The organism is Kocuria sp. 2SI (assembly GCF_005502825.1).
GTDB lineage: Bacteria > Actinomycetota > Actinomycetes > Actinomycetales > Micrococcaceae > Kocuria > Kocuria palustris.
The window spans coordinates 1-115,343 of record NZ_SCNB01000009.1 but is presented as its reverse complement, the minus strand read 5'-3'; the positions used below and the strand labels follow the sequence as shown (position 1 = coordinate 115,343).

Genomic DNA, 115,343 nt, shown 5'->3' with positions numbered 1-115,343 from the left:
GTTCAACATGTACCAGTCGCTGCACACCACGGTGCTGGGACCGAACGGGCGCCCGGTCGAGATCCAGATCCGCACCCACGACATGCACCAGCGCGCCGAGTACGGCGTGGCCGCGCACTGGAAGTACAAGGCCTCCGGCGCCGCCGACGGCCCCGCGGCCAAGGCGGATGCCGATGACATCGGCTGGCTGAAGTCCCTGGTGTCCTGGCAGGACGAGACGCGGGACTCGACCGAGTTCCTGGACTCGCTGCGCTACCAGATCGACACCAAGGAGGTCTTCGTCTTCACGCCCAAGGGCGATGTCATGGCGCTGCCCGTGGGCTCCACCCCGGTGGACTTCGCCTACGCCGTGCACACGGAGGTCGGCGACAAGACCATCGGCGCGCGGGTCAACGGAAAGCTCGTGGCCCTGTCCTCCGAGCTGCAGCACGGCGACTGGGTCGAGGTGCTGACTTCCAAGTCGGAGGCGGCCGGGCCGTCGCAGGACTGGCTGAAGTTCGTCTCCTCGCCGCGGGCCCGGTCCAAGATCAAGCAGTGGTTCTCCAAGGAGCGCCGCGAGGAGGCCATCGAACGCGGCCAGGAGTCGCTGACCCGTGCGCTGCGCAAGCACCACCTGCCGCTGCAGCGCACGGTCACGCAGGAGGCTCTGGTCTCAGCGGCGCACACGCTGAACAAGTCGGACATCGCCGAGCTCTACGAGGCCATCGGCACCGACTCGGTCACGGCGCGGCAGGTCGTGGACCTGCTGGTGGAATCGGCCGGCGGCGAGGAGGGCTCGGCCGAGGAGATCGACGACACCTCCACGCCCATCCAGCCGGTGCGCTCCCGCGTGGTCGACTCCGGCGTGGCCGTGGACGGCGCCAGCGACGTCTACGTGAAGCTCGCCCGCTGCTGCACGCCGGTGCCCCCGGACGAGATCGTCGGCTTCGTGACCCGCGGGCAGGGCATCTCGGTGCACCGGGCCGACTGCTCGAACATCGCCGCGCAGAAGGAGCCAGAGCGCCTGGTCAAGGTCCACTGGGCCCCCACCCAGGCCTCGGTGTTTCTGGTCGAGATCCAGGTCGAGGCGCTGGACCGCAACTCGCTGCTCTCCGATGTCACCCGGGTGCTCTCGGAGAACCACGTCAACATCCTCTCGGCCAACGTCTCCACCTCCACGCAGCGCGTGGCGATCTCCCGCTTCGCCTTCGAGATGGGCGATGCCCGCTACCTCAATCACGTGCTGAACCAGGTCCGCCGGATCGACGGCGTCTACGACGTCTATCGCACCTCCGGCCAGCGCAGGCTCTCCACCGCGGAGGCCTGAGCACTGAGCCGCAGCTGTCGCAGCTCGTGCCTGAGGGGTCTGTGCCGCGCATCTGCTGTCCCTCGGCAGCTCAGCGCGGCACGACCAGTCCGAGCCTCCGGCAGGCACTGCGCAGCGTGACCATTCCCCTGCGTCGATCCGGAAGCCGGGACCGCTGCCGCAGCAGGTCCGTGACCGCCTGCGGCTCCACACCCAGATGCGGGGCCTCCAGGAGCTGCTCCAGGGCGGGCACGGCAGTCGGGTCCTCCCAGCAGGCCAGATCCGCTGCGGTGCGCAGCGGCGTGGTGACCTGCAGACCGTGCAGCCGATCCACGTCCTGCGGCTCGTGGACCAGCTGTCGGACCTCCCAAGCGAGACCCTCCAGCTGAGGATCGACCGGACGGGTGGTCGTGCGCCGCTGGCGATGGACCATCAGGTGCAGACGCTGCGGAGCCGGGCAGCAGGACAGGAACCAGGCGGCGGTCGTGCGGTGAAGCACCGCGTGCTCCAGCACTGCCTCCGGCACGACGGCACGGATCGCCCGGGCACGGTCGGCACGGGTCACCGGAAGCAGACGCGGGCTGCAGATCCCGCCCAGCAGCGGGACCGCCAGGTCGTCACGCTGCAGGGCCGAGCGCTCCAGAGCGGAGAGCTCTGCCCAGCGCGGTGCCTCATCGTCGGGGAGGGACAGAATGCCGCCGGCCGGTCCTGCGGCCGCCGGCGGCAGCGCGATCGCAGCGTGGGCGTACCGCGGGTCGAGCAGAGGATGCGTCATGCCGGACAGTCCACACCGGATCGCGGCCCACCGAGCGGATGCTCCTCCGCCTGTGGATGGCTTCAGGGCAGAAGCGGGCGCGTTCGACGGCAGAGCCTTCCGAACATGCCGATGGCCCTGATCCTGGGACGGATCGGGGCCATCGGGCGGGGCGCCTCAGCCGGCGCGGCAGTGGCGGTCAGCTCACAGCGAGGCGGCGGAGCGGCGGATCATCTCGAGCATCGACTGCGCGCTCTCGATCTCCTTGTCCAGCTTCTTGGCCTTGGCGGTGTCGCCGGCGGACTCGGCGGCCTCCTTCTTGGCCTGCAGATCCGCCAGCTTCTCCTCCGCCTGAGCGGTCATGGCGTTGGAGCGGACCTCGGTCTGCGAAGCGGCCTTGATGCGACCGCCGGAGTCGGCCTCGCGGACGGCGTCCTCGACTTCGCCGAGCTCGTTCTCGATGCGCTTGAAGTCGCCGCGAGGGACCTTGCCGATCTCCTCCCAGCGGGCCTGGATGGACGACAGCTTCTTCTTGGCGGCCTTGGCGTCCGTGACCGGAAGCAGCTCGCGGGCCTCCTTGACGAGGGCCTCCTTCAGCTCGAGGTTGGCCGCGAACTCGCGGTCCACGGCCTTGTCGGCCTCCTTGCGGGCGTTGAAGAACACGTCCTGGGCTGCGCGGAAGCGGGCCCACAGGGCGTCGTCGTCCTTGCGCCCAGCGCGCGGGGCGGCCTTCCAGCGGTCCATCAGATCGCGATACTTGCCGGAGGTGGGGCCCCAGTCGGTCGAGGACTGCAGGGCCTCGGCCTCGGCGATCAGCTTCTGCTTGGTCTTCTTGGCCTCGGCGTTGCGCTCGTCGAGCTTGGAGAAGAACGCGCGACGGTGGCGGTCGAACGTGGTGCGAGCGCCGCGGAAGCGCTTCCACAGGGACTCCTCGTCCTTGCGGGAGAGGCGGTTGCCCGACTTCTGATGGGCCTGCCATGCGTCGAAGAGCTCGTTCATGCGAGCGGTGGACTGCTTCCACTGCGTCTTCTCGGGCTCCTGCGCGGAGATCTGCTCGGCCTCCGCCACGATGGCCTCGCGGTGGGCCAGGTTCTCGGCGCGGGCGGCATCGGCGGCCTTGCGGTGCTCGGCCTCCAGCTCCTTGATGCGCGGGCGCAGCACCTCCAGGCGGGCCTCCAGGGCGCGGACGTCGCCGACGAGCTTGCGCTCGCCCAGCTGGGACTTCACGCGATCCAGGCTGCGGGTCAGGTCCCCGGCGGGAGCGCCGGCGGCCACGCGCTGCTCGAGCAGCTCGACCTGGGTGCGCGCCTCCAGGAACTTCTTGGCGAAGTACGCCAGCGCCTCGTCCTTCGGCACGTCCGGGACCTGTCCGGCCAGGACCTTCTCGCCGTCGATCAGCAGGTGCACGCTGCCGTCGTCGTCGACCTCGGCGAAGGCGCGGGCCTCCTCGAGCTGCTCGGGGGTCACGTCCGCGGACGGCGCGGGCGTGGACGGGGCCGGTGCGCTCGAGGGCGCGGGGGCCTGCGCGGCGGAAGCGGGCGTGGGCGCAGCAGGCGACGGGGCCGACGGGCGCGCGGCGGCCTCCTGGGCGGCGGCCTGCTCGGGGGCCTTCTCCGCCTCGGTGGGCTGCGGCTCGGCGGGGGCTGCGGTCTCCTCGGCCGGGGACTCGGCCTCGGCGGCAGGGACGGTGGAGGCCGACGGCTCGCCGTCCTCGGCGGCACCGCCCTCCTCGATCACGGCCCGGTCCGCGGCTTCCTTCTCCTCGGCGGCGGTGGCTTCCTCGACGGCGACGGCATCGGCGATCTCGCCGGCCACGTCCTCGCCGTCGGCCTGGGCCTGGGCCATACGGGTCTGCTCCTCCTCGGCCAGCTCAGCCTCCGTGGTCTCGCCCGCAGGCGATTCCGCCTGGGCGGCGTCGGCATCAGCCGCGGCCTCGGCCGCAGCGGAGTCGGGATCGGCGGCCGCTTCGGTCGCCGGGAGGAAGTTGTCGTCGGATTCGAGACGCTCAGTCACCGCTGGAACTCTTTCGCTCGTGCCGACCCGCGATCCCGGGACTCGACCCGGGGGCGCTCGGCAGCCTGTCATGGCCCGGCGCTGGCTGCGCGCGGACGCTGTACGCGGCCCATCGTAGCCAGACGGGACGACGGCCCCCAGGAATCGGTGCTCCTCTGCCCCGGCATCCCATGGCGCCTAAGATGGTTCGGACGGTCCCGTACTGTGTGCCCACCCCCTTCAGCATCCTCAGGAGACGACGCCCCATGGCCAGCAAGACCTCCCTCTCCGGCTTCCCCGAGTGGCTCCCGCAGGAGCGGCTCGTGGAGCTGCACGTGCTCGACACGCTGCGGGAGACCTTCGAGCTGCACGGCTTCTCCTCGATCGAGACCCGCGCCGTGGAGACCGTGGATCAGCTGCTGCGCAAGGGCGAGATCGACAAGGAGGTCTACGGCGTCTCCCGTCTGCAGGAGGACGAGGACGGCGGTCCCAAGGAGGGCCAGCTGGCGCTGCACTTCGACCTCACCGTGCCGTTCGCCCGCTACGTCGTGGACAGCGCCGGGCACCTGAACTTCCCGTTCCGCCGCTACCAGATCCAGAAGGTCTGGCGCGGCGAGCGCCCTCAGGAGGGCCGCGCCCGCGAGTTCACGCAGGCGGACATCGACGTCGTCGGCGACGGCGCACTGCCGTTCCGCTACGACGTCGAGATGGCCCTGGTGATCATCGACGCCCTGTCCAAGCTGCCCATCCCGGAGTTCGTGCTGCGGGTCAACAACCGCAAGCTCGCCGAGGGCTTCTACCGCGGCATCGGGCTGTCGGATGCCCCCGCCGTTCTGCGCGAGCTCGACAAGCTCGAGAAGATCGGCGCCCAGGCCGTGGCGGCGAACCTCATCGAGAACGTGGGCGCCACGCAGGATCAGGCAGACGCCGCGCTGAAGCTGGCGAGCATCCGCACCGAGGACGCCTCCTTCGTGGAGCAGGTCCGCGCCCTCGGCGTCCAGGACGAGCTGCTCGACGAGGGCCTGGCCGAGCTCGAGGAGGTCGTCGCCGAGGCCGTGCGCCGCGCTCCCGGCAAGCTCGTGGCTGACCTGTCGATCGCCCGCGGCCTGGACTACTACACCGGCACCGTCTACGAGACCGTGCTGGTCGGCCACGAGAAGCTCGGCTCGGTGTGCTCCGGCGGTCGCTACGAGTCGCTGGCCTCCTCCGGCAAGCGCACCTTCCCGGGCGTGGGGCTCTCGGTGGGTGTGACCCGCCTGGTCTCGCGCATCCTCTCGCAGGGCCTGGCCGAGGCCTCGCGCTCGGTGCCCACCGCCGTGCTGATCTCCCTGGTGGACGAGGACTCCTGGTCCGAGGCCCAGGACGTCGCCCAGCAGCTGCGCGCCCGCGGCATCTCCTGCGAGGTCTCGGCCTCGGCCGCCAAGTTCGGCAAGCAGATCCGCCACGCGGATCGCCGCGGCATCCCGTTCGTCTGGTTCTCGACCCGCGACGAGTCCGGCGCGGTGACCCACGAGGTCAAGGACATCCGCTCCGGCGAGCAGGTTCCGGCCGATCCGGCCTCGTGGATGCCCCCGACTGAGGACCTGCGCCCGTCGGTCGGCGCGCCGGTCAGCTCCGGCGACTGAGCACGAGGGCCCGCCCGGCGAAGCCCACGGCGAAGATCGCGAGCATCACCACCACGGACTGCCACGGAAGCGAGAAGGCCAGCAGAAGACAGCCGATCAGGCCCACGATGTTCAGGCCCCTGGGCGCCCAGCGCGGGCGCTCGTGCAGGGTCAGCGCCGAGAGGTTGGCCAGCGCGTAGTAGACGAGCACGCCGAAGGACGAGAAGCCGATCACGGTGTGCAGGTCGGTGAGGACGATCAGCGCGATCACGACCACGGCGGTGGTCAGCTCCGAGGCCCACGGCACCTGCCGTCCCGAGATGCGGGACAGGTACCCCGGCAGGTCGCGCTCTCGCGCCATCGCCAGGGTCGTGCGCGAGATCCCGGCGACCAGGGCCAGCAGGGCGCCCAGCGCCCCGGCCGCCGCCGCGACCGTCACCGCCGCGGACAGGGCCGTCGCCGCGCCGTCGCCGAGTCCCAGCCGGACGGAGATCTCCTGGGAGGCCGAGAGGAACGGTGCCGACGACGCCGCCAGCCCTCCTGCCCCCAGCAGCCCGAGCAGCAGGACAGCGAGCACCAGGTAGACCACGAGCACGAAGGCCAGCGCCCCCAGGATCGCCCGCGGGATGGTGCGCTGCGGGTCCCGGACCTCCTCGCCCATGGTGGCCACACGGGCGTAGCCGGCGAAGGCGAAGAACAGCAGACCCGCAGCGGGCAGCACGCCCAGGGCACCGCCCCCGCCTTCCTGCACCGAAGGACCCGCGCCGAACATCGTGCTCGCGCTCAGGGCGGCTGCGGCCAGACCCGCCACGACGGCCAGGATCAGCAGGACCACGGAGACCAGGATCCGCGTGAGCCCGGCGGTGCGGGTGATCCCGCCCAGATTGACACCGGTCAGCACCACGATCGCGGCCACCGCCAGGGCTCGGGCTGCGGCATCGGCGTCGTCGATCCCGAGCAGAGAGGCGGCGTAGAGGCCGAAAGCCATCGACATGCCGGCGGCCGAGGCGGTCTTGCCGGTCACGAAGCCCCAACCGGCGGTGAAGCCCGCCCACTGCCCCAGCTGGCGGTTCGCGTAGACGTAGGTGCCCCCGGAGCTCGGGTGGACCATGGCCAGCTGAGCCGTGGAGGTCGCATTGCACCAGGCCACGACGGCCGCCAGCAGCAGCGCGACCGGCAGCAGCGAGCCTGCGTGCGCGGCGGCCGGGGCGAAGGCCACGAAGACGCCCGCGCCGACCATCGATCCCACGCCGATGACGGCGGCGTCGGAGGTGCCCAGCCTGCGGGCGAGCTCGTCCGGATCGTGTGCGGGGGAGGCGGCGGGAGGCTGGGCAGGCGAGGCGTTCACGGATCTCCTGGGCGGCGCGGCGGTGGGGCCGGGTCCGTGGGGCGAGCGTCATCCCCGGCTTGTAGACTCGACGGCGGCGACGCTACAGATCCCCGGTGAACCCGCCATGAACGGGCCCGGGGCCGGCTGTCGCCCTCGGACACCGCAGAGGCCGTCGGCGCATCCCGTCGGAGAGGCCCCACGACGACCACGACCAGAAGGAAGTCCCACGTGCTGCGCACTCATCGACTCGGCGAGCTGAACGCCGAGCTCATCGGAGAGACCGTCACCCTGACCGGCTGGGTGGACCGTCGTCGCGACCACGGCGGCGTCGCCTTCCTGGATCTGCGCGACGCCTCCGGCGTGGCCCAGGTGGTCGTGCGCGATGAGAAGGACTTCCACCCGCTGCGCAACGAGTTCGTGCTGCAGATCCAGGGCACCGTCGAGCGCCGCCCGGAGGGCAACGAGAACCCGAACCTGCCCTCGGGCGAGATCGAGGTCATCGCCGAGACCGTCACCGTGCTCAACACCGCGGCCCCGCTGCCGTTCCAGATCGACGAGCACGTGGAGGTCGGCGAGGAGGCTCGCCTCAAGTACCGCTACCTGGACCTGCGCCGCCCGGAGCCGGCCCGCATCATGCGGCTGCGCTCGGAGGCCTCGCGCGTGGTGCGCGAGCTGCTGCACCAGCAGGACTACCTGGAGGTCGAGACGCCCACGCTGACCCGCTCCACCCCGGAGGGCGCCCGCGACTTCCTGGTGCCGGCGCGCCTGGCCCCGGGCTCCTGGTACGCCTTGCCGCAGTCGCCGCAGCTGTTCAAGCAGCTGCTGCAGGTCGGCGGTCTCGAGCGCTACTTCCAGATCGCGCGCTGCTATCGCGACGAGGACTTCCGCGCCGACCGCCAGCCCGAGTTCACGCAGCTGGACATCGAGGCCTCGTTCGTCGAGCAGGACGACGTGATCGAGCTCGGCGAGGCCATCGTCAAGGCGCTCTGGTCGTTGATCGACGTGGAGGTCCCCACCCCCATTCGCCGCATGACCTACGCCGAGGCCATGGAGAAGTACGGCTCGGACAAGCCCGATCTGCGCTTCGGCCTGGAGCTCACCGAGCTGACCGAGTACTTCAAGGACACCCCGTTCCGCGTGTTCCAGGCCCCGTACGTGGGTGCCGTGGTCATGCCCGGCGGCGCCTCCCAGCCCCGGCGCACGCTGGATGCCTGGCAGGAGTGGGCCAAGCAGCGCGGTGCCAAGGGACTGGCCTACATCCTGTACAAGGAGGATGGCGAGTTCTCGGGTCCGGTGGCCAAGAACATCACCGACGAGGAGAAGGCCGGCCTGGCCCAGGCCACCGGCGCGCAGCCCGGCGACTGCATCTTCTTCGCCGCGGGAGAGGCCAAGCCCTCTCGCGCCCTGCTGGGTGCTGCGCGCGTAGAGATCGGGCACCGCACCGGGCTGATCGACCCGAACGACTGGGCCTTCCTGTGGGTCGTCGATGCCCCCATGTTCGAGCCGGCCTCCGACGCCGTGGCCTCCGGCGACGTCGCCGTGGGCTCCGGAGCGTGGACCGCCGTGCACCACGCGTTCACCTCCCCGCGCCCGGAGTACCTGGACACGTTCGACGAGAACCCCGGCGAGGCCCTGGCCTACGCCTACGACATCGTGCTCAACGGCACCGAGCTCGGCGGCGGCTCGATCCGCATCCACCAGCGCGACGTCCAGGACCGGGTCTTCCGCGTCATGGGGCTGTCCGAGGAGGAGGCCCAGGAGAAGTTCGGCTTCCTGCTGGACGCCTTCTCCTTCGGCGCGCCCCCTCACGGCGGCATCGCCCTGGGCTGGGACCGCGTGATCGCCCTGCTGGCAGGAGCGGACTCCATCCGCGAGGTCATCGCCTTCCCCAAGACCGGCAACGGCTACGACCCGCTGACGGCCGCGCCCGCGCCCATCACCGCGCAGCAGCGCAAGGAGGCGGGCGTGGACGCCAAGCCCGAGCCGCAGGCGAAGAAGGCGGCCGCTGCGGAGGACGTCCGCGAGGATCAGGGCGAGCAGCCCTCGGCGCCGACCGAGGGCTGAGCGGGTCCGCCCGCCGCGCCAGGACCACCACGACAGGAGCCGAGCATGGCCCAGCAGGACATCATCCTGATCCACGGCACGTGGGGCAGCGGCGAAGGCTGGGGCCCGTTCGCCGATGAGCTGCGCGGGCTCGGGCTGCGCGTGCACACGCCCACGCTGCGCCATCACGGCACGCCGCAGACCCACGACGTGTGGGATCTGGCGCAGAAGGTGCGGGCGCTGAGCCTCACCGACTACGTCGATGACCTGCAGCGCGAGGTCGAGCAGATGGAGACCGCCCCGATCATCCTGGGCCACTCGCTCGGCGGGCTGCTCGCTCAGCTGCTGGCTGCCCGGGTGCCGAACGCCGGCGTCGTGCTGCTGTCCCCGGCGCCCAGCCGGGGCATGTTCGCGCTCTACCCGTCGATGCTGCGGCTGTGGGGGCCCCATGCGTTCACCTGGCTGCTCAGCCGACCCATGTGGCCGGTGTCGCTGGAGACCTTCGACAGGCGGATCGCCAACGTCCATGACCGTCAGGACAACGCGCAGCGTCATCGCGCGCATTGCGCAGAGTCGGGACGGGCCTACCGGGAGATGAGCCTGTGGTTCCTCGATCGGGCGCGCGCCTCGGCAGTGGATCCGGCGGATATCCAGAGCCCGGTGCTGGTGGTGGGCGGCACGGAGGACCGCTGCGTGGCCCCGGGCATCGCCAAGGCGACCGCGCGCCGGCTGGGCGACGGCGCGCAGCTTCGCATGATGCGCGGTGCCGATCACGAGATGGCCTCCGGCGAGCACATGCCCGAGACCGTCCGCCTGATCGAGCAGTGGGCCCGGGAGCACCGCCTGGTGCCCAGCAGCTGAGATCGCGGGCGGTCGCAGGATCGTGATGGACTGGGCGTCATGCGAGTCATCCTGCAGCGAGCGCGCGGCGCCTCCGTCACGATTGCCGGTTCCGACGGCCCCCGGACGGTCGGGTCCTTCGTCGGCCCCGGCCTGGTGGCCCTCGTGGGCGTGACCCACGGCGACGATGCCGAGACGGCCGCCGCCCTGGCCGAGAAGACGGCCGGTCTGCGGATCATGTCCGATCACGAGCGCAGCGAGATCTCCTGCACGGATCTGGGCGCTCCGGTGCTGGTGGTCAGCCAGTTCACCCTCTACGGCGACGTCCGCAAGGGTCGGCGTCCGTCGTGGTCCCAGGCGGCCCCGGGCGAGGCCTCGGAGCCGATCGTCGAGGCGTACGCGCAGAGGCTGCGCGAGCTCGGGCTCGAGGTCCCCACCGGCGAGTTCGGGGCGGACATGCAGGTCAGCCTGGTCAATGACGGCCCCGTGACCCTGATCCTGGACTCAGAGCAGCTCGGCCGGCCGCGGCGCGGCTGAGGGGTCTTCCTGCGGTCCCCGTCGGCCGTGATCGCGCTGCGAGCCCATGGGCGCGATGGGCCGTCGCGCCTGCGGTGTCGGAGGCCGTCCCTAGCCTGAGAGGGTGACGAGCCAGACAGACACCTCGCTGTTCGATCTCGAGCCGGAGCCGGACCCCGATCCGGACCCGGAGTCCGTCGCCGCGCCTTCGCAGAGCCGCGGGGCCGCCCGCTCGGGAGCAGGAGGGCGCCGCTCGCCGTCTCCACTGGCGGTGCGCATGCGCCCGCGCACCCTGGACGAGGTCGTGGGCCAGAAGCACCTGCTGCGCCCCGGCTCGCCGCTGCGCGTGCTGGCCGGCGAGGACACCGGCCCGGCCGGACCCAGCTCGATCATGCTGTGGGGACCGCCCGGCACCGGCAAGACCACGATCGCCCACGTCATCGCTCGCGGTCCGCACCGCAAGTTCGTGGAGCTGTCGGCCATCACCGCCGGCGTGAAGGACGTCCGCCGGGTCATGGACCAGGCGCTCAAGGACCGGGACCTGCACGGGCGCACCACCGTCCTGTTCCTGGACGAGATCCACCGCTTCACCAAGGCCCAGCAGGACGCCCTGCTGCCCGGCGTCGAGCGCGGATGGGTCGTGCTCGTGGCAGCGACCACCGAGAACCCGTCCTTCTCGGTGATCTCCCCGCTGCTGTCCCGGTCGCTGCTGCTGACCCTGCAGCCGCTGGAGAGGCAGGACATCGGGGAGCTGATCGACCGGGCGGTCGACGATCCGCGCGGTCTCGACGGCGCGGTCACCCTGCAGCCGCGGGCGCGCGAGCACCTGCTCGAGCTGTGCGGAGGGGACGCACGCAAGGCCCTGACGGGGCTGGAGGCGGCTGCGGCCGTCGCGCTGTCCGGGGCTGCCGCACGGGACGCCGATCCGCCCGCCGCAGCCGAGGACGACGGCGAGCCGGCGACGGAGGGGGCCGATCCGGAGACGCCCGGGGCCAGTGGAGTCCCGGAGGTGACCGTCGAGCACACCACGGAGGCCATGGACCGGGCAGCGCTGCGCTACGACCGCGACGGCGATCAGCACTACGACGTCATCTCGGCCTTCATCAAGTCGATCCGCGGCTCGGACGTCGATGCCTCGCTGCACTACCTGGCCCGGATGATCGAGGCCGGGGAGGACCCCCGGTTCATCGCCCGGCGGCTGATCATCTCCGCCTCGGAGGACATCGGCACCGCAGATCCCACCGCCCTGCAGACGGCGGTGGCCGTGGCCCAGGCCGTGCAGCTGATCGGCATGCCGGAGGGGCGGATCCCGCTGGCGCAGGCCACGGTCCTGCTGGCCACCGCCCCCAAGTCGAACGCCTCCTACCTGGCGATCGACCAGGCCATCGCCGATGTCCGCGCGGGCAAGGCCGGTCCCGTGCCCACGCACCTGCGCGATGCCCACTATCCGGGCGCGCAGTCGCTGGGCCACGGACGCGGCTATCAGTACGCCCACGATGCCCCCAACGCCGTGGCTGCTCAGCAGTACCCGCCGGATGAGCTGGTGGGCCGGGACTACTACCTGCCCACCGCCTACGGCCATGACCGAGACCTGCAGCAGCGCACGCGCAAGCTGCGCGGCATCATCCGCGACGGCCCCTGACCGGCGTTGCGCACCACGTGATCCCCAATTATGACTATCGTCACATGGGACGCCGGGTATCGGGCATCGAGCTCGCGCGGACCGCGTGACGGGAGGAGAGGAAGACCCCATGGCGAACAGCACCTTCACCACCGACCGATCTGCGCTGAACCCCGACTCCCGCGCTCGCGCCCTGGAGCAGATGGAGAACGGCCCCGAGCTCGACATCCTCGTGGTCGGCGGCGGGGTCACCGGCGCCGGCATCGCCCTGGATGCGGCCACCCGCGGCCTGCGGGTGGGGATCGTCGAGGCCCAGGACTGGGCCGGGGCCACATCGCGCTGGTCCTCCAAGCTGGTGCACGGCGGCCTGCGCTACCTGCAGCAGCTCGACGTCAAGCTCGTCGCGGAGGCGCTGGGGGAGCGCGAGCGGCTGCTGTACACGCTGGCCCCCCACCTGGTGGAGCCCGTCCCGTTCCTCTACCCCCTGCACCGCGGCTGGGAGCGCCCGTACGTGGGCACGGGCATCGGCCTGTACGACACCCTCGCGCATCTGAACTCCAAGGTGACCTCGCTGCCCAAGCGCGAGCACCTGAGCACTGAGGAGGTGCTCGAGCAGTTCCCCGACTTCCGCGAGGACGCCTCCGTCGGGGCCTTCAAGTACTGGGACGCCAAGGTCGACGACGCCCGGCTGGTGCTCACCCTCATCCGCACGGCCGCCGCCAACGGGGCCCTGGCGGCCAACCGCGCAGAGGTCATCGACCTGCTGCGCGAGGACGACGAGTTCCAGGACGGGCAGAACGTCGTGGGCGCGCTGGTGCGGGACAAGGAGACCGGCCGCGAGTTCCCGGTGCGCGCCTCGACCGTCATCTCCGCCACCGGTGTGTGGACGGAGAGCCTGCAGGAGCTCAGCGGAGCGGATGCGGGACTGAAGGTGCTGGCCTCCAAGGGCATCCACATCGTGGTGCCGCGCGAGCGGATCCGCGGCGACGTCGGGCTGATCCTGCAGACGGAGAAGTCCGTGCTGTTCGTGATCCCGTGGGCGCATCACTGGATCATCGGCACCACGGACACCCCCTACGAGCAGTCCCTGGACACCCCCGCGGCCACCGGGGCGGACATCGACTACGTGATCGAGCACGCGAACCAGGTGCTTGCGGATCCGCTGACCCGCGACGACGTCATCGGCGTCTACGCCGGCCTGCGCCCGCTGCTGCAGCCGGTGACCCGCGACGGCCAGGAGACCGCCTCCACCAAGGTCTCGCGCGAGCACACGGTGATGGAGCCGGTGCCGGGGCTCGTGAGCATCGCCGGCGGCAAGCTGACCACCTACCGCATCATGGCCCAGGACGCGGTGGACCTGGCCCTGGGCGAGGAGGAGGCGCAGAAGCGCCCCTCGATCACGGACCGCACGCTGCTCCACGGCGCCGACGGCGTCTTCGGGCTGCGCGCGCGGATCCCGCTGCTGCTCGAGGAGCTGCGCGCCGGCTCCCAGGACCCGGAGATCTGGACCGAGCAGCGCCTGAACGACCTGATCGCCCGGTACGGCTCGGACCTGCATGCCGTGCTGGCGCTGATCCAGGAGGACCCGTCCCTGGAGCGGCCTCTGGAGGGCGCACCGGTCCACCTGCGCGCCGAGATCGTCCACGCCTGCCGGGCCGAGGGCGCACTGCACCTCGAGGACCTTCTGGACACGCGCACCCGCCTCACCTATTCCGCACCCCATCACGGCGATGCCGCCGTCGATGAGATCGCGGATCTGGCCGCGGCCGAGCTCGGCTGGGACGGCCAGCGCCGCGATCGGGAGGTCGAGGCCTACCGCTCCCGCAGCGCCGCCGAGGACGCCGCGGCACGGACCGAGGACGACCCGGCGGCCGAGCACGCTCGCGAGTCCGCCGAACCGGTCGTGGAGGGGCTGCGCGTGCGCACCGTCCACGGCGACGACCAGCACGGGGCGCGCGACCGCGACGCCGACACGATCGGAGACTGATCCATGATGGGCATCCACGGGCAGGCACTGCTGCCGCAGGCGCAGGAGGCGGCCGAGATCGGCCTCAGCCAGGTCTTCTTCTCGGAGATAGTCGGCACAGCGGTGCTGATCATCCTGGGCGGAGGCGTGGTGGCCAACGTCCTGCTGCCCCGGACCAAGGGCCACGACGGCGGCTGGCTCCTGATCAGCTTCGGCTGGGGGCTGGGCGTCTTCGCCGGCGTCTACCTGGCCTGGGCCTCGGGGGCGCACCTGAACCCCGCCATGACCATGGGGCTGCTCGTCTCCGGAGCCGAGGAGTACGCCCCCGGCGTGGCCGTCAGCGCGGCCTCCACGGCGGTCTACTTCGTGTCCACGATCCTGGGCGCGTTCCTGGGAGCGGTCTTCGTCTGGCTGGCCTACAAGAAGCACTACGACGCAGCCGATGACCCCGGCGCCATCCTCGGCACGTTCTCCACCGGCCCGGAGATCCGCTCCGCCCCGTGGAACGTGATCACCGAGGTCATCGCCACCTTCGTCCTGGTGGCCGTGATCCTCGTCTTCGGCGAGACCCCCTCCGAGCTCGGCCCGCTGGCCGTGGCCATGCTCGTGGTCGGCATCGGCGCGAGCATCGGCGGGCCCACCGGCTACGCCATCAACCCCGCCCGCGATCTCGGTCCGCGCATCGCCCATGCCGTGCTGCCCATCCCGGGCAAGGGCGGCTCCGACTGGTCCTACGCCTGGGTCCCGATCGCCGGGCCCCTGATCGGCGCCGTCCTGGCCGGGCTGCTCGTGCGCGCCATGGTCTGACCCCTCCGCCCCCGGGGCCCATGCCCCGTCCCGACCCATCCGCAGGCCATCGAACACGGCCCACCCCACCAGCGGTCCCCGAGGGGATCCGAGCCCAGGAGACGACGATGTCCCAGAGCAGCAAGAAGGCAGAAGCCGAGACCAAGGACGAGCGCAGGCGCAGCAGCGGCTCGGCCAAGAAGGCGGGCAAGGGCACCAGCCCCAAGCCGAAGAGGGCGGCAACGTCGGCCTCCGCGAAGTCCTCGGCGAACGGGTCTTCCGGCAAGGGGCTGGATCCGGAGAAGACCCACGTCATCTCGATCGACCAGGGCACCACGAGCACCCGGGCGGTCGTCTACGACCAGAAGGGCCGGGCCGTCTCCTCGGCCCAGCTGGAGCACAAACAGATCTTCCCGCGCGCCGGGTGGGTCGAGCACGATGCCAAGGAGATCTGGCGCAACGTCCGCAAGGTCGTCGGCGATGCCCTGGCCGATGCCGATATCTCCTCCGACCAGATCGCAGGTGTGGGCATCACCAACCAGCGCGAGACCACGGTGGTGTGGGAGAAGGAGACCGGCAAGCCGATCCACAACGCGATCGTCTGGCAGGACACCCGCACGCAGAAGGCCGTGGACGAGCTGGCCGACAAGCACGGCGAGGAGCTGTTCCGGGAGCGCACCGGCCTGCCCCTGGCCAGCTACTTCGCCGGGCCCAAGATGGCCTGGATCCTCGATGAGGTGAAGGGCGCCCGCAAGCGCGCCGAGAAGGGCGAGCTGCTCGCGGGCACGATCGACTCGTGGCTCGTGTGGAACATGACCGGCGGCAAGCCGGATTCGGTGCACATCACCGATGTCACGAACGCCTCGCGCACGCTGCTGATGAACATCGACACCCTCGACTGGAACGAGGACCTCTGCAAGAAGGTCGGCGTGCCGGTGAAGATGCTCCCGGAGATCCGCTCCTCGCTCGAGGTCTACGGCGAGGTCCGTCGCCGGGGCCTGCTGCACGGCGTGCCGATCGCGGGCATCCTGGGGGATCAGCAGGCGGCCACGTTCGGGCAGGCCGTGTTCGAGCCCGGGATGATCAAGAACACCTACGGCACGGGCAACTTCGTGCTCATGAACACCGGCACGGAGCTCACGCGCTCGGACAACGGGCTGATCACCACGGTGGCCTACCAGATGGAGGACCAGAAGCCCGTCTACGCCCTCGAGGGCTCGATCGCGGTGACCGGCTCGCTCGTGCAGTGGCTGCGCGACAACCTGGGCCTGATCTCCTCGGCCTCCGAGACCGAGACGCTGGCCGCCGACGTCGAGGACAACGGCGGGGCGTACATCGTGCCGGCGTTCTCGGGCCTGTTCGCCCCGCATTGGCGCCCGGACGCCCGCGGCGTGATCGTGGGCCTGACCCGCTACGTGGACAAGCGCCACATCGCCCGGGCCGCTCTGGAGGCGGCGGCCTTCCAGTCGCGCGACGTGGTGCTCACCATGGACACCGACGCCGACGCTGCGCTGAAGGAGATCCGCGTGGACGGCGGCATGAGCGCCAACGACCTGCTGATGCAGTTCCAGGCCGACCTGCTGAACACCACGGTGATCCGGCCCAAGAACATCGAGACCACCGCGCTGGGCGCTGCCTACGCGGCCGGCATCACCGTCGGGTTCTGGGACGGCATCGACGACGTCGCCGCCGCCTGGGAGGAGGACAAGCGCTGGGAGCCCACCATGGAGAAGAAGGAGCGCGAGCGCCTGGCCCGCAACTGGGACAAGGCCGTGGAGCGCACCCTGGGCTGGATGGACGACGACGTCCTGTGATCTCCAGCTCCTCCTGACCTGCCGGCTCGGGCGTCCCCGTTCGGGGGCGCCCGAGCTGGTAGGCTGACACGTCGGCCGGCAAGGCCCTGCCTCGCGCACCTCGGACGTGTCCCAACCGCACGGACCCGGGAGCTCGAGCAGGTGACCTGCAGCGTGAGGGGATTGCGGCTGATCCCCAGCTCTCCGCACGGAAAGATGCCGTGACGGAGGCCGTGCCGAACAGAATGCACTGCGGACCGCAGCACTGCTGTGCCGGATCCGCAGCGCCCGCATGAAAGGGGACCATCGTGTCCAACAACGCCAATCGCGCGCGCCGCCAGGTGCGCAAGTCGCGTGCCCTCGGCATCGCGCTGACGCCGAAGGCCGAGAAGTACTTCGAGCGCCGTCCGTACGGTCCGGGCGAGCACGGCCGTGCCCGTCGCAAGCAGGACTCGGACTACAAGGTCCGCCTGCTCGAGAAGCAGCGTCTGCGCGCGCAGTACAACATCCGCGAGAAGCAGATGCACCGCGCCTACGTCGAGGCCAAGCGCCGCGAGGGCCGTACGGGTACGAACCTGCTGACCCTGCTCGAGTCCCGTCTCGATGCCCTGGTCCTGCGTGCCGGCTTCGCCCGCACCATGGCCCAGGCCCGTCAGCTCGTCGTGCACCGCCACATCATGGTCGACGGCCAGCGAGTCGATCGCCCGTCGTTCATGGTCAAGCCCGGCCAGATGATCCACGTGCACTCGCGCTCGGAGAAGATGGCTCCGTTCCAGGTCGCCGCCACAGGCGCGCACCAGGATGTCCTCCCGGACACCCCGGCCTACCTGGACGTCGCGATCGACAAGCTGCAGGCGACCTTCACCCGCCTGCCGGAGCGCTCGGAGATCCCCGTGACCTGCGAAGAGCAGCTCGTGGTCGAGTACTACGCCCGCATGGCCTGATCCAGGCCTGCACCCGGTCGGCTGCTCTTGCGGCCGTCCGGTCGGCGGAAGGGCCCGCACCCTCCTCGGACGGTGCGGGCCCTTCGTCATGTCTGGTCCCGGTGAGCCGCGCAGCGGCTCACCGGGACGGAGGCGATCTTCAGTGCTTGTGCGGCGTGCGGCTCACGGCGCTGGCGGCATTGACGATCCCGGAGCCGTAGAACCCGTTGAACTCCGCGGTGCCCTCGCACGGCGCCGTGTAGGAGGCATCGCGCCCGGGATAGGAGACCACCGGGGCGTCACAGGCCTTCTCGTGGGCGGAGAGCTCGAGCAGCTTCTCGGTGCGGTGCGGCTGCAGCTTCACCCCGCCGAGCTGGCGATCGGGCTGGCCCTGGGAGCCGATGATCAGCGCGGCGACTCCGGTGGCGTGCGGGGCGGCCATGGAGGTGCCCTGCATGTGCTCGTAGTAGGCGCACTGTCCGGCGGCGTCGCACTCGCTGACGATGAACGGGTCCGTGGACTCGCCCTTCTCATCCAGCACGCCCATCTCCCGGACCACGACGGCCGGGACGGCCGCCAGGATCATGTTTCCGGGCTGGCGCCCGCGCGGGGTGCCGTCGTAGTCGCGGAAGTACCCGCCCGGGGCGGCGACCGTGGTCTGCTCGGTGCCGTAGTTGGAGTAGTCCGCCTTGATCCCCGACGGCCCCACGGCGGAGACGCTCAGCACGCCGTCGCCCTCGGTCGGGATGTCCAGGCAGGAGTTGTCGATCGTGCGCTCACGGGCCTGGCCCTCGGGGAAGTTTGGACTCGAGTCGTCCACCTGCGGGTTGCCCAGGTCCATGTGGGAGTTGCCCATGGCGGCGATCAGCGTCACCCCGTGGGTCTTCGCGTAGCGCAGCGCCCGGTTGGTGGCCTCGATCGTGAGCTGCTGCTGCGCCTGCTCCTCCGGGCTGTCGGCCGGGTTGGCCGTGCAGTTGAAGGCCCAGGGATCGATGTAGTAGCTCATGTTGACCACGTCCACGCCCGCGGTGGGGGCATAGGTCAGGGCCTCGAGCGTCGGCTCCAGGAAGAAGTAGCCGCTGTCCTGGCCCACGCGCAGGTTCACGATCTCTGCGCCCGGGGCCACGCCCTCGATGCCCAGCCCGTTGATGGGGGAGGCGATCGTGGAGGCCACGTGGGTGCCGTGACCGCCCTCGTCCACGGTGCTGCCGTCCTCGCAGGAGCCGTCGGGATCCTCGGCGCAGGCGCCGTCGATCTCCGGGATGTCGGTGGTGAAGTTGCGGGAGAGGCCCGTGTTGAGGTTGGGGGCGATGTCCGGGTGCGTGCCGTCCACTCCGGTGTCCATGACGCCGACCCGCACGCCCTCGCCGGTCTGGGTGCGGTGGGCCTGGTCGGCATCGATCATGTCGAGGTTCCACTGCCGGCTGCGCAGGGGGTCATCGGCGGTGGTCGTGGGCTCGGGGCGCTTCTTCGCCTGTCCCGGCGGCACCCGTCGGTTCTTGGGGTCGGCCTTCACCGCCGGGCGGTCGGCACGGGCGCGCTCGACCTCGTCCGTGTCCTTGCGCCGGTGCTGCGCCTGGGCATCCGGGGTGTAGCCGATGACGTGATCGTCCATGGTGCCGGCGATGGCGGCGGAGGATTCCAGGCGCTCGTCCAGATCTGAGGGGCCGTTGACGGTGAACAGGCCGATCGCGTCATTGCGCTCGGCGACCTCGCCGCCGGCCGCTTCGATCGCTGCGACGGCCTGAGCGGCGCTGACGCCCTCTGCGGCGAGCACGAGCTGGCGCTGCTCGCCCGTCTCGGCGGCGGGTGCGGCGTAGGCGGGCAGCAGCCCCCCGGAGGACGTCAGTGCCATGGCCGAGGTGGCGATGAGTGCCGCGACGGCGCGGGAGCGACAGCGGCTGCGGACGGGCGTCGGCGTCTGGGCGCCGCCGCGCGGCGCGCGGGAGGGTGTGGTGCGGTGCATGGATCCCCCTTGATCCGAGAGCTGAACACCGGTTCTCCGGTGTGGTGCAGCTCACAGTACACACTTGTATGCGCTGGTCGCGGAGGGGGCGGCGCGTCATCGGACGGAAGGGTGCTGGGTCGCGTCTTCAGCGGACGCCACGAAGTCCTCATCACAGCTGGCCGCGACGATCGTGACCTTTTGGTTACAGTTGGACCCGCACTGCACGCCCTGCCGCCGACTTCCGGCCGTCGTCGGGACGTGCGGCCCAGGGCAGGTTCTCCCGATCTCTGCCGTCGCCGAGCAAGGAGCACTCCAATCACATGACCGGAGGAGACATCGCCGGGCTCATCGCCGCCGGCGTGTTCGCAGTGCTCGTCGCTCTGCTGGCGGTCCCGATCGTCAAGCTGGGCCGCGTCTTCGATGAGCTGCGGATCCTGATCCGCGACCTCAACGACGAGACCGAGCCGCTGCTCGAGGAGGTCACGCGCACGGTCGCCACGACCAACTCGCAGCTCGAGAAGGTCGATGTCATCACCGACAGCGTCTCGGACGCCTCGGCGAGCATGTCGGCCATGACCTCCCTGGTGGCCTCGACCGTGGGCCAGCCCATCATCAAGACGGCCGCGTTCTCCTCCGGCGTGCGCCGGGCCTTCAGCGGCGATGCCGTGCGGGCCCGTCGTGAGGAGCGCCGCAGGGCCCGCGAGGCCGAGCATGCCGCCCGCCCGGGTGCCGCCGAGGATCTGGATCGCACCGAGACGGCACCGACCGATCACGCCGGCTCCTTCCCGCGCGATGAGCAGTCCGTGCCGGGACGCACGGCCCCCGCTCATGGGATGCCCGTGAGCGAGCAGGGCGGCGCTTGGTGGGAGGGCACGGAGTGGGATACGGATTCGCCCTCCGACAGCCCCGAGACGGGCGCCTCATCCGCGCAGCGGCCCCAGGGTGAGAGCATGTCCGGGGAGTCCGTCGAGCGCAGCTCAGCACGGCGCGATCCCGACCAGGCCGACCAGCCCGAGCGCCGAGACGCGGAAGGACCCCACGCATGAGCGCATTGACCAGGCTCGCCGTTCTGGCGGCCGGCGCCGCCGTGGGCGCAGGCGCCGGTCGGGCCGTCGGCAGCGACCGCGGTCGTCAGGCGCTCGCCCAGGCTGTCGAGCGCGGGCGCGGCGCCGTCGAGCCGGCGGATCAGGGCCTCGAGGTGCCCGTGCGGGAGAACCGGCTGGGCACACGCGTGCTGCGCGTAGTCCAGGACATCCGCGCGGGCATGGACCAGGCCGAGACCGAGCTGCGGGATCAGCTCGGCGGCTCCGGTGCAGGAAGCCGCAGCGAGGCTGCGGCGGAGCGGCTGAGCGGGCGCGCTGCAGCTGAGCTCCAGCCCGGGCCCCGGGCAGACGAGCAGACGATCATCGAGCACGACGACCACGCGACTGTCGAGAGCTCCCGCGGCGGGTCCTGACCCGCGACGCACGGATCGGCTCCTGCCGATTCCCCCACAGACCGACACGATTCCAGAGGACCAAGAGGACAACATGCTGACCCACGAGATCACCGAGCGCTGGCTGAGCTTCTTCGAGGAGAAGGGACACACGGTCGTGCCGTCGGCGTCCCTGGTCTCGACCGCGCCCGGTTCGATGTTCACCATCGCGGGCATGGTCCCCTTCATCCCGTACTTCCTGGGCCAGGAGCAGGCGCCGTACGACCGCGCGACCTCCGTCCAGAAGTGCATCCGCACGCTCGACATCGACGAGGTGGGCAAGACCGCCCGCCACGGCACGTTCTTCCAGATGGCGGGCAACTTCTCCTTCGGCGACTACTTCAAGGAGAAGGCCATCCCGTTCGCCTGGGAGCTGCTGACCAGCTCCGTGGAGAACGGCGGCTTCGGGCTGGATCCCGAGCGGCTGTGGATCACGATCTACGAGCACGACGAGGAGTCCTACGCGCTGTGGAGCGAGACCGTGGGCGTGCCGGATGAGCGCATCCAGCGCATGCCCAAGGAGGAGAACTTCTGGGACACCGGCCAGCCGGGCCCGGCCGGTCCCGACTCCGAGATCTTCTACGACCGCGGCCCCCGCTACGGCAAGGAGGGCGGCCCCGCCGCGGATGACGACCGCTACATCGAGATCTGGAACCTCGTGTTCATGCAGTACCAGCGCGGCGAGGGCAGCGGCAAGGACTACGAGATCCTGGGGGAACTGCCCAAGAAGAACATCGACACCGGCATGGGCGTCGAGCGCATGGCCATGCTGCTGCAGGGCGTGGAGAACTTCTACGAGACCGACCAGGTCCGTCCCGTCCTGGACGCCGCCGAGAAGCTCTCCGGCCGCAAGTACCGCGGCTCCGAGAACCCCGGGGACGAGGGCTACGAGGACGACGTCCGCATGCGCGTGGTCGCCGATCACGTGCGCTCCTCGCTGATGCTCATCGGCGACGGCGTGGTGCCCGGCAACGAGGGCCGCGGCTACATCCTGCGCCGCCTGCTGCGCCGCGCGATCCGCGCCATGCGCCTGCTGGGCGTGACCGAGCCGTGCCTGCCGACTCTGCTGCCGGCCTCCTCCGAGGTCATGGGCAAGGTCTACTCGGTGGTCAAGGACGACTTCGAGCGCATCTCCCGGATCGCCTACGCCGAGGAGAAGGCGTTCCTGAAGACGATCGAGTCCGGCACGGCTCGCCTGGACCAGGCAGTCTCCGCGGCCAAGGCCCAGGGCGAGTCGGTCGGCGGTGCCGATGCCTTCGCCCTGCACGACACCTACGGCTTCCCGATCGACCTGACCCTCGAGATGGCCGCTGAGGCCGGTGTCGCGGTCGACGAGACGGCCTTCCGCTCCCTGATGGAGGAGCAGCGCCAGCGCGCCCGCGCGGATGCCAAGGCCAAGAAGGGCGGCTTCGAGGACCTCTCGGTGCTGCGCGCCCTGCAGGAGCAGCGCGGCTCGATCTTCACCGGCTACGACGAGTTCTCCACCGCGACCACGATCCGCGCCCTGCTCGTGGACGGGCAGACGGCTCCGGCCGCCTCCGAGGGCCAGGAGGTCGAGGTCGTGCTCGAGACGACCCCGTTCTACGCCGAGTCCGGCGGCCAGGCCGCAGATACGGGCACGATCTCCGGCGACGGCTTCGTGATCCGGGTCGCGGACGTCCAGCAGCCCGTCAAGGGCCTGTCAGTCCACCGCGGCAAGGTCGTCTCCGGCGAGGTCGCCGTGGGCGCCGAGGTCACGGCCGCGATCGACGTCCGCCGCCGCCGCGACGGCGAGATGGCGCACTCGGCCACGCACATCGTCCACGCGGCGCTGCACGAGGTGCTCAGCCCCGAGGCTGTCCAGCGCGGCTCCTTCAACAAGGAGGGCTACCTGCGCTTCGACTTCAGCTGGGGCGAGGGCCTGACCACGGCGCAGAAGCAGGAGGTCGAGGGCCTGGCCAACGCCGTGATCCACGACGACCACGAGGTCTTCACCCGTGAGATGCCGCTCGATGAGGCCCGCGCCCTGGGCGCCATGAGCCTGTTCGGCGAGAAGTACGGCGACGTCGTGCGCGTGGTCGAGATGAACGGCGAGTGGTCGCGCGAGCTGTGCGGCGGCACGCACGTCGATGACACCGCGCAGATCGGCTCGCTGTCGCTGATCTCGGAGGGCTCCGTGGGCTCGGGCAACCGGCGCGTGGAGGCCCTGGTGGGCCTGGACTCGTTCAACCACCTGGCCGCCGAGCGCACGCTCGTCAGCCAGCTGACCGACATGCTCAAGGTGCAGTCCTCGCAGGAGCTGCCCGAGCGCCTCCAGTCGACCCTGGACAAGCTCAAGGAGACGGAGCGCCAGCTCGGCGAGCTGCGCCGCGAGAAGCTGCAGGCCCAGGCGGGCTCGCTGCTGGATCAGGCACAGCAGATCGGCTCGCTGACGGTGCTGGCCCACGACATGGGCGAGGTCTCCGGAGCGGACGACCTGCGTGCACTGGCCCTGGACCTGCGCGGGCGCCTGAATGATCGTGCCGCCGTCGTGGCCGTGACCGGTGCCTCCAACGGGCGTCCGCTCGTGCTCGTGGCCACCACCGAGGCCGCCCGCGCGGCCGGAGCCAAGGCCGGGGCGCTCGTGCGCACCGCCGCAGGCGTGCTCGGCGGCGGCGGAGGCGGCAAGGACGACCTCGCCCAGGGCGGCGGCCAGGACCCCGCCCGCACCGGGGCTGCGCTCGAGGCCATCCAGGCCGAGCTGCGCACCGGAGCAGGGGCCTGAGGCCTTGGCCGTGTCCTCCGAACAGCTCAGCGCGCAGGCGCCGACGGCCATCCGGCCGGGTCGGCGCCTGGGCGTCGACGTCGGCACCGTGCGCGTGGGCGTGGCCCTGTCCGACCCCGAGAGCATCCTGGCCACCCCGTTGACCACGCTCGAGCGGGACCGCCGCAAGGGCTTCGACATCAAGCTCGCGGCCAACCTGGTCCACGAGCACGAGGTCGTCGAGGTCGTCGTCGGGCTGCCGCTGGCCATGTCCGGCGGGCACACCGACTCCACGCGCGCGGCGATCGCCTGGGCCCAGGGGCTGCAGCGGCGCCTGGCGGCCAAGGGCTGGTCGGTGCCCGTGCGCATGCTCGACGAGCGCTGGAGCTCCGCCGAATCCCATCGCGCCCTGCTCCAAGCGGGCGTGTCCCGACGCGAGCATCGGGACAAGGTGGACCGCCAGGCGGCGGTCACCATCCTCGAGGCCGCACTGTCCATGATCCATCGTTCCGGCGGGCCGGCCGGAGTGGAGGTTCCCCCCGCTGACGGAGCCGACGCCGGCTCCGGAGCACACCAGACCACGGTCGCCTCCGCGGAGACGACCGCCCATCCGGAGGGAGACCTGTCGTGAGCGACCAGGACCCGCGCACTGACGCGCACACCGAGGACTCGGCCGGCACCAGCGGGGGGCCGCGGCGCGAATCGCGCGAGATCGCGGGGGCCTTCGAGGCCGAGAACCGATCGCCGGAAGAGCTGCGTCGGCTGACCCAGAAGCACAACATGTCGCTGCTGGGGGCCATCGCGCTGTTCACCGTGGCCGTGGTGCTCACCGTGACCGTGCTGGGCTCCACCTTCGGGTGGTTCGAGCGCCACGACTACCGCGGCGAGGGCCAGGACCCTGTGACCTTCACCGTCCAGGAGGGCGCGACCGTCGAACAGATCGCGGTCACTCTGGAGGAGGAGGACATCGTCGCCGACGGCGAGCGCTTCATGGAGGTCTTCAACGAGGGCCATGCGGGCGACTTCGTGCAGCCGGGGGAGTACGAGCTCAATCGTCAGATGAGCTCGGAGGCCGCCGTCTCGAGGCTGATGCAGGAGGAGGAGGCGACCGACTACGCCGCCGTCCCGCGCACGGTCCGCATGGACGAGACGTTCCAGATCCTCTCCGAGTCCACCGGGCACTCGGTGCAGGACTTCGAGGACGCTGCCGAGGATCCCACGCAGTACGGCATCTCGGACGAGTTCCCCACGATCGAGGGCTACCTGCACCCGGGCGAGTACCGCTTCCCGCTGGATGCTACCCCGGAGGAGATCCTCCAGGAGATGGTCGACTCCACGAACAGCGCGCTCGAGGACGCAGGCGTGACCGAGGAGGACGAGTTCGAGATCCTCACCGTGGCCTCGATCGTCGAGTTCGAGGGCGTGCCGGACATCTACGACGACGTCGCGGGAGCGATCTACAACCGCCTGGACAACCCGGACGCCGGAACCGGCGGGCTCATCCAGTCGGACGCCTCGGTGGCCTACGGCCTGGGCGAGACGACCGTCCACATCTCCGAGGAGGAGAAGGAGGACAAGTCGAACGAGTACAACACGTACGCCAACCCGGGCCTGCCCGTGGGCCCGATCGGCTCGCCGAGCACCGAGGCCATCGACGCGGCGGCCAACCCGGCGGAGAACGACTACTACTACTGGGTCACGGTCAACCTCGACACCGGTGAGACGAAGTTCGCCTCCACGCTCGAGGAGCACGCGGAGAACGTCGACGAGTACCAGCAGTGGTGCTCCGAGAACGAGGACAAGTGTCAGTGAGCACTGCCCACGCGGGGGTGGCCGGCCATCCGATCGGCCACTCCCTGTCGCCTCGGCTGCACGAGGCCGCCTACCGGGTGCTGGGGGAGGCGATCGACTATCGGGCCTACGACCTCGAGGAGGGCGAGCTCACCGGGCAGATCGCGCTGCTGCGCCAGGATCCGGCCTGGCAGGGGATGTCGGTGACCATGCCCCTGAAGTCGGAGGCCGCCGAGCTGGCCGACGAGCTGAGCGATCAGGCGGCGGCCGTCGGCACGGTCAACACGCTGCGCCCGCGCTCCGACGGCTCCCTGCTGGGGCACAACTCGGACGTCGCCGGGATCGCTGCGTCGCTGCGGGCGGCCGGCGCGGTTCCGGAGGGTGCGCGGGCCTCGGTGCTCGGCGGCGGCGGGACGGCCACGGCGGCCCTGGCCGCCCTGCGGCAGCTGGGTGCCGAGGAGATCGAGCTGTGGGTCCGCTCGCCACAGCGCGCCGGGCGCGCGGTCGAGGCCGCTGAGCGCCTCGGGCTGCCGCTGCGGATCCGGGACTGGGACGCCGCGGCGGAGCATCTGGCCGGATCGGATCTGGTGGTCTCGACCCTGCCGCCGCACGGCGCCGATGACCTGGCCGCGCAGCTGGCCTCGGTGCCCGGGCGCAGCACCGGTGGAACCCTGCTGGATGCCGCCTACGACCCCTGGCCCTCGGCGCTGGCGCGGGCATGGCAGCGGGCAGGGGGCACGGTGGTCCCCGGGCTGGATATGCTCGTGCTGCAGGCACTGGATCAGATCCGGCTGTTCACCGGTCGCTCGATCGACCAGACCCTGCCCCAGGAGCACGCGGTGATCCGCGCCCTGTGCACCGCCGCCGGGCGGCCCGAGCTGGCCGAGGCGGTCCTGCGCAGCTCCTGAGCCCCTTCGGGGCACGAGCTGCGCTCGGCACGAACGCCGAGGAATCACCCACATGCTCCCGCGACCGCGCGAGGAGCCCAGGACGAAGAGAGGCTGAACATGCTGCGCTGGCTGAGTGCTGGTGAGTCCCACGGAGAAGCCCTCGTGGGCATCATCGAGGGCGTTCCCGCCGGGGTCAGCCTGACCTCGGCCGACATCCAGGCCGCGCTGGCCCGACGCCGCCTCGGCTACGGCCGCGGCGCGCGCATGAAGTTCGAGCAGGACCGCGTGCGGCTGCTGGGCGGCGTGCGCCACGGCCTGACCCAGGGCGGTCCGGTGGCGATCGAGATCGCCAACACCGAGTGGCCCAAATGGGAGACGGTCATGTCCGCCGATCCTGTGGACCCTGCGCTGCTCGAGGGCCGCGCCCGCAATGCCGCGCTCACCCGCCCGCGTCCCGGTCACGCCGACTTCACCGGCATGCAGAAGTACGGCCACGACGAGGCCCGTCCGGTGCTCGAGCGCGCCTCTGCCCGGGAGACCGCCACGCGCGTGGCCCTGGGCGCCGTGGCCGCTGCGATCCTCGAGGCCCTGGGCGTCGGCCTGGTCTCGCACACGACCGCTGTGGGCGGCGTCGAATCCCCGATCGACGCGGCCCGCCCGGTGCCCGGCGACGTCGAGGCCCTGGACGCCGATCCGCTGCGCTGCCACGACGCCGAGACCTCGGCGAAGATGGTCGAGGCCGTCGACGCCGCGCACAAGGACGGCGAGACCCTCGGCGGCGTCGTCGAGGTCCTGGCCTACGGACTGGCTCCGGGCCTGGGCTCCTACGTGCACTGGGACCGCCGCCTGGACTCGCGCCTGGCCGGTGCGCTGATGGGCATCCAGGCGATCAAGGGCGTGGAGGTCGGCGACGGCTTCCTCACCGCCGCGCGTCCCGGCACGCAGGCCCACGACGAGATCATGATCGGCGATGACGGCCGCGTGCACCGCGTCTCCAACCGCGCGGGCGGCATCGAGGGCGGCATGTCCATCGGAGACGTCCTGCGCGTGCGGGCTGCCATGAAGCCCATCGCGACCGTCCCCAAGGCGCTGCGCACCGTGGACATCGCCACGCGCGATGCCTCCCGGGCCCACCACCAGCGCTCGGACGTCTGCGCCGTGCCGGCCGCCGGCGTGGTGGCCGAGGCCATGGTCGCGCTCGTGCTCGCGGAGGCCGCGCTCGAGAAGTTCGGCGGCGACTCGATCGCCGAGACCGTGCGCAACAAGGACGCCTACCTGGCCGCCATCCCGGAGGCGCTGCGCTCGAGCGGCGAGCTCGGCGCGTTCGAGGGCACGGAGGGGCCTGCGCCGGAGCGCAACGCGTGAGCCGACGTCGTCCTCCCGCGGCCCCGGATCCGCAGGCGGATCTGGGGCCCTCCCAGGGCCCGGTCGTGCTGATCGGGCCCATGGCCGCGGGCAAATCGCACCTGGCCAAGTACATGGCCCGGCGCTACGGCTACGGCTACGCCGACTCGGACTCGCTGATCGTGCAGCGCCACGGGCAGATACCGCAGCTGTTCGAGGCCCGGGGCGAGGACGAGTTCCGCAGGATCGAGGCGGAGACCATCGCCGAGCTGCTGGAGGACGAGTCGCTGGACGACTCGATCATCTCGCTGGGCGGCGGCGCTCCCATGACGGCCTCGGTCGAGGCCCTGCTGCAGCACCAGATGGTCGCCTACCTGGAGATCGACGAGCGCTCCGTGCGCCGCCGGCTGCGTCGGGCGGGCAACCGCCCCATGCTCAAGGGAGACCCCGTGCAGCGCTGGCGCGATCTGATGGCGCAGCGCCGGGACACCTACGAGGCCCTGGCGGACATCCGCTTGGACGCCAGCGGCAACCGCCCGATCTCCAGGATCGCCGAGGACCTGCACGAGGAGATCCAGGCCCTGCGCCGCCAGGCCGCCGGCTGAGTCCATCGAGACAGACCACCGCACGAACCGCTCGTGACGCGCCTCGTCGCGCGGAGCGCACAGCGAAGGAGAGCCATGACCACCACACGCATCCCCGTGACCGGCTCGCGCCCCGAGGACGAGTACGAGGTCCTCGTGGGCAGAGGCCTGATGGGCCACCTGGCCGAGATCCTGGGCAGCCGAGTCCAGAAGGTGCTCGTCATCCACCCGCAGGCCCTCGAGGCCAACGGCCAGGTGGTCGTCGAGCAGCTGCAGGGGGAGGGCTACCAGGCCTTCCAGGCCGTGATCCCGGATGCCGAGGAGGGCAAGCGCCTGGAGGTCGCGGGCTTCTGCTGGCAGGCTCTGGGCCAGGCCGACTTCACCCGCACCGACGCCATCGTCTCGGTCGGGGGCGGAGCGGTGAGCGATCTGGCCGGCTTCGTGGCCGCGACCTGGCTGCGCGGCATCCGCGTGGTGCACGTGCCCACGACCTTCCTGGGCATGGTCGATGCCGCGGTGGGCGGCAAGACCGGGATCAACACCTCCGAGGGCAAGAACCTCGTGGGCTCGTTCCATCCGCCGGCCGGCGTGCTGTGCGACCTCGACGTGCTGTCCACCCTGCCGCGCAACGAGCTGCTCACGGGCATGGCCGAGACGGTCAAGTGCGGGTTCATCGCCGATGAGCGGATCCTCGAGCTGATCGAGCAGCAGCTGGAGGAGGCCACCGACCCGGCCTCACCCGTGCTGCGCGAGCTCGTGGAGCGCACCATCCGGGTCAAGGCGGGCGTCGTCTCCGGGGACCTGCGGGAGGCGGGGGAGCGCGAGATGCTCAACTACGGCCACACCCTGGGGCATGCGATCGAGCAGAACGAGCGCTACCAGTGGCGCCACGGCGCCGCCGTCTCGGTCGGCATGATGTTCGCCGCCGAGCTGGGCCGCACCAACGGCACGCTCTCGGACGAGGTCGTGGAGCGCCACCGCAGCATCCTGGAGTCCCTGGGGCTGCCGGTCGCCTACCGCTTCGACCAGTGGCCCAAGCTGCTGGAGGTCATGAAGCGGGACAAGAAGACCCGCGGCGGCCTGCTGCGCTTCGTGGTGCTGGACGGCATCGCCCGTCCCCGCATCATGGAGGTTCCCGACCCGTCGATCCTCTACGCGGTGTACCAGGAGGTCGCGGTCTGAGGCCCCCGACAGGCGCCGCCCCCGGGATCGCGGCGGCGCCCGCCTTGCTAGAGTGTCCTGCGATCCGCACCCGTCCGCGCTTTTCGGACGCCCCGGCGACGAGAGAGAGAGCATGGCCACCTCGAACGACATCAAGAACGGCACCGTCCTGAAGATCGACGGCAATCTCTGGAGCGTCATCGAGTTCCAGCACGTCAAGCCGGGCAAGGGCGGCGCCTTCGTGCGCACCAAGATGCGCAACATCACCTCCGGCAAGGTCGTCGACAAGACCTTCAACGCCGGCGCCAAGGTCGAGACCGCCACGGTCGACCGCTCCGAGTACCAGTACCTGTACAAGGACGGCGAGGACTTCGTCTTCATGGACAACGACACCTTCGACCAGGTGACCATCCCGGCCGCCGTGGTGGGAGATGCCGAGAACTTCATGCTCGAGGCCTCCAACGCCACCATCGCGTTCAACGAGGGCACCCCCCTGTACATCGAGCTGCCCCCGTCGGTCGTGCTCGAGATCACCGAGTCGGCCCCGGGTCTGCAGGGCGACCGCTCGACCGGCGGCACCAAGCCCGCCACCGTCGAGACCGGCTACCAGATCCAGGTCCCGCTGTTCGTCGAGGAGGGCACGCGCGTCAAGGTCGACACCCGCACGGGCGACTACCTCGGCCGCGTCTCCGAATGAGCGCACGCGGAAGGGCCCGCACCAGGGCTGTCGAGGTCCTCTTCGAGGCCGAGCAGCGCGACGAGCCCGCGCTCGAGGTCATGAGCCGGCGCCGCGCCCACGACGACAAGCAGCTCGGCGCCTACACGGAGGAGATCATCCGCGGGGTGCTGCTGCGCCGCCAGGAGATCGACGAGGCCGTGCAGACCTGGTCTCGCGGCTGGACGCTGGAGCGGATGCCCGCCGTGGACCGCACGCTGCTGCGCGTGGGGGCCTGGGAGCTGCTCTACAACGACGACGTCCCGGACGCCGTCGCCGTGGCCGAGGCCGTGGGGCTGGCCCGCGAGCTGTCGACCGACGACTCCCCGAACTTCGTCAACGGCCTGCTCGGGCGCCTGCAGAAGATCAAGCCCACTCTGCTGGCCGCCCAGCAGGCGGATCCCGAGGCAGCGGACCAGCCCACGGTGGCGCAGGTCCTGGCCGAGTCCGCCGAGCAGGAGCAGGGTGTGGCCCTGCCCGATTTCGACGAGGCCGAGCTCGAGGGCGCGCAGGTCCTGGCGCCCGGCTCCGACGAGCAGGAGGAAGGCTCCGCAGGGCGCACCGACGCCTCCTGAGGCCGGCTCCAGGCCGACATGCACACGCGCACCGGTGCCCCGCACCGGTGCGCGCGCATGTCCGGGCCCCTGGCCGATGGCCGCACGAGCGGCAGAGCCCGTCCGGGGAACAGGGTCCCCGGTGCTAGGGTTGCCGTCGGCACAGCACCCTTGAAGTCCGTCCGGAGAGGCGGGGAAGGAGGCGCACCGTGGCAGAGGAGAACCTCCGCGAGACGGCGACGCACAGCTCGGGCCGCGAGCAGGACGGCGGCGCGTCGAGCGCACGGCGGATCCTGGCTCCGGCCGACATCGACAGGGCGCTGACGCGCATCGCCCACGAGATCCTGGAGTCCAACCGGGGCGCTGAGAGCCTCGTGCTCATGGGCATCCCGCGCCGCGGCTATCCGCTGGCGCAGCGACTGGCGGCCAAGCTCGCCCAGTTCGACGACTTCGATCCGCAGACCTCCCTCGGCCAGCTCGACGTCACCATGTACCGCGACGACCTGCGCACCTCCGGCTCGCGCGTCCCCTGGCCCACCCGCCTGCCCGAGGCCGGCATCGACGGCCGCACCGTGGTCCTGGTGGACGACGTCCTCTACTCCGGTCGCACCATCCGTGCGGCCCTGGACGCCCTCACGGAGCTGGGACGCCCGGAGATCGTGCGGCTGGCCGTGCTGGTCGACCGCGGTCACCGCCAGCTGCCGATCCGCGCCGACTTCGTCGGCAAGAACCTCCCCACCTCCTCCCAGGAGCGGGTCCGCGTGCGGCTGTCCGAGATCGACGGAAGCGCCGAGGCGAGCGCTCAGGAGACCGACCAGGTGGTGATCGAGGGATGAAGCACCTGCTGAGCACGCGGGAGATGACCCGCGCCGAGGCCCTGCAGATCCTCGACACCGCCGAGCGGATGGGGGAGCTGGGGCAGCAGTCCGTGCGCAAGCTGCCGGCGCTGCGCGGCCGCACCGTCGTGAACCTGTTCTTCGAGGACTCCACGCGCACCCGCATCTCCTTCGAGACCGCCGCCAAGCGCCTGTCGGCCGACGTCTTGAACTTCTCGCCCAAGGGCTCCTCGGTCTCCAAGGGCGAGTCCCTCAAGGACACCGCCCAGACCCTGATGGCCATGAACGCCGACGCCGTGGTGATCCGCCACGGCGCCTCGGGCGCCCCGCAGCAGCTGGCGACCTCCGGGTGGATCGACGCCGCCGTGCTCAACGCCGGAGACGGCAAGCACGAGCACCCCACCCAGGCGCTGCTCGATGCCATGACCCTGCGCCAGCACCGCGCCCGCCTGGCCGGGGTGGACCCCACGGGCACCGACCTTGCCGGCATGCACGTGGTGATCGTGGGCGATGTCCTGCACTCGCGCGTGGTCCGCTCCAACATGTGGCTGCTGTCCACGCTCGGCGCCCGGGTGACCCTGGTGGCCCCGCCCACGCTGGTGCCCGTGGGCGTGCAGCACTGGCCGGTTGAGGTGCGCTTCGACCTGGACGAGGCCCTGGCCGAGGGCCCGGATGCCGTGATGATGCTGCGCGTGCAGCGCGAGCGCATGCACGCGGCGTTCTTCCCGTCCGAGGCCGAGTACGCCCGGACCTGGGGCCTGACCCACGAGCGCCTGCAGCTGCTGGATGCCGCCGGGCTGGAGACGGCGATCATGCACCCCGGCCCTATGAACCGCGGCCTGGAGATCTCCTCCGAGGCCGCCGACTCGCCGCGCTCGACCGTGCTGCGCCAGGTCGCCAACGGCGTCTCCGTGCGCATGGCCTGCCTGTACCTGCTGCTGACCGGCGAGGACGAGACCGCCGGCGCCGATCCCTTCAGCACTGAGGAGACCCGATGAGCCCCGCCAACGAACCGTCCGCGACCGGCGCGCAGCGCTGGCTGATCCGCGGCGCGAGCCTGCTGGGCGAGCGCACGGCCGACCTGCTCGTGGCCGACGGCCGCATCGAGCGCATCGGCGAGGGTCTCGAGGACTCCGATGCCCGGGTGATCGAGGCCCAGGGCCTGATCGCGCTGCCCGGACTGGTCGACATCCACACCCACCTGCGCGAGCCCGGCCGCGAGGACGCCGAGACCGTGGAGACCGGCACGCGCGCAGCCGCCCGCGGCGGCTTCACCGCAGTCTTCGCCATGGCCAACTCCGACCCGGTGGCCGACACCGCCGGCGTGGTCGAGCAGGTCTGGGGCCTGGGCCGCGATGCCGGCTGGGCGCAGGTCCAGCCCATCGGCGCCGTGACCGTCGGACTGGCCGGCGAGCAGCTCTCCGAGATCGGGGCCATGGCCGAGTCGCGGGCCGCCGTGCGCGTCTTCTCGGATGACGGCAAGTGCGTCCACGACCCGCTGCTGATGCGCCGGGCTCTCGAGTACGTCAAGACCTTCGACGGCGTCGTCGCCCAGCACGCGCAGGACCCGCGCCTGACCGAGGGCGCCCAGATGAACGAGGGCTCCGTCTCGGCGGACCTCGGCCTGGGCGGCTGGCCGGCGGTCGCCGAGGAGGCGATCATCGCCCGTGACGTCCTGCTCGCGCAGCACGTGGGCTCGCGCCTGCACATCTGCCACCTCTCCACCAAGGGATCGGTCGAGCTCGTGCGCTGGGCCAAGGAGCGCGGGATCGACGTCACGGCCGAGGTCACCCCGCACCACCTGCTGCTCACCGACGAGCTCGTGCGCACCTTCGACCCCGTCTACAAGGTCAACCCGCCGCTGCGCACCGAGGAGGACGTCCAGGCCGTGCGCCAGGCGGTCGCCGACGGCACGATCGACGTCATCGGCACCGATCACGCACCGCACCCGCGCCAGGACAAGGAGTGCGAGTGGTCCGGTGCGGCCCACGGCATGACCGGGCTGGAGACCGCGCTGTCGATCGCTCAGCACACCCTCGTGGACACCGGCCTGCTCACCTGGGCGGACGTGGCCCGGGTGCTCTCCGAGACCCCGGCGCGCATCGGCGGACTGGGGGAGCAGGGCCGACCGCTGGCCGAGGGGGAGCCCGCCAACATCGTGCTCTTCGACCCGGCCGCCGAGACCGTCGTGGATCCCGAGGCCCACGCCAGCAAGGGGCGCAACAGCCCCTACCGCGGCCTGACCCTGCCCGGTTCGGTCCGCGCGACCCTGCTGCGCGGGCACCCCGTCGTGCTCGACGGCGAGCTCTCCAGCCCCCATCCCGACGCCGCCCGCAGCGTCGGCGGCCCGTACCAGGGGCGGTGAGCGGCATGGATGTCAGGCTGCAGACCGCCCTGTGGGGCATCGCCGTCGTGCTCGTGGTCCTGGTGCCGGCTGCGCTGGCCTGGCGCCGTCGCCGCAACCGCGACGAGTCCCGTGCGCCGCTGCCTGAGCTGCCCTCGGACATCGAGCAGCGCGACCCGCTCGGGCACGTGGACGGCATGTACGTGGCCACGACCCGCCACGGCAACACCATGGACCGCCTGGTCGGCCACGGCCTGGGCGTGCGCACCCGGGCCCGGGTCTTCCTCTACGAGGACGGCCTGCTCATCGACCGGACGGGCGCCGAGCCCGTGTGGATCGCCGCCGAGCGCGTCACCGACTACGGCACCGGCTCCGGCATGGTCGGCAAGTTCGTCGAGCCCGGCGGGCTCGTCATGGTGACCTGGGACTTCGCGGGCGAGCCGGTGGACACCGGCTTCCGGCCGCAGGGCTCCCAGGATCGCCCCCGGCTGCTCGAGGCGCTGGCCGCCTACGGCACCGCACAGACTTCCGAGACGCCCCACGAGGGCGCCGCTTCCGCATCGCAGAACCAGGAGACTGCTCCGTGACCGCACACCCCCTCACCCCTGCGATTCTCGTCCTGGAGGACGGGCGCACCTTCCGCGGCAGCGCCTGGGGCGCTGAAGGCCGCACCCTCGGCGAGGCTGTGTTCTCGACCGGGATGACCGGCTACCAGGAGACCCTGACCGACCCGTCGTACGCGGGCCAGATCGTGGTCATGACCGCTCCGCACGTGGGCAACACGGGCACGAACGCGCAGGACGACGAGTCCCGCCGCGTGTGGGTCGCCGGCTACGCCGCGCGCGACGCCGCCCGTGTGGCCTCGAACTGGCGCAATGAGAAGACCCTGGACGAGCTGCTGGCCGAGCAGGGCATCGTCAGCATCCGCGACATCGACACCCGCGCGGTGACCCGCCACCTGCGCAGCGCCGGGTCCATGCGCGCCGGGATCTTCTCGGGCGAGGCGCTGGGCTCGCGCACCGTCGACGAGCTGCTGGCGGAGGTCCGCGAGCAGCCCTCGATGGCCGGGCAGCGCCTGGCCGAGACCGTGACGACCGAGCAGGCCCACACGATCGAGCCGTCCGAGCACGGCTGGGACGGCGAGGTCATCGGCGATGTCGCCGCGATCGACCTCGGCATCAAGTCCATGACCCCGCGGCGCATGGCCGAGCGCGGGCTGCGCGTGCACGTGCTGCCGGCAGCCACCACTGTCGAGCAGATCCGCGAGCTGGGCGCTGACGGCGTGTTCATCTCCAACGGCCCCGGCGACCCGGAGACCGCCGAGGCCCAGATCGAGGTCCTGCGCGACGTCCTGCGCTCGGGCACCCCGTTCTTCGGGATCTGCTTCGGCAACCAGCTGCTGGGCCGGGCCCTGGGCTTCGGGACCTACAAGCTGCCCTTCGGCCACCGCGGCATCAACCAGCCCGTGCTGGACCGCCGCACAGGCAAGGTGGAGATCACCGCGCAGAACCACGGCTTCGCCGTCGACGCCCCGCTCGACGGGCCCGTCGAGGCCCCGGCTGGCGGCTTCGGGCGCGTGGAGGTCAGCCACATCGGGCTCAACGACCAGGTGGTCGAGGGCCTGAACTGCCTGGACATCCCCGCGTTCTCCGTCCAGTACCACCCCGAGGCGGCGGCCGGTCCGCACGACGCCGCCTACCTCTTCGACCGCTTCGTCGACATGCTGCGCACCCGCGAGCCCTTCACCGGCGGCGCGCAGGCTGAGGCCGTCGTCGCAGAGACCACCCAGAGCACCGCCAGCCAGGAGGCCAAGAACTGATGCCGCGCAGGAACGATCTCAACAGCGTCCTGGTCATCGGCTCCGGCCCGATCGTGATCGGTCAGGCAGCCGAGTTCGACTACTCGGGGACCCAGGCCCTGCGGGTTCTCAAGGAGGAGGGCCTGCGGGTCATCCTCGTGAACTCGAACCCGGCCACGATCATGACGGACCCGGAGTTCGCCGACGCCACCTACGTCGAGCCGATCACCCCCGAGGTGGTCGAGAAGATCATCGCCCAGGAGCGCCCCGACGCGATCCTGCCCACCCTCGGCGGGCAGACCGCGCTGAACACCGCGATCGCCCTGGACGCCAACGGCGTGCTCGAGAAGTACGACGTCGAGCTGATCGGCGCGAACATCGCGGCGATCAACCTGGGCGAGGACCGCGAGGCCTTCAAGGGCGTCGTGGAGCGCTGCGGCGCCGAGTCCGCCCGCTCGATCATCGTCCACTCGATGGATGAGGCCCTGGCCGCCGCCGAGGAGCTCGGCTATCCGATGGTCGTGCGCCCGTCGTTCACCATGGGCGGCCTGGGCTCGGGCCTGGCCTACGACGAGGCCGACCTGCGCCGCATCGCCGGCGCCGGCATCCAGTACAGCCCGACCTCCGAGGTCCTGCTCGAGGAGTCGATCCTGGGCTGGAAGGAGTACGAGCTCGAGATGATGCGCGACCGCAACGACAACGTCGTGGTGGTCTGCTCGATCGAGAACTTCGACCCCGTGGGCGTGCACACCGGCGACTCGATCACGGTGGCCCCGGCGCTGACGCTGACCGACCGGGAGTACCAGAACCTGCGCGACATCTCGATCGCCGTGATCCGCGAGGTCGGCGTGGACACCGGCGGCTGCAACATCCAGTTCGCGGTCGAGCCGGAGACCGGGCGCGTGGTCGTCATCGAGATGAACCCCCGCGTCTCGCGCTCCTCGGCCCTGGCCTCCAAGGCCACCGGCTTCCCGATCGCCAAGATCGCGACCAAGCTCTCGCTGGGCTACACCCTCGATGAGATCCCCAACGACATCACCAAGAAGACCCCGGCGTCGTTCGAGCCCACGCTCGACTACGTCGTGGTGAAGTGCCCGCGCTTCGCCTTCGAGAAGTTCCCGGCCGCCGATCCCACGCTGACGACCACCATGAAGTCGGTCGGCGAGGCCATGGCCATCGGGCGCAGCTTCACCGAGGCGCTGCAGAAGGCCATGCGCTCGCTCGAGCAGAAGGGCTCGAGCTTCGACTTCGCCCGCCCCGAGGTCGAGATGGGCCCGCACGGGATCCAGCGCCTGATCGACGCCACCCGCGCCTCGACCACCGAGCGCATCCACGCGGTGCAGCAGGCGCTGCTCAACGGCGCGAGCATCGACCAGGTCCACGAGGCCACCGGGATCGACCCCTGGTACCTGGACCAGATCAGCCTGCTCAACGAGGTCGCCGAGACGGTGCGCGCCGATCCGGACCTCAGCGAGGACACGCTGCGCCTGGCCAAGCGCCACGGCTTCTCCGACGAGCAGATCGGCCGGCTGGCCCTGGTCTCTGAGGACGTGGTGCGCGGGGTGCGCCACGCCCTGGGCGTGCGCCCGGTGTTCAAGACCGTGGACACCTGCGCGGCCGAGTTCGAGGCCTACACCCCGTACCACTACTCGTCCTACGACGAGGAGACGGAGGTCGGGGAGCACTCGGCGAACTCCGTGCTGATCCTGGGCTCCGGGCCCAACCGCATCGGGCAGGGCATCGAGTTCGACTACTCGTGCGTGCACGCCTCGATGGCCCTGGGCGCGGCCGGTTACGAGACCGTGATGCTCAACTGCAACCCGGAAACGGTCTCGACCGACTACGACATCTCCACGCGCCTGTACTTCGAGCCGCTGACCTTCGAGGACGTCATGGAGGTCATCGCCGCGGAGCGGGCCACCGGCGGGCTGCTGGGCGTGTTCGTGCAGCTGGGCGGTCAGACACCGCTGAAGCTGGCCGCGCAGCTCAAGGCCGCCGGGGTCCCGATCCTGGGCACCACGCCGGAGGCCATCGACCTGGCCGAGGACCGCGGCGCCTTCGCCCGCGTGCTCCACGAGGCCGGGCTGCTTCAGCCGCGCAACGGCACGGCCTCGACCTTCGAGGACGCCCGCACGATCGCGGCCGAGATCGGCTACCCGGTGCTCGTGCGCCCGTCGTACGTGCTGGGCGGGCGCGGCATGGAGATCGTCTACGGCGATGACCAGCTGCGCACCTACCTGGAGAACGCGACCGAGGTCTCGCCGCAGCGCCCGGCGCTGATCGACAAGTTCCTCGAGGACGCGATCGAGATCGACGTCGACGCCCTCTACGACGGACAGAGCCTGTACGTGGGCGGGATCATGGAGCACCTCGAGGAGGCCGGCATCCACTCCGGCGACTCGGCGTGCACCCTTCCGCCGGTCACCCTGGGCCCGGACGTGCTCGAGCGCGTGCGCCAGGCCACCGGGGCGATCGCCGCCGGTGTGGGGGTGCGCGGGCTGATCAACATCCAGTTCGCCCTGGCCGCGGACATCCTCTACGTCATCGAGGCCAACCCGCGCGCCTCGCGCACCGTGCCGTTCGTCTCCAAGGCCACCGGCGTGCAGCTGGCCAAGGCTGCGGCGCTGATCGGCACCGGAGTCTCCATCCGGCAGCTGCGCGCCGACGGGACGCTGCTGCCCGAGGGCGACGGCTCGCACCTGCCGGACGACGCCGCGGTGGCCGTGAAGGAGGCCGTGCTCCCGTTCGCCCGCTTCCGCACCGCCGAGGGCCGTGCCGTGGACTCGCTGCTGGGCCCCGAGATGCGCTCGACAGGCGAGGTCATGGGCATCGACGAGCACTACGACACCGCCTTCGCCAAGGCCCAGGCCGGCGCGGGGGTGGCGCTGCCCACGCAGGGCCGGGTCTTCGTCTCGGTCGCGAACAAGGACAAGCGCGCCGCGGTGGCCTATGTGCGCATGTTCCGCGATCTCGGCTTCGAGATCGTGACCACCGGCGGAACCGCCAAGGTGCTTCGCCGCAACGGGATCGACTCGACGGTGGTCGCCAAGATCTCCGATCGCGATTCGACGGAGCGCACCGTCGTGGACCTGATCGAGGCGGGCGAGATCGACCTGGTCTTCAACACGCCCTCCAGCGGCGGGGACTCCCGCGGCGACGGCTACGAGATCCGAGCCGCGGCTACTTCGGTCGGCATGCCGATCGTGACCACTGTGGCCCAGCTGGGTGCCGTGGTGCAGGCCGTGACGGCGCTGCGCGAGCACACCTGGGACGTCACGCCGCTGCAGGTCCACGAGCAGCGGCTGCGCGAGTCGGTGGCCGCCGCTCGCGAGTCGGCGGAGCCCGCCCGTGGCTGAGCCGGCGGCACCCAGCTTCGGCACCCGCGCGGCGGCGGCGATCGCCGAGCACGGTCCGCTGTGCGTCGGGATCGACGCCCATCCCTCGCTGCTGGAGGCCTGGGGGCTGCCCCAGACACCGGCGGGGCTGCTGCGCTTCTCCATCGGCGTCGTGGAGGCCCTCGAGGGCCGGGTGGCCGCGATCAAGCCGCAGGTGGCCTGGTACGAGGCCTACGGCTCCTCCGGGATGGGCGTCCTGGAGCAGACCCTGGAGGCCTGCCGTCAGGCCGGGATCCTCTCCATCGCCGACGCCAAGCGCGGGGACATCGGCTCCACCATGCAGGCCTATGCCCGCACCTGGCTGGCCGAGGAGTCCTCGCTTCGCGCCGATGCCGTGACGCTGAGCCCGTACCTGGGCGCCGGGGCCCTCGAGCCGGCCTTCGAGCTGGCCGAGGCCACGGGTCGCGGCACCTTCGTGCTGGCCCTGACCTCCAATCCCGAGGGCGCTTCGGTGCAGCACCGAGGGGCTCCGGAGTCAGTGGCAGCCGCCGTCGCGGAGGCCGTCTCCCAGCGCAATTCCGGGGCTCTCTCAGCGTCGGAGCAGGTCATGCCCGGTGAGGACTCGCATTATGACCGCTTCGTTACGGGGCCCCACGGACTCGTCGTCGGAGCGACCACCGGAGAGGCGATCGCGCAGGTCGGAGTGGACCTGGCCGGCCTCGACGGCCTGGTCCTGGCTCCGGGCTACGGCGCCCAGGGCGCGACCGCTCAGGATCTCGGTGCCATGTTCGCCCAGGTCAGAGGACGGGTGCTCGTGAACTCCTCGCGCGGTATTCTCGCTGTCGGACCCGAGCCCCAGGCCCTGCAGGGGGCCGTCAGCGCTGCTCAGGCCGAGCTGTCCCCGGAGCTCTCCGCCGCCTAGACCGCCCCGGCTGCCGGTCGCGGAACCCGATCCACCGGGGTATCGGCCCAGGTCCGATACCACCTCCGCTATGACCATTCCAACGAATGTGCATACAGTTGCGCGAGCGCGTCGACTTCGATCCTGGTCGGATCATGGGCGAACGGCGCGCGAGAACTGGTGTTCATAGGGAGGAACCGGTCATGGCATTGCGCCTGCTGACAGATGAGGAACGGGCTGCGGCCCGAGAAAAGGCGACCGCCGCTCGCGCGGTGCGCGCCGAGGTGAAGGCCAAGCTGAAGGATCGCTCCATCACGGTGGCGGAGATCCTTCAGCGCGCCGAGGAGGACGAGGCGCTGAGCCGCATGAAGGTCTCCGACCTGCTGGAGTCCGCCCCGGGCATCGGCAAGGTCCGCTCCGCGGCCATCATGGAGGAGATCGGCATCGCCAAGACCCGCCGAGTGCGGGGCCTGGGCGTGCACCAGCGCAAGGCGCTGATCGATCAGCTCGATCGCTGAGTCGGCTGCCGCCCGGTCCTGCGGCCGCTTCCTGACGAGGCGCCCCGCCTCCTTCCATCGATCCGCGGACGGAGGCGGGGCGCCTCCGCCATCGGCGGTATCCTGAGGCTCCCATCCGCAGGACGCAGACTGAACAGCAGCTGGAGGAGCATCCTTGCCGCAGGAGCACACCGGAGCGAGCATCGCCCCCGAGCACGTCACCGTGCTGGCCGGGCCCACGGCCGTCGGGAAGGGCACGGTCTCCACATACATCCGCGACCACTGCCCGGATGTCTGGCTCTCGGTCTCGGCCACCACCCGCGCTCCGCGCCCGGGCGAGCAGGAGGGCGTGCACTACTTCTTCGTCGACGACGACGAGTTCCAGCGCATGGTCGACGAGGGCCAGATGCTCGAGTGGGCAGTGGTGCACAACCGCAGCCGCTACGGCACGCCGAGGCAGAAGGTGCTCGACGCCGTCGCCGCCGGGCGCCGCGTCCTGCTGGAGATCGATCTGGCCGGGGCGCGCCAGGTCCGGCAGTCCATGCCGGAGGCGCAGCTGGTCTTCCTGGCCCCTCCCACCTGGGAGGAGCTGGTCGCCCGGCTGACCGGTCGAGGCACCGAGAGTCCCGAGGAACAGCGGGTCCGCCTCGAAACCGCTAAGATGGAGCTTGCTGCGGAGCCGGAGTTCGACCACACCGTCGTCAACGACCAGGTGGAGACCGCCGCGCAGAGGCTCGTCGAGCTCATGGGGCTCGACCCGCGCACCTGCGCCTGAGGCCGCGAACCCGTCGCCCCCGCGGCAGTGCAGACTTCGTGCGGCGCCCGCGCCCGCACCGCGAACATCACGGGAGCAGCCCCGCTGCTCCGCACCGAAAGAGCGTCAGGAGAGACTCCTTGTCCACTCAGCACCAGGGCATCACCGATCCGCCCGTCGACCGCCTGCTCACCAAGGCCGACTCCAAGTACGGACTCGTGATCTTCTCGGCACGTCGCGCCCGGCAGATCAACGCCTACTACTCGCAGCTGCACGAGGGCCTGTTCGAGTACGTCGGCCCGCTGGTGGAGGTCCAGCCGAACGAGAAGAGCCTCTCGATCGCCTTGCGCGAGATCGACGAGAACCTGATCGAGTCCACCGAGGTCTCGGACGTCGGGTTCTCCGAGAACGGCCAGGCCGTTCCCGAGCGCGAGCTCGGCGTCGACGACTTCTACGCGGACTACTTCGGCGAGCAGCAGGGCGGGGAGATCGACTCGTCCATGGTGTTCTCCGAGAACGCGGAGGACCAGGGCTCCGAGGAGGCCGCTCCGGAGGCCGAGGCCGCCGAGGAGCAGGCGGAGATCCCCTCGGACGAGCCCTCCGAGAACTGAGCCACCGGGGCGCCAGCCCCAGCGCAGTCTGCCTGCGCACAGCGACGGCCGGTCGGGACCAGCTCCCGACCGGCCGTCGCCTTACCCTCGCCGCGGTGCCCCGGCACTGCGGCCGCCACGCGAGCAACGGAAGGGGTCGGTCCATGCGCATCGTCCTGGGCATCGGCGGCGGGATCGCCGCGTATAAGTCAGCGGTGCTGCTGCGGCTGCTCACCGAGGCGGGACACCATGTGGTGCCCATGCCTACGCGCGCGGCCCTCGAGTTCGTGGGCGCGCCGACCTGGGAGGCGCTGTCCGGCGAGCCGGTGAGCACCGATGTCTTCGACCGGGTGGACGCCGTCAACCACGTCCGGCAGGGCCAGGCGGCGGACCTGGTGATCGTGGCGCCGGCGACCGCGGATCTGCTGGCGCGCGCCGCCCACGGGCTGGCCGACGACCTGCTCACCACCACGCTGCTGGCCACCGAGGCTCCCGTGCTGCTGGCCCCGGCCATGCACACCCAGATGTGGGAGAACCCCGCGGTGCGCGAGAACGTCGCCGCGCTGCGCCGCCAGGGCCGCCACGTGCTCGACCCGGCCTCCGGGCGCTTGACCGGACAGGACACCGGCCCCGGACGGCTCCCGGATCCGGAGGCGATCCGCGACGCCGCCCTGGCGCTCGTGGCCGAACCCGCGCGGACCCCGACCAGGTCGTCGCTGTCCGGGCTGCGGGCCGTCGTCTCCACGGGCGGCACGCAGGAGCCGCTGGACCCGGTGCGCTTCCTGGGCAACCGCTCCTCCGGCAAGCAGGGCCTGGCTGTGGCCCGCGCCCTGCAGGCCGCTGGTGCGCAGGTGGACCTCGTGGCCGGTCACACAGAGGTCGCCCTGCCCGAGGGCGACGAGGGACTGAGCATGCACCGCGTCGGCACCGCCCTCGAGCTGCAGGAGGCCATGCAGCGGCTGTCGCGGGAGGCGGACGTCGTGGTCATGACCGCGGCTGTGGCCGATTTCCGCCCGGCGGAGATCGCCGAGTCCAAGATCAAGAAGACCGACGACGACAACGACGCCCCCACGATCGTGCTGACCCGCAATCCCGACATCCTGCGCGGACTCGTCCAAGCGCGGGACGACTCCGGGCGGGAGCAGCTGATCGTGGGCTTCGCCGCGGAGACCGGCGATGCGCAGACGGATCCGCTCGAGTTCGGCCGGGCCAAGCTCATCCGCAAGGGCTGCGACCTGCTGTGCGTCAACCAGGTGGGCACCGATCTCGTCTTCGGCCAGGACACGACCCGCGTGACGATCCTGGAGGCTCCGGTGCAGGGCCGTGCGGCGCCGGACGAGACCGTCGACGGCACCAAGGCCGAGGTCGCAGCGGCACTGGCCCGGCGCATCGCGCAGCGAGTGGGCCGAGCCGACTGAGACGCGCCGTGTCCGGGGATGCTGCGGACGCGCTGGGACGTCGTGGGCTGGCGGTACCCTGGCAGGCGTGACTTCGACGCCTTCTGCCACCAGCAGCGCCCGCAGGGCCCAGACGCCAGGCCGCATGAGCCTGTTCACCTCGGAATCCGTGACCGAGGGCCACCCGGACAAGATCTGCGACCGCATCTCGGACTCGATCCTCGACGCCCTGATCACCGACGACCCGAACTCGTCGGTGGCTGTGGAGACCATGGCCACCACCGGGCTCGTCCACGTCGCAGGCGAGGTCAAGTCGGAGGCCTACGTCGACATCCCCTCGATCGTGCGCCGCTCCATCCTGGACATCGGCTACAACTCCTCGGTCCAGGGCTTCGACGGCAAGTACTGCGGCGTCTCCATCTCGGTAGGGGAGCAGTCCCCGGAGATCTACGACGGCGTCTTCCACTCCCTCGAGTCCCGCGAGGGCCTTGCCCGGGATCCGCGCGACGCCCAGGGCGCGGGCGATCAGGGAATCATGTTCGGCTACGCCTCCAATGAGACCGATGTCCTCATGCCGGCGCCGATCTACTATGCGCACCGCCTCTCCGAGCAGCTCACCCGCGTGCGCAAGTCTGCGGTGCTGCCCCACCTGCGCCCGGACGGCAAGACCCAGGTCACGCTGCGCTACGACGGCATCACCCCGGTGGCCGTGGAGACCGTCGTGGTCTCCGCCCAGCACGCCGAGGACTACGCCCTGGAGCAGCTGCGCCACGACATCCGCGCCTCGGTGATCGACCCCGTCCTGGAGGAGACCGGGCTGGATCTCTCGGAGCTGAAGGTCATCGTGAACCCGGCCGGGGACTTCATCACCGGAGGACCGGTCGGAGATGCCGGTCTGACGGGGCGCAAGATCATCGTGGACACCTACGGAGGAATGGCCCGCCACGGCGGCGGCGCCTTCTCGGGCAAGGATCCGTCCAAGGTGGACCGCTCGGCGGCCTACGCCATGCGGTGGGTCGCCAAGAACGTCGTGGCGGCGGGCCTGGCAGCGCGCGCCGAGGTCCAGGTGGCCTACGCGATCGGCAAGGCCCGCCCCGTGGGGGTCTACGTGGATACGTTCGGCACGGAGACCGTCGACCCGGCGCGCATCGAGTCCGCCGTGGAGGAGGTCTTCGACCTGCGACCGCTGGCGATCATCGAGGACCTGCAGCTGCAGCGGCCCATCTACGCCAAGACCTCGGCCGGCGGTCACTTCGGCCGCCAGGACCCCGACTTCACCTGGGAGAAGACCGACCGCGTGGACGCCCTGCGATCGGCGGTCGGAGCCTGATCCGTGCCGGCCGACCGCACGCCCGAGCGGGCATCCGACCAGGCGGCATCCTCGCCCGAGCAGGCACCAGATCGGGTTCCGCTCGCGACCGAGCGTGCACCCGAGGAGGTGCCGCCCACGCCCGGGCGTGCCCCCGAGCGGCCGGCCCCGGCGGGGGAGCAGGGGCCAGAGCAGCTGGCGCTGATGGCCGAGCCCGTCCGGAGCGCACGCGCCGGTGGGCGCGGTGCGTCCGGAGGCCGCGGCGCCCGGCACCGCTCGGGCCCGCTCGAGCCGGCGTACCTGGCCGAGACCGATCCGGTGGCCCGTGTGCGGCTCGAATCGCACCTGCCGCACCTGGACCGGCTGTTCGACTACGGCGTGCCCCAGGACCTCTCCGAGGGCGCCCAGGCGGGGACGCGCATCCGCGTGCGCTTCGGCGGGCAGCAGATGCGCGGCTGGATCATCGAGCGGAGCGCGTCATCGGAGGTCGCCTTCGACCGGTTGCAGCCCATTCTGTCGCTGCAGTCCGCCCTTCCGGTGCTCGTGCCGCAGGTGCTGGCCGTCGCCGAGCTCACGGCACAGCGCTGCGCCGGTACGGTCGCCGATGTCCTGCGCTGCGCGGTGCCCCCTCGCGTGGCCTCCGTCGAGAAGGCCGCTCTGGCCGCCCGCGATTCGACCGGGGCCTCAGCAGCAGTCGCCGCCGTGAATCCGGGTGCTGCGCAGCGAGCCGGTCATTCCGGTGCCGAAGAAGCCGCTGAGGCCCTCCCGGACGCGCAGGCCGAAGCTGCCCCGGAGACCGCGGCGCACAGGGCCCGACCCCTGATCGCAGCCGAGCCTGCGGCCCCGAGCGCCTGGTCGGAGTACGTGGGCGGCCGTGAGGCGATCGAGGCCCTGCGCGGCGGGCAGCGGGTGCGGGCCGTGGTGCAGGCCCTGCCGTCGCACCCCGAGCACGACCTCTACGACCTCATCGCCCAGGCGGTCGCCGCGGCGCTGGAGTCGGGGCGCGGAAGCGTCGTGGTGGTCCCGGATCACAAGACCCTCGAGCGCGCCCAGCGCGCTGTGGAGGCGGTCGTGGAGCCGCAGCTCGTGGCGAGGCTGCACAGCGAGGACAAGCCGACCCCGCGCTATCGGGCCTTCGTCCAGGCCTTGGAGGGCCACGCGCGGGTCGTGATCGGCACGCGCCCGGCGGTCTGGGCGCCGGTGGAGGACCTCGGCCTGATCGTGGTCGTCGACGACGGCGACCACAGCCTCGTGGAGCCCCGAGCGCCGTACCACCACGCGCGCGATGTGGCGCTGCTGCGCGCACAGCACGACGATCTCGGCCTGCTCGTCACGGGCCAGGCCGTGACTCCGGAGGCCGAGCGGCTCGTGGAGACCGGCTGGGCGAGCTCGATCGCCGCCCAGCGCCCGGTCCTGCGGGCGAACATGCCGCGGATCGAGTCGACCTCGGACTCCTGGCACGAGGCGCACGACCCCCTGGCAGGCCGTGCCCGGCTGCCGGAGACCGCGTTCCGCGTGGCGCGTCGCGCCCTGGCCGACGGTCCGGTCCTGGTCCAGGTGGCCAGGACGGGATATGCCCCGTCGCTGACCTGTCAGCGCTGCCGCAATGCCGCGCGCTGCACCGTCTGCGACGGACCCCTGTCGGTGCCGGCCCGCGGCAGGCTGCCGCAGTGCGGCTGGTGCGCCCGCCAGGCGGCGAACTGGTCCTGCGGCCACTGCGGGGCCACCCAGTGGCGCTTCTCCTCCGTGGGCTCGGAGCGCACCGCCGAGGAGCTGGGCAGGGCGTTCCCGCAGGTGCCGGTGATCTGGTCCTCGGGCGATCAGGTCCGCCGGGAGATCCCCGCGGCACCGGCGCTCGTGGTGGCCACACCGGGGGCTGAGCCGCAGGCGGAGGGCGGCTACGCAGCGGCGCTGCTGCTCGATGGCGATCGCATGCTCTCCCGGCCCGGGCTGCGGGTGGAGGAAGAGGTGCTGCGCAAGTGGGTGCACGCCGCCTCGCTCGTGCGCCGCGGCAGCGCCGGCGGAACCGTGGTCGTGACCTCGGAGCACGAGCGTGTTGTGGCCTCGCTCGTGCGCTGGGACGTGCGCGGCCATGCCGCCCGCGAGCTGGCCGAGCGCCGGACCCTGCAGCTGCCGCCGGCCGTGCGCTGCGCCGCCCTGACCGGACCGCTGCCGGCGCTCGAGGCCTTCCTGGAGCTGGTCGATCTGCCCGACGACGTCCGCACCGTGGGCCCTGCTCCCGTCCATCAGCGCTGGGACGAGGAGGCCGAGGACCCGCAGTCAGAGGCCGCCTCCGCAGACGTCCACGGCGGACTTCCCGACGACGACGAGGCCCACCGCCTCCTGCTGTTCTTCACGTACTCGCAGGCCGCCGAGGTCACTCGACGGCTGCGCGCAGCTCGTGCCGAGGCCTCCGCTCAGCGCAAGCACGCCCCGGTCAACGTCCGCTGCGACGTGGCCGACCTGCTCTGAGACGAGGCGACAGGGACGAGACCGGGACGGCGGCTGCGTCGGCTTCAGGAGCGCCGGCTGCGCTCGATCTCCCGGGCCAGCTCCACCAGGGACTCGGCCGAGTCCCGCCAGGTCCAGGACGCCGCCCGCTCGAGCCCCGCCAGCACGCGGGCCTGGGCCACCTGCGGGTCCTCGAGCTCGGTGACGGCGCGGGCGAAGGCAGCGTCGTCGCCGGCAGGGCAGTAGGCGGCGGCCCGGCCGCAGACCTCGTGGAAGATCGGGATGTCCGTGCACACCACGGGGGTGCCCGCGCAGAACGCCTCCATCAGGGGCAGGCCGTAGCCCTCGGCCCGCGAGGCGTGCAGGAGCACTCCCGCTCTTGCCAGCAGACGCGCGTGCTCCTGCTCGGAGACCCCGTTGTGGAAGACGAGCCGGGCCTCGGGTCCGGCGGCCTGCACCAGGCGCTCCTGCTGGGCGGGGGTGACCCGCGAGAGCAGGTGCAGCCGCCGGTGCGGAAGCCGTGCCGCCATGCGTGCCAGGGTCTCCACGTCCTTGTACGGCATAAAGGATCCGAGGTAGACCATCGAGTCGTCGCGCGCGTCCAGCCGCTGCAGCGCGGTCTGCTCGCTGACGATCGAGTCCTGAGCCGCGGCATTCGGGATCACGCGCACGGGCCGGTCGCTCAGGCGCCTGCCCTGGATCAGCCCCGCGGAGGTCTGGGAGACGGTGGCCACGGCGTCGGCGCGGTTCAGGGCCAGGCGCTGCGGCCATGAGGCACGGTGGAAGGCGCGCCAGCCCAGACGCACGGGCAGCGGCAGCTCCGGCGGGGGCGCGGGGTGGTCGTAGTAGATCAGGTCATGCAGCGTGAGGATCAGCCCGAAGCGCCGCCGCAGCGCCCCCATGGTCTGCATGGGGGAGAAGACCACATCCGGACCCCGGCGGTTGAGCAGCCGGCTCGTGAGCAGCTCCCCGGCCGAGACCGGATCCGGCCCCATGAACCACTCGAGGCGCGGGAGGTGCGGCAGCTGAGCCGGATCCGAGATCATCAGCTCGACCCGCAGCGAGGGATCCTGCGCGGCCAGCTGCGCCAGCCCGTGGGCCAGTCCTGCGCTGTAGCGCGAGATGCCGTCGTGCGGTCCCACCCGCACGTATCGGGCATCCAGCACCAGGTGCAGGGGGCCGGTCATCGCCGCCCCCTGCGCACGATCGGCAGCAGCTGCGTGAACTGCGAGGTGTTCGGCCGAGCCTGATCGATGGGCGGCAGCTCGTCGTGGACATCGATGGGCTCGGGATCCGGGCCCTGCACGAACTCGTGGATCAGCTCGGCGGTCTCGAGGGGCTTCTCGTAGTGGATGAGATGGCCGACGTCGTCGAGGATCACCAGGCGGCGCCGGCGGATCCAGGTGGCCATCCTCTCCTGCGCCTCGACGGAGCCCAGCGGATCCTGGGCGCCCACCACGAGCAGCACGGGCATGGACAGCAGCGGCGCGACCTCGGCGACGGTGCCGGAGATCGAGGCGCGGTAGGCCTCGGCCACCACGCGGCGATCGGCGAAGGAGCCGAAGTACGCGCGGTGCTGGTTCTCCACGTAGCTGCGCAGCTGCGGGTCCTGGGAGACCGTCATCTCCCGGCTCATGAGGTCGCTGACCGCGTGGCTGCGCAGGAGGCGCTCACCCATGGCCTTCGGCAGGCGCATGGCCAGGGTGTAGTAGGCGTCCGCGATCTTGGTGGCGGCTGCGTCCTGGGCGCTGAGCGCCGGCTCGCAGATGGGGTTCAGCAGCAGCAGCTGCTCGACCATGGCCGGGTGCTCGGCGGCCAGGTGCGAGGCGATCACCGAGCCGAAGGAGTGCCCGAGCAGCAGCACCCCTCGCTCGCCCTGCGGATGCACCGCGCCATCGGTGAGCTCGGTGATGAACCGGCGCAGGAAGCCGACGTAGTGGGGGATGTCGTGCGGGTCCTGGGGGAACGGCTCCGAGCGTCCGAAGCCCGGCAGATCCGGCACGACCACGTGGTAGCGATCGCGCAGGCGGTCGGCGATCAGCTGCAGGCCGTGGTGGTCGCCGCGGAAGCCGTGGACCATCACGAGCAGCGGCTTGCGCTGCGTGTCGATGTCGTAGAACCAGTAGCGGGTCTTGTACCCGTCGAATCTCATGCTGCGCTGCTCGGCCTGCGGATTCTGCTGCACGCGTTCCTCTCCGGGCGGATCTGTCCATGACTGCTCGGGCCCGAGTCTACGGAGGGCCTCGGACGCCGCGGGCCCCCGGCGCGGATAGGATGGCGGCGTCATCGCGTCATGGTCGCAGCCCCGTCGGGCTCCCGGCGCGGATGGCGCACGGCGGCCGGGCCCAGTGCCCCGGCAGGACCGCACAGCAGTCGGACGAGAGACAGCCGGGGCAGCCCCGGCGGATGAAGGCAGGCACGTGAGCACGCAGCAGGATGGCCAGGAAGAGACCGGGCAGGTCTGGGACGCCCACGAGCTCGAGGCACGCTGGCAGGGCTGGTGGGAGCGCAACGACGTCTTCCGTCCCCTCGACGACGGCTCCAAGCCGCGGCGCTACGTGCTGGACATGTTCCCGTACCCGTCGGGCGACCTGCACATGGGCCACGCCGAGGCGTTCGCCATGGGGGATGTGGTCGCCCGCTACTGGCGCCAGAAGGGCTTCGACGTCCTGCACCCCATCGGCTGGGACTCCTTCGGGCTGCCGGCGGAGAACGCGGCGATCAAGAACAACGCGCACCCGGCCGAGTGGACCTACCGCAACATCGAGACCCAGAAGGCCTCGTTCCAGCGCTACGCCATCGCTGTGGACTGGTCCCGGGAGCTGCACACCTCCGATCCCGAGTACTACCGCTGGACGCAGTGGCTGTTCCTGCAGTTCTGGCAGCGCGGGCTGGCCTATCGCAAGAACTCCCCGGTGAACTGGTGCCCCAAGGACCAGACGGTGCTGGCCAACGAGCAGGTCGTCGACGGCGCCTGCGAGCGCTGCCACACGCCCGTGACCAAGAAGCCGCTGAACCAGTGGTACTTCAAGATCACCGACTACGCCGATCGGCTGCTCGATGACATGGACCAGCTCGAGGGCGCCTGGCCCGAGCGCGTGCTGTCCATGCAGCGCAACTGGATCGGACGCTCGCAGGGCGCCCACGTCTCCTTCGGGATCGTGGACCGGGACGCCGACGACGCGGCGGCCGAGCGAGAGCTGACCGTGTTCTCCACGCGTCCGGACACGATCTTCGGCGCCACGTTCTTCGTGGTGGCAGCCGATTCGCAGCTGGCGCAGGATCTCGTGGCGCAGGAGCACGCCCAGGAGCTCGACGAGTACCGCGAGTCCCTCAAGGCCGTCTCGGACATCGAGCGCCAGGCCACGGACCGCACCAAGACCGGCGTGTTCCTGGGCCGCTGGGCCGTGAACCCGCTCAACGGCGAGCGCCTGCCCGTCTACGCCACGGACTACGTCCTGGCCGACTACGGCACCGGAGCGGTCATGGGCGTGCCCGCCCACGATCAGCGCGACCTCGACTTCGCCCGCGCCTTCGGCCTGCCCGTGCGCGCGGTGGTGGACACCGGGGCGGAGGACCCCGCCGAGACCGGTGCGGCCACCGGCGGCGACGGCGTCCTGATGAACTCGGGAGAGCTCGACGGGCTGAGCAAGGACGCCGCGATCGACAAGGCCATCGAGCTGCTCGAGGCCGCGGATGCCGGTGCTCGGCACATCAACTACCGCCTGCGCGACTGGCTGCTGTCCCGCCAGCGCTTCTGGGGCGCCCCCATCCCGATCATCCACTGCCCGCAGTGCGGCGAGGTCCCGGTGCCCGAGGACCAGCTGCCCGTGCGGCTTCCGGAGGATCTCAAGGGCGAGCAGCTGGCGCCCAAGGGCCAGTCGCCGCTGGCCTCGGTCGAGGACTGGGTGAACGTGGCCTGCCCGTCGTGCGGCGGGCCCGCCCTGCGCGACACCGACACCATGGACACCTTCGTGGACTCGTCCTGGTACTACTACCGCTATGTGTCCCCGCAGGACGAGACGGCCCCGTTCGATCCGGAGCCCGTGCGCCGCTGGGGCCAGGTGGATCAGTACGTGGGCGGCGTGGAGCACGCGATCCTGCACCTGCTCTACGCCCGCTTCTACACCAAGGTCCTGTACGACCTTGGCATGATCGACCACGACGAGCCCTTCGCCCGCCTGCTCAACCAGGGCCAGGTGCTCAATCAGGGCAAGGCCATGTCCAAGTCCCTGGGCAACGGCGTGGACCTGGGCCAGCAGCTCGACGCCTTCGGCGTGGACGCCGTGCGCCTGACCATGGTCTTCGCCTCCCCGCCGGAGGACGACGTCGACTGGGCGGATGTCTCCCCGGGCGGCGCCCAGAAGTTCCTGGGCCGCGCCTGGCGCGTGGGTCAGGACGTCGCCGCCTCGGGCAGCGCCGTCGACGCCGATCCGGCCGGCGGCGACGTCGCCGTGCGCCAGGCGACCCACCGCGCGGTCGCCGAGGCCGAGTCCGCGCTGGAGAACCGCAAGTTCAATGTGGTGATCGCCAAGGCGATGGAGCTGGTCAACGCGCTGCGCAAGGCGATCGACTCCGGGGCCGGTGCCGCCGATCCCGCTGTGCGCGAGGGCGCCGAAGCGGTGGCCGTGCTGCTGTCCCTGGTGGCTCCCTACACGGCCGAGGACATGTGGCATGCCATGGGCCACGACTCGGCGGTGATCGATGCCGGCTGGCCGGTCGTCGACGAGTCGCTGCTGGTGGACGACACGATCACCGCCGTCGTGCAGGTCAAGGGCAAGGTGAAGGACCGCCTGGAGGTGCCCGTGGACATCGCCGAGGACGACCTGCGCGAGCTCGCGCTGGGCTCCGAGGCCGTGCAGCGGGCGATCGGCGACGCCGAGATCCGCAAGGTCATCGTGCGGGCCCCCAAGCTCGTGAACATCGTGGTCTGAGATGTCCGGCCAGCGCAGGATAGCGGTCGTCACCGACGACGCCGCAGCCCTGCCGCAGGAGTGGGTCTTCCCGCCGGCGGGCGGGACTGCCGGCGCAGACGTCGCGGGCCAGGACCCCGAACGCACGGAGGGCGCGGCGGACGCGTCGTCGGTGCTGACCGACGAGGACGAGCGCGCCGTGGCACGCTCCGGCCGTCCCGGGCTGGCCGTCGCGGCCATGCCCGTGTCGGTCGATGACACCGATCTCGACCAGGACCGCGACGACTGGCTCGCGGTGGTCGAGGAGGCCCTGGCGGTCGGGCGCAGCGCGGTGACCTCTCGGCCGTCGCCGGGTCAGCTGCTGCGCCAGTACCGTCAGCTGGAGGCGCAGGGCTACGAGGGCATCGTCTCGGTGCACTGCTCGGCCCAGCTCTCCGGCTCCGCCACCTCGGCCCGGATCGCCTCGGCTGCCGTCGGGATCCCGGTGGAGATCGTCGATTCGCGCACGATCGCCATGGCCGAGGGCCGCGGCGTCATGGAGGCGTGGGAGGCCGCCGGCACAGGGGCCGATCTGGCAGAGACGGCCGAGGCGGCGCGGGCCGGCAGCGCGGCCAGCCAGCTGCTGCTGTGGGTGCCCGGGCTCGACGCGCTGCGCCGCGGCGGGAGGATCCCGCCGTCCGTGGCTGCGCTGGGCTCCATGCTGCAGGTGCGCCCGGTGCTGCGTCTGGTCAACGGCCAGCTTGCGATCGCCGAGCTGCCCATGACCGAGCAGCGCGCCCGCACGAGGCTGCTGCGCCGAGCGGGTCGTGCGCTGCGGGATTCCACCCGGGACGTCCCCGAGGTCACCGTGCACCACCTGCTCGACGACCACGGCCAGGAGCGCGCCGAGGAGCTCGCCGAGCAGCTGGTGGCCGAGCACTGTCCCGACGCCCGCGCCCGCTGCGTGCCCATGCCCGCGGTGCTCGCCGCCCACGCCGGTGCCGGGGCGCTCAGCGTGATCATCCACGGCTGAGCCGGGCGACTCTGCCGCCCCCGCGCCTGCCTCGCGTCTCCACAGCGACGGGGTTCTCCCAAGCGCGGGGTGAAGCCTCTGCTGCGCACCTGCGCGGCCCGCCGGGATCCTGCTGCCGCAGTGGACTGGGGGCATGACCCCTGTGACCCATCGCGGACGGCGCCGTCTGGAGCGAGAGCGGCCCGTCGAGCGCCTGCGCGGACTGCTGGATGACGACCTGCGCGCCACCGGCCACGGCCTGCCCCACGACGACCGCCCCGAGGACTGGGTGGAGGACTCTGCCTCGGCACCCGAGACCGAGTCCGCGGAGTCGGCACCTGCCGAGAGCGGAGGGGCGGCCGCCAGGCGCCGACGGCTGCTCGCCGCGCCGCCCGCGTCGGGGTCGAGCTCGTCTGCGGAGCCCCTCGGGCCGAGGGCACTGCCGCTGGATCCCGACGAGCAGCCCTGGGTCTCGCCCATCCGCGCGCGTCTGCCCTGGGCCACACTGGCGATCGCGGGTCTGGTGCTGGTCCTGGTGGTGGTCTCGGTCCTGCTTCGCGGGCGCGAGCAGGAGGCCGTGGTCTCGGCTCCGTCCTCCGCAGGACCCGTCGTGGACGAGCAGGCGGGTGCCTCGCAGGCGGCAGCGGAGGGCGGATCCGTGGAGGGGGCGGGAGCGCTCGGTGCGGCCGGAGACGGAGCCAGCGCAGGGACAGCCGACGCACCGGCCTTCGGCAGCCCGGTCACGGTCCATGTGGTGGGGGAGGTGGGCGAGCCCGGGGTGGTCGAGCTGCCGGCCGGGTCCCGCGTGGCCGATGCGGTGGAGGCCGCCGGCGGGCTGAGCGAGTCGGCCGTGACCGATGCGGTGAACATGGCGGCCCCCGCGGCCGACGGTGTCCAGATCGTCATCCCGGACCAAGCACTGGCGGAGCAGTGGGAGCAGGACCCGCCGACGCCGTCCTCGGGATCCGGCGGACAGACTGCCACCGGCAGCGCTCAGGCCGGATCTGCCGCCGCAGGATCAGGGGCAGTCGCAGGCGGGAGCCCCGAGGAGGGGGCTGGGCCTGCGGCCACGGGCGCAGCGATCGATCTCAACACCGCCACGGCTGCACAGCTCGAGGAGCTGCCGAAGGTCGGACCCGTTCTGGCTCAGCGGATCGTTGAGCACCGAGAGCAGATCGGCGGATTCCGCTCGGTCGAGGAGCTCGATGACGTCTCCGGTATCGGTCCGGCCATGATGGAGGCCATCGCGCCGCTGGTCACCGTGTGAGAAGGCCCCGACGGCATCCGTCAGGGCCTTCTTCGTGCGCTGAGGGCTCAGGCTCGATCAGGGGGCGGTGTCCATCTGGGCGAACTGCACGTGGGTCTGCCAGTCCTCGGCGGTGATCGGTCCGGGGGCCGGAGCCTCGGAATCCTCCGAGACGCCGGGGGTGAGCAGCGTGAAGGACAGGCCGGCCCCCAGCGCAGCGACCGTCACGAGCTGAAGCGGCCGCTGGTGCTTGGACTGGGGCAGGAATCGCAGGAGGCGAAGCTGGGCCATGATGCTCCTCGGGTGCTGATCTCGACGCCCCGGCCGGGGCCGGGCGCTGCGGGGCTGCACTGCTGGTCAGAAGCAGAATGCGCCCTGCAGGTGTCCGGAACGTCGACGGCCGGTCTCCCGGAGCCGACCCCCGGACGACGGTTCGGCGACGCTCAGGCGAACGGACGGTGACCTGGTCCGCAGCGCCCGAGGGCAGCCGAAGCCGGAGGCCGCCTCAGGAGGTGACCGTGAACGTGATCCGCTCGGTCGTGGAGACGCCGTAGCGATCCGTCTGCGTCACGGTCGCCGTGTGCTCGCCCGGAGCGAGGTCCTCCGGCAGATCCAGACGCCACAGGTGACCGGAGGCCTCGGCGACGGAGCCGCCGTGGACCAGCTGCTCCAGGGCAGCCGCCGGATCCGAGAACTCAGCGCCCACGCGCTTGGACTCGCCCTCCAGCTGCTGGGTGCGCTGCGCCTGCTGAGCCGGGCGGCCGTCGATCGAGACCGAGACCTCGGTTCCCGTGCCGCCGGCCCACACGTTCGTGGTCAGCCACGACTCGCCCAGCTCGTCCGCCGAGACCTCGAGCGGGGTCTCGAAGGCGGGAGCCTTCCCGACATTGCGACGGTTCGCGTCGTACCAGTCGCGGTAGGCCGGGGTGTTCAAGCCCAGGGACATCTGCTCCGAGGCCGCCCGCCCGGTGCCGATGAACGAGTCCTCGTACCGGTTGCCGTGGGCCTCCAGCGTGAAGACGCCGGGGACGGCGCCGTCGCGCTGCAGTGCGGTCGGGTAGCCGGCCTCCGTCACGCGCCCGGTGTACCAGTCGCCGGAGATCGCTCCTGCGGTGATGTGGTCGAACGGCAGCTCGTCCACGCCGTAGAGGCTCTTCCAGCCCTCCATGGAATCGCCCTCGCGCATGACCTCCAGCGTGTGGCTGTGCCCGCCGAAGGCGACGGCCGGGCGGTCGCCGATGATGTCGTGGATCGCCTGGACCTGATCCACCTGGTGGCGGTCCGAGCCCTGGTCGTGCCAGTTCAGCAGCGGGATGTGCGTGGCCAGCACGATCAGCTTGTCCTCGGGGGTGTTCGCGATGTCCTGGCGCAGCCATGCGAGCTGCTCATCGTCGATGCCGCCGTCGTACGTGCCGTTGTAGGGCGCGCCCTGCGAGTACTGCACGGTGTTCAGCGAGACCACGTGCACGTCGCCGGCGTCGTAGGAGTAGTAGTCCGGACCGAACTGGGACCGGTAGGTGTCGAAGCGGTGGTCGTAGTCCGCGTCGAGGTCCAGGTCGTGATTGCCCGGCAGGAAGCGGGCGGGTCCGTTGAGCAGCGACGTCAGTTCGCGGGTCTGGTCGTACAGGTCCAGGTCATCGCCGACGATGTCGCCGATGAACAGCGCACCGCAGCCGGTGAAGTCGGTGCGCTGAGCAAGGTCGGCGAAGGCCCCGCGCAGGGCGTAGTCGACCTCCTCCTGCGTGTAGGTCTGGATGTCGCCGCCGATCAGGCAGCGCTGATCGCGGCTGAGCGTGTCCGTGGTGCGCGCCAGCGGGAAGTCGACGGCATCGGGCAGCGGGCCGGTCGGGTCGATGCCGCCGTAGCGCAGCTCGGGGGAGCCGGCGGGCATGTGGGTGTAGAAGAACTAGGCCACGTTGTCCACGTCCACGGGGACCTGGTAGCCGGCCGGCTGGGTGAGGAACACCGTCTCGCCGTCGCGCACGGAGATCTCGTAGCGGCCCTGGCGATCGGTGGTGACGATCTCGCGGCCGTTGGAGACCTCCACCCCGGCGATCCCGCGCTCACCGGGGTCTTGCTGCGAGTTGCGGTTGCGGTCGTCGAAGACGGCGCCGTCCAGGACGTCCTGGTCGGCATCGGGACCGGCGGTGACGTCCACCTGGCCGCGGAAGGCCTTGCCGTTCCAGTCGTCTGCGGAGGTGGAGGAGCGCGACGGCTCCTGGGCCAGGGCTGGCGCTGGCGCGAGCAGGGTGAGGCTCAGCCCCGCGGTGAGGACGGCGGCGCTGAGCGCGCGTCGTGGGCGAAGATCACGGGAACGGTCAGTGCTGGGGTGGGAGAGGTGCTGGGACATGATGCTCCTGACGGGTGGTGCGGAGGATGCAGATCCGTGCTCGACAGGGCCGGGGAGCGGACCCTGATCGGCCCTCGGCGGGGCGGACAGGTCCAGGCTGACCTGGGAAGATGTCCTCCGCTCCACCTGAGGGTCGACAGCAGTCGACCACTTCCCGTCCCGGTGCCGACGCCTCGGGAAACACTCGGTGCATTGACGTCTGGAGCTGCGCGGGGGTCTTGACGCACGTGGCTCGGTGCTGCGACCTGCGTCGCTGTCGCTGTCGCTGTCGCCGTCGCAGCGAGGAGCGGTCGGGCCCTCGCGCCTCCACAGGGGACTCGTCCGAAGGCCGGCCGGACGGGGGGCCTCTGCCCGCCTCAGCTGAGGACTGCCACGCAGGAGGCACTGGTGCAATGCGCCGGTGACCTCCTCCCGCCGTCCCGCCCGCGCCCTGCCTCCACGGGGTCGGCAGGAGCCGGGATCTGAACGGGGACGTGGCCGACGGAAGCCGGGCAGACCGAGTGGCGCCTCCGGAGCGGGTCCCGAGGCTCCAGGCGTGCTCGCGCGGCTGCTGCTGCACTCGCAGGAGATGCCCGAGCGGTGGGCGCTGGCACACGGCGCTCGCCGGGAGGAGCGCCTCGAGGCGGCCCAGAGGGCGCTGCGCCCCACCTGGGATCTGCGCCTTGTGCCCGTGGCGCTGAGCGCGTGGGGAGCCGCGCTGCTGGGGACGTCGCAGTCGGAGTCGGTGGGCGCTGCGCTGGCAGCGGTGCTCGAGGTGGATCTCCTGCTGCTCGTCGCAGCGGGACTCGCCATGGTCCTCCTCGTGGCCGTGTTCGCTCGTCGGAGCGGGCGCAGACTGCCCGGGGGAGCAGCACCGGGCTCGCCTCGCGGCCGGACACTGGCCGCCCTGCTGCCGACGGCCGCATTGTGCGCGGTGGTCGTCGCGTGCGTCCTGCTGCGCGCGGGCACCCAGCAGCTGGCGGCCGCCGAGGACATGCGCGGGATGGGCGCAGATGCGCAGCGCGTGGTCGTCGAGGTGACCGACCGACCCGTGACATGGCAAAGCGCCACCGCCTCGAGCTTCGGGCCGGGACCGGAGGAGGGCGGCGAAGCCTCCAGCGGGGTCGTCGTGCCGGTGCGGCTGAGCAGCGGAGCCCGGGCCACCGTCTTCGCCCAGGACGGCCGGTGGGCGAGCCTGCGCAGCGGGGACCGCGCGGAGGCCGTGGTGAGCGCCCCCGAGATCGAGCAGACCGACCTGCAGCTGCGCAGCACCGGGCCGCCGCAGCCGATGACGGAAGCCCAGGACCGCCCGTCCCTGCTCGAGACGGCCACCGAGCGCTTCGCTCTGGCCGCACAGGCCCGCGGACCCGATGCCGCCGGGCTGCTGCCGGGGATGACCTACGGCGACCGCAGCGGACTGGACACCGGACTCGAGAAGGCCATGAAGGTCACGGGCCTGACCCATCTGACCGCCGTCTCCGGCTCCAACTGCGCCCTGGTCATGGCCCTGGCCGGCCAGCTCGCCCTGGGGCTGGGCGCCCGTCGGCGGGTGTGCGTGATGATCGGTCTCGGCGCGCTCGGGCTGTTCGTCGTGCTCGTGGGACCGGACCCCTCCGTGCTGCGCGCGGCGGTGATGGGAGTCGTGGCCGCGCTCGCGGTCCTCTCCGGGCGCGGACCCGTCTCGCTGGCCGCGCTGTCCACGGCCATGTGCGTCCTGCTCGTGATCGATCCGGGCCTGGGCCCCGAGTTCGGCTTCGCCCTCTCCGTGTGTGCCACCGCAGGGATTGTGGTGACCGCCCGACCGCTGACACGGGTCCTGGAGCACCTCATGCCCACGGTCCTCGCGATCGTGCTCGCCGTTCCGCTCGTGGCCCAGCTGTGGTGCGGGCCCGTGCTGGCGCTGCTGACGCCCACCGTGGCCACCTATGCCGTGCCCGCCAACGTGATCGCCGCCCCAGTCGTCCCGCTGATCACCGTGCTCGGACTCGCAGCTCTGATCCTGCTGGGGCTCGGAGGGCCCGTGGGGGAGGCGCTGGGCTCGGCGCTGCTGGAGCCGGGATCGTGGGCGGTGGGGGTGATCGCGCGCTCGGCCCGCTTCTTCGCTGGGCTTCCCGGCTCCACAGCTCCCTGGCTGGGCCCGCCTGCTGGACCGGTGCTCATGCTGATCCTCAGTGCGGGGATGGTAGTGGCCCTGCACCGCCTGGATGCCCGCTGGTTGGAGCGCTCCCGCGTGGGCGAGGTCCGCTCCGGACCGGCACCCGGCCCCGTCTCCGAGGCTGCCTGGATCCGGGCCCGACGACGCGAGCGGGCCTGGCGCAGCGCCGGGCTGATCGTGATCGCGACGGGCATCGCGGCCCTCGTCGCGGTGCTGCGCTGGCCGGATCAGCATGCGGAGCAGTGGTCGGTGCTGGCCTGCGACGTCGGCCAGGGCGATGCCGTGCTGCTGCGCGGCCGCCAGGACGACCGCGAGTCCACGGTGCTGATCGATGCCGGGCCCGATCCGGGTGCGCTGCGCGGCTGCCTGAAGGACGCCGGGGTCGAGCACCTGGACCTGCTGGTGCTCACCCACGACCACGCCGACCACGTGGCCGGCGCCGAGGGCCTGGGGCAGTTCGTGGAGATCGATCGAGTGTGGTGGTCCTCGGCCTCCGGGCGGGCCCCCGAGGAGCTCGCCGGACTGGACGACCGCGCCGCCCGCCCGACGATCGGGCAGCGCTTCGAGGGCGCGGGGCTGGAGCTGCTCGTGCTCGCTCCGGATCCTGCGACGACCCGGATCAGCCCCGAGTCCGAGGACGAGAACAACGCCTCGATCGTCCTGCGCGCCGAGGTCTCCGACGACTCGCAGCGCTTCTCGATGCTCGCCGCAGGGGACCTGGAGGAGTCGGGGGCCGGGGCCCTCCTGCGGTCGGATCCCTCTGCCCTGGATGCGGATCTGCTCAAGGTCTCCCACCACGGTGCGCGCAACGGCGGGGTCGAGATCATCGACGCCGCCTCACCCAGCCTGGCGCTGGTCTCCGTGGGAGCGGACAACGACTACGGGCATCCGCATCCGTCGATCACCGAGCACCTGGCGCAGGGCTCGATCCCGGTGGCGCGCACCGACCGGATGGGTGCCGTGGCGATCCGCGTGCAGGACGGGGCGCTGGTGGCGGAGCACTTCGGCTGAGGCCGTTCGCCGCGGACTGATCGATGCCTTCTGATTCGTGGTCGGTTGTGCAGAGGTGCAATAGATGTCAACTTCAGCCTCGATCTGGCCAGGGCAGAAGCGATGTGCAACGATCCGTGGCATGACCGGTGATTCGCAGAACCATGAAGACCAGAGCTCAGACAGTGCGCAGTCGGTGCAGATGGTGCCCCAGCACGTCTGGGAATTCGTGAATGAAGCCGAATCCCTGAGTCGAGTCGCCGACCAGATGCAGGGCTATCTCTATGAGCTGTCTACGGATGCGCTCATCCCTGTGCACACCATCGATGCGCGCGCAAAGAGCCTGAAGTCATACATGGAGAAGTGCGAACGGAAGGACTCGCGGGGCAGGCGAAAATACTCGGATCCGCGATCGCAGATCGACGATTGCGTTGCGGCTCGGATAATCGTCTACACCACGCGAGCCAGGCAGGACTTTCTCGACCTGCTGAAGACCCGGCTCGTCACTCGTGATCACCAGAATCCTGGCGAGAGCAAACGGAACGGATATGACAGTGACCATCTGGTGGTGACCGGGGTCGATGGAGGCGATCTCAGTTCAGCCTATGCAGATCTCTCAAATTTCCTTCGTCAAGGGCGAGGCCTCGAGGTCCAGATCCGAACGGTTGCCGGCCATGCCTGGGCAGAATATGAGCATGATGTCAGGTACAAGTCCTCGGCGTACCGGGATCTCGACGGAAACGCTCGGAACTTCGTCGACCAGAGGTTCATCGAGGCCGGCGGGCTGCGACGCTATCTGGACAATATATTCAATGAGATCGACCAGTATCTGGTACCGAATGTCTTGGCCGCAGATGAAGCTGCCGAGGATGACGGGCCGTTCGCCGATGGGGATTCTCCGGACGATGGGGACGGAACTCCTCTGAGCATCGAATCGCTGAAGGGTCTTCTGGGTTCGCGGTACCCTGAGGTCGAAGTCGGTGAGGAGAATGCTCTGCATGATCTCATTCGGCATGTGGAGTCATTGGGGATTCGCACCACGTCGGCGATCGAATCTGCGCTCGAGCGCGTTGATTCCGAAGACGTCGCCACTCTGATGGACTATCCCAGTGAGGTCTCGGGTGTGCGCCTTCTCGATGATGAGCTGCTAGCAGTTTTGACACGTCGATATGTGGATGCCGCCCAGGACGAGACCCGGAAGCAGTTGCTGGAGCTGCGCCTTCGGAGGGTCTTTGGGAAATTCGCGATCTATGTGATCGAAGAGGATGGCGAGAAGATCGCCGGACCGATCGCGGGGGCGCGTGCTGTGAGGGTGTTGGCAGGTCTGGTGGCCCAAAGACTCGGGCCGGAAGCGGCGGTGATAGAGGGTGCGGTCGGGCTCGAGGAGGAGGATCTCAACAAGTCCACAACCCCCCGCTTCGTCGAGGCGAGCGAATCGGGCGTCTATGTGGCAAGCAACCTGGCGAGGTCGTATGCCGAGTGGCTGATGCGGGAGCTTCATGAGCGGCTTCCTGATGATTCTGTGCGAGTGTTTCGTGCTGGCGATCAGCTGCTCCCTTCGGCGAGCAGCTGAGACTTTCCCTGTGCGTCCGCTGCGCTGGAGCAAGCGGCGCGGCGGAGTCTCGGCTATCCAGGCGCCGACCTCAGCCACTTCACGGATCCTCTGTGGCGGCTGAGGCCCGGAGGCTGTGGGAACCCTTGTGCTGTCGGTCGGGCGTGAGAACCTGATCGCATGACCCCGCCTCGTCGTCGCACAGCCGCAGCAGCCGCTCCCGGAGTCTCCTGGCGCGACGTCGAGCCTGCCCCGCTGATCCTGATCACCGGCAAGGAGGGCTATCTGATCGCCCGGGCCGTGGACCGGCTGCGTTCCCAGCTCAGGGAATCCCGCGGAGCCATCGAGCTCTCTCGGGTGGACGCCTCCGCTTACACGCCGGGGCAGCTCCAGGTCATGGCCAGCCCGTCGCTGTTCGAGGATCCCAAGCTCATCGTGATCGAGGACCTGGCGCAGATGAGCGAGGACCTGCTCAAGGACGGCCTGGAGTACGTGGGCCACCCGGATCCGGAGGTCGTGGTGGTCTTCGTGCACTCGGGCGGAAACCGAGGCAAGAAGCTGCTCGACGCCCTGAAGGCCAAGGCGGTCGTGGTGGATGCCGCGCCGCTGAAGAACGACCGCGACAAGGTCGAGTTCGTGCGCCACGAGTTCCGCACCCATCAGCGCACGATCGACCCGGATGCCGCCCGAGCGCTGACGCAGGCCGTCGGCAACTCCACGTCCGAGCTCGCCTCGGCGTGCTCGCAGCTGCTCTCGGACGGCCCGGAGCACATCACCTTCGACGTCGTGGAGACCTACTACGGCGGGCGCGTGGAGGCCACGGCCTTCAAGGTCGCCGACGCCGCCCTGGCCGGTCAGCCTGCCGCAGCGCTGAAGCTGTGGCGGCAGGCCCTGGACACCGGCACGGACCCGGTGCCCATGGTCGCTGCCCTGGCGGCCAAGGTGCGGCTCGTGGCCGCCGTGCACGGCGTGAGCGGCAGCGCGAACCAGCTCGCCGGGCAGGTCGGGGGAGCGCCGTGGCAGGTCGAGCGCGCCCAGCAGGAGGCCCGCCGCTTCACCGAGGCGGACATGGTCAAGGCACTGCGAGCGCTCGCCGAGGCGGATGCCCAGGTCAAGGGCGAATCCCGCAGCGCGCCGTACGCGGTGGAGAAGGCGATCACCACGATCGCCCTGTCCGGCCGGCGCTGAGGCACGGGCCATCCGACCTGCTCGTCGGTGAGGAGTCGCTCGTGCCGGTCATCTGCGTGGCGAGCTGCGCATCTGAGACTGCCTCACGGCAGTTCGACATCCAAAGCCCTCGCGGCGGCTCTGATCGACTCGCGCGCCATGCCGTCGTCGCGGCCACGGTAAAGCGAATGGTCCCGCTCCCTCGAGGGTAGCGGGACCATTCGACGAAGCGCCGCGGCCGCGGCAGCCGGATCCGAGAAGCGGATCAGGCCATCGAGGCGACGCGCTTGGCGAAGCCCGACTTCTTGTTGGCCGCGTTGTTCTTGTGCAGGACGCCCTTGGAGACGGCCTTGTCGTACTTGCGGGAGACGTCGCGCAGTGCGGTCTCGGCAGCGGACTTGTCGCCGGAGGCGACGGCCGAGTCGAGGCGGCGCACGTAGGTCTTCAGCTCCGACTTGTACGCGTTGTTGCGCAGACGCGACTTCTCGTTCGTCAGGTTGCGCTTCTTCTGGGACTTGATGTTAGCCACAGGTACTCCTCTTCACAGGTTCACGTTGATCGGATCGGTGAGGGCTCACGGCCGACTCTGACTGAGACATGAGAGTGGGGACGCTCGCAACAGTCGGCCGCAGTGCCCGGCGATCAGCGCGGACACACAGCGGACAAGCCTACCAGAGCGGGGGCCCGGCGGCCCCGAGGCCTCAGCCGCGTCGCTCGAGCCCCCGGGCGACGTCGTCGAACCGGTCCTTCGGCAGCACCGCGCCCTCGCGGCGCACATCCTCGGGCCGGACCCGGATCACGCGGTCCAGCTTGACCTCGGACGGGCGGCCGTCGCGGTCCCAGGCGCCCGTGCCGATGTCGAGGTAGTCGGCATCCGAGGAGCTCGCGTTGTTGCGGTCCTTGGAGGTCAGCATCAGCACGAGCAGGTACGGACCGTCATGCCCGACGATCAGCACGGGCCGGTCCTTGCCCCGGGAGTGGTCCTCCTCGTAGGGCACCCAGGTCCACACGATCTCCCCGGGATCGGGCTCGCCGTCGGGGTTCGGGGCGTAGGACACCGCCACACGGCCCCGGTAGTCGCCCGGGTAGTCACCGGACAATCCGCGACCGGAGGAGTGCGACGACGACGGCGACGACGAGCGCTGCTGGGATCCGGGACTGTCCCGGGCGGTCGTGGAGGTCGAGGGTCCCGAGCTCGTTCGGCCCGTCTCGCGCTGGAGGCGCTGCACGACCCGATAGCCGCGCAGCAGACCGCGGGCGACCTGCTGGAAGTTGATGTTCATGCCCGCCATTGAACCAGGCCCGCTGCCCGGGACCGGCTGAGGCCTCGCCGAGGGCTGGGGCACAGCATCGGCTGGGCGCGGTCGTCGCGACGAGCGCGGCGCAGAGGACATGAGACACTGGGCCATTGATCCGCCCTGCCCGTCGGGCGCCGAGCACTGAACAGTCGCGCGTCCGGATCGACCAAGAGAGGCCTCGCCTTGTCCCCACTGGCCGCCCATCCGCCGGTGCCCGCGCGCACCGACCAGTCGGTGCTGCGCAATTTCTGCATCATCGCGCACATCGACCACGGCAAGTCGACGCTGGCCGATCGCATGCTGCAGTCGACCGGCGTGGTCACGCCGCGTGAGATGAAGGCTCAGTACCTGGACCGCATGGACATCGAGCGCGAGCGCGGCATCACGATCAAGTCGCAGGCGGTGCGCATGCCCTGGGGCGTGAACGGCACCGACTACGCCCTGAACATGATCGACACCCCGGGCCACGTGGACTTCACCTATGAGGTCTCCCGCTCGCTGGCCGCCTGCGAGGGCGCGCTGCTGCTGGTGGACGCCGCGCAGGGGATCGAGGCGCAGACCCTGGCCAATCTCTACCTGGTCATGGAGAACGACCTCACCATCATCCCGGTGCTCAACAAGATCGACCTGCCGGCCGCTCAGCCGGAGAAGTACGCCGAGGAGATCGGCAACCTGATCGGCGAGGACCCGGAGCGCGTGCTGCGGGTCTCCGGCAAGACGGGGGAGGGCGTCGAGGAGCTGCTGGACCGCATCGTGGAGGAGATCCCGGCGCCGTCGGGCGATCCCGAGGCTCCCGCCCGCGCCATGATCTTCGACTCCGTGTTCGACACCTACCGCGGTGTGGTCACCTACGTGCGGCTCTTCGACGGCAGCCTCAAACCGCGCGAGCGCATCGAGATGATGTCCACCGGGGCCCAGCACGAGCTGCTCGAGATCGGCGTGATGTCGCCGGAGCCCAAGCCCACCGACGGCCTGGCCGCGGGGGAGACCGGCTACCTCATCACCGGCGTGAAGGACGTCCGCCAGTCCCGTGTGGGCGATACCGTCACCACCGCCGTCAAGGGCGCTGAGCAGGAGCTCGGCGGCTACGAGGACCCCAAGCCCATGGTCTTCTCCGGGCTGTTCCCGATCGACGGCTCCGACTACCCGGTGCTGCGCGACGCCCTGGAGAAGCTGCAGCTCAACGACGCCGCCCTGGTCTGGGAGCCCGAGACCTCCACGGCGCTGGGCTTCGGCTTCCGCTGCGGCTTCCTGGGCCTGCTGCACCTGGAGATCACGCGCGAGCGCCTCGAGCGCGAGTACAACCTGGATCTGATCGCCACGGCGCCGTCGGTGTCCTACGACGTCACGACCGAGGACGGCACCGAGCTGCTGGTCACCAACCCGTCCGAGTTCCCCGAGGGCAAGATCAAGGAGATCCGCGAGCCGATGGTCGCGGCCACGATCCTGGCGCCAGCGGAGTTCGTGGGCACCATCATGGAGCTCGCCCAGTCCAAGCGCGGCCAGATGGGCGGCATGGACTACCTCTCCGAGGACCGCGTGGAGCTGCGCTACCGCCTGCCGCTGGCCGAGATCGTGGTGGGCTTCTTCGACCAGCTGAAGTCCAAGACCCGCGGCTACGCCTCCTTGGACTGGAAGGCCGACGGCGACGAGGTCTCCGAGCTCGTGAAGGTCGATCTCCTGCTGCAGGGGGAACGCGTGGACGCCTTCTCCGCGATCACGCACAAGGACAAGGCCTACTCCTACGGCACCACCATGGCGAACAAGCTGCGCGAGCTCATCCCGCGCCAGCAGTTCGAGGTCCCCGTCCAGGCGGCGATCGGCTCGCGGATCATCGCACGAGAGAACATCCGGGCCATCCGCAAGGACGTGCTCTCCAAGTGCTACGGCGGCGACATCACCCGCAAGCGCAAGCTGCTCGAGAAGCAGAAGGAGGGCAAGAAGCGCATGAAGATGGTCGGTCGCGTGGAGGTCCCCCAGGAGGCCTTCGTGGCAGCGCTGTCGGCGGACGAGCCGGAGAAGAAGAAGTAGTCGTGAGCTGCGGCCCGGCCGTGGTGGCCGTCTCGGCGAAGCGGCGCACGCAGGACGCCTGGGGAACGGCCTGCGATGCCAGCGGACGGCTCCAGGCGGCCTGGGTGCTCGACGGGGCCACAGCGCTGGGCGCCCAGGACCCCCGCAGCGCCGACGAGCAGGTCGCCCGCTTCGCCTGGAGGCTCTCCGCAGCCCTGCGCGCGATCCTCGCCGACGCCGGAGCTCGAGCGCGCAGCCAGCCCCTGCACCAGATCGTCGAGGCCGCCCGCTCCGAGGCCCAGCGCAGCATCGAGATCGGCTGGCCCGGGGCCGAGATCCCCACGGCCACGCTGTCGCTGATCCGGCGCACCGCCCAGGGCCTCGAGTGCTTCGTGCTGGGGGACTCGCCGCTGTGGCTCGAGGACGCTGGGCAGATCCTGGAGGTCGTCGATCCGCAGTTCGCCGGCGGCGACGCCCGAGTGCTGCGCCGCTGGCACGAGCTGCGAGCACAGGGCCGCAGCGCTGAGGCCGCCTACGCCGAGCTTCTCGAGGCGCAGGTGCGGGACCGGCGCACACGCAGCACCGAGGACGGGCTGTGGATCCTCGGCGGTTCGCCGCAGGCCGCGCAGCATGCCCGCGTGGAGCTGATCCCCGGGGCCGAGCAGCGGCGCGTGTGTCTGCTCACCGACGGTCTGGAGCGCGTGGTCGATCCCTTCGCGATCACCGGTCGGCGCGGGCTCTTCGAGGCGCTGCACAGCGGATCGGCCGGCTCCCTCGCCCAGCGCCTGCGTGGGCTCGAGCGAGCGGATCCCCGCCGCGTGCGCGCGCCCCGGATGACTGTGCACGACGACATCACCGGCCTGGCGATCACGCTCTGACCTGCACGGGAGCTCCGCCCTGGAGTTCACATCGAACGTGAAGTCCGCGCAAATATTCCAAACCTGAAGTAGAACTCGAAGGATGAAGATGCCCTCTCTGCCCGATGGCGAGACCCCCCCGGAGGACGGGCTGCTCCCGGAGACCGCCGCTCACGGAAGCGACGAGCGGACCCTGAGCCTGTACGTGCACGTGCCGTTCTGCTCCGTGCGCTGCGGCTACTGCGACTTCAACACGTACACCGCCCTGGAGCTGGGCCCCGACGTCTCGCAGGCGGCCTACCACCTCGAGGCCGTGCGCGAGATCGAGTTCGCCCGCGAGGCGCTCGAGCGCTCCGGGGCGGCGCGCCGTGGACTGCACACCGTCTTCTTCGGCGGGGGCACGCCCACCCGGCTGGCCTCCTCGGCGCTCGTGGAGATCCTGGACAGCGCCCGCGGGAGCTTCGGTCTGCTGGAGGGCGCGGAGGTCACCACCGAGGCCAATCCCGACTCGGTGACCCGGGAGGACCTGCAGACGCTGGCCGACGGAGGATTCACCCGTGTGTCCTTCGGCGTCCAGTCCGCAGTGCCGCACGTCCTGCGCACCCTGGAGCGCACCCACGATCCCGCGAACGTGCCGAGGGTCGTGCAGTTGGCCAAGGAGGCCGGGCTGTCCGTGAGCACGGATCTGATCTACGGCACGCCGGGGGAGTCGCTCGAGGACTGGAGGGAGTCGCTGCGCCAGGCCATCTCCCTGGAGCCGGACCACCTCTCCGCCTACTCCCTGATCGTGGAGGACGGCACGCGCATGGCGGCGCAGATGCGCCGCGGCGACGTGGACCCGGTGGACCCGGACGACCAGGCCGAGAAGTACGGGATCGCCGAGCAGATGCTCTCCGAGGCAGGCTTCGAGTGGTACGAGATCTCCAACTGGTCCCGGGCCGCGGGCGGGCGCAGCGCGCTGGAGAACCGCTCGGCGCACAACCTCGCCTACTGGCACAACCAGGACTGGTGGGGCGTCGGCCCCGGCGCCCATAGCCACGTGGGCGGCGTGCGCTGGTGGAACCGCAAGCACCCCATGCCGTACGCGCAGACGGTGCGCAGGGGCCTCTCTCCCGCCGTGGGCCGCGAGCAGCTCGACGACGACACCCGGTACATGGAGCGCGTGATGCTCGAATCCCGCATCGCAGACGGCATGCCGCTCACGGCGCTGCGTCCGGAGGGGCGCGAGCAGATCGCGGGGCTGGTGGCCGAGGAGCTGATCGACGGCCGCAGCGCGCTGCAGGGCCGGCTCGTGCTCACGCTGCGCGGCCGCCTGCTCGGGGACGCCGTGGTGCGGCGGCTGCTCGTCGACTGAGCCGCAGGGCTCTCGGACCCGTCGGAACGGCCGGTCCACAGCCGGGCAGACCTGCGGCTGACATGCAGAAGGCCCCGCCGAAGCGGGGCCCTCTGCGCGTGCCGTGGGGCGTCCGGGTCAGTTCTGCGCGCCGGCACCCGGCTCGGGGGCATCAGCGGTGCGGCCGCTGGGGGTGACGACCTGGCCCTGGGCTGTGACCGGACCGGAGGTCTCGCGCTCCCGGCGGCGCTCCTGGCGTCGGCTGGCCAGGGCGTCGTAGAGGTACCAGTTGAGGCGGTAGCGGTACGGACGCCCGGAGTTGGCGGAGACGGCTGCGGCGACCGAAGAGATGGCGAGGATCAGCCAGGCTGCGGCGGCCAGGATGGCGAAGATCCAGCCGACCCACGGGATGAAGGCCAGCAGCGCGCCGGCGATCACCACGAGGGTGGGCAGCAGCGTGAAGTTGGCGGCCTCCAGGGACTCCTGCTCGGTGAAGCGGGCGCGGCCCCTGGCCCAGCGGTGGATGATCATGCTGGGCACGCATCCGACCACTCCGAGCATGTGCGTCAGCGTGGCCAGCTGCTGATCGTCCGAGACGGAGACCGGACCGGGCTGGGCGCTGAGCCCCTCGTACTCGTTCGGCGCGAGGGCCGCCTGGTCGTCGGAGCCGGGGTCGGCCGGCTCGGCACCGGAGTCGCTGAGTCGCTGGGGGCTGCTGCTGGAGACGGCCACTGTCCACCTTCGAGGTCGTGTGACCGGCAGGGCCGGTCGAGCGGGCGCCGCAGGTCCCCTGGGGTCGGGGAGGCGCTCGGGTCCTGCACAGTCTAGCCGCTGACGGCCTCCGAGGGCTTCGTGGGAGGCCCCGTGTGACGGGTTGCTCAGGCGCTGCCGGGGACCGTGACGAAGTCGATGAGCTCCTCGACGCGCCCGAGCAGCGCCGGCTCCAGATCGGCGTAGGTGTTCACGCGGGAGAGGATCGAGCTCCAGGCCCGTCCGATGTCCTCGGGGGTCTCGTGCGGCCAGCCCAGTCCGCGGCAGATCCCGGTCTTCCAATCGATCCCGCGCGGCACCTCGGGCCAGGCGCGGATGCCCATGGCGCTGGGCTTCACGGCCTGCCAGATGTCGATGTACGGGTGGCCCAGCACCGCCACGTTGCCGGGGGCGGACGGCACCCGCATGGCCTCCTCGGCGATCCGGGACTCCTTGGAGCCTGCGACCAGGTGATCGACCAGGATGCCCAGGCGCCGCGACGGCCCGGGGGAGAACTCCGCGACGGCCGCGGCCAGATCGTCCACGCCGTGCAGCGGCTCGACCACGATGCCCTCGACCGCCAGGTCGTGGCCCCAGACCTTCGCGACCAGCTCGGCGTCGTGCTTGCCCTCGACCCAGATGCGGGAGGCCTGGGCCGTGCGGGCGCGGAAGCCCTCCACCTCGACCGACCCGGAGCGGGTGCGCGCGGGAGCCTTGGGTACGCTGCGGCGCTGAGGCTCGGCAGCGATCACGGGCTCGCCCTCGAAGAGGAAGCCGGGCCCCAGGGGGAAGCTGCGGATCCTGCCCCGACGGTCCTCGAGGCTGAGCACGCGCATGCCGCCGATCGTCTCCAGACGCACCACGGCCCCGACCCAGCCGGTCTCGAACTCCTCGAGGACCATGCCGCGGGCCACCGGCAGCTGACGCGGCTCGGGCGGGCGGTTCGAGGCGGACAGGTCGCTGAGGGAGCGCGGTCCCCAGGACGAAGGGGGCATGGCGGCCTCCAGATCGACGGACGTGGTGGTGCGGCGCGCCGGAGGGGGCGCCTCCGGGCGGATCAGCGGCGAGCGTACCAATGCCCCGGTGCGAGCGCGGAGGCGTGAGCCCGCCTACACTGGCTTAGCAGTGTGCGCCCCCGAGTGCCAGAATGGTCCTCCGAGCGAGCACGCACAGCGCAGGAAGGAGCGGAACATGGATCACCCCCGGCGGCTGCAGGTCCTGCAGGCCATCGTGGAGGACTATGTCCACTCCCGGGAGCCGGTGGGCTCCCAGGCCCTCGTCGAGCGCCACGCCCTCGGCGTGTCCTCGGCGACCGTGCGCAACGACATGGGCGTGCTGGAGGAGGAGGGCCTGATCATGGCCCCCCACACCTCCTCGGGTCGGATCCCCACGGCCAAGGGGTATCGCGAGTTCGTCGACCGGATCGCGGCGGTCCAGCCGCTGACCCCGGCCCGGCGCCGCGCGATCCAGACCCTGCTCGAGGGCGCCGACGGCATCGACGACGTCATGGAGCGCACGGTGCGCCTGCTCTCGAAGCTCACCCACCAGGTGGCGGTCGTGCAGTACCCGTCGGTGAGCTCGGCCGCGCTGCGGCACCTGGAGCTGGTGCGCATGGACGAGCACCAGGTCCTGCTGGTCGTGATCCCCACCGACGGCCGGGTCTCCCAGCGGATGCTGCGCATGCCCGAGCCGGTGGCCGAGTCCGTCGTCCTGGATGCCCGGGCGAGGCTGCTGGGCGCGGTCGTCGGGCATCCACTGGCCGGAGCCGGTGCGGCCGTGATGGCCGCGGCCCAGCAGGCGCCCCCGGCCGAGCAGCCCCTGCTGGAGGCGGCGGCCGCGGCCGTGGCCGCCGTGCTGGACAGCGCGTCCGGGCAGCGCATGCTGCTGGCAGGCACCGCGAACCTGGCCCAGTCCACCGACGACTTCCGCCGCAGCATCGGCCCCGTGCTGGAGGCGCTCGAAGAGCAGGTCACCCTCCTGCAGCTGCTCTCGGAGATGGAGCAGGACGAGCGCGGGGTGGCCGTGCGCATCGGCGCGGAGGACTCGTCGGACCCGCTGGTCGAGACCGCTGTCGTCGCCACCGGATACGGTCCGCAGCGCAGGGCCAAGCTCGGAGTGCTGGGTCCCACCCGCATGGACTACCCGCAGACCATGGCGGCGGTGCGCGCCGTGGCCAGCTACCTCTCGCGCTCGCTGCCCAGCTGAGCCGCACCGAACAGACTCGCGCTCTCCTCGAGCCCGGCCATGCGCCCGGCGAGGGGCGCGCAGACCACGAATCCCAGAGATGACGAGGACGGAACGACCTGTGAGCGATCACTACGAGACCCTGGGCGTGTCCCGGGACGCCTCCGCCGAGGAGATCAAGCGCGCCTACCGCAAGAAGGCCCGTCAGCTGCACCCGGACGTCAACCCGTCGCCGGATGCCGCCGATGAGTTCAAGCGCGTCTCCCACGCCAACGACGTCCTCTCCGACCCGGAGAAGCGGCGCATCTACGACGCCACCGGCAATGAGAACGGCGAGTCCGGCTTCGGCGGCGGCGGCTTCGGCGGCGGCGGCGGGTTCGGGGGCTTCGGCGACATCTTCGACGCCTTCTTCCAGGGCGGCGGAGCCCAGGGCCCCAAGTCCCGCACGCGCCAGGGCCAGGACGCTCTGATCACCGTGGACGTCTCCCTGCAGGAGGCCGTCTTCGGCACCCAGAAGCGGATCACGGTGGACACCGCGGTCGTGTGCCCCGAGTGCCAGGGCACCTGCTGCCAGCCGGGCACCCACCCTGAGCAGTGCACCGACTGCGGCGGCCAGGGCCAGGTCCGCCAGCCCATCCGCTCGCCCCTGGGCACCGTGATGACCGTGGCCGAGTGCCCCACCTGCCGCGGCTACGGCGATGTCATCAAGTCCCCGTGCCAGGAGTGCTACGGCCACGGGCGCGTGCGCGACAAGCGCCCGCTGAACGTCAAGATCCCCGCCGGCGTGCGCAGCGGAGTGCGCATCCGCCTGTCGGGGCAGGGCGAGGCCGGCGTGGCCGGCGGCCCCAGCGGCGACCTGTACGTGGAGACCAAGGTCACCCAGGACCCCACGTTCACCCGCGACGGCGACGACCTGCACGTCACCGTGCGGATCCCCATGACCTCGGCCGCGCTGGGCACCACCCTCAAGCTCGACACCTTCGACGGCCCCCAGGAGATCTCGATTCCCGCAGGCACCCAGTCGGGTCAGACCCGCCGGGTCGAGGGCCTGGGCTCCACCCGCCTGCGCAGCCAGAGCGGGGAGCGCGGCGATCTGGTGGTGCACCTGGAGGTCGAGACCCCCGAGGACCTCACCGGCGAGCAGCGCGAGCTGCTCACCCGGCTGGCCTCCCTGCGCGGCGAGGAGCAGCACACCGGAACCGCCGTGAGCCGCACGCAGGAGCGCGGGGGCGGCGGCGGGTTCTTCTCGCGGCTGCGCGACCGCTTCGCGGATCAGTGAGGCGCCGGACATGACCACGCTGCCCGTCTTCCTCGCCAAGACCGAGCTGCTCGGCGCCGGCACGGGGGAGCAGATCGTGCTCAGCGGCCCTGAGGCCCGCCACGCCGCCACCGTGCGGCGCCTGAGCACCGGCGAGCGGCTCGAGCTCGTCGACGGCCGCGGGCTGCGGGTCACCGGCAGCGTCGTGAGCGCCGCTGGCGACCGGATCGAGCTGCGCGTCCAGGACTCCGTGCAGGAGCCGGCGCGCAGCCCCGAGCTGGTCCTCGTGCAGGCCCTGGCCAAGGGCGACCGTGATCTGCAGGCCGTCGAGTCCTGCACCGAGCTCGGCGTCGAGGCCGTGATCCCGTGGCAGGCCGAGCGCTCGATCGCCAAGCTGCGCCCCGAGCGCCAGGCCAAGCAGCTGGCCAAGTGGGAGTCCGCCCTGACTTCGGCGGCCAAGCAGTCCCGACGGGCTCGCTGGCCGCAGCTGCGCGAGCCGGTCACGAGCTCCTCGCTGGCCCGGCTCATCGAGGAGGCGCCGGGCACCCGCTGGCTGGTCCTGCACGAGAGCGCGCAGCAGCGTCTCACCGAGCTGCTTCCGGAGCTGGCGTCCCACGAGGACCTGGAGGGGATCGGGCTGATCGTGGGCCCGGAGGGCGGCGTCTCGGATGCGGAGCTCGAGCGCTTCGTGCAGGCCGGGGCTCAGCCGATGCTGCTGGGCCCGGAGGTCCTGCGCTCCTCCACGGCAGGGGCCGCTGCCGTGGCCGTGCTGTCCTGCGCTCTCGGGCGCTGGTGAGCATCCACGGCGGCACAGCCGCCCGCCGGCGCGTCGCACCGGCGCGATAGCATGGGCCCTCGAACCGCACCTCGGCCTGCACCAGCTGCAGCCTCCCGTGCGGAGCAGACCACGCGCAGCGCAACGGAAGGCGGCAGCGGCCACACGGCCCTCACCATGGATCACAGCACCCTCTCGGACACCGAAGCGGACCCGCAGCGTCCCGTCGGGGCACCCGCGCAGGACGCGTCCCCGGAGCAGGAGCGCGTGCGGCGCACCGTCGTCTTCCACGACCGCGAGACCATGGTGCGCAGCATCGGCCAGGCCGATTCCGCGCTGACCCAGATCGAGCTGGCCCGTCCGGGCACCCATCTGCGCGCCCACGACCTCACCGTCTCGGTCGACGGCCGCGCGGAGGACGTCGCCGTCGTCGTCGCGCTGCTCGAGGAGATCCGAGCCCTGGCCTCCCAGGGGACGCTCGTCACCCCGCAGGTGATCGCGCAGCTGATGGGCATCCTGGGCAGGGATGCGGCGGCACGGCCCTCGAGCGCTCTGAACCAGGACATCCTCAGCTCGCGCGGGCGCACCATCCGCCCCAAGACGATCAACCAGAAGCTCTACGTGGACGCCATCGACGACCACACCGTGACCTTCGGCATCGGCCCGGCCGGCACGGGCAAGACGTACCTGGCCATGGCCAAGGCGGTGCAGGCACTGCAGCGCAAGGAGGTCTCGCGGCTGATCCTCACGCGTCCCGCGGTCGAGGCCGGCGAGCGGCTGGGCTTCCTGCCCGGCTCCCTCAACGAGAAGATCGACCCCTACCTGCGGCCGCTCTTCGATGCCCTGCACGAGATGCTCGACCCGGACGCGATTCCCAAGCTCATGGAGGCCGGGACCATCGAGGTGGCCCCGCTGGCCTACATGCGCGGGCGCACGCTCAACGACTCCTTCATCATCCTCGACGAGGCCCAGAACACCACGCCCGAGCAGATGAAGATGTTCCTCACGCGCCTGGGCTTCGGCTCCAAGATCGTGGTCACCGGCGACATCACCCAGGTGGACCTGCCCGGCGGCACATCCTCGGGCCTGCGCCAGGTCGAGCACATCCTCCACGGCGTCGAGGACATCGCCTTCCCGGAGCTGACCAGCGACGATGTCGTGCGCCACGAGCTGGTGGGGCGGATCGTCGATGCCTACGAGGTCTTCGGCGTGACCAACCGCCGGCGCCAGGAGCGCCGCGAGCGCAAGGACGCCCGTCGTGAGGCCGCAGCCCAGCGCGGGACGTCGCAGGACGCACAGGAGCGGCAGGGGGAGGACGCATGAGCGTCGAGTTCGACATCCGCCCGCTGCCGGAGGACGCCACGGCCGCCGATCGCGCCAGCTGGGAGGCGTACGTCCCGGCGCGGCAGCGGGAGCTGATCGAGCACTGCTTCCGCGAGCTGCACCTGTCGAAGTCCGTCGAGCTGTCGATCGCCGTGGTCGACGAGGACGAGATGTCCGAGCTGCACGTGCAGTGGATGGATCTTCCCGGGCCCACCGACGTCCTGTCCTTCCCCATGGACGAGCTGCGCGCCGGCACCGCCCAGGAGCCGACCGAGGGCGTGCTCGGGGACATCGTGCTGTGCCCGCCGGTGGCCGCCAGGCAGGCCGCCGAGGCCGGGCACAGCACCGAGGACGAGTTCGCCCTGCTGACCGTGCACGGCATCCTGCACCTGCTCGGCCACGACCATGCCGAGGACGACGAGCGCACGACCATGTTCGCCCTGCAGCGACAGCTGCTCAGCGGCTTCCTGGGCCGGCAGGCCCCCGCCGAGACCATCCGCTGAACCGCCGCCGAGCGCAACGCAGCGGCCATCCCGTCCTCACCACGACACCTGAGAGCAGCACCTGAAGATGAGCGAGACAACCCGGACCGGCGGCCCCGCGCAGTGGGATGACCCCGCACAGACGCGCGCGGGCTTCGCCGTCTTCGTGGGACGGCCCAACGTCGGCAAGTCCACGCTGACCAATGCGCTGGTCGGCGAGAAGATCGCGATCACGTCCAACCGCCCGCAGACCACGCGCCACACCATCCGCGGGATCGTGCACCGGGACAGCGGCCAGCTCGTGCTCGTCGACACGCCGGGGGTCCACCGCCCGCGCACGCTGCTGGGGGAGCGGCTCAACGAGCTCGTGAGCGAGACCCTCAGCGAGGTCGACGTCCTGGGCATCTGCATCCCGGCGGACGAGAAGATCGGCCCCGGCGACCGCTTCATCGCCCAGCAGCTTGCCAGTGCTGGGCGCAAGCCGATCGTGGCGATCATCACCAAGGCGGACAAGGTCGATCGCGGGGAGCTCGCCGAGCAGCTCATGGCCGTGGAGGCCATGGGTCGCGAGGTGCTCACCGCGGAGCACGTGGAGTTCCAGCGCCGTCAGGCCATCAGGGCCAGGAAGCGCGGGCGCGACTACACGCCGACTCCGGTGCCCGAGGACATCGGATTCGCCGATGTCATCCCCGTCTCGGCGGTCGACAGCTTCAAGCTCGAGGAGCTGGCCGAGCTGCTGATCTCGCATATGCCGATCTCCCCGCCCCTGTACCCGGACGGCGACCTCACGGACGAGCCGGAGATGACGCTCGTGGCCGAGCTCGTGCGCGAGGCGGCCCTGGAGGGCGTGCGCGACGAGCTGCCGCACTCCCTGGCTGCCGTGTGCGACGACATGATCCCGCGCGAGGACCGGCCCGAGGACGATCCCATGCTGGACGTGCACGTCTCGCTGTATGTGGAGCGCCCGTCGCAGAAGGCCATCGTGATCGGCAAGCAAGGGGCCCGCCTCCGCGAGATCGGCGCCACGTCCCGTGCTTCGATCGAGCGGCTGCTCGGCACCCGGGTCTACCTCAGCCTGCACGTGAAGGTGGCCAAGGAATGGCAGCGCGACCCGCGGCAGATGTCACGGCTCGGCTTCTAAAAGCCCCGAGGCCACCCCCCCCCCAGATCGACCGGAACAGAGCACGTGAGCACACACCCCCGAGATGACGCAGCAGCCGACGAGCGCACCACCGAGCCGGAGCAGCTCGGTCGTCACTGGAGTGCCGCGTCCGCGCCGCCGGAGGGGCGGCGCTGGGGACTGATCATCGCGGCCATGCTTCTGGCCGTCGTGGTGGGCATCGGCGGGCTGAGCATCTTCAAGCTGCAGCAGAACCTGGTCACCAGCCCGCTGAACCTGGGGCAGGAAGAAGCGGAGGACTCCGGGGCCACCGACATCCTCATCCTCGGCTCGGACACCCGCGCCGGTGAGGGGAACTCCCGCTACGGGGAGGTCGAGGAGGGCAACGGCGGCGGCAAGACGGACGTCATGATGCTGGCCCACATCTCGGAGGACCGCGAGGACGTCACGGTTGTGTCCTTCCCCCGCGATCTGATGGTGGAGATCCCCGAGTGCACGGACCCGGAGAGCGGAAAGACCTACCCTGCGCAGGATGCCGCCATGCTCAACTCGGCGGGGGAGAACGGCGGCCCCGGCTGTACGGTGGCAGCGATCAATGAGCTCACCGGCCTGAGCATCGATCACTTCATGCTCGCCGACTTCGACGCCGTGACCGAGCTGTCGCGCAGCGTGGGCGGCGTGGAGGTCTGCGTGAACCACGAGGTCGAAGACCCCAAATCCGGGCTCGAGCTGCCGGCAGGCACCTCCACGGTCGAGGGCGAGCAGGCCCTGGCCTTCCTGCGCTCCCGGGCGGCCTTCGGCGACGGCGGCGACGAGTCCCGCATCCGCTCGCAGCAGCAGTTCATGTCCTCGCTGGCGCGCAAGCTCAAGGCCGAGGGCACGCTGAGCAACATCCCTGCCCTCTACGACATCGCCGATGTCATGACGCAGAACCTCCACGTGGACGAGCAGCTCGGCAATGTGACCCGCATCGTGGGGCTGGCCGGGGAGCTGGCGGACGTGGATCTCTCGCGGGTGGTGTTCGTCTCGGTGCCCTCCGAGGTCTACCCCCAGGACCCCAACCGCCTGCAGCTCGACGAGAAGCCGGCCGAGGAGCTCTTCCAGGTCCTGCGCCAGGACGGCTCCCTGACCGAGGACGGTGAGCCGGAGGCCTCCGCATCCCCGTCGGCCTCGGCCGGCGCCAGTGCCACAGCCACCGCCGCACCCACCGGGAATGCGGCCGCCGAGCCCACGGGCGCGGCCTTCAGCCCCGACACGGTGCCCGTGACGGTGAACAACGCCTCGGGCGCCGAGGATCGGGACCAGGAGCTCGTCGACCGGCTCGGCGAGGCCGGCTACGACCTCGCCGAGCTCGGCGAGCAGTCCGAGGAGGACCTGCCGGGCACCCAGCTGCACTACGCCATGGGTTGGCAGGGCGCCGCGGAGCAGGTCGCCGACGAGCTCGGCATCCCCGAATCGCAGATCGCCCCCGGCGACGACCTGCTCAGCGGCCTCTCGCTGACGGTCGGCGAGGACTTCGCCCAGGGGGAGACCATGGACGTCGATGCCGAGGTCCCGGACGAGTACAGCGGCCAGACTGCGGAGCAGTTCACCTGCCAGCAGTGAGGCCTCAGGCGGTGCGCGGGCGGCTCTCGCGTGGTGATACGGTCAGGAGCATGTGCACGGCCGCGAAGCTACTGCTGATCTGCCGCAGCGGGTCCTGATCCTGGCCGGATCCCGTCCCCGACCTCACGGTCGCTCGGACGTCGAGATCGCCAGGAAAGGGCCGGATCCCGCTGCGGCGTCTGCCATGCCCGGCCCGATCCGCTCCGCACCCCTGCCGCCCGGCGCTCCCGCGCGGCGAGAGAGACAGGTTCCACTCATGCAGAATCGCCAGCAGCCCTCGGGAATGCCCACGCACAAGTACCGTCCTTTCCACGAGCAGATCCCGTTCTCGCTGCCGGATCGCACCTGGCCGGACCGCACGATCACCCAGGCCCCGCGCTGGTGCGCCGTCGACCTGCGCGACGGCAACCAGGCCCTGATCGATCCCATGGACTCCCAGCGCAAGCTGATGATGTTCGAGCTGCTCGTGAAGATGGGCTACAAGGAGATCGAGGTCGGCTTCCCGTCCGCCTCGCAGGTCGACTTCGACTTCGTGCGCCGCCTCATCGACGAGGACCGCATTCCCGAGGACGTCTCGATCCAGGTCCTGACCCAGTCGCGCGAGCACCTGATCCAGCGCACGTTCGAGGCCATCGCCGGCGCCCCGCAGGCGATCGTGCACCTCTACAACTCGACGTCGGTCCTCCAGCGCCGGGTGGTGTTCCGCTCGGATGAGGACGGGATCGTCGACATCGCCCTGACGGGTGCGCGCCTGTGCATGAAGTACGAGGAGCAGCTCGCGGCCACGACCGACACCAGGATCGTCTACGAGTACTCGCCCGAGTCGTTCACCGGCACCGAGCTCGAGTTCGCGGCGCGGATCTCCAACGAGGTCGCCGAGACCTTCGAGATCGGCGGCGACCGCGAGATGATCCTCAACCTGCCGGCCACCGTCGAGATGGCGACCCCCAATGTCTACGCCGATTCGATCGAGTGGATGACGCGCAACCTGTACCATCGCGATTCCACGATCCTGTCGCTGCACCCGCACAACGATCGCGGCACCGGCGTGGCCGCCGCCGAGCTGGGCTACCTGGCCGGGGCGGATCGCATCGAGGGGTGCCTCTTCGGCAACGGCGAGCGCACGGGCAATGTGGATCTGGTGACCCTGGGGCTGAACATGCTCACCCAGGGCGTGGATCCCATGATCGACTTCTCGGACATCGCCCACATCCGCTCCACCGTGGAGACCGCGAACCAGCTTCCGGTCCCCGAGCGCTCCCCGTACGGCGGCGACCTGGTCTTCACGGCCTTCTCCGGCTCGCACCAGGACGCGATCAACAAGGGCTTCGACGCCATGCAGGCCGATGCCCAGCGCCAGGGCGTCTCGGTCGAGGAGCTCGAGTGGGCCGTGCCGTACCTGCCGATCGATCCCAAGGACCTGGGCCGTTCCTACGAGGCCGTGATCCGCGTGAACTCGCAGTCCGGCAAGGGCGGCGTGGCCTACCTCCTGAAGACCGAGCGCGGGCTCACCCTCCCGCGCCGTGCGCAGATCGAGTTCTCCGGCGTGGTCCAGCGCCACACGGAGGACAGCGGAAGCGAGATCAGCGGCGAGCAGATCTGGGAGATCTTCCAGGACGAGTACCTGCCTGCCGATCACGAGGGCAACCGCTGGGGCCGCTACCGCCTCACCTCGATCAGCACGCACTCCGAGGACGACGGCGACACTCGCCTGGACCTCGGCCTGGAGATCGACGGCGCCGCGCGCCAGCGCTCCGCCAGCGGCAACGGCCCCATCGACGCCCTCATCCAGATCCTGCGCGCAGAGGGAGTCGACCTGCGGCTGCTCGACTACTCCGAGCACACGCTCTCGGCCGCCTCGGACGCCCACGCCGCCTCGTTCGTCGAGCTCGCGGTGGGGGAGAAGGTCCTGTGGGGTGCGGGCATCGACTCCTCGACCACGCGCTCGTCGCTGAAGGCCGTCGTCTCGGCGGTCAACCGGGCGGCCCGCGCGGCGTCCCAGGAGGCTTGAGGCCGAGATGGCCCGGGGCTCGTCGTTCGCCTCGGCGTCCTACCGGGACACCGGGGTCGTGCTGCGGACCTACCCGCTGGGGGAGGCCGACCGGATCGTGGTCCTGCTGACGCGGGAGCACGGTCAGGTCCGGGCCGTGGCCAAGGGCGTGCGGCGCACGAGCTCCAAGTTCGGCTCCCGGCTCGAGCCCTTCACCCTCTCGGACCTGCAGCTCGTGCACGGCCGCAGCCTGGACATCGTCTCCCAGGCGGTGGCACGCAAGACCTGGTCCACGGCCATCGCCTCGGACTACTCCCGGTTCACCGCGGCGGCTGCCATGGTCGAGGCCGCCGAGCAGCTCTCGACCGACGACGGCCAGCAGACCCGACCGCAGTACGACCTGCTGATCGGGGCGCTGTCGGCGATGGCCCGGGGGTTGCACGCCCCGGATCAGCTGCTGGACTCCTACCTGCTGCGGGCCATGTCAGCGGCCGGGTGGGCGCCGTCGTTCACGGTCTGCGCCCAGTGCGGCGATCCGGGCCCGCATCGGTCGTTCGTCGCCCAGCTGGGCGGGATGGTCTGCGATCGCTGCCGTCCGCCCGGCTCGCTGTCCCCGGACGTGCGGGTGGTCGCCCACCTGCAGGCGCTGCTGGACGGCGACTGGCCCCGGGTGGATGCGGTCGAGCCCCGCACCGCCCGGGCGGCCGCCGGTATCATCGGCGCCTACGTCCAGTTCCATCTGGAGCACGCCGTGAAGTCGCTGCAGCTCGTCGAGCGCGACTGATCCCCGTCGAGAGGACCCCTGTGAGGCGCTTCGCACCGCCCCCGGCCCACCCTTCCGGTGCCGTGGCTCCGCCGATCCCGGCCCAGTTCGTGCCGCGGCATGTGGCCGTGGTGATGGACGGCAACGGGCGCTGGGCCAATGAGCGCGGCCTGCCGCGCAACGAGGGCCACCGCGCCGGCGAGCGCGCCCTGGTGGACGTGGTCGCCGGTGCCATCGAGATGGGCATCCCCTATGTCTCGGCCTACGCGTTCTCGACCGAGAACTGGAAGCGCTCGCCCAGCGAGGTCGCCTTCATCATGAACTTCACGGCCGAGGTCATGCAGCGCCAGCTCGACACGTTCCACGAGTGGGGCGTGCGCATCCGCTGGGCGGGGCGCCGGCCTCGCCTGTGGCGCTCGGTGATCGACCGGCTCGAGACCGCCGAGCGGGAGACCCGCGATCACGATGTGGCCACGCTGACCATGTGCGTGAACTACGGCGGACGGGCCGAGATCGCCGATGCCGCAGCCGCCATGGCCCGCGATGCCGCCGACGGCCGCCTCAACCCTCGGAAGATCGACGAGAAGACCCTTCAGGCCTACCTCGACGAGCCGGATCTGCCGGACGTCGATCTGTTCCTGCGCTCCTCCGGAGAGCAGCGGATCTCCAACTTCATGCTGTGGCAGTCGGCCTACGCCGAGCTCGTCTTCCAGGACGTCCTGTGGCCGGACGTCGATCGTCGGACGCTGTGGGCCGCCGTCGAGGAGTTCGCCCGTCGCGACCGCCGCTACGGCGGGGCCGTGGACAAGGTGACCGGCGGCGCCTGAGCCGGTCCTCAGCCGCCGGGCAGGCGCTGTGCGATCTCGCGCAGCCACCCGCTGAGATCGGCGAAGGCCCGCTCGCGCACCTGCGGGGCGGAGCGGTGGATGTCGTGCAGGCCGCCGTCGTAGGAGATCACCCGCGGCGTGCGGGACAGCACCCCGATCCCGCGCCGCACCTGCCGCACGTCCAGCACCGTGTCGCGGCGGGTGGCCAGCGGAGTCCACCACGGCAGGAACAGGCTGGCGCGGGCGGTCTGCAGCAGCACCGGGGCCTGCACCCGGGATCCGTCGCGGTGCAGCTGACGCAGCCGCAGATGCCCCTGGTGCGCGGCCAGCAGGAAGCCGACCGTGAGCGGGAACGAGGTCTGCGGGCGCCAGCGCGGGTCCAGCTCCCATTCACCCTCGTGGTCGGCCGAGAGGCTGCGGTAGTAGCTGCTGGTCAGCCGCAGCGGCAGCGGACGGCCGTGCCAGCGCCGCGGCACCCTGCGCAGCACGGCGACCAGGGCCCGGCCCGTGAGGTCGTGGGCATGCGAGGCGATCCACGGCGTGGCCAGTGCGAGGCCCGCCGGAGGCTCCTGGGCCAGCAGGGCCGCAAGGCTGAGCAGCAGCCCTCCGGTCGAGTGCCCGATCCACACGATGCGCCCCGGTTCGGCCGGTGCGCCGTCCTCGGCGATCGTGCGCACGGCCTGCTGCAGGTCCTCGCGGTACTCGCGCATGGACTCGGCGTAGCCGGGGACGTCCGGACGAGCCAGGACGTCGTCGTCCAGGGCGCGGCCGTAGCCGTGCAGGTCCACGGCGTAGAAGCGGAACCCGGCCGCCGAGACCGTGCGGGCGAGCTCGGGATTCGCGAAGTAGTCCGACCACCCGTGGACATAGATCACCGTGCCGGCTGCCCGCTGCTGCGCCTCGGCGTCCGTGGGACCGCGGTCGGGATCCTGCTCGCAGCCGGGGTCCTGCCCGGGGAGGTGGCGCACCAGCGTGGCGCGATCGTGGACCCCGCGCCCCGTCACCCGAAGCCGTCGGGCCTGGAACCCCGGTCCCAGCACATCCTCGCTCCACGGCCTCTCCGCACTCCCGCCCTCCGGGGCGAGGGCCTGCTCCTGGGCGCTGTGCACGATGGCGGGCCTCCTGGGGCGCGATGCGAGGGAAGTGCGCCGGCATTCTGCGAGAATGTCGGCCATGCGCCTCTACCCTATGTTCTTCCGCCTCGCGTTCTCCGGGATGGATCCCGAGCGGGCCCATCACCTCGGCTTCCTGGGCATCCGCCTGTCTCGGAGCCTCGGCGTCTCGGCGGTGCTGCGCCGGCTGTGCGCGCCCGGTCGCGATCAGGCCGTGGAGGTCATGGGCCTGCGCTTCCCATCGCGCTTCGGACTGGCTGCCGGCTTCGACAAGGGCGCCCAGGGGATCCCCGCGCTGGCGGATCTGGGCTTCGGGCACGTGGAGATCGGCACGGTGACCGCCCAGGCGCAGCCGGGCAACCCGCAGCCGAGACTGTTCCGCCTGGTCGAGGACCGCGCCGTCATCAACCGGATGGGCTTCAACAACGACGGCGCCGTAGCCGTCGCACCTCGCCTGGCCCAGGCCCGTCGCGAGCTCGACGCCGACTGGTCCGGGCGGGCCCGTCCGGTCATCGGGGTCAACATCGGCAAGACCAAGGCAGTCGCGCTCGAGGACGCCGTGGCCGACTACCGCGCCTCGACCCGTCAGCTCGCTCCGCTGGCCGACTACATGATGGTCAACGTCTCCTCGCCGAACACCCCGGGACTGCGCGAGCTGCAGGCCGTCGAGTCGCTGCGGCCCATCCTCGCCGCCGTGCGGGAGGAGTCAGAGGCCGCTGCGGGGCGCCGCATCCCGCTGCTCGTGAAGATCGCCCCGGACCTGGCCGATGACGACGTCCGCGCTGTTGCCGACCTGGCCCTGGAGCTGGGCCTGGACGGGATCGCCACCACGAACACGACGATCGCCCGCGATGGCCTGGGGCTGCGCACCGATCCGGGGGCGGTCGCGAAGATCGGCGCCGGAGGCCTCTCGGGCGCGCCGCTGGCCCCGCGGGCCGAGGAGGTCCTGCGCATCGTCCGCGCGCACGTGGGGGACCGGCTCACGATCATCGCCGCCGGGGGAGTCGCCTCCGCCGAGGACGCCCGGCGCCGGCTGGAGGCCGGTGCCGATCTGGTCCAGGGCTACACGGCCTTCCTCTACGAGGGGCCGTTCTATGCCGCCAGGATCGTGCGCGGGCTGCGTCGCGGGAGCCGCCGTCCGGGCCGCCGCGCGCGCCGGGGCTGAGCACGAGCCCTCAAGAGCGGCTGAAGGCCCTCTCCCCGCGGGGAGAGGGCCTTCGGCGCAGCTGCTCGCACCGCGCCGGAGCGAGGAGGGAGACTCAGGAGGGGCGCTGGCCCCGCTTGACCTGGGGGCGGGGCATGCGGGTCGAGCGCAGGTTCATGGCGCGGGTGACCGCGTAGAAGCTCGTGCCGGACTCGCGGCTGCCGAACTTGCGGTTCAGGCCGCGACGCACGCCGATGACCAGCAGGATGCTGTCGAGCACTGCCATGGCGATCAGCGCGTAGAACACGGCCACGCCGATCTGCTGCAGCCCCGAGGGGATCAGCAGGAAGACCAGGGCGATCAGCGCGATGGGCATGAGGAGCTCCGCGACGTTCCAGCGGGAGTCCACGAAATCGCGCACGAAGGCCTTCTGCTCGCCCTGATCGCGTGCGGGCAGGTAGCGGCGGTCGCCGGCGGCCATCCCCTGCTGGGCCGTGAGGCGCTGCTCGCGCCGGGCGGCGCGGTCGGCCTGCTTGGCGGCCTTGCGGTCCTCCGGGACCAGCGGGCGCACGCGCGCGGCCTCCTGCTGACGGCGCGAGGGCGTGGGACGGCCCTTGCCCTCGGTCTTGGGACCGCGGTGCCGAGCCTCGTCGTGCTCCGTCTGCTCGGCCTCCGGGGCGGCGGCCGTGGAGCCGCCGACGGGCTCGTCGGTGGTCTGTGCTTCCTTGCTTCTGCGTCCGATCACCCGTCGAGTCTAGACGACCGCCCGCGACGCAGCGCGCTGTCGTCGCTAGGATCGGCGTCCATGAGCGACAGCGAGCAGACACCGCCCCTGACGGCCCCCGCCCATGTGGCCGGCATCGACCGAGAGGCCTTCCGCCGGGCGGTCGACGACGAGTTCGAGACTGTGATCGATCAGCTCACCGAGCTGGTGGCGATCCCCGGCATCGCCTGGGACTCGTTCGACCAGGAGCCCCTCGAGCGATCGGCGAAGGCCGTCGCCGCGCTGATCGAGGCCGAGGGCTTCGACTCGGTCGAGATCCACGCGGCCGACGGCTCCGAGTCCCACCCGGCGATCCTGGCCCGGAGGGAAGCCGCAGAAGGGCGCCCGACGGTCCTGCTCTACGCCCACCACGATGTCCAGCCCCCAGGAGAGCTCTCCGCCTGGACCACCCCGCCGTTCGAGGCCCAGCAGCGCGACGGCCGCCTGTGGGGCCGAGGCGCAGCCGATGACAAGGCAGGCGTGCTGGCCCACGTGGCCGCCGTGCGCGTGCTGCGCCGGATACTCGGAGAGGACCACGGCCTGGGCATCACCATGTTCATCGAGGGGGAGGAGGAGGCGGGCTCCCCGCACTTCGCCGAGTTCCTGGCCCGCCACAGCTCGGCCCTGGCCGCCGATGCGATCGTCATCGCCGACTCCGCCAACTGGCAGGTCGGGGTCCCCACGCTGACCACCAGCCTTCGGGGCGTCGTGGGCGCGATCGTCGAGGTCAGCGGCGTGGACCACACCCTCCATTCCGGCGGCTACGGCGGGCCGGTGCTGGACGGGCCCACGCTGCTCTCCCGTCTGATCGCCACGCTGCACGACGACGACGGCGCCGTGGCCGTCGAGGGCCTGCAGCGCCACGAGGGAGCCGAGAGCGGCGAGCAGCTGCACTACGACGAGCAGCAGTTCCGCGCCGATGCCGGAGTGCTGCCGGACGTCCGGCTGGCCGGGCGGGGGAGCCTGACCTCGAGGCTGTGGACGCAGCCGGCGATCTCGATCACCGGCTTCGACGCGACCGCCGTGGATGTCGCCTCGAACACGATCGCCCCGAGCGCCCGGGCCAAGATCTCGCTGCGCATCGCCCCTGGCCAGGATCCGAAGGAGGCCGCGCGGGCCCTGGTGAGCCACCTCGAGTCGCACGCTCCCTTCGGCGCCCGGGTGGAGGTCGAGATCGAGGAGACCGGTCCCGCCTTCGCCACCGACACCTCGGCCCCTCCCGCCCAGGAGATGCTCTGGGCGCTGGGCGCGGCCTGGGGCCGTCCCAGCGTGGAGATGGGCATGGGCGGATCGATCCCGTTCACGGCCGACCTGCAGGCCATGTACCCGGAGGCCGCGATCCTCGTCACGGGGATCGAGGACCCGGACACGCGCGCCCACGGGATCGACGAGTCCCTGCATCTGGAGGACTACCGCCGAGCGATCTTCGCCGAGGCGCTGTGGCTCGCGGCTCGGGCGGCCTCGTCGGGCAGCTGAGCCGCTGCCCCGGCGCGCCGGAGCCGTCGTGCGCGCCGCGGCCGCGCGGCGGATGGACGCGGGAATGTTCTCGGGTCCACACTGGTTCCAGGTTGCAGCAAGGCTGCCACGTCCCGCTCCTCGTCTTCGAGGGCGGACAGCAAGGAGGAGAGAGCGCATGACCGTCACCACCGACACCGTCACCACCGAGGGACTGCCCACGCACGGGGTCACCCTGACCGAGACCGCCGCGCAGAAGGTCAGCGCCCTGCTCGAGCAGGAGGGCCGCACCGACCTCCGCCTGCGCGTGGCCGTGCAGCCCGGCGGCTGCTCCGGTTTGATCTACCAGCTCTACTTCGACGAGCGCGTCCTCGACGGCGACGCGGCCAAGGGCTTCGACGGCGTCGAGGTCATCGTCGACAAGATGTCGGTGCCCTACCTCGAGGGCTCCACCATCGACTTCGAGGACACCATCGAGAAGCAGGGCTTCTCCATCGACAACCCCAATGCGCAGGGCTCCTGCGCCTGCGGCGACTCCTTCAGCTGATCCGCGCCGCGCATCGGCGCCAGGCCCCGCGGCTCCCCTCGAGGGGAGCTGCGGGGCCTTCGTCGTGCCGGGCTGCGAGCCCCAGCCTGGGGCGGCAGCATGCCCCGGAAACCAGGACACACGGCTGACGAAGTGTCAGCACGTTCGGGGCGCAGGGGGTAAACTCCAGGAGAAACCCCAGGCTCCTGACCGTCGCCAGCACTCGGACGGGCAGGACCGCGATCGAGAACAGGAAGGGCTGTCTGTGAGTTCGCTTTCCCGAACCGTCAGCCGACGCCGCCGGACGCTCACGCTGAGCGCACTCGGAGGCGCAGCGCTGCTCGCCCTGACGGGCTGCTCCGCGGAGCTGAACCAGCAGGTCCGCAACGGATTCATGCCGGTGGGGGACTCTGCCCCCACGGACAACGCTCAGGCCATCCTGGACCTGTGGGTCGGCTCGTGGATCGCGGCCATGGCCGTCGGCCTGGTGACCTGGGGCCTGATGCTGTGGTGCATGATCGCCTACCGCCGTCGCAAGAACGAGGTCGGCTATCCCCGCCAGGTCGCCTACCACCTGCCGCTGGAGATCTTCTACACCTTCGTGCCGATCGCTCTGGTCGTCACGCTGTTCGTGTTCTCGGAGCGCGTACTGGCGGACATCACCCCGCGCCATGACAACCCGGACACCACCATCCAGGTCATCGGCAAGCAGTGGGCCTGGGACTTCAACTACACCGATGACGACGTCTACTACTCGGGCACGCAGGCGCATCTGAACACGGACGGCTCGGAGGGCGTCGAGGACACGCTGCCCACGCTGTATCTGCCGGCCGACAGCGATATCGAGCTGGAGATCACCTCCCGCGACGTCATCCACTCGTTCTGGGTCCCCGCCTTCCTCGAGAAGATGGATATGATCCCGAACCAGACCAACTACCTGTCGTTCACCACCGGCGATGAGGGCACCTTCCAGGGCAAGTGCGCCGAGCTGTGCGGCGAGTACCACTCGGAGATGCTCTTCAACGTCGAGATCGTCTCCCAGGAGGAGTACGACCAGCAGATGCAGGCTCTGCGCGACCAGGGCAACACCGGCCAGCTCGGCACCGAGTACGACCGCAACCCGAACACCAATGACGAAGCGATCGAGAACCAGGACTCCATGCCCGGCTCGACGTACGACGAGAACTGAGGGACGGAGAGAATATGACCACTCTCGAGTACTCAGCCAATGACTCCGCCGCGGTCGCACCGCGGGTCGTGCCCCGCTCCAAGGGCCGGATCATCGTCAGCTGGCTGACCACCACGGACCACAAGACGCTCGGGTACATGTACCTGATCACGTCCTTCGCCTTCTTCTGCCTCGGCGGCGTCATGGCGCTGCTGATCCGTGCAGAGCTCTTCGCTCCCGGCATGCAGATCCTGGAGACCAAGGAGCAGTACAACCAGCTGTTCACCATGCACGGCACGGTGATGCTGCTGATGTTCGGAACCCCGCTGTTCATCGGCCTGGCCAACGTGCTGGTGCCGCTGCAGATCGGCGCGCCGGATGTCGCCTTCCCGCGACTGAACGCGCTGGCCTTCTGGTTCTTCCTCTTCGGCTCGACCGTCGTCGTGATCGGCTTCCTGACCCCGCAGGGCGCCGCGTCCTTCGGCTGGTTCGCCTACGCTCCGCTGAACTCCACCACGTTCTCGCCGGGAGTCGGCGGCGACCTCTGGGTCTTCGGCCTGGTCCTGCAGGGCTTCGGCACGATCATGGGCGGCGTCAACTTCATCACCACGATCCTGTGCATGCGGGCTCCGGGCATGACCATGTGGCGCATGCCGGTGTTCGTCTGGACCTCGCTGATCACCGCGCTGCTGATCATCATGATCTTCCCGCCGCTGGCGGCCGCGCTGTTCGCACTGGGCATGGACCGTCGACTGGGCGGGCACATCTTCGACGCCGAGAACGGCGGCGCGATCCTGTGGCAGCACCTGTTCTGGTTCTTCGGCCACCCCGAGGTCTACGTGCTGGCGCTGCCGTTCTTCGGCATCGTCTCGGAGATCATCCCGGTGTTCTCCCGCAAGCCGCTGTTCGGCTATGTCGGCCTGGTCTTCGCGACCATCGCCATCGGCGCGCTGTCCGTGACCGTGTGGGCCCACCACATGTACGTCACCGGCTCGGTCATGCTCGGGTTCTTCTCGTTCATGACCATGATGATCGCGGTGCCCACGGGCGTGAAGTTCTTCAACTGGATCGGCACCATGTGGCAGGGCTCGATCACCTTCGAGACTCCCATGCTGTGGGTCCTGGGCTTCCTGTTCACGTTCCTCTTCGGCGGCCTGACCGGCGTCATCCTGGCCACCCCGCCGCTGGACTTCCAAGTCTCGGACTCCTACTTCGTGGTCGCCCATTTCCACTACGTGATCTTCGGCACTGTCGTGTTCGGCATGTTCGCCGCGTTCTACTTCTGGTGGCCCAAGTTCACCGGCAAGATGCTCAACGAGCGTGTCGGCAAGGTCCACTTCTGGATGCTCTTCGTGGGCTTCCACATGACCTTCCTGATCCAGCACTGGCTCGGTGTGGTGGGCATGCCCCGCCGCTACGCCGATTACATGCCGGAGGACGGGTTCACGTTCATGAACCAGTTCTCGACCATCGGCGCCTTCCTGCTGGCAGCCTCGATGGTCCCGTTCTTCTGGAACGTGTACATCACGCACAAGCGCGGCAGGAAGGTCGAGGTCGACGATCCCTGGGGCTTCGGCGGCTCGCTCGAGTGGGCGACGTCCTGCCCGCCCCCGCGGCACAACTTCGTCTCGCTGCCGCGCATCCGCTCGGAGCGCCCGGCCCTGGACCTGCACCACCCGGAGCTGGCGGCCCTGTCGCCGGATCCTCACACCGGTGACACCGAGGCCAACCCGACCGAGCGGGATCGCCGCGAGCACGACACCATGGAGGCCACCCGATGAAGGCAACGATCCAGGTCATGTGGCTGCTGACGGCGTTCTGCATCGTCGTGGGCTTCATCTACGGGTTCGTGACCGACTTCCACGAGCTGGCCGGCTTCCCGGCCCTGCTGGCCGTCGGCGTGATGTCCGCCTTCCTCGCGGTCTACTTCCAGCTGACGCTGCGTAGCGCCAAGGCGATGCTCCCTGAGGATGACCTCGAGGGCGAGATCTCGGACAGCGCCGGCGACTACGGGCACTTCTCCCCGTGGTCCTGGACGCCGCTGCTGTTCGGCGCCGGTGCCATGATCTTCGTGCTCGGCCTGGCCATCGACTGGTGGATCGTGGGCCTCGCGTTCCCGATCGCCATGCTCGGCGTGTTCGGAATGGTCTTCGAGCACAGCCGCGGAGAGCACGCCCACTGATCTCCGGCTCCGTCGGTCGAGGGCCCCGCCGTTCCCTGAAAGGAGCGGCGGCGCCTTTCGCATGTCCGGGTGCAGGCTGCTGAGGCGGCCGAGCGCCCACCTGCCTGGGACGGACTTGATGCTGGGCCGTCGTCCAGTGGGGCATCGCCGCATGTCACTGCGTGACGGCGGAATTGGGAGGTCTGCATCCCGGTCCTAGGCTGAGCCGGGTCCGCGGCGATCGCTCGACTCCTCGACTCGCCGACGCCCCCTCGAAGGCCGGAGCCCATGGACAGCCGTTCGCCCTCCACCCCCGAGCCGGACAGCCCCGTGCGGGTGCTGCCGGCTCGCCACCCCTGGCGCAGCCTCGCCTCGATGCTCGGCGTCATCGTCATCCTGGTCATCGTCTGGGCCCTGATCACCAACCCCCGCTGGCAGTGGGGAGTCGTGGCGCAGTGGTTCACCGCCGAGTCGATCATGCGAGGCCTGGGGCTGACGCTGTCACTGACGGCCATCGCCGGCGTCGCCGGGTTCGTGCTCGGCTTCGCGCTGGCCCTGCTGCGGATGTCGAGCTCGCCGGTGCTCGCGGGACTGGCCTGGACCTACATCTGGATCTTCCGATCCGTGCCGCTGCTCGTGCAGCTGCTGCTCTGGTACAACATCGGCTATCTCTACGAGACGCTCGTCCTGGGCATCCCGTTCACCGACGTGGTCCTCTTCGAGGCGAGCACCACGGAGCTCGTCGGGAAGTTCGCCGCCGCCGCCCTGGGACTGAGCCTGCATCAGGCCGCCTACGCCGCCGAGATCATCCGCGGCGGCATCCTCTCGGTGGATGCGGGGCAGCTCGAGGCGGCCAAGGCGCTCGGGCTTCCGGCATGGCGGCGATCCGTGGGGATCGTGCTGCCGCAGGCCCTGCGCGCGATCCTGCCCCCGGCCTTCAACGAGATCATCAGCCTGGTCAAGGGCACCTCGATCGTCTACGTCCTGGCGCTGGGGGATCTGTTCTACACGGCGCAGATCATCTACTCGCGCACCAACGAGGTCATCCCGATGCTCATGGTCGCCACCATCTGGTACATCGTGATCACCACTGCGCTGAACATCGTCCAGTACTACGTCGAGCGGCGGGTCGCGCGCGGTGCGGTGCGCACCTTGCCGTCCACCCCCTGGCAGCGGGTGCGCGCACGGCTGGCGAGTGAGCGGGCCGACGCCCGCGAGCGGAAGAGGACCCGGCTGCACACGGAAGGGAGCTCGCTGTGAGCGCGAAGGAGACGAACCGCTTGATCGAAGACCGGGTGCCCACGCGAGGACGGGTCGTGCTGGAGGGCGTGCGCAAGTCGTTCGCGGGCCGGGAGATCCTCCACGGCGTCTCCCTGAACGTCGAGCCCGGGCAGGTCGTGGTCCTGATGGGCCCGTCGGGGTCCGGGAAGTCCACGCTGCTTCGCACGATCAATCACCTGGAGGCCCAGGACGCTGGCCGGGTCACGATCGACGGCGAGATGATCGGCTACCAGCCCGAGGGCCAGGCCCTGCGCGAGCTGCCCGAGCGCGAGGTCCTGCGCCGCCGCGCTCAGGTGGGAATGGTCTTCCAGCAGTTCAACCTGTTCCCGCATATGACGGTGGAGCAGAACATCATCGAGGCTCCTGTGCACACGCAGGGGCGCCCCCGCGCGGAGGCGCGACGCACCGCCCAGGCCCTGCTCGATCGCGTGGGGCTGGGGGACCGGGGCGGTGCCTATCCCCGCCAGCTCTCGGGCGGGCAGCAGCAGCGGGTGGCGATCGCCCGAGCCATGGCGCTGCACCCCAAGGTGCTGCTCTTCGACGAGCCGACCTCCGCCCTGGACCCCGAGCTCGTCGAGGAGGTCCTTGAGGTCATCCGGGGCCTGGCCGATGAGGGCGTGACCCTGATCGTGGTGACCCACGAGATGTCCTTCGCCAGGGAGGTGGCCGATCACGTGGTGTTCATGGCCGACGGGGAGATCGTGGAGCAGGGCCCGCCGCAGAAGCTGTTCTCCGCCCCGCAGCATGCCCGGACCCAGGAGTTCCTGGGCCGGCACCTCGACCCGGAGTACGTGCTGTGAGCCCGGTCGGAGGGAGGTCGGGGCGGATGGGGCGCGGACTGATCGCCGGTGCCGCGGTGCTCGGCCTGGGCATCCTGCCGGGGTGCACGGCCGATCCCGTGGATATCGGCACCGCAGCGGCCGGCGGCGGCGTGGAGGCCGCCCAGCGCTTCGACTTCTCGCCGGAGCAGGACGATCGGGTGCGCACGGACATCGATCCGAAGGCGGCAGCGCTCGTGCCGGAGTCGGTGGCCGCGGACGGCAAGCTCACGGTGGCGGCCACCCCGGCGGCGGTGCCGCTGGGCTTCGCCGCCACGGACCAGTCCACGGTCGTGGGCTCCGAGGTCGACCTCGCCCAGCTCATGGCGGACAAGCTCGGCCTGGAGCTCGAGGTCGAGGCCACCACCTGGGAGAACTGGCCGCTGCGCCTGGAGACCGGTCAGATCGAGACCGTGATGATCAACGTGGGCCTGACCGAGCCGCGGCTCGAGCTCTACGATTTCGCCACGTACCGCACCGCGTACATGGGCTTCGAGGCCAGGCAGGGCAGCGAGTTCCACGTCGAGGGCCCGGAGGACATCTCCGGGCTGAAGGTCTCCGTCTCGCCGGGCACCAACCAGGACGCCATCCTGCTCGAGTGGAACCGCGAGCTCGAGGAGCGGGGTCTGGAGCCGGCCGAGCTGTCGTACTACCTCAACGACGCCGACGCCATCCTGTCGCTGGTCTCCGGAAGGACGGATCTGCACCTGGGGCCGTATCCCGGCGGCTCGTTCCGGGAGGACTCCGGATCCGAGACGGAGGTCGTGGGGCGGATCAGCGCGGGATGGCCGAACAACACGCTCGTGGCCGCGCCCACCGCCAAGGACAGCGGGCTGGCCCCGGCGCTGGAGGCCGCGCTGGACTCGGCGATGGGAGACGGCAGCTACGAGGCGGCGCTGGAGCGCTGGGGGCTGCAGGATGAGGGGCTCGACGACTCCCGGACCGTCACCGACGCGCAGCAGATGCGCGACGCACTGTCCGCGAGCTGAGCCGCCTCAGGCGCCCTCGTACTGGTTGTCGGCCGCCGGCAGTCCCCAGCGCTGCCGCAGCGATCCGGTCTCGCTGGCCACCGGCTTCAGCCCCGCCCGGGACAGGGCCGAGATCGCCCGTTCGGCGAGTTCGGCGGCATCGTTCGGCCGCGCGTCGAGGTGCACGCCGGCGAAGACGAGGCCCCGACCGTCGGACCCCGCCGCGGCGAGGCGCTCGACGAGTGCGTCGATCGCCCCGGCGAGATCCTCGCGGGGAAGTGCTGCCAGAAGGCGCGCATGCGGGGCCCCGCGGCGCAGCACGGCGAGCTCGTCGTCGCTGATCGCCGCCGGCACGATCACGGCATCCGTCTGGGCGGCCGCGACGGCCACGTCGGAGGCGGTGCCCGGGAGGGGACCGCGCAGGCCGTGCCCGTCCTCGAGCCGCACGACGATCACCGGATGGCCCTGCGGCGGACGCGGCACGATCGAGGGGCCCTTGACGGTGAAGGGCTGCCCGACGGAGTCCGTGCCCTCGAAGTCCGTGTAGTGCAGCCGCTCGCGATCGATGAAGCGGTCGGTGGAGGTGTCCGCGATGATCGCGTCGTCCTGCCACGAGTCCCACAGGCGGCGCAGCAGATCCGCGACCTCGCCGGTCTCGCGCCAGGCCTCTGCCGGCTCGGCGAGCGGTCGGCGCCCCACGACGGCGGCCTCGGAGGCGCGCAGGGACGGCGCCAGCTGCACGCCGGCGCGACCGCGGCTCGCGTAGTCCAGCGTCGCGGTCATGGTCCCCAGCAGGAAGGGCTCGGTGTGCGTGGTGGTCAGCGTGGGCACCAGGCCGATCCGCTGCGTGGCCGGTGCGAGCCAAGCGGCGAGCTCCAGGGCCGAGAGCCGGATCGCGGCGGAGTCGGTGCCGTCGCCGGCGTCGAGGACGTCGTCGAGCATCAGCTGCGTGACGCCCAGCGCCTCGAGGTCCTGGGCGGCGCGCAGATGCAGCCGGCCGGTGAGCAGGGCGGCGGGATCGTCGTGAGGGCCGTCGAGGTCGGGCAGCGTTCCCAGCCCGACGGAGAGTATCGTCTCGGTCATGGGTTCAGGCCTCCTGGCTCTGCTGGGCCGCTGCTGCGGCGTCGGATGCGGCGGCCGCCTGCCCGTCCCGCAGCGCTGCCCACTGCTCGGCGGGGCGGTGCTCGGGCAGCCCGAGCCTCTGGCGCAGCGTCGCGGGCTCGTGGTGATCGGGGTAGACGCCCATCTCCTGCAGCTCGGGCACCACCCGGTCCACGACCTCCCGGAAGCCGCCCGGGACATAGGCCGGCACCAGGATGAAGCCGTCGGCCGCGCCCTGATCGACCTCCCGGCTCATGGCCTCGGCGATCGAGCGGGGCGTGCCCACGAAGTGATGCCGCGAATCCACGACGGAGACGACCTTGCGCAGCGACCAGCCGTTGCGCCGCCCGAGCTCGCGCCAGGACTCTGCCGTGCCCACGGGGTCGGGGTAGTGGTTCACCCGGCCCTGGGAGAGCTGGGGGCCGTCGACCACCGGGTCGAAGTCCGGGACCGGATCGTCGGGATCGCGCTCGGAGAGGTCCATGTTCCACAGCCGCGAGGCGGTGGCCAGCGCAGTGGCCCCGGAGTGCTGCGCCCAGGCGAGCTCCAGGCTCTTCTCCTGCGCGTCCTCCTCGGTGTCCCCGATCACGAAGGACACGCCGGGATAGATCTGGATCTCGTCTGGATCCCTGCCGATCGCGGTGAGCCGGGAGCGGATGTCGTCGCGGAAGGCCCGCCCGTTCTCCGGGCCGGAGTGGCGGGTGAAGATCAGATCGGCCGAGCCCGCCGCGAAGTCGCGCCCGGAAGGGGAGTCGCCGGCCTGCATCACCACGGGGTGGACCTGCGGGCTGCGCGGCACCCCGAAGCGGCCCTCCAGATCGAAGAACTCGCTGCGGTGGACGAAGCGCCCGGCGTCCGGGCCTGCCTGCGCCGGATCGAGCGGCCAGGACTCCCACATGGTGCGGGCCGCCTGGATGAAGTCGACGGCGCGCTCGTAGCGCTGCTCGTACGGGAGGTAGCCGCCGCGGCGGAAGTTCTCGCCGGTGAAGGCGTCCGGGCTGGTCACGACGTTCCAGGCCGTGCGCCCGCCCGAGAGGTGATCCATGGTGGCCAGCTGCCGGGCGAGCTCGTACGGCTCGTGGTAGGTGGCCGTCAGGGTGCCGGCCACGCCGATGTGGTCCGTGGCCCCCAGCACGGCCGAGAGCATCGTCAGCGTGTCGGGGCGGCCCACGACGTCCAGGTCGTGGATCTGCCCGCCCTGCTCGCGCAGGCGCAGACCCTCCGCCAGGAAGAGGAAGTCCATCAGGCCCTCCTCGGCGTCGCGGGCCATGCGCACGAAGGACTCGACGGCGATGTTGGAGCCGGAGCGCACGGGATCCGACCACACGGTCTCGTTGTTCACGCCCGGGAAGTGCGCCGCGAGATGGACACGGCGGCGTGGGCGGTTCTCGGCAATGCTCATGCTCCCCATCCTCTCGCCAGACGTCCCAGCACGCGCCTCCGACCTCATATTTCGTCATACGGCCGGGCGCTCGGCGCCCCGGCTGGACTAGCGTCGAGGCTCCGACGACGCGGCGCGGAGCGCGGCAGGCCGGCAGCGGCCTGCGCAGCCCGGACCGCGGGGACGACAGCCCCGGAGGACACACGATGACGCAGCACACGAGCTCGGCAGCCGGACGCCGCCCCGGCGGCGCGCGCAGGACCAGGGAGCTGGTGCTGATCGGAGGCGGCCCGCGCGCCACGCTCGTGCTGGAGCGTCTGGCCGCCAATGCCGCACAGCTGTCCGGGACGGTGGACCGGCCCGTGCGGGTCCACGTGATCGAGCCCTTCGAGGCCGGCTCAGGGCGGATCTGGCGCCACGACCAGTCACCGCTGCTCAAGCTCAACTCGATGGCCCGTGACGTGACGATGTTCACCGACGAGACCGTGGTCGCCGAGGGTGCGGCTTGGGACGGCCCCTCGCTCGAGGAGTGGGCGGCCGGTGTGGCCGACGGTTCGATCGAGGACGCCGAGATCGACGACGAGGACGACCTGCGCCGCATCCGGCAGCTGCGCGGCGCGGACTTCCCGACCCGGCGCGTCCACCAGCGCTACCTGCAGTGGGTGTGGCGCCGCGTGGTGGACCGCGCGCTCGCCTCGCCGGGCATCGACGACGTGATCGTGCACCCCACGTGGGCCGATGAGATCACGGAGTGCTCCCGCGGCGGCCACGACGTGCGCCTGAAGGACGGGACCGTCCTGCACGCCGATGCCGCCGTGCTGCTGCTCGGGCACACCGATGCCCTGGCCACCCGCGGGCAGCGCCGCCGCGGCGCCGCCGCCAGTGCGTCGGAGGGCAGCTACACGCGGCCCTCCTACACCGAGGAGGTCGACTGGAGCGCGCTCGGGCCCGGTCAGCGCGCGGTCGTCACCGGCATGGGCCTGGGCTTCATCGACCTGATGGTGCTGCTCTACGAGGGCCGCGGCGGGCGCTTCCGCACGCGCGACGGCTCCGCGGATCCCGCCAGGATCGAATCCGGCGAGGCGCTGGTCTACGAGCCCTCGGGCAGCGAGCCCCTGCTGTGGGTCGGCTCGCGCCGCGGCGTGCCCTTCCACTCCAAGATCTCCACGCAGCTGCGCGCCCCCTTCGCCCCGGACGGGCTGCAGTTCGTCACCGCAGCCGCCATCGAGAGGCTGCTGGACGAGAACTCCCAGCTGGACTGGGATGAGCACCTGTGGCCCCTGATCACCCGCGAGGCCGGGCACCACTGGTACCGCGAGATCGTCCTGGGCCACCCCGAGCGCGTCCGCGACGGCGTGCGCTGGGAGGACTTCGCCCGGCGGTACGCGGCGGCCGGGCCCAGCGAGCTGTCGCGGCTGCTGCACGAGACGTTCCGGGACTCGCGCGATCTGCTGGACCTGCACGCGATCGACCGGCCGCTGGAAGGGCTGACCTTCGAGGACGCCGAGCAGGTGCAGGAGGCGGTGCTGCGCAGCATCCGCCGGGACATGGACGAGCGCAGCGATCCGCAGCGCAGCCAGACCCTGGCGCTGTTCCTGGCACTGCTGCACCTGCGGGTGGCCCTGATGGACCTGGTGCCGGAGGACCGGCTCACCGAGGCCGGGCTGGGCATGATGAACCGCTGGTGGCCGGGGTTCTTCAGCTTTGTGGACTCCGGTCCGCCGGCGCACCGTCTCCAGGAGCTGCTGGCCCTGCACGAGGCGGGGTTCGTGCGCTTCCTGGGTCCGGACGTGATCGTCGAGCACGACGAGGCCGGCGGAGGGTTCGCCGCCCGCTCCCGGGCGGGCGGTCCGTGGATCAAGGCCCCGCACTTCGTCGAGGCCCGCCTGCCCGGCCCGTCGATGGCGGGCACGGCCAATCCGGTCCTGCGCTCCGTGCTGGCCGGGGAGCTGGGGGAGGAGCAGTCCTTCCCATCGGACGACGGGTCGACCATGGTCACCACCGGCAAGCTGGAGGTGGATGCCCAGTACCGAGTGGTGGACCGCCACGGCCGGGCGCATCCGGACCTGTTCGCCGCCGGCGTGTTCACGACCGTGCCGACGCTGGGAGCCTTCGCCCGGCCGCGGCAGAACTCCGAGCCGTTCCGCAGCAGCGACGCTCTGGCCCGCAGCCTGTGGCAGGCCCTGGCGGGCAGCTCCGCGGACAGGGAGGACGCGGCGCAGCAGCGCGCCATCGAGGCGACGACGTACACGTTCTGAGGCGCCGCGGCGCCGGGAGGCTCGCGCCGTCCGGGCACCGACAGCGGACGGGCTGCGCGCGGGAGCACCCCGCCGCCGCAGGATAGGGTGAGGCCCGTGAAAACGTTCGAGCAGCTCTTCGCAGAGATCACAGAGAAGGCCGAAACCCGCCCCGAGGGCTCGGGGACCGTCGCCGAGCTGGACCGCGGAGTCCACGGCATTGGGAAGAAGGTGGTCGAGGAGGCCGCCGAGGTCTGGATGGCCTGCGAGCACGAGACCCACGACGAAGCCGCCGAGGAGATCTCCCAGCTGCTGTATCACCTGCAGGTGATGATGGTGGCCAAGGGCATCTCCCTCGAGGACGTCTACAACCACCTCTGAGCCGGCCCGGCTCGGAAGGCCCCGGGGCGCCCTCACCCCTGAACGAAATCCGCCGCACGAATCCTCAGGAGCTATCACCGACCATGCTGCGCGTCGCCGTGCCCAACAAGGGCGCCCTGTCAGAGTCCGCCGCCGCCATGCTGAGCGAGGCGGGCTACCGCCAGCGCCGCGACAGCCGAGAGCTCGTGCTGGTCGACCCGGAGAACCACGTCGAGTTCTTCTACCTGCGTCCGCGCGATATCGCCGTCTACGTCGGGGGAGGAGTGCTGGACGTCGGGATCACCGGCCGCGACCTGCTGCTGGACTCCGAGGCCGACGCCGTCGAGGACCTGGGCCTGGACTTCGCCCGCTCGACCTTCCGCTTCGCCGGCCCGGCCGGGCAGTTCTCCTCGCTTCAGGACCTCGAGGGCCGCCGAGTGGCCACGAGCTACGACAGCCTTCTGCGCCGCCACCTGGCGAAGCAGGGAGTCCAAGCCGAGGTCGTGCGCCTGGATGGTGCCGTCGAGTCCTCGATCCGCCTGGGCGTCGCAGACGCCATCGCCGACGTCGTGGAGACCGGCAACACGCTGCGGGCGGCCGGACTGGAGATCTTCGGCGAGCCGATCATGCGCTCCGAGGCCCTGCTGATCCGCAACGCCGCCAAGGCGGAGGCCGAGGGCCTGGAGGTCCTGCGCCGGCGCATCCAGGGTGTGCTCGTGGCCCGGCAGTACGTGATGATCGACTACGACATCACGGAGGACCTTCTTGAGGCCGCCACGGCCGTGACCCCCGGCATGGAGGGTCCCACGATCTCGCCGCTGGGCCACCACGGAGCCATGGCGGTGCGCGCCATGGTCCGCCGCTCGGACACCAACAAGGTCATGGACGAGCTCTACTCCGTGGGCGCCCGGGCCATCCTGGTCTCGCCGATCCACGCCGCCCGGCTGTGAAGCCCCCGGGGCTGCGGCCCCGGAATCCTCAGAGCCGACCGATCCCGAATCACCAGCCCGCCTGCCCGGGCACCGCAAGGAGCAGCCATGAGCGTGGCCATCCGTGTCATCCCCTGCCTGGACGTCGACGCCGGGCGCGTCGTGAAGGGCGTCCACTTCGAGAACCTGCGCGATGCAGGCGATCCGGTCGAGCTGGCCTCCCGGTACAACGACGCCGGTGCGGATGAGCTCACCTTCCTGGACGTCACCGCCTCGTCATCGGACCGGGCCACCACGTTCGACGTCGTCGCCCGCACCGCCGATCGGGTCTTCATCCCGCTGACCGTCGGCGGCGGTGTGCGCACCGCCGAGGACGTCGACCGCCTGCTGCGCTGCGGGGCGGACAAGGCCTCGATCAACACGGCGGCGATCAAGCGCCCGGAGGTCATCGACGAGATCACCCGCCGCTTCGGCAATCAGGTGCTCGTGCTGTCCTGCGATGCCAGGCGCACCGGGAACACCCCCTCGGGCTTCGAGGTCACCACGCACGGCGGCCGCGAGCTCACCGGGATCGACGCCGTGCAGTGGGCTGTGGAGGCCGAGCGCCGCGGCGTGGGGGAGATCCTGCTCAACTCCATGGACGCCGACGGCACCCGTGACGGCTTCGACCTGGAGATGATCCGCGAGGTGCGCTCCGCGGTGAGCGTGCCCCTGATCGCCTCCGGGGGCGCGGGCGCTCCCGCCGACTTCCCGCCCGCCGTGGCCGCCGGCGCCGATGCCGTGCTGGCAGCCTCGATCTTCCACTTCGGGCCGGTCGACGCCATCGCCGAGGTCAAGGCGGCGCTGCGCGCCGAGGGCCACGAGGTCCGCTGAGCGGATCGCTGCGAGCGCTGAGCCGAGCTGCGCGGCCGAGGCGTCCGAGCGCGGGCCCATAGTATAGTGTCCGGTGATGTCCGAACAGCCCAGCCCCTCAGCCCGCCCGTCCTCGCCCGAGCTGGACCCCGCGGTCGCCGCGCGCTTGAAGCGCGATGCGGACGGCCTCGTGGCCGCGATCATCCAGCAGCACGACACCCGAGAGGTGCTCATGCTCGGCTGGATGGACGAGGAGGCTGTGCACCGCACCCTCACCACCGGTCGCGTGACGTTCTGGTCCCGGTCCCGCCGGGAGCTGTGGCGCAAGGGCGACACCTCCGGACACATCCAGCTCGTGCGCCGCGTCAGCCTGGACTGCGACGGCGATGCCCTGCTGGTCGAGGTCGAGCAGGTGGGGGCGGCCTGCCACACGGGCACCCGCACCTGCTTCGAGGACCGGCAGCTTAAGGCCATCCAGGGGCAGCGCTGACCGGCACGCTGCGCCCGGGCGCCGCCGCAGGCGCCGGGATCCCTACGTGAGCGTCGCCAACCCCAGATCACGGCCGGGCATCGCCCGGCAGGAAGAAGTCGCATGATGCACCAGATGGGCACGGTCTCCCCGAGCCTCGAGGAGTTCCGCGAGCTGGCCAGGCACCACCGCGTCATCCCGGTGCGCACCACCGTGATGGCCGATGCGCTGACCCCGATCGGGATCTACCGCAGCCTCGTGCTGCGCGAGGACGGCACGGCGCCGTCGGGCACCTTCCTGATGGAGTCCGCCGCTCAGGGGATCTGGTCCCGCTGGTCGTTCATCGGCGCGGGCTCCAGGGCCACCCTGATCAGCCGGGACGGCCAGGCGCACTGGGTCGGCGACGTCCCCGTCGGGCTGCCCACGGAGGGCAGCCCGGTCGAGGCTCTGCGCGAGACCCTGGCGGTGCTGGCCACCGAGCGCTTCGACGACGCCCCTCCGCTGTCCTCGGGCATGGTCGGCTTCCTCGGCTGGGAGGTCGTGCGCCGCTGGGAGCGGCTGCCCGATCCGCCGCTGGACGACCTGCGCATCCCCGAACTGGCCATGAACCTGGTCTCGGAGATGGCCGTGCACGACAACACGGACGGCTCCGTGACGCTCGTGGCCAACGCGTACAACGCCGACGGCACGGACGAGCGCGTGGACGAGGCCTGGCTGGATGCCGTCGAGCGCCTCGACGGGATGCTCGAGAAGCTGGACCGGCCGTCGTCCCAGGCCCCGGTCTCGATCGCCGAGGACGTGATCGACCGGGACCGGATCGAGGAGGCGGTGCAGCAGTCGTGGCCGCGCGAGGACTTCCTCAGCGCGATCGAGGAGGCCAAGCAGGCCATCGTCGACGGCGAGATCTTCCAAGTCGTGATCTCACGGCGCTTCGAGACCGAGTGCACGGCCGACCCGCTCGAGGTCTATCGCATGCTGCGCTCGATCAACCCGAGCCCCTACATGTACCTGTACGCCTTCGAGGATGCCGAGGGCAGGCCCTTCCACGTGGTCGGGTCCTCGCCCGAGGCGCTCGTGAACGTCTCGGACGGGCAGGTCGTCACGCACCCGATCGCCGGCTCCCGTCCTCGCGGTGCCACCGCGGAGCAGGACCAGGCGCTGGGGCAGGAGCTGCTGGCCGATGAGAAGGAGCGCGCCGAGCACCTCATGCTCGTGGACCTCTCCCGCAACGACCTCTCGAAGGTCTGCGAGCCGGGCTCCGTGGAGGTCACCGAGTTCATGGCGATCGAGCGCTTCAGCCACATCATGCACCTGTGCTCCAACGTGGTCGGGCGCATGCGCCCGGACGTGAGCGCGTACGACGTGCTAGCCGCAGCCTTCCCCGCTGGAACGCTCTCCGGGGCGCCCAAGCCCCGGGCGCTGAAGCTGCTGGACGAGTACGAGCCCCGTCGCCGCGCCGTCTACGGCGGAGTGGTCGGCTACATGGATTTCGCGGGCTCCATGGACGTGGCCATCGCGATCCGCTCGGCGCTGCTGGTCGACGGACGCGCGTACGTCCAGGCCGGAGGCGGCATCGTCGCCGACTCGGTGCCGGAGACGGAGGCGCTGGAATCGCTGAACAAGGCCGCCGCGCCGCTGCGCGCGGCCCTCGCCGCCCAGTCCGTGCGCCGCCCTCGCCGCCTGAGCGCCGATGCCCGGCAGCAGGTCGACGCAGCCGAGGGAGCCGCCCGATGACGGCCCTGAAGCGCAAGCCCATCGTCGTCCTGCTGTGCCTCGTGCTGGGTGCGGCGCTGTTCGGCGCCTCCGCCATGAGCTGGGTCCACGCCAGCGTGGCCACGGCGGTCTCGCAGATCGACGTGGACGTGCGCGGCAGCGATGCCGCACCGGCCGTCTCGGCCCTCGGACTGGTCGCCATGGCCGGCGCGGTCGCACTGAGCATCGCCGGTCCGCGACTGCGACCCGTGGTGTCCCTGATGATCGCCGGTGCCGGACTGGGCTCCCTGATCGCCGTGATCGGCGCCATCGCCGACCCCGTCGGGGTCTCCGAGGGCGTCGTCGGGGAGATGACCGGCGTGGTCGGCACGGGAGCCGAGCACGAGCTCACCGTCGGCCCCTGGCTGTGCGCCGCGGCCTCCGTGCTCGTGATCCTCGGCGGCGTCTGGGCGCTCATCTCGTCCAGGACCTGGGCCAGGCCGGCGGCCTCGCGCTTCGAGCGCGGCACCGCCCAGCGTCGGGCCGCGGGCGACGACGATCGCGAGTCCGAGCGCCGCGATGACATCGACTCCTGGGACGCCCTCACCGAGGGACGGGACCCCACCGGCTCCTGAGCAGCCGTCACCGCACCTGTCGGTCACCGTCACAGGCGCGGTGAGTGGCACAATAAGGACGAGCACCGCCACCAATGGTCGGAGTCCCTCAGCGGACCCCGACCCCGAGCACCACAGGGAGACCTGAACTCATGTCGCACGCGACCACCAGCTCCAGCACTGCGTCGGAGGCCGCATCCCGCCTCGAGGCCGAGCGCGAGGCCCACGGCCTCGACGTCATCGTCCTGGATCACACCGCGTACGTCGGGCACGGCAACACCGTCGCCGCCTGGACCTGCGTCGCCATCATGGCCGTGGGCGTCGTCCTGGGGCTCATCGGCCTGGTCCAGGAGCTCGGCAGCGTCCTGATGTGGGTCGGCGTGGGCGTCATCGTCCTCGGCCTGATCGTGGGCGCCGTCCTCAAGGGCATGGGCATGGGTTATGAGGGCGAGGTCCGCAAGCACGAGCGCGGCGAGCTCAAGCACTGAGCCCCTCCTCATCGGGGCGGCTGACACGCCCCTGAGCCGCAGACCGCATCGTCTCCGCGCTCTGCCCGACCCGCGCCGGCGCCGCCGGCCTGCGGGTCGGCGCATGCCGCGACCATCGCAATCTTCCAGGAGAGGACACGTCACCGCATGACCGAGCATCCCGAGGGAAGCGTGAGGGCCACCGGAACGGTCCTCGACTCCATCATCGAGGGGGTCCGCGAGGATCTGGAGGCTCGGCGCGCCGCCGTTCCGCTCGAGGAGATCCGACGCACCGCAGCGCAGGCGCCGGCGCCCCGCGACGCGATCGCGGCACTGCGCGGATCCCACGAGGACACGCTCGAGATCATCGCCGAGGTCAAGCGCTCATCGCCCTCGAAGGGCGCCCTGGCGCCGATCGAGGACCCCGCCGCTCTGGCTGCCGCGTACGAGCGCGGGGGAGCGGCCGTGATCTCCGTGCTCACCGAGCAGCGCCGCTTCGGCGGCTCGCTGGCCGACCTGGACGCGGTGCGCGCTGCCGTGGACGTGCCGATCCTGCGCAAGGACTTCACAGTCGACGAGTACCAGATCCTCGAGGCCCGTGCCCACGGGGCCGATCTCATCCTGCTGATCGTCGCGGCCCTCGACGACGACGCGCTGGCCCATCTGCTGAAGGTCACCGAGGACCTCGGGATGCAGGCGCTCGTGGAGACGCACACGGAGGAGGAGATCCGCCGTGCCACGGCGGTGGGCGCCAAGATCGTGGGCGTGAACACCCGTGATCTGAAGACCCTCGACGTCGACACCGACCGCTTCGGGCACCTGGCCGAGCACCTTCCCGCAGACGCCGTCCTGGTGGCGGAGTCCGGTGTCAGCGGCCCCGAGCAGATCGAGGACTACGCGCGTCAGGGCGCTCATGCCGTGCTCACCGGCGAGGCGCTGGTCCGGGCGGGCGACCCCGTGGGCACCGTCGCCCAGTTCCGCACCCTCGGCGAGTCCATCCGCGCCGCGCACCGGGGGGAGCAGGAGGCCCGCGACGGGCAGCGGCGCTACTCGAACGCCCAGGGCCCGTACTTCGGCGACTTCGGCGGGCGCTGGATGCCCGAGTCGCTGATCGCCGCCCTGGACCAGGTCACCGACACCTTCGAGAAGGCCAAGGCCGATCCGGAGTTCCTGGAGGAGTTCCAGCGGCTGTCGCGCGACTACGCGAACAGGCCGTCGCTGCTGACGGAGGCCGAGCGCTTCGGCGCCCACGCGGGCTGCCGCGTGTTCCTCAAGCGCGAGGACCTCAACCACACCGGCTCGCACAAGATCAACAACGTCCTGGGCCAGGCCCTGCTGGCCCAGCGCATGGGCAAGACCCGCCTGATCGCGGAGACCGGGGCCGGGCAGCACGGCGTGGCCACGGCCACCGCCGCCGCGCTGCTGGGCATGGAGTGCGTGGTCTACATGGGCGCGGAGGACACCCGGCGCCAGGCGCTGAACGTCGCGCGCATGAATCTGCTGGGAGCCGAGGTCGTGGCTGTGGAGCACGGCTCGCAGACGCTCAAGGACGCCATCAACGAGGCGCTGCGCGACTGGGTGGCCTCCGTGGACACGACCCACTACCTGCTGGGCACCGCCGCCGGGCCGCATCCCTTCCCGGCCATGGTCCGCTGGTTCCACCAGCAGATCGGCGACGAGGCCCGCGCCCAGATCCTGTCGCAGACCGGTCGGCTGCCGGATGCCGTGGCGGCCTGCGTGGGCGGCGGATCGAATGCGATCGGCATCTTCCACGCGTTCCTCGACGACGCCGACGTCGAGCTGCACGGCTTCGAGGCGGGCGGCGACGGGGTAGACACCCCTCGCCACGCCGCGACCATCACGCTGGGGCGCCCCGGCGTGCTGCACGGGGCCAAGACGTTCCTGATGCAGGACGAGGACGGGCAGACCATCGAGTCGCACTCGATCTCCGCCGGCCTGGACTACCCGGCAGTGGGTCCCGAGCACGCCTACCTCGCCGCCAGCGGACGCGCCGTCTACACGGCGATCACCGATGACCAGGCCATGGACGCCTTCCGCGCCCTGTGCCGCACCGAGGGCATCATCCCTGCGATCGAGTCCTCGCACGCCCTGGCAGGTGCCGTGCGGCTCGGCCAGACCTGGCGCGGGCAGCTCGGCGAGGAGGCCGCAGCGCAGAAGATCGTCGTCGTGTCCCTGTCGGGCCGCGGCGACAAGGACGTGGCCACGGCCGCCGAGTGGTTCGACATGCTGCCGGGCGGCTCCAGGGAAGAGAAGATCGCCGAGAAGGGGGAGCAGCTGTGAACCAGACCACCAGTGCCGGGTCCCAGGACCCCTCAGAGGCCTCAGCGACCGAGCAGACCGGTGCGCCGCAGGCGGCCGTGCAGGCGGAGCGCCTGTCCGGGCCGGGATCCCTGATCGATCGGATCATCCCCGCGGGCCTGGCCCAGGACCCCGACTCCCGGCTGGCCGCGCGCATCGAGCAGTGCCGCGCGCAGGGCCGACCCGCGCTGATCGGCTACCTGCCCGCCGGCTATCCCAGCGTCGAGGAGTCCATCGAGGCCGCCGTCGCACTCGGGCTCGGCGGGGCCGATGTCATCGAGATCGGTCTGCCGTACTCCGATCCCGTCATGGATGGCGAGGTCATCCAGGCAGCCACCACGCAGGCCCTCGCCCAGGGCGTGAGCACGGATGACGCCTTCCGCGTGGTCCGGGCGATCACCGAGCGAACGGATGCCGTGGCCGTCCTGATGACCTATTGGAACCTGGTCATGCAGCACGGCGTGGACCGCTTCGCCGCAGACCTGGCGGCAGCGGGTGGGTCGGGGATCGTGACCCCCGACCTGATTCCGGACGAGGCCCAGGAGTGGTTCGAGGCCTCCTCCGCCCACGGCCTGGACCGGATCTTCCTGGTCGCCCCGTCCAGCACTCGGGAGCGCATGGAGATGACGGCGCGGGCGTCGTCGGGCTTCGTGTACGCCGTGTCGGTCATGGGCGTCACCGGTGCGCGTGACTCCGTCTCCGACGCCGCCCAGGACGTCGTCCGGCGAGCCCGCGCCGCCGGTGCGCAGAACGTGTGCGTCGGTCTGGGCGTGTCGCGCCGCGAGCACGTCGAGGAGATCGGCGCCTACGCCGACGGCGCGATCGTGGGCACGGCGCTCGTGAAGGCCCTGCGCGACGGCGGACCCGAGGCCGTCGGCCGCCTGGCCGCCGAGCTCGCCGGCCGCAGCTGACCCGCAGCCGGTGCGGACGCTGCGCCCGCACCGGCTCCCCTCCCACCCCGCCCGGGCGCACCGGAACCAGGAAGGCACTCATGCTCGTCTCGCCGATGCTGTCGATCCCCTCGCCCGGCTGGAGCGGGTTCTCGCTGGGGCCGTTCGAGATCCACGCCTACGCTCTATGCATCCTGCTCGGGATGGCCGCGGCCATCGCGATCACGACCCGGCGCATGGACGCCCGCGGTCAGGACGGCGACTTCGTCATGGATGCGGCGCTGCTGGCCATCCCGCTGGGCATCATCGGCGCCCGGCTCTACCACGTGGTCATCACCGACCCCGGCTACTACTTCGGCTCCGCGGAGGGGCTGATGGAGATCCCGCAGCTGTGGAAGGGCGGGCTGGGGATCATGGGCGGCGTGGCCTTCGGCGCCCTGGCCGTGTGGATCATGTGCCGGGTGCGCGGGACCTCCTACGCCCTGTTCGCGGACTGCGTGGCTCCGGCCCTGCTGGTGGCCCAGGCCGTGGGCCGCTGGGGCAACTGGTTCAACCAGGAGCTCTTCGGCCGCGCCACCACGCTTCCCTGGGGCCTCGAGATCGCCCCCACGTCCCCCAACTTCCCGGACGGGCTTCCGGCGGGCACGCTGTTCCACCCCACGTTTCTCTACGAGTCGCTGTGGAACCTGCTGGGGGCGGCGCTGATCATCTGGCTCGGGCGCAGCCGCCGCACGGCGCACCGGGTCGACGGCGGCCGCTCGATGGCGCTCTACCTGATCTGGTACGGGACCGGTCGCATGCTGATCGAGATCTTCCTGCGCATCGACCCCTCCGCCATGTTCCTGGGCATGCGCATCCACGTGTTCACCGCTGCGGCGCTGATCGTCGTCGGCCTGCTGCTCTACGCGTGGCTCTCCCGCCGCAAGGCCGCCGTCCTGGGCTCGGTCGCCGAGCACCTTGCCTCGACCCGCGCCGCGAACGGCAGCGGCAGCCACCGGGCCGTCGCTGCGGCTCGGCAGTCCGACGCCGCCGCTGCCCCCGGGGCCGAATCCGCCTCCGAGCCCTGGCGCGGTGCCCGGATCAACCGGCTGCCCGATCTCGACCGCGCAGACCGCACTGCGGCGGCTGCCGAGCCCGAGCCCGACAGCGCCGAGCTCGGCGAGCAGGCTGACCCCTCCGGTGACGTGCGGCTGCAGGCATTCGTCGAGACGCGCGCAACCGATCCGTCGCGCCAGCCGGTGCGCGGCTGAGACGCATCGGGCCGCCTCCGCCTCGGCCGGGGCGGCAGCCCTGTGACGCGGCATGAAACAGCCAGGAAACACCCCGGCAGTATCCTCATCGCCGCATCAGCATGCGCTCCGCTGACGCCGCTCGGTCCCATCGGCTGAGGCAGGCACCGTCGGGCGGTGCCGAGCCGCAGTCATCAGGTGAGGAGAATTCCATGTCGCAGTCCGATCCCGGTCCCCGGGCGCACCCGGCCCCGCAGAGTGAGGACCAGGTCCCTGAGGCCGCCCCGACCGAGTCCTCGGACGGGTCCGTCCGCTCGCCGTTCACCGAGTTCTCCACCGCCCCCGAGCAGCAGGGCCTCTACCGACCGGATCAGGAGAAGGACGCCTGCGGCCTGGCCGTGATCGCGACTCTCGACGGGCAGCCCCGCCACGAGATCGTAGACAAGGCACTGATCGCTCTGCGGGCCCTGGAGCACCGAGGCGCCGTGGGCGGCGACTCCGGCTCGGGCGACGGCGCGGGCATCCTCCTGCAGATCCCCGACGCCTTCTTCCGCGAGGTCCTCGACTTCGAGCTGCCCGCTCCGGGCGCCTACGCCGTGGGCTCGGTCTTCCTCCCCACCGGCGGTCGCGACGAGGCGCAGATCCGCGCCCAGATGGAGGAGATCGCCCAGGAAGAGGGCCTCGAGGTCCTCGGCTGGCGCGAGGTCCCCGTCGACGACTCCGCGATCGGCAGCGCGGCGCGCTCGGTCATGCCGTACTTCGTCCAGCCCTTCGTCCAGGAGCGTCGTGACGCGCAGGAGGCCTTCACCGGCCACATCCCGGTCCAGGACCTCGACGGCTCCGCCGCCCGACTGCAGCTCGATCAGAAGGCCTTCCGGCTGCGCAAGCGCTGCCAGAACCGACTGGGCATCTACTGCTCGTCGTTCTCCACCTCGACCATCGTCTACAAGGGCATGCTCACCACGGCCCAGCTCGAGCCGTTCTACCCGGATCTGTCGGACGAGCGCTTCGGCACGCGGCTCGCGGTGGTGCACTCGCGCTTCTCGACCAACACGTTCCCGTCGTGGCCGCTGGCTCAGCCCATGCGCGTCTTGGCCCACAACGGCGAGATCAACACCGTCAAGGGCAACCGGAACTGGATGCGCGCGCGCCAGTCGCAGCTGAAGTCGCCGCTGCTGGGCCGCAATCCGGAGGAGCTGTTCCCGATCTGCTCCGAGGGCGCCTCCGACTCGCAGTCCCTCGACGAGGTGGCCGAGCTGCTGATGCTCTCCGGCCGTCCGCTCGTGCAGGCCATGATGATGATGATCCCGGAGGCCTGGGAGAACCACGAGACCATGGACGTCGACCGGCGCTCGTTCTACGAGTACCACTCCACGCTCATGGAGCCGTGGGACGGCCCCGCCGCCGTGGCCTTCACCGACGGCCGCCGCGTGGGCTCGGTGCTGGACCGCAACGGGCTGCGGCCCGGGCGCTTCTGGGAGACCGAGGACGGCCTGGTCGTCTTCGCCTCCGAGGTCGGCGTGGTCGACCTGTCGGACCGCACGATCGTGCGCAAGGGCCGCGTGGCCCCCGGCACCATGTTCCTGGTGGACACGGTCGAGGGCCGGATCGTGGAGGACGCCGAGCTCAAGCAGGAGATCGCTGACCTGCAGCCGTGGCAGGAGTGGTCCGAGGGCAACACCGTCCGCTTCGCGGATCTGCCCGAGCGCGAGCACATGCGCCACCCGCGCTCGTCGATCGAGCTGCGGCAGAAGACCTTCGGCTACACCCACGAGGAGCTCGCCAAGATCATCGGCCCCATGGCCGAGAAGGGCGCCGAGCCCATCTACGCCATGGGCACCGACACCCCGGTGGCCGTGCTGGCCGAGCGCCCGCGCCTGCTCTTCGACTACTTCGTGCAGTCCTTCGCCCAGGTGACGAATCCGCCGCTGGACTCGATCCGCGAGGAGCTAGTGACCTCCATGCGGTGCGCGCTGGGGCCCATGGGCAATCTGCTGACCACCAAGCGCGTCCGCACGCACCAGGTGATCCTCGAGTTCCCCGTCATCAACAACGACGAGCTCGATCAGGTCCTGCACCTCAGCGACGAGGACGAGATGCCGATCGCCCTCAAGGTGCGCGGCCTCTATCGCCCCGAGGGTGGGGGAGCGGGGCTTCGGGCGCGCATCGCGGAGATCTGCGAGAAGGTCTCGGCCGCGGTCAACCGCGGCGTGCAGTACGTCGTGATCTCAGACCGCGACTCGAACGGCTCGTGGGCGCCGATCCCCTCGCTGCTGCTCACCAGCGCGATCCACCACCACCTGCTGCGCTCGGCCACCCGCACCAAGTGCTCGCTCGTGGTCGAGGCCGGCGATGTCCGCGAGGTCCACCACGTGGCCCTGCTGCTGGGCTACGGCGCCTCGGGCGTGAACCCCTACCTGGCCATGGAGTCCGCGGAGGACCTCGTGCGCGCCGGGCAGATCGCCGGGGTCACGGAGGAGCAGGCGGTCGCCCACCTCATCAAGGCGCTCGGCAAGGGCGTGCAGAAGATCATGTCCAAGATGGGCATCTCGACCGTCTCGTCCTACTGCGGGGCCCAGACCTTCGAGGCGCTGGGCCTGTCGAAGGAGCTGATCGAGGACTTCTTCACCGGAACCGTCTCGCAGCTCGACGGCGTGGGCCTGGACGTCATCGCCGAGGAGACGCATGCGCGGCATCGTCGGGCCTACCCCGAGGACGGCGTGGTGGAGCCGCACATCGGGCTGGACTCCGGCGGCGAGTACGACTGGCGCCGCGACGGCGCCCCGCACCTGTTCAGCCCGGAGGTCGTCTTCCGGCTGCAGCACTCGACCCGCACCGGCAGCTACGACATCTTCCGCTCCTACACCCGGCTGGTGGATGAGCAGTCGGAGCAGCTCAAGACCATCCGCGGCCTGCTGTCCTTCGACTCGGACCGCACCCCGGTCCCGCTCGAGGAGGTCGAGCCGGTCGAGGAGATCTTCAAGCGGTTCTCAACCGGGGCCATGTCCTACGGATCGATCTCCAGGGAGGCCCACGAGACCCTGGCGATCGCCATGAACCGGATCGGCGCCAAGTCGAACACGGGCGAGGGCGGCGAGGACGTCGAGCGGCTCATGGATCCGCAGCGACGGTCCAAGATCAAGCAGATCGCCTCCGGGCGCTTCGGGGTCACGAGCCTGTACCTGACGAACGCCGAGGATCTGCAGATCAAGATGGCCCAGGGCGCCAAGCCCGGTGAGGGCGGCCAGCTCATGGCCCAGAAGGTCTACCCGTGGGTCGCTCGGACCCGTCACTCGACCCCGGGCGTGTCGCTGATCTCGCCGCCGCCGCACCACGACATCTACTCGATCGAGGACCTGGCGCAGCTGATCTACGACCTCAAGCGCTCCAACCCCTCGGCGCGGGTGCACGTCAAGCTGGTCTCGGAGCTCGGCATCGGCACCGTGGCCTCGGGCGTGACCAAGGCCCGCGCGGACGTCGTGCTGGTCTCCGGCCACGACGGCGGCACGGGCGCTGCCCCGCTGAACTCGCTCAAGCACGCCGGGCTGCCCTGGGAGATCGGGCTGGCCGAGACCCAGCAGACCCTGATGCTCAACGGGCTGCGCGACCGGGTGGTCGTGCAGGCGGACGGGCAGATGAAGACCGGGCGCGACGTCGTGATCGCGGCGCTGCTGGGCGCGGAGGAGTACGGCTTCGCGACCGCGCCGCTGGTGGTCGAGGGCTGCATCATGATGCGCAAGTGCCACCTGGACACCTGCCCGGTGGGCGTGGCCACCCAGAACCCGCTGCTGCGGGAGCGGTTCACGGGCAGGGCCGAGCACGTGGTGAACTTCTTCACGTTCCTGGCCGAGGAGGTCCGCGAGCTGCTGGCCCAGCTGGGCTTCCGCAGCCTCGACGAGGCCATCGGCCACGCCGAGATCCTGCGCACGGACCGGGCGATCCGGCACTGGAAGGCAGAGGGACTGGACCTGACCCCGGTGCTGCACTCCTCGGTGCTCGAGCACGAGGGCAAGGAGGTCCGGTGCCGTAGAGGCCAGGACCACGAGCTCGATCAGCACTTCGACGTCGCCCTGATCCGCGAGTCCCAGCCGGCGCTGAGGGACCGGGAGCCGGTGCGGCTGCAGCACGAGATCGTGAACACCGATCGGTCGGTGGGCACCATGCTCGGGCATGAGGTGACCCGCACCTTCCAGACCGACGAGCTCGGCCACGACACGATCGACATCACCCTCCTCGGGCAGGCCGGGCAGTCGCTGGGGGCCTTCCTGCCCCAAGGCATCACCCTGCGGCTGGAGGGCGATGCGAACGACTACGCCGGCAAGGGCCTCTCCGGCGGTCGGATCATCATCCGCCCCGCTCGGGATGCGTCCTTCACCGCCGAGGACAACGTGGTGGCCGGCAACGTGATCGGCTACGGCGCCACGAGCGGCGAGATCCTGCTGCGCGGCCAGGTGGGGGAGCGCTTCCTGGTGCGCAACTCCGGAGCGACCGCGGTGGCCGAGGGCATCGGCGATCACGGCTGCGAGTACATGACCGGCGGCACCGCGCTGATCATCGGGCGCACCGGCCGCAACTTCGGGGCCGGGATGTCCGGCGGCGTCGCCTACGTCCTGGACCTGAGCGAGGCGGCGGTGAACCTCCAGTCGCGCACCAGCGGCGAGCTGCAGCTGCTCGAGCTCGACGACGACGACCGCGCCACGGTGCAGGGACTCCTGCGCCGCCATGCCGAGGAGACCGGATCGCAGCTGGCCCAGCGCCTGCTCGACGACCTCGAGACCACCTGCGCGCGCCTGACCAAGGTGCTCCCGCGCGACTACTCGACCGTGCTCGGCATCCGTGCCGATGCCGAGCGCGACGGCCTGGACCCGGACGGGACCGAGGCCTGGAACCAGATCCTGGAGGCGACGACCCGTGGCTGATCCCCGTGGATTCCTCAAGACGACCGAGCGCGTGGACCGGCCCAAGCGGCCGGTGCCGGTGCGCATCATGGACTTCGCCGAGGTCCAGACCCGGCAGGATCCGTCCGTGATCCATCAGCAGGCGGGTCGCTGCATGGACTGCGGCATCCCGTTCTGCCACCAGGGCTGCCCTCTGGGCAATCTCATCCCGGAGTGGAACGACCTCATGTGGCGCGGACGCGACCGCGAGGCCGTGGCCCGCATGCACGCGACCAACAACTTCCCGGAGCTGACGGGGCGCGTGTGCCCGGCCCCGTGCGAGTCGGCGTGCGTGCTGGGCATCAACCAGCCCGCGGTGACGATCAAGCAGGTCGAGTACGAGATCGGCGAGAAGGCACTCGACGACGGCCTGCTCGAGCCGTTCATCCCGGATCGCCTGGTCGGGCAGACCGTGGCCGTCGTGGGCTCGGGCCCGTCCGGTCTGGCTGCGGCCCAGCAGCTCACGCAGGCCGGGTTCACGGTGGCGGTCTTCGAGCGCGACGACCGCATCGGGGGGCTGCTGCGCTACGGCATCCCCGACTTCAAGCTCGAGAAGGAGGTGCTGGAGCGCCGCCTGGAGGTCATGCGCCAGGAGGGCACCCGCTTCCGCACCGGCGTGGAGATCGGCCGGGACATCACCTGGGACCAGCTGCGCCGCCGCTACGACGCCGTCATCGTGGCCACCGGAGCCTTGAAGGCCCGCGAGCTGCCGGTGCCGGGCCGCGAGCTGGACGGGGTGCACCAGGCGATGGAGTACCTCACCCAGTCCAACCGCGTCGTCGCCGGCGACGAGGTCGCGGATCAGATCAGGGCCGATGGCAAGCATGTGGTGGTGCTGGGCGGCGGAGACACCGGCTCCGACTGCATCGGCACCGCCAACCGTCAGGGCGCCGCCTCGGTGACGAACATCGCGATCGGCTTCGAGCCGCCCGCCCAGCGTCCGGACTCCGAGCCGTGGCCCATGGCGCCCAAAGTGCTCGACGTCTCCTCGTCGCACGAGGAGGGCGTGGACCGCGTGTACCTGTCCTCGACCGTCGAGCTGATCGCCGGTGAGGACGGCCGGGTGCGCGCCCTGCGCGTGGCCGAGACCGAGTACCTTCCGGACGGCAGCCGCGGGCCCAAGGCCGGCACCGAGCGCGAGATCCCCGCGGATCTGGTGCTGCTGGCGCTGGGGTTCACGGGCAACGAGTCGGATGAGCTGGTCTCGCAGCTGCAGGTCAGCTGCGAGCCCCGCGGCACGGTCGCCCGCGATGACCACTTCATGACTTCGGTGCGCGGCGTCTTCGCCTGCGGGGACTCGGGCCGCGGTGCGTCGCTGGTGGTCTGGGCCATCGCCGAGGGGCGTGCCTGCGCCGCCGAGGTCGAGAAGCACCTCACCGGCAGCACGCGCCTGCCCGCGCCGGTGCGGCCCAGCACGCGGGCCATCGACCTGCGCTGAGCCACTCGGCACCGCGCTGAGGGTTCCGGCCCTGCGCAGGCACCTCCTTGAGCCCGCGGGCGCACGGGCCGCGCACCCCTGGTCCGGGGGCCGCGGCCCGCTCGTGGCTGCGGCGGACCGTCTCCGTCACCAGGAGTGACCAGCATCTCGCTGTTCGCCCTCAGCGCGCATCCGACTTCGCCCATCTCTGACCGATCGCCTGCAGGGCGAGTATGGTGGGGAGAAGAGCGGTCCTTTCGAGGCCCGCAGCATGACCCCGGCAGAGCTGCCGCGCAGGATTCCTCCCTCGCAGCTTCGGGGTCCTGCGCGTCGGTCTGCCAGTTCCGACATCGAGCAGGAGGAAGTGCCTTGCGCAGAGCGAAGATCGTGGCGACCATCGGTCCGGCCATCAGCTCCTACGAGAAGATCACCGAAGCCATCCAGGCCGGGCTGAACGTCGCCCGCCTCAACATGAGCCATGACACCCACGACACCCACCTGGCGTCGTACCAGAACCTGCGTCGCGCCTCGGAGGATCTCGGCCAGACCGTCGCGATCATGGCCGACCTGCAGGGGCCCAAGATCCGCCTCGGCCGCTTCGCCGACGGCCCCCACGAGCTGGCCGTGGGCGATGTCTTCACCATCACCGTCGAGGACATCCTGGGCGATCGCACCCGCTGCTCCACCACGTTCAAGGGGCTGCCCCAGGACGTGAAGCCCGGCGACACGCTGCTGATCGACGACGGCAAGGTCGCCCTGCGGGCCACCGAGGTCACCGACACCGACGTCACCACCGTCGTGGAGGTGCCCGGCAAGGTCTCGAACAACAAGGGCATCAACCTGCCCGGCGTGGCCGTGAACGTCCCCGCCCTGTCTGACAAGGACGAGGTGGACCTGCGCTGGGCCCTGAACACGGGCTGCGACCTCGTCGCTCTGTCGTTCGTGCGCACCGGCGACGACATCACCCGCGTGCACGAGATCATGGACGAGGAGGGCCGCCGCGTCCCCGTCATCGCCAAGATCGAGAAGCCGCAGGCCGTGGAGAACCTCCACGAGATCATCGACAGCTTCGACGGCATCATGGTCGCTCGCGGCGATCTGGGCGTCGAGCTGCCGCTGGAGGAGGTCCCGGTCGTGCAGAAGCGCGCGATCGAGCTGGCGCGCCGCTGGGCCAAGCCGGTCATCGTGGCCACCCAGGTCCTCGAGACCATGATGGAGAACCCGCGCCCCACGCGCGCCGAGGCCTCGGACTGCGCCAACGCCGTGCTCGACGGCGCGGATGCGGTCATGCTCTCCGGCGAGACCTCGATCGGCGCCTACCCGATCGAGGCGCTGCAGACCATGTCGCGCATCATCCTGGCCACCGAGCGCCAGGGCTGGGAGCGCATCAGCCAGATGGTCACGGAGCCGCGCACCCGCGGCGGCGCGATCACCCGCGCGGCAGTGACCATGGCACGTCAGCTGGACGTCCAGTACCTCACGACGTTCACGCAGTCCGGTGACACGGCCCGCCGCCTGTGCCGTCTGCGCCCGCAGCAGCCGATCCTGGCCTTCACCCCGGACCCCAACGTCGTGGCGTTCTGCTCGCTGCTGTGGGGCGTCCAGCCGATCCTCAGCGATCAGGTCGACCACACGGACGAGATGACCCGACAGGTGGACCTCTACCTGCAGTCGCATGATCTGGCTTCGCCGGAGGACCTGGTGGTCATCTGCGCCGGCTCACCCCCAGGCGTTGCCGGTTCGACCAACCTGGTCAAGGTGCACCGCGTGGGCGATGCCAACGACTCCGGGGCCACCGTCGAGGATTCGAAGAAGGAGCGTCACGAGTCCGTGAGGCCCTGGAACCACTGATCAAGGAGCAGGCGGACTGATCCCGCGGAGCGGATCTGATCCTGCGAGGTCTGCGGCCCCGTCCACGAGCAGCGACTCGTGGACGGGGCCGCTGCGCGTCCGAGGTGCGAACGCAGCTGCTGGCTGGTCTGCCGGTCATGACTCGATCCAAGGCGGCGGGCCGCACCAAGCCCTCCCGTTGCGCTGTTCCTCGGCTGGGCAGAGGCTGTCGCCCGCTCTGGCAGGCGGGGGAGTCCGTTGCCCTCGGGATAGACGAGAAGCGCCCCGAGCCTGTGGCTCGGGGCGCTTCCGTGGGGCCGGGGATGGCCCAGGGTGCCCAAGGTGGTGTTGAGTCTCACTACCTCGTCACCACATGTCTCAAAACCTCATCAACACCAGCGGACCCACGATGAGACATGACCCGCCGCCGCCAGATCATCACCGCCGTGACCACCGG

The 115,343-nt window shown here is 71.0% G+C and carries 91 protein-coding genes and 2 pseudogenes (1 of these 93 running past the window's edge); 76 read left to right on the top strand and 17 right to left on the bottom strand.

All coding sequences use genetic code 11. The annotated features are described in order from the left end of the window. Window positions 1–1,306, top strand: the 3' end of a protein-coding gene (locus tag FFS25_RS07140) for a RelA/SpoT family protein (protein ID WP_006213303.1). Its footprint begins 1,328 nt before the window's first position; the window shows 1,306 of its 2,634 coding nt (coding positions 1,329–2,634); the start codon falls outside the window, past its left edge; the stop codon is at window positions 1,304–1,306. A gap of 70 nt (window positions 1,307–1,376) precedes the next feature. On the opposite strand, the gene FFS25_RS07135 is transcribed toward FFS25_RS07140, so the two are convergent. Further along, a complete protein-coding gene (locus FFS25_RS07135) occupies window positions 1,377–2,060 on the bottom strand; it encodes a hypothetical protein (RefSeq protein WP_006213302.1) in 684 nt (227 codons plus the stop codon). 183 nt (window positions 2,061–2,243) lie between these two features. Then, a complete protein-coding gene (locus FFS25_RS07130) occupies window positions 2,244–4,052 on the bottom strand; it encodes a DUF349 domain-containing protein (protein WP_137802383.1) in 1,809 nt (602 codons plus the stop codon). Window positions 4,053–4,297: 245 nt separating this feature from the next. On the opposite strand from FFS25_RS07130, the gene hisS reads away from it, so the two are divergent. Beyond that, the gene (hisS, locus tag FFS25_RS07125; RefSeq protein WP_137802382.1) at window positions 4,298–5,656 is read left to right on the top strand and encodes a histidine--tRNA ligase; all 1,359 of its coding nucleotides are present in this window, start codon (window positions 4,298–4,300) and stop codon (window positions 5,654–5,656) included. Here the strand turns inward: hisS and FFS25_RS07120 are convergent. Then, entirely contained in the window at window positions 5,640–6,983 is a 1,344-nt protein-coding gene (locus tag FFS25_RS07120) for an APC family permease (protein ID WP_137802381.1), read from the bottom strand. The genes hisS and FFS25_RS07120 overlap by 17 nt on opposite strands. 210 nt (window positions 6,984–7,193) lie before the next feature. On the opposite strand from FFS25_RS07120, the gene aspS reads away from it, so the two are divergent. The 8 genes from aspS (at window position 7,194) to rpsD (ending at window position 17,474) form a co-directional block, all read left to right on the top strand. Continuing rightward, a complete protein-coding gene (gene aspS / locus FFS25_RS07115) occupies window positions 7,194–9,029 on the top strand; it encodes an aspartate--tRNA ligase (protein WP_137802380.1) in 1,836 nt (611 codons plus the stop codon). Window positions 9,030–9,074: 45 nt separating this feature from the next. Further along, window positions 9,075–9,869: an alpha/beta hydrolase gene (locus tag FFS25_RS07110; RefSeq protein ID WP_006213296.1), complete on the top strand. Its 795-nt coding sequence runs from the start codon at window positions 9,075–9,077 to the stop codon at window positions 9,867–9,869. 39 nt (window positions 9,870–9,908) lie between these two features. Beyond that, window positions 9,909–10,385: a D-aminoacyl-tRNA deacylase gene (gene dtd / locus FFS25_RS07105; RefSeq protein WP_137802379.1), complete on the top strand. Its 477-nt coding sequence runs from the start codon at window positions 9,909–9,911 to the stop codon at window positions 10,383–10,385. A 103-nt stretch (window positions 10,386–10,488) separates the two neighbouring features. Beyond that, window positions 10,489–12,006 (top strand): replication-associated recombination protein A, encoded by a 1,518-nt coding sequence (locus FFS25_RS07100; RefSeq protein WP_137802378.1) that lies wholly within the window; start codon window positions 10,489–10,491, stop codon window positions 12,004–12,006. A 109-nt stretch (window positions 12,007–12,115) separates the two neighbouring features. After that, the gene (locus FFS25_RS07095; RefSeq protein WP_137802377.1) at window positions 12,116–13,972 is read left to right on the top strand and encodes a glycerol-3-phosphate dehydrogenase/oxidase; all 1,857 of its coding nucleotides are present in this window, start codon (window positions 12,116–12,118) and stop codon (window positions 13,970–13,972) included. A gap of 3 nt (window positions 13,973–13,975) precedes the next feature. Further along, a complete protein-coding gene (locus tag FFS25_RS07090; RefSeq protein WP_137802376.1) occupies window positions 13,976–14,758 on the top strand; it encodes an MIP/aquaporin family protein in 783 nt (260 codons plus the stop codon). A 107-nt stretch (window positions 14,759–14,865) separates the two neighbouring features. Further along, window positions 14,866–16,551 (top strand): glycerol kinase GlpK, encoded by a 1,686-nt coding sequence (gene glpK / locus FFS25_RS07085; RefSeq protein WP_137802375.1) that lies wholly within the window; start codon window positions 14,866–14,868, stop codon window positions 16,549–16,551. A gap of 287 nt (window positions 16,552–16,838) precedes the next feature. Further along, entirely contained in the window at window positions 16,839–17,474 is a 636-nt protein-coding gene (rpsD, locus tag FFS25_RS07080) for a 30S ribosomal protein S4 (protein ID WP_006213290.1), read from the top strand. A gap of 139 nt (window positions 17,475–17,613) precedes the next feature. On the opposite strand, the gene FFS25_RS07075 is transcribed toward rpsD, so the two are convergent. Then, entirely contained in the window at window positions 17,614–19,419 is a 1,806-nt protein-coding gene (locus tag FFS25_RS07075) for a S8 family peptidase (protein ID WP_137802374.1), read from the bottom strand. Between the two features lie 302 nt (window positions 19,420–19,721). On the opposite strand from FFS25_RS07075, the pseudogene FFS25_RS13755 reads away from it, so the two are divergent. From FFS25_RS13755 to FFS25_RS06955, 24 genes and pseudogenes are all read left to right on the top strand, one after another. After that, a pseudogene (locus FFS25_RS13755) lies at window positions 19,722–20,060 on the top strand (DUF948 domain-containing protein); the annotation flags it as partial. Between the two features lie 383 nt (window positions 20,061–20,443). Next, entirely contained in the window at window positions 20,444–20,857 is a 414-nt protein-coding gene (locus FFS25_RS07065) for a hypothetical protein (RefSeq protein ID WP_137802372.1), read from the top strand. Window positions 20,858–20,930: 73 nt separating this feature from the next. Beyond that, on the top strand, window positions 20,931–23,618 hold the full coding sequence (gene alaS / locus FFS25_RS07060; protein ID WP_137802371.1) for an alanine--tRNA ligase: 2,688 nt from the start codon (window positions 20,931–20,933) through the stop codon (window positions 23,616–23,618). A 10-nt stretch (window positions 23,619–23,628) separates the two neighbouring features. Beyond that, on the top strand, window positions 23,629–24,228 hold the full coding sequence (ruvX, locus tag FFS25_RS07055) for a Holliday junction resolvase RuvX (RefSeq protein ID WP_137802370.1): 600 nt from the start codon (window positions 23,629–23,631) through the stop codon (window positions 24,226–24,228). Continuing rightward, the gene (mltG, locus tag FFS25_RS07050; RefSeq protein ID WP_006213284.1) at window positions 24,225–25,409 is read left to right on the top strand and encodes an endolytic transglycosylase MltG; all 1,185 of its coding nucleotides are present in this window, start codon (window positions 24,225–24,227) and stop codon (window positions 25,407–25,409) included. The genes ruvX and mltG overlap by 4 nt, the downstream gene beginning before the upstream one ends. After that, window positions 25,406–26,296, top strand: coding sequence for a shikimate dehydrogenase (locus tag FFS25_RS07045; RefSeq protein WP_137802369.1), 891 nt, complete (start codon window positions 25,406–25,408; stop codon window positions 26,294–26,296). The genes mltG and FFS25_RS07045 overlap by 4 nt, the downstream gene beginning before the upstream one ends. 99 nt (window positions 26,297–26,395) lie before the next feature. Further along, entirely contained in the window at window positions 26,396–27,643 is a 1,248-nt protein-coding gene (aroC, locus tag FFS25_RS07040; protein ID WP_137802368.1) for a chorismate synthase, read from the top strand. Next, window positions 27,640–28,227, top strand: a complete 588-nt coding sequence (locus tag FFS25_RS07035; RefSeq protein ID WP_137802367.1) for a shikimate kinase — start codon at window positions 27,640–27,642, stop codon at window positions 28,225–28,227. The genes aroC and FFS25_RS07035 overlap by 4 nt, the downstream gene beginning before the upstream one ends. Before the next feature lie 75 nt (window positions 28,228–28,302). Beyond that, the gene (gene aroB, locus FFS25_RS07030; RefSeq protein ID WP_006213280.1) at window positions 28,303–29,388 is read left to right on the top strand and encodes a 3-dehydroquinate synthase; all 1,086 of its coding nucleotides are present in this window, start codon (window positions 28,303–28,305) and stop codon (window positions 29,386–29,388) included. A gap of 112 nt (window positions 29,389–29,500) precedes the next feature. Then, window positions 29,501–30,064: an elongation factor P gene (efp, locus tag FFS25_RS07025; protein ID WP_006213279.1), complete on the top strand. Its 564-nt coding sequence runs from the start codon at window positions 29,501–29,503 to the stop codon at window positions 30,062–30,064. Continuing rightward, window positions 30,061–30,468, top strand: a pseudogene (gene nusB / locus FFS25_RS07020) (transcription antitermination factor NusB); the annotation flags it as partial. The gene efp and the pseudogene nusB, both read left to right, overlap by 4 nt. Window positions 30,469–30,845: 377 nt before the next feature. Next, a complete protein-coding gene (gene pyrR / locus FFS25_RS07015; protein WP_006213277.1) occupies window positions 30,846–31,472 on the top strand; it encodes a bifunctional pyr operon transcriptional regulator/uracil phosphoribosyltransferase PyrR in 627 nt (208 codons plus the stop codon). Next, window positions 31,469–32,470: an aspartate carbamoyltransferase catalytic subunit gene (locus FFS25_RS07010; RefSeq protein WP_137802366.1), complete on the top strand. Its 1,002-nt coding sequence runs from the start codon at window positions 31,469–31,471 to the stop codon at window positions 32,468–32,470. Before pyrR ends, FFS25_RS07010 begins: the two co-directional genes overlap by 4 nt. After that, window positions 32,467–33,837, top strand: a complete 1,371-nt coding sequence (locus tag FFS25_RS07005) for a dihydroorotase (protein ID WP_006213275.1) — start codon at window positions 32,467–32,469, stop codon at window positions 33,835–33,837. The genes FFS25_RS07010 and FFS25_RS07005 overlap by 4 nt, the downstream gene beginning before the upstream one ends. Window positions 33,838–33,842: 5 nt before the next feature. Beyond that, window positions 33,843–34,403 (top strand): PH-like domain-containing protein, encoded by a 561-nt coding sequence (locus FFS25_RS07000; protein ID WP_024290524.1) that lies wholly within the window; start codon window positions 33,843–33,845, stop codon window positions 34,401–34,403. Continuing rightward, window positions 34,400–35,635, top strand: a complete 1,236-nt coding sequence (gene carA, locus FFS25_RS06995) for a glutamine-hydrolyzing carbamoyl-phosphate synthase small subunit (RefSeq protein ID WP_024290523.1) — start codon at window positions 34,400–34,402, stop codon at window positions 35,633–35,635. Before FFS25_RS07000 ends, carA begins: the two co-directional genes overlap by 4 nt. Continuing rightward, complete coding sequence (gene carB / locus FFS25_RS06990) at window positions 35,635–38,970, top strand: carbamoyl-phosphate synthase large subunit (RefSeq protein WP_137802365.1); 3,336 nt, start codon at window positions 35,635–35,637, stop codon at window positions 38,968–38,970. Before carA ends, carB begins: the two co-directional genes overlap by 1 nt. Further along, window positions 38,963–39,871: an orotidine-5'-phosphate decarboxylase gene (gene pyrF, locus FFS25_RS06985; RefSeq protein ID WP_137802364.1), complete on the top strand. Its 909-nt coding sequence runs from the start codon at window positions 38,963–38,965 to the stop codon at window positions 39,869–39,871. Before carB ends, pyrF begins: the two co-directional genes overlap by 8 nt. Before the next feature lie 182 nt (window positions 39,872–40,053). Then, window positions 40,054–40,368: an integration host factor, actinobacterial type gene (gene mihF / locus FFS25_RS06980; protein ID WP_006213270.1), complete on the top strand. Its 315-nt coding sequence runs from the start codon at window positions 40,054–40,056 to the stop codon at window positions 40,366–40,368. A 154-nt stretch (window positions 40,369–40,522) separates the two neighbouring features. Next, window positions 40,523–41,122, top strand: a complete 600-nt coding sequence (gene gmk / locus FFS25_RS06975) for a guanylate kinase (protein ID WP_137802363.1) — start codon at window positions 40,523–40,525, stop codon at window positions 41,120–41,122. Between the two features lie 119 nt (window positions 41,123–41,241). After that, entirely contained in the window at window positions 41,242–41,712 is a 471-nt protein-coding gene (rpoZ, locus tag FFS25_RS06970; RefSeq protein WP_137802362.1) for a DNA-directed RNA polymerase subunit omega, read from the top strand. Window positions 41,713–41,855: 143 nt separating this feature from the next. Next, the gene (coaBC, locus tag FFS25_RS06965) at window positions 41,856–43,109 is read left to right on the top strand and encodes a bifunctional phosphopantothenoylcysteine decarboxylase/phosphopantothenate--cysteine ligase CoaBC (protein WP_137802361.1); all 1,254 of its coding nucleotides are present in this window, start codon (window positions 41,856–41,858) and stop codon (window positions 43,107–43,109) included. A gap of 124 nt (window positions 43,110–43,233) precedes the next feature. Beyond that, window positions 43,234–44,418, top strand: a complete 1,185-nt coding sequence (gene metK / locus FFS25_RS06960) for a methionine adenosyltransferase (RefSeq protein ID WP_024290517.1) — start codon at window positions 43,234–43,236, stop codon at window positions 44,416–44,418. 108 nt (window positions 44,419–44,526) lie between these two features. Next, window positions 44,527–46,869: a primosomal protein N' family DNA-binding protein gene (locus tag FFS25_RS06955; protein WP_249933807.1), complete on the top strand. Its 2,343-nt coding sequence runs from the start codon at window positions 44,527–44,529 to the stop codon at window positions 46,867–46,869. A 44-nt stretch (window positions 46,870–46,913) separates the two neighbouring features. Here the strand turns inward: FFS25_RS06955 and FFS25_RS06950 are convergent, their stop codons facing one another. Both FFS25_RS06950 and FFS25_RS06945 read right to left on the bottom strand, forming a co-directional pair. Then, the gene (locus FFS25_RS06950; protein WP_137802359.1) at window positions 46,914–48,035 is read right to left on the bottom strand and encodes a glycosyltransferase family 4 protein; all 1,122 of its coding nucleotides are present in this window, start codon (window positions 48,033–48,035) and stop codon (window positions 46,914–46,916) included. Then, window positions 48,032–49,033 carry an alpha/beta fold hydrolase gene (locus FFS25_RS06945; protein WP_137802358.1) on the bottom strand — a complete coding sequence of 334 codons (1,002 nt, stop codon included), beginning with the start codon at window positions 49,031–49,033 and terminating at the stop codon, window positions 48,032–48,034. The genes FFS25_RS06950 and FFS25_RS06945 overlap by 4 nt, the downstream gene beginning before the upstream one ends. 235 nt (window positions 49,034–49,268) lie before the next feature. On the opposite strand from FFS25_RS06945, the gene leuS reads away from it, so the two are divergent. The 3 genes from leuS (at window position 49,269) to FFS25_RS06930 (ending at window position 54,019) form a co-directional block, all read left to right on the top strand. Next, window positions 49,269–51,782, top strand: coding sequence for a leucine--tRNA ligase (leuS, locus tag FFS25_RS06940; RefSeq protein ID WP_137802357.1), 2,514 nt, complete (start codon window positions 49,269–49,271; stop codon window positions 51,780–51,782). 1 nt (window position 51,783) lies between these two features. Next, window positions 51,784–52,773, top strand: coding sequence for a DegV family protein (locus FFS25_RS06935; RefSeq protein ID WP_137802356.1), 990 nt, complete (start codon window positions 51,784–51,786; stop codon window positions 52,771–52,773). Between the two features lie 133 nt (window positions 52,774–52,906). Next, the gene (locus FFS25_RS06930; RefSeq protein WP_137802355.1) at window positions 52,907–54,019 is read left to right on the top strand and encodes a ComEA family DNA-binding protein; all 1,113 of its coding nucleotides are present in this window, start codon (window positions 52,907–52,909) and stop codon (window positions 54,017–54,019) included. Window positions 54,020–54,076: 57 nt separating this feature from the next. Here FFS25_RS06930 and FFS25_RS06925 read toward each other — a convergent pair whose 3' ends face one another. The 3 genes from FFS25_RS06925 to FFS25_RS13750 all read right to left on the bottom strand — a co-directional run bounded on the left by FFS25_RS06925 (window position 54,077) and on the right by FFS25_RS13750 (window position 56,348). Then, window positions 54,077–54,289, bottom strand: a complete 213-nt coding sequence (locus FFS25_RS06925; RefSeq protein WP_006213258.1) for a hypothetical protein — start codon at window positions 54,287–54,289, stop codon at window positions 54,077–54,079. Between the two features lie 214 nt (window positions 54,290–54,503). Beyond that, entirely contained in the window at window positions 54,504–55,889 is a 1,386-nt protein-coding gene (locus tag FFS25_RS06920; protein WP_249933806.1) for a calcineurin-like phosphoesterase C-terminal domain-containing protein, read from the bottom strand. A gap of 15 nt (window positions 55,890–55,904) precedes the next feature. Continuing rightward, window positions 55,905–56,348, bottom strand: coding sequence for a metallophosphoesterase N-terminal domain-containing protein (locus FFS25_RS13750; RefSeq protein WP_249933805.1), 444 nt, complete (start codon window positions 56,346–56,348; stop codon window positions 55,905–55,907). Between the two features lie 535 nt (window positions 56,349–56,883). Between FFS25_RS13750 and FFS25_RS06915 the strand changes: the two genes are divergently transcribed. From FFS25_RS06915 to holA, 3 genes are all read left to right on the top strand, one after another. Then, window positions 56,884–59,493, top strand: coding sequence for a DNA internalization-related competence protein ComEC/Rec2 (locus FFS25_RS06915; RefSeq protein ID WP_137802354.1), 2,610 nt, complete (start codon window positions 56,884–56,886; stop codon window positions 59,491–59,493). Between the two features lie 121 nt (window positions 59,494–59,614). Beyond that, window positions 59,615–61,045, top strand: a complete 1,431-nt coding sequence (locus FFS25_RS06910) for a RelA/SpoT-related domain-containing protein (protein WP_171004125.1) — start codon at window positions 59,615–59,617, stop codon at window positions 61,043–61,045. A 159-nt stretch (window positions 61,046–61,204) separates the two neighbouring features. Beyond that, the gene (gene holA / locus FFS25_RS06905) at window positions 61,205–62,212 is read left to right on the top strand and encodes a DNA polymerase III subunit delta (RefSeq protein WP_137802352.1); all 1,008 of its coding nucleotides are present in this window, start codon (window positions 61,205–61,207) and stop codon (window positions 62,210–62,212) included. A 244-nt stretch (window positions 62,213–62,456) separates the two neighbouring features. Here holA and rpsT read toward each other — a convergent pair whose 3' ends face one another. Beyond that, the gene (gene rpsT, locus FFS25_RS06900; protein ID WP_006213253.1) at window positions 62,457–62,720 is read right to left on the bottom strand and encodes a 30S ribosomal protein S20; all 264 of its coding nucleotides are present in this window, start codon (window positions 62,718–62,720) and stop codon (window positions 62,457–62,459) included. A 172-nt stretch (window positions 62,721–62,892) separates the two neighbouring features. After that, complete coding sequence (locus FFS25_RS06895; RefSeq protein WP_137802351.1) at window positions 62,893–63,483, bottom strand: type II toxin-antitoxin system PemK/MazF family toxin; 591 nt, start codon at window positions 63,481–63,483, stop codon at window positions 62,893–62,895. A gap of 189 nt (window positions 63,484–63,672) precedes the next feature. Between FFS25_RS06895 and lepA the strand changes: the two genes are divergently transcribed. From lepA to hemW, 3 genes are all read left to right on the top strand, one after another. Continuing rightward, complete coding sequence (gene lepA, locus FFS25_RS06890) at window positions 63,673–65,520, top strand: translation elongation factor 4 (protein WP_137802350.1); 1,848 nt, start codon at window positions 63,673–63,675, stop codon at window positions 65,518–65,520. A 2-nt stretch (window positions 65,521–65,522) separates the two neighbouring features. Next, the gene (locus FFS25_RS06885) at window positions 65,523–66,377 is read left to right on the top strand and encodes a protein phosphatase 2C domain-containing protein (RefSeq protein WP_137802349.1); all 855 of its coding nucleotides are present in this window, start codon (window positions 65,523–65,525) and stop codon (window positions 66,375–66,377) included. Window positions 66,378–66,465: 88 nt separating this feature from the next. Continuing rightward, the gene (hemW, locus tag FFS25_RS06880; RefSeq protein ID WP_137802348.1) at window positions 66,466–67,710 is read left to right on the top strand and encodes a radical SAM family heme chaperone HemW; all 1,245 of its coding nucleotides are present in this window, start codon (window positions 66,466–66,468) and stop codon (window positions 67,708–67,710) included. Window positions 67,711–67,827: 117 nt separating this feature from the next. On the opposite strand, the gene FFS25_RS06875 is transcribed toward hemW, so the two are convergent. Together FFS25_RS06875 and FFS25_RS06870 are read right to left on the bottom strand one after the other, a co-directional pair. Beyond that, the gene (locus tag FFS25_RS06875; protein WP_006213248.1) at window positions 67,828–68,421 is read right to left on the bottom strand and encodes a DUF4870 domain-containing protein; all 594 of its coding nucleotides are present in this window, start codon (window positions 68,419–68,421) and stop codon (window positions 67,828–67,830) included. Between the two features lie 146 nt (window positions 68,422–68,567). After that, a complete protein-coding gene (locus FFS25_RS06870) occupies window positions 68,568–69,434 on the bottom strand; it encodes a DUF3097 domain-containing protein (RefSeq protein WP_137802347.1) in 867 nt (288 codons plus the stop codon). 196 nt (window positions 69,435–69,630) lie between these two features. Between FFS25_RS06870 and hrcA the strand changes: the two genes are divergently transcribed. The 10 genes from hrcA to FFS25_RS06820 all read left to right on the top strand — a co-directional run bounded on the left by hrcA (window position 69,631) and on the right by FFS25_RS06820 (window position 80,766). Further along, window positions 69,631–70,644: a heat-inducible transcriptional repressor HrcA gene (gene hrcA / locus FFS25_RS06865; RefSeq protein ID WP_006213246.1), complete on the top strand. Its 1,014-nt coding sequence runs from the start codon at window positions 69,631–69,633 to the stop codon at window positions 70,642–70,644. Window positions 70,645–70,744: 100 nt separating this feature from the next. Beyond that, window positions 70,745–71,902: a molecular chaperone DnaJ gene (gene dnaJ, locus FFS25_RS06860; RefSeq protein WP_006213245.1), complete on the top strand. Its 1,158-nt coding sequence runs from the start codon at window positions 70,745–70,747 to the stop codon at window positions 71,900–71,902. A 10-nt stretch (window positions 71,903–71,912) separates the two neighbouring features. Further along, window positions 71,913–72,677 (top strand): 16S rRNA (uracil(1498)-N(3))-methyltransferase, encoded by a 765-nt coding sequence (locus tag FFS25_RS06855; RefSeq protein WP_137802346.1) that lies wholly within the window; start codon window positions 71,913–71,915, stop codon window positions 72,675–72,677. 282 nt (window positions 72,678–72,959) lie between these two features. Next, window positions 72,960–73,979 (top strand): PhoH family protein, encoded by a 1,020-nt coding sequence (locus tag FFS25_RS06850; protein ID WP_249933811.1) that lies wholly within the window; start codon window positions 72,960–72,962, stop codon window positions 73,977–73,979. Beyond that, on the top strand, window positions 73,976–74,482 hold the full coding sequence (gene ybeY, locus FFS25_RS06845; protein WP_171004124.1) for an rRNA maturation RNase YbeY: 507 nt from the start codon (window positions 73,976–73,978) through the stop codon (window positions 74,480–74,482). Before FFS25_RS06850 ends, ybeY begins: the two co-directional genes overlap by 4 nt. 67 nt (window positions 74,483–74,549) lie before the next feature. Next, complete coding sequence (locus FFS25_RS06840; protein ID WP_137802344.1) at window positions 74,550–75,602, top strand: GTPase Era; 1,053 nt, start codon at window positions 74,550–74,552, stop codon at window positions 75,600–75,602. Between the two features lie 45 nt (window positions 75,603–75,647). Further along, window positions 75,648–77,186, top strand: coding sequence for an LCP family protein (locus FFS25_RS06835; protein WP_053447344.1), 1,539 nt, complete (start codon window positions 75,648–75,650; stop codon window positions 77,184–77,186). Window positions 77,187–77,442: 256 nt separating this feature from the next. After that, window positions 77,443–79,197 (top strand): 2-isopropylmalate synthase, encoded by a 1,755-nt coding sequence (gene leuA, locus FFS25_RS06830; RefSeq protein ID WP_137802343.1) that lies wholly within the window; start codon window positions 77,443–77,445, stop codon window positions 79,195–79,197. Window positions 79,198–79,204: 7 nt separating this feature from the next. Further along, window positions 79,205–79,960: a DNA repair protein RecO gene (gene recO, locus FFS25_RS06825; RefSeq protein ID WP_024290493.1), complete on the top strand. Its 756-nt coding sequence runs from the start codon at window positions 79,205–79,207 to the stop codon at window positions 79,958–79,960. Window positions 79,961–79,980: 20 nt separating this feature from the next. Further along, window positions 79,981–80,766, top strand: coding sequence for an isoprenyl transferase (locus tag FFS25_RS06820; protein WP_081609399.1), 786 nt, complete (start codon window positions 79,981–79,983; stop codon window positions 80,764–80,766). 8 nt (window positions 80,767–80,774) lie between these two features. On the opposite strand, the gene FFS25_RS06815 is transcribed toward FFS25_RS06820, so the two are convergent. Beyond that, window positions 80,775–81,875: an alpha/beta hydrolase gene (locus tag FFS25_RS06815; RefSeq protein WP_171004123.1), complete on the bottom strand. Its 1,101-nt coding sequence runs from the start codon at window positions 81,873–81,875 to the stop codon at window positions 80,775–80,777. Window positions 81,876–81,939: 64 nt separating this feature from the next. Here FFS25_RS06815 and FFS25_RS06810 point away from each other — a divergent pair, with 64 nt between their 5' ends. Beyond that, window positions 81,940–83,043 carry a quinone-dependent dihydroorotate dehydrogenase gene (locus FFS25_RS06810; protein ID WP_058871114.1) on the top strand — a complete coding sequence of 368 codons (1,104 nt, stop codon included), beginning with the start codon at window positions 81,940–81,942 and terminating at the stop codon, window positions 83,041–83,043. A 94-nt stretch (window positions 83,044–83,137) separates the two neighbouring features. Here the strand turns inward: FFS25_RS06810 and FFS25_RS06805 are convergent, their stop codons facing one another. Then, complete coding sequence (locus FFS25_RS06805; protein ID WP_058870922.1) at window positions 83,138–83,767, bottom strand: DUF3043 domain-containing protein; 630 nt, start codon at window positions 83,765–83,767, stop codon at window positions 83,138–83,140. Window positions 83,768–83,827: 60 nt separating this feature from the next. Here FFS25_RS06805 and FFS25_RS06800 point away from each other — a divergent pair, with 60 nt between their 5' ends. The 8 genes from FFS25_RS06800 to FFS25_RS06765 all read left to right on the top strand — a co-directional run bounded on the left by FFS25_RS06800 (window position 83,828) and on the right by FFS25_RS06765 (window position 92,183). After that, window positions 83,828–85,261: a dipeptidase gene (locus FFS25_RS06800; protein ID WP_137802341.1), complete on the top strand. Its 1,434-nt coding sequence runs from the start codon at window positions 83,828–83,830 to the stop codon at window positions 85,259–85,261. A 157-nt stretch (window positions 85,262–85,418) separates the two neighbouring features. Next, on the top strand, window positions 85,419–85,787 hold the full coding sequence (locus tag FFS25_RS06795; protein ID WP_058870920.1) for a HesB/IscA family protein: 369 nt from the start codon (window positions 85,419–85,421) through the stop codon (window positions 85,785–85,787). A gap of 244 nt (window positions 85,788–86,031) precedes the next feature. Further along, on the top strand, window positions 86,032–86,955 hold the full coding sequence (gene ctaC / locus FFS25_RS06790; RefSeq protein WP_137802340.1) for an aa3-type cytochrome oxidase subunit II: 924 nt from the start codon (window positions 86,032–86,034) through the stop codon (window positions 86,953–86,955). 14 nt (window positions 86,956–86,969) lie between these two features. Beyond that, complete coding sequence (gene ctaD / locus FFS25_RS06785) at window positions 86,970–88,715, top strand: aa3-type cytochrome oxidase subunit I (protein ID WP_006213230.1); 1,746 nt, start codon at window positions 86,970–86,972, stop codon at window positions 88,713–88,715. Continuing rightward, window positions 88,712–89,116, top strand: a complete 405-nt coding sequence (locus FFS25_RS06780; RefSeq protein ID WP_006213229.1) for a cytochrome c oxidase subunit 4 — start codon at window positions 88,712–88,714, stop codon at window positions 89,114–89,116. Before ctaD ends, FFS25_RS06780 begins: the two co-directional genes overlap by 4 nt. A 267-nt stretch (window positions 89,117–89,383) precedes the next feature. Next, window positions 89,384–90,355 carry an amino acid ABC transporter permease gene (locus FFS25_RS06775; protein ID WP_006213228.1) on the top strand — a complete coding sequence of 324 codons (972 nt, stop codon included), beginning with the start codon at window positions 89,384–89,386 and terminating at the stop codon, window positions 90,353–90,355. 20 nt (window positions 90,356–90,375) lie between these two features. Further along, entirely contained in the window at window positions 90,376–91,176 is an 801-nt protein-coding gene (locus tag FFS25_RS06770) for an amino acid ABC transporter ATP-binding protein (protein WP_275580792.1), read from the top strand. A gap of 26 nt (window positions 91,177–91,202) precedes the next feature. Further along, window positions 91,203–92,183: a transporter substrate-binding domain-containing protein gene (locus FFS25_RS06765; protein WP_006213226.1), complete on the top strand. Its 981-nt coding sequence runs from the start codon at window positions 91,203–91,205 to the stop codon at window positions 92,181–92,183. Between the two features lie 6 nt (window positions 92,184–92,189). Here the strand turns inward: FFS25_RS06765 and FFS25_RS06760 are convergent, their stop codons facing one another. Beyond that, on the bottom strand, window positions 92,190–93,245 hold the full coding sequence (locus FFS25_RS06760; protein WP_006213225.1) for an LLM class flavin-dependent oxidoreductase: 1,056 nt from the start codon (window positions 93,243–93,245) through the stop codon (window positions 92,190–92,192). Between the two features lie 4 nt (window positions 93,246–93,249). Next, window positions 93,250–94,665, bottom strand: a complete 1,416-nt coding sequence (locus FFS25_RS06755; RefSeq protein WP_137802339.1) for an NtaA/DmoA family FMN-dependent monooxygenase — start codon at window positions 94,663–94,665, stop codon at window positions 93,250–93,252. A 185-nt stretch (window positions 94,666–94,850) separates the two neighbouring features. On the opposite strand from FFS25_RS06755, the gene FFS25_RS06750 reads away from it, so the two are divergent. From FFS25_RS06750 to pyk, 14 genes are all read left to right on the top strand, one after another. Further along, complete coding sequence (locus tag FFS25_RS06750; protein ID WP_006213223.1) at window positions 94,851–96,902, top strand: FAD/NAD(P)-binding protein; 2,052 nt, start codon at window positions 94,851–94,853, stop codon at window positions 96,900–96,902. A gap of 96 nt (window positions 96,903–96,998) precedes the next feature. Then, the gene (locus tag FFS25_RS06745) at window positions 96,999–97,262 is read left to right on the top strand and encodes a phosphoribosyl-ATP diphosphatase (RefSeq protein ID WP_006213222.1); all 264 of its coding nucleotides are present in this window, start codon (window positions 96,999–97,001) and stop codon (window positions 97,260–97,262) included. Window positions 97,263–97,345: 83 nt separating this feature from the next. After that, on the top strand, window positions 97,346–98,191 hold the full coding sequence (gene hisG, locus FFS25_RS06740; protein WP_024290478.1) for an ATP phosphoribosyltransferase: 846 nt from the start codon (window positions 97,346–97,348) through the stop codon (window positions 98,189–98,191). 87 nt (window positions 98,192–98,278) lie between these two features. Continuing rightward, window positions 98,279–99,043 (top strand): imidazole glycerol phosphate synthase subunit HisF, encoded by a 765-nt coding sequence (hisF, locus tag FFS25_RS06735; RefSeq protein ID WP_137802338.1) that lies wholly within the window; start codon window positions 98,279–98,281, stop codon window positions 99,041–99,043. A 76-nt stretch (window positions 99,044–99,119) separates the two neighbouring features. Next, the gene (gene hisI, locus FFS25_RS06730) at window positions 99,120–99,512 is read left to right on the top strand and encodes a phosphoribosyl-AMP cyclohydrolase (protein ID WP_137802337.1); all 393 of its coding nucleotides are present in this window, start codon (window positions 99,120–99,122) and stop codon (window positions 99,510–99,512) included. A 105-nt stretch (window positions 99,513–99,617) separates the two neighbouring features. Further along, window positions 99,618–101,225: an anthranilate synthase component I gene (locus FFS25_RS06725; RefSeq protein WP_040560255.1), complete on the top strand. Its 1,608-nt coding sequence runs from the start codon at window positions 99,618–99,620 to the stop codon at window positions 101,223–101,225. Next, window positions 101,222–101,818 (top strand): Trp biosynthesis-associated membrane protein, encoded by a 597-nt coding sequence (locus FFS25_RS06720; RefSeq protein WP_137802336.1) that lies wholly within the window; start codon window positions 101,222–101,224, stop codon window positions 101,816–101,818. The genes FFS25_RS06725 and FFS25_RS06720 overlap by 4 nt, the downstream gene beginning before the upstream one ends. 131 nt (window positions 101,819–101,949) lie before the next feature. Further along, complete coding sequence (locus FFS25_RS06715) at window positions 101,950–102,285, top strand: HGxxPAAW family protein (RefSeq protein ID WP_249933804.1); 336 nt, start codon at window positions 101,950–101,952, stop codon at window positions 102,283–102,285. 147 nt (window positions 102,286–102,432) lie between these two features. Then, window positions 102,433–104,565, top strand: coding sequence for a tryptophan synthase subunit beta (trpB, locus tag FFS25_RS06710; RefSeq protein ID WP_137802335.1), 2,133 nt, complete (start codon window positions 102,433–102,435; stop codon window positions 104,563–104,565). A gap of 110 nt (window positions 104,566–104,675) precedes the next feature. After that, complete coding sequence (gene trpA, locus FFS25_RS06705; protein WP_375543924.1) at window positions 104,676–105,494, top strand: tryptophan synthase subunit alpha; 819 nt, start codon at window positions 104,676–104,678, stop codon at window positions 105,492–105,494. Window positions 105,495–105,574: 80 nt separating this feature from the next. Next, window positions 105,575–106,723, top strand: coding sequence for a prolipoprotein diacylglyceryl transferase (gene lgt / locus FFS25_RS06695; protein WP_171004122.1), 1,149 nt, complete (start codon window positions 105,575–105,577; stop codon window positions 106,721–106,723). A 191-nt stretch (window positions 106,724–106,914) separates the two neighbouring features. Continuing rightward, complete coding sequence (gltB, locus tag FFS25_RS06690; RefSeq protein ID WP_137802332.1) at window positions 106,915–111,621, top strand: glutamate synthase large subunit; 4,707 nt, start codon at window positions 106,915–106,917, stop codon at window positions 111,619–111,621. Next, window positions 111,614–113,077: a glutamate synthase subunit beta gene (locus FFS25_RS06685; RefSeq protein WP_058870910.1), complete on the top strand. Its 1,464-nt coding sequence runs from the start codon at window positions 111,614–111,616 to the stop codon at window positions 113,075–113,077. The genes gltB and FFS25_RS06685 overlap by 8 nt, the downstream gene beginning before the upstream one ends. A gap of 348 nt (window positions 113,078–113,425) precedes the next feature. Beyond that, the gene (pyk, locus tag FFS25_RS06680; RefSeq protein WP_137802331.1) at window positions 113,426–114,907 is read left to right on the top strand and encodes a pyruvate kinase; all 1,482 of its coding nucleotides are present in this window, start codon (window positions 113,426–113,428) and stop codon (window positions 114,905–114,907) included. Window positions 114,908–115,343: the final 436 nt, after the last annotated feature.

Coding starts and splice junctions, on each gene's coding strand:
- FFS25_RS06935 (WP_137802356.1), top strand. CDS start 51,784: ATGTCCGGCCAGCGCAGGATAGCGGTCGTCACCGACGACGCCGCAGCC.
- FFS25_RS06755 (WP_137802339.1), bottom strand. CDS start 94,665: ATGAGCATTGCCGAGAACCGCCCACGCCGCCGTGTCCATCTCGCGGCG.
- FFS25_RS06750 (WP_006213223.1), top strand. CDS start 94,851: ATGACGCAGCACACGAGCTCGGCAGCCGGACGCCGCCCCGGCGGCGCG.
- hisF (WP_137802338.1), top strand. CDS start 98,279: ATGAGCGTGGCCATCCGTGTCATCCCCTGCCTGGACGTCGACGCCGGG.
- gltB (WP_137802332.1), top strand. CDS start 106,915: ATGTCGCAGTCCGATCCCGGTCCCCGGGCGCACCCGGCCCCGCAGAGT.
- FFS25_RS06920 (WP_249933806.1), bottom strand. CDS start 55,889: ATGCCCGCCGGCTCCCCCGAGCTGCGCTACGGCGGCATCGACCCGACC.
- FFS25_RS06795 (WP_058870920.1), top strand. CDS start 85,419: ATGACCGTCACCACCGACACCGTCACCACCGAGGGACTGCCCACGCAC.
- FFS25_RS06870 (WP_137802347.1), bottom strand. CDS start 69,434: ATGCCCCCTTCGTCCTGGGGACCGCGCTCCCTCAGCGACCTGTCCGCC.
- FFS25_RS07135 (WP_006213302.1), bottom strand. CDS start 2,060: ATGACGCATCCTCTGCTCGACCCGCGGTACGCCCACGCTGCGATCGCG.
- FFS25_RS06760 (WP_006213225.1), bottom strand. CDS start 93,245: ATGACCGAGACGATACTCTCCGTCGGGCTGGGAACGCTGCCCGACCTC.
- glpK (WP_137802375.1), top strand. CDS start 14,866: ATGTCCCAGAGCAGCAAGAAGGCAGAAGCCGAGACCAAGGACGAGCGC.
- FFS25_RS06930 (WP_137802355.1), top strand. CDS start 52,907: ATGACCCCTGTGACCCATCGCGGACGGCGCCGTCTGGAGCGAGAGCGG.
- FFS25_RS06715 (WP_249933804.1), top strand. CDS start 101,950: ATGTCGCACGCGACCACCAGCTCCAGCACTGCGTCGGAGGCCGCATCC.
- FFS25_RS06910 (WP_171004125.1), top strand. CDS start 59,615: ATGACCGGTGATTCGCAGAACCATGAAGACCAGAGCTCAGACAGTGCG.
- leuA (WP_137802343.1), top strand. CDS start 77,443: ATGCAGAATCGCCAGCAGCCCTCGGGAATGCCCACGCACAAGTACCGT.
- FFS25_RS07010 (WP_137802366.1), top strand. CDS start 31,469: ATGAAGCACCTGCTGAGCACGCGGGAGATGACCCGCGCCGAGGCCCTG.
- FFS25_RS06775 (WP_006213228.1), top strand. CDS start 89,384: ATGGACAGCCGTTCGCCCTCCACCCCCGAGCCGGACAGCCCCGTGCGG.
- FFS25_RS07000 (WP_024290524.1), top strand. CDS start 33,843: ATGGATGTCAGGCTGCAGACCGCCCTGTGGGGCATCGCCGTCGTGCTC.
- FFS25_RS06720 (WP_137802336.1), top strand. CDS start 101,222: ATGACGGCCCTGAAGCGCAAGCCCATCGTCGTCCTGCTGTGCCTCGTG.
- ctaD (WP_006213230.1), top strand. CDS start 86,970: ATGACCACTCTCGAGTACTCAGCCAATGACTCCGCCGCGGTCGCACCG.
- FFS25_RS06850 (WP_249933811.1), top strand. CDS start 72,960: ATGGTGCGCAGCATCGGCCAGGCCGATTCCGCGCTGACCCAGATCGAG.
- FFS25_RS06810 (WP_058871114.1), top strand. CDS start 81,940: ATGCGCCTCTACCCTATGTTCTTCCGCCTCGCGTTCTCCGGGATGGAT.
- aroC (WP_137802368.1), top strand. CDS start 26,396: ATGCTGCGCTGGCTGAGTGCTGGTGAGTCCCACGGAGAAGCCCTCGTG.
- FFS25_RS07005 (WP_006213275.1), top strand. CDS start 32,467: ATGAGCCCCGCCAACGAACCGTCCGCGACCGGCGCGCAGCGCTGGCTG.
- dtd (WP_137802379.1), top strand. CDS start 9,909: ATGCGAGTCATCCTGCAGCGAGCGCGCGGCGCCTCCGTCACGATTGCC.
- aroB (WP_006213280.1), top strand. CDS start 28,303: ATGACCACCACACGCATCCCCGTGACCGGCTCGCGCCCCGAGGACGAG.
- coaBC (WP_137802361.1), top strand. CDS start 41,856: ATGCGCATCGTCCTGGGCATCGGCGGCGGGATCGCCGCGTATAAGTCA.
- FFS25_RS06925 (WP_006213258.1), bottom strand. CDS start 54,289: ATGGCCCAGCTTCGCCTCCTGCGATTCCTGCCCCAGTCCAAGCACCAG.
- FFS25_RS07065 (WP_137802372.1), top strand. CDS start 20,444: ATGAGCGCATTGACCAGGCTCGCCGTTCTGGCGGCCGGCGCCGCCGTG.
- FFS25_RS07075 (WP_137802374.1), bottom strand. CDS start 19,419: ATGCACCGCACCACACCCTCCCGCGCGCCGCGCGGCGGCGCCCAGACG.
- FFS25_RS07090 (WP_137802376.1), top strand. CDS start 13,976: ATGATGGGCATCCACGGGCAGGCACTGCTGCCGCAGGCGCAGGAGGCG.
- FFS25_RS07110 (WP_006213296.1), top strand. CDS start 9,075: ATGGCCCAGCAGGACATCATCCTGATCCACGGCACGTGGGGCAGCGGC.
- FFS25_RS06840 (WP_137802344.1), top strand. CDS start 74,550: ATGAGCGAGACAACCCGGACCGGCGGCCCCGCGCAGTGGGATGACCCC.
- hisI (WP_137802337.1), top strand. CDS start 99,120: ATGTCCGAACAGCCCAGCCCCTCAGCCCGCCCGTCCTCGCCCGAGCTG.
- ybeY (WP_171004124.1), top strand. CDS start 73,976: ATGAGCGTCGAGTTCGACATCCGCCCGCTGCCGGAGGACGCCACGGCC.
- FFS25_RS06780 (WP_006213229.1), top strand. CDS start 88,712: ATGAAGGCAACGATCCAGGTCATGTGGCTGCTGACGGCGTTCTGCATC.
- FFS25_RS06855 (WP_137802346.1), top strand. CDS start 71,913: ATGACCACGCTGCCCGTCTTCCTCGCCAAGACCGAGCTGCTCGGCGCC.
- FFS25_RS06800 (WP_137802341.1), top strand. CDS start 83,828: ATGAGCGACAGCGAGCAGACACCGCCCCTGACGGCCCCCGCCCATGTG.
- recO (WP_024290493.1), top strand. CDS start 79,205: ATGGCCCGGGGCTCGTCGTTCGCCTCGGCGTCCTACCGGGACACCGGG.
- mihF (WP_006213270.1), top strand. CDS start 40,054: ATGGCATTGCGCCTGCTGACAGATGAGGAACGGGCTGCGGCCCGAGAA.
- FFS25_RS07095 (WP_137802377.1), top strand. CDS start 12,116: ATGGCGAACAGCACCTTCACCACCGACCGATCTGCGCTGAACCCCGAC.
- holA (WP_137802352.1), top strand. CDS start 61,205: ATGACCCCGCCTCGTCGTCGCACAGCCGCAGCAGCCGCTCCCGGAGTC.
- FFS25_RS13750 (WP_249933805.1), bottom strand. CDS start 56,348: ATGTCCCAGCACCTCTCCCACCCCAGCACTGACCGTTCCCGTGATCTT.
- FFS25_RS06950 (WP_137802359.1), bottom strand. CDS start 48,035: ATGACCGGCCCCCTGCACCTGGTGCTGGATGCCCGATACGTGCGGGTG.
- carB (WP_137802365.1), top strand. CDS start 35,635: ATGCCGCGCAGGAACGATCTCAACAGCGTCCTGGTCATCGGCTCCGGC.
- FFS25_RS06895 (WP_137802351.1), bottom strand. CDS start 63,483: ATGGCGGGCATGAACATCAACTTCCAGCAGGTCGCCCGCGGTCTGCTG.
- efp (WP_006213279.1), top strand. CDS start 29,501: ATGGCCACCTCGAACGACATCAAGAACGGCACCGTCCTGAAGATCGAC.
- FFS25_RS06725 (WP_040560255.1), top strand. CDS start 99,618: ATGCACCAGATGGGCACGGTCTCCCCGAGCCTCGAGGAGTTCCGCGAG.
- metK (WP_024290517.1), top strand. CDS start 43,234: ATGAGCCTGTTCACCTCGGAATCCGTGACCGAGGGCCACCCGGACAAG.
- lgt (WP_171004122.1), top strand. CDS start 105,575: ATGCTCGTCTCGCCGATGCTGTCGATCCCCTCGCCCGGCTGGAGCGGG.
- alaS (WP_137802371.1), top strand. CDS start 20,931: ATGCTGACCCACGAGATCACCGAGCGCTGGCTGAGCTTCTTCGAGGAG.
- trpB (WP_137802335.1), top strand. CDS start 102,433: ATGACCGAGCATCCCGAGGGAAGCGTGAGGGCCACCGGAACGGTCCTC.
- hisS (WP_137802382.1), top strand. CDS start 4,298: ATGGCCAGCAAGACCTCCCTCTCCGGCTTCCCCGAGTGGCTCCCGCAG.
- FFS25_RS06765 (WP_006213226.1), top strand. CDS start 91,203: ATGGGGCGCGGACTGATCGCCGGTGCCGCGGTGCTCGGCCTGGGCATC.
- hrcA (WP_006213246.1), top strand. CDS start 69,631: ATGGATCACCCCCGGCGGCTGCAGGTCCTGCAGGCCATCGTGGAGGAC.
- hisG (WP_024290478.1), top strand. CDS start 97,346: ATGCTGCGCGTCGCCGTGCCCAACAAGGGCGCCCTGTCAGAGTCCGCC.
- hemW (WP_137802348.1), top strand. CDS start 66,466: ATGCCCTCTCTGCCCGATGGCGAGACCCCCCCGGAGGACGGGCTGCTC.